Source organism: Gardnerella rara, from assembly GCF_055452355.1.
Window position 1 is genome coordinate 1 of record NZ_JBVBJP010000006.1, and the last position, 89,037, is coordinate 89,037.

The window sequence follows — 89,037 nt, forward strand, 5'->3', positions numbered from 1 at the left end:
CCCGTGTTTGTTTACGTTTTGGCCGATTTTGGGAACAAAAGCAAGAACACTTGCCCGTGTTTGTTTATTTTTCCCCGCGTTTGTTCCCATTTTTGGTGTTTTGGGAAACAAAAGCAGGCGCGACGACCTGCCTTTTTGCTTAGCGCGTAGTGTGCTCGTATAAAAGCAGTATGAATTATGCCAAAAGCTGGTTATGTGTTGGTGCGTATTAACTTTTGTTAGGGAAAGGTCGCAAGCAACCGCACATTTTGCAACAAAACACTTTAATAACAAAACAAAATCACATATAATAATTACAACAGCGCCCGTTATGTTACAAAATATAACATTGTGCGAGTGTTGAATAAGAAAATATATAATAGATAACTAAGCGTCTAAAGCGTGTGATTAATAAGATACAAAATAAGATACAAACAAGAAAACGTAAAAACAAGAAAACGTAATAAATACAAAGAAGACAAAGAAGACAAAGAAGACAAAGAGTAAAAGAGACGATGGAGTCAAAGATGTCTCAACAAAATACCAAAGCGAATGCGCTAGCCTCACAACAAAATGCCGCGCGCGCAATTTGCAAACATGCATTAGACGTTACCAATAATACTTTTGAAGGGGTGGTTTTGTGGTAGAGCCTAAAAAGATTGATGGGTTGCACAATATTCCAACTACGGCTGGATTTGCAGGCCCAGGCGGTGGCTTTGAAGGCGGAGCAGCTGCAGGATTCGAGATTGACGATGCTTCGAAGCACAAGAAGGCAGATGAGCGAGAAGTCGAAAAAAGCCTAGAAGATACAGATGCTTTTGACGCAATAGACGTTAAGGCGATTCGCGCTAGAAACAAAGCTGGCGGTGCAAACGAGACGGTTATGAGCAAGATTACAAGCACGGGTGTTGGGGATTCGTCGCTTAGTAGCCTTGTGGCTCAAGCGGAAGGAGAAGCTGCGGCAGATGTGCGCGATTCGTTGTACGCAACGCAGCAAATGCCTGCGGTTTTAGGCGATATTGATTCGCAAGAGCCGCCGCGCCCAGTGCAAGCTCCGATTCGCGATTTTGGCGGAGAGTATCCGTATAGGTTGTACCGCCCAGGAACCTACGCGCGCGAGCATATTCGCATTACAGCAACAAAGCTTTCCGACGGTCGCGACTTTTTCTACATAGACGACAATCCAGAATATGTTAGCGGCCACAAAACAAGGGAGCTGATTGACCCTAGAAAGTTGCCGTATCGCTTTACTTCGCGTGTTGATGAAAATGGAAATGAGGTTCCTAGCGAGGCGCCGCAAATGCGACAAGATCCGCTTACTGGGGACTGGATTCCAATGTCTAGGTTGTGGGCAAAGCGACCAGCTACTATTCTTAGTGCGGATTCAAATAATCATGGTTCTGCGGCGGATTCTGCGGCGGATTCTACTAAATCAAGAATCGACCCATTTGCTGGCAGAAAGCCACAGTGCGAGTACCAAAATGGCGAAATTCCAGACGAAGATTACGACGTTGTTGTTTTTGAAAATCGCTACCCAGCTATGGCAAAGGTTGCGGGTGTTCCAAACACAACAACATACGTTGATGGAAATCCGCTGTGGAAGCAGGCTCCTGCGGCTGGACGATGCGAAGTGATTTGCTTTAGCTCCAACGAAGACATGCTGCCAGCTAATCTTTCCGTTTTGCGTATGCGCACAATTGTTGAAGCTTGGGCGTTTAGAACCGCAGAAATTAGCCAAATCGAAGGAATTGAGCAGATTTATCCGTTTGAAAATCACGGAAGCCAGATTGGCGTGACTTTGCATCATCCTCATGGTCAGATTTATGCGTATCCATTTATTGCCCCTAGGTTGGAGCAGGAGTTGCGCCACACGGAGGCTTATTTTGAGCGCACGGGTAGCAATCTTCTTAAGGATTTAATGAATTCAGAGATTGAGGCTAAAAAGCGCGTGATTATGCATAATCACAGTTGGGTTGCGTATGTTCCAGCTGCCGCGCGTTGGCCGCTAGAGGTGCATGTTGCTCCTGTTCGAGACGTTCTTACTTTGGATCAGCTTGACGATCAAGAGCGTTGGGATTTGGCGCAAATCTACATAACTCTTCTTAGGCGTGCTAATAAGTTCTTTGGATTATCGCCTTTGAACGCGGGAGAATCTGCATCTGCAGGTAATTCGTTAGCTTTCGATTCTTCTTCTAGCGAATTCGTTGATTTGCCTTACGTTGCAGCATGGCATCAAGCTCCTGTACACGATTCTCGTCGTTCGCATTATCGCCTTAATTTGCAATTCTTCTCGTTTATGCGAGATGCCAATAAAATCAAGTATTTGGCTGGGTCGGAAGCGGGAATGGCGTCTTGGATTTCCGATACCACTCCAGAGCTGATTGCAAAGCGATTCCAAGAATTAGGAGATGTTGATCTTGATTAGTCAGTTTTGATTAGTCAGCATTGATTAGTCAGTTTTGATTAGTTTTAATCAGTCTAATTTTTGCGCGTTTTACTCAAAAAGTGAGATGATTAAGTTATGTTGCTGCATCTTTATTTAGTTCGTCATGGCCAAACCATGTTTAATTGTTACAATCGCTTGCAAGGCTGGAGCAATTCTCCATTAACTCCAAAAGGGCTTAAAGACGCCGATTTAGCGGCTCAAAAGCTTAAGAGCGTTGTTTTTGCTGCCGCATATTGCTCCGATACAACTCGCGCGCAAATCACAGCTGAGCGCATTTTAATCGAAAACGAAAAGCACACTCATGCACGCCCACAGCTTGTAAGCGATATGCATTTTCGCGAGCAATGCTACGGCTATTTTGAAGGTCAAGATATGAATATGGCTTGGTGGGCTGCAGGTGCGCCTCACGGAGCAAAAACATATAACGAAATCGTTGAAAAGTTTGGGCTGGCTGCAACTAGAGACATGCTTAAAGAGGCCGACCCATTCCACGATGCGGAGTCAGATATTGAATATTGGAAGCGCGTTGAAGGTGGTTTTAATATAATCGCCAGCAACCCAGCGCTAAAAGACGGAGACAACGTTTTGCAAATCTCCCACGGAAACACGCTTTTAAGTCTTATGCATCGTTTTGCGCCTGTTGGTTACGATTTAAGCGAACGCCCGCAAAATGGAAGTGTAACTCGCCTTGATTTCAACACGGCAGTTCCAATCGATCAGGCTATAACAATTAAGGGATACAACGAGTAAATACAATAAGTTTGCTAAAAAATTGTTCGTTAAATTTTTAAAAAGAGTCTTGACTCTTCGTTAATCTTTTAAATACATTGCGTGGGTAGTCGTGTGCAAAACAGCAGGAAAGAGGTTACGATGAGCGTTGGAGACATTGCTGCTCTAATTGCGGCTATTTCGTTTGCGGTGCTTTCGGGATTTATGATTTATCCGCTTATTAGGCTGGGTAAAATGTTTAATCAGATTGCTCAAACCGTTAAGGAATCGGGCGAACACGCTTTGCCTGCTATCGACGAATCTGTTACTACAGTAAAGCAAGTGAACAAAACCTTAGAAGACGTTAATGCCGTTACGGGAGCCGCTCGCACTACTGCTACAAATGTTGGCGCTCTTACGGATTTGTATGGTGCTTTTCTTGGAAAGCCAGTTGTTAAAATTGCCTCTGCTTGCTACGCGCTTAAAGATACTTTTAACGCATTCTTTAACAAAGCTACTGTTCCAACGGATGCTGCAGAATCTTCTGCTAGGCACGCGGCAAATTCTGGCGAGTCATTTATGCCTAAGGGGGAGTGATGTTTAAGCGTTTATTTTGGATTTGCATCGGTTTTGTAATGGGAGTTATGTCTGTTACAAAGGCTCGCGCGTACGTTAAGGAAAAGTTCCCACAAAGCGCTAGGAATTTCTTCTTCGATAAAGACCCAAAGAATCTTACTTTAAGCACGATTTTGTCTTTGTACAATGATTTTAATTCCAGCAGAAAAGCCCACGAGTCGCAGCTTAACTCTAAGTATGCCGACAAGTACGCCGATAAACGTGACGATTCGTTTACAAATAAGTCTTATACTAAGTAGTCTTATACTAAGTCTGATAAATAAAAAAGGAGTTCGTACCCATGCGCACAGCAGAAATTGCAAAGCGTTATCTTGATTATTTTGCCAAGAATGGCCATATGGTCGTGCCTTCGGCATCGCTGATTTCTCCAAATCCAACGACGCTTTTTACGATTGCAGGCATGGTTCCATTCATACCTTATCTTTTGGGAGAGCAAACACCTCCTTCGCGCAGAATGACGTCTAACCAAAAATGCGTGCGTACGCTCGATATTGACGAAGTTGGCAAAACCACTCGTCACGGCACCTTCTTCCAAATGGTTGGAAACTTTAGCTTTGGTGACTATTTTAAAGAAGAAGCAATCCACTATGCTTGGGAGCTTTTAACAACTCCTCAAGATAAGGGCGGCTATGGTTTTGACCCAGAAAAGCTTTGGGTTACTACTTTTACAGACGACGACGAAGCTCGCGCAATCTGGAAGAATGAGGGCTTTGACCCAGAGCACATGCAAGTTTTTGGCATGGAAGATAACTTCTGGACTACTGGTGGCCCTGGCCCTGGCGGCCCATGCTCCGAGATTTACGTTGATCGCGGCCCAGAATATGGAAAGGATGGCGGTCCTGCTGCCGACGAATCTCGCTTTATTGAGATTTGGGATTTGGTTTTTGAGAACTTCCAGGTAGACAACGTAAAGTCTAAGACCGATTTGCATATTGTTGGTGAGCTTGATCAAAAGAACATCGATACGGGTGCCGGTTTGGAGCGTTTGGCTTACCTTATGCAGGGCAAGGAAAACATTTACGAAACCGACGAAGTTTACCCAGTTATTGAAGCTGCAGAAAAGCTTAGTGGCGTAAAGTACGGAAGCAATGCCGATGCGGATGTTCGTTTCCGTGTTGTGGCAGATCACGTGCGTTCCGCTTTGATGATTATGAGCGATGGCGTGCGTCCAAGCAATGTTGGCCGTGGATACGTTCTTCGCCGTCTTCTTCGCCGAACTGTTCGCGCAATGCGTATGCTTGGTGTGCAAGATCCAGTTTTGCCAACCTTGTTCCCAGTTTCTAAGGGCGCTATGGAGCCAAGCTACCCAGAGCTTAACAACACTTTCCACGAGGTTAGCGAAGCTGCATACGGTGAGGAAGATGCCTTCCGCCGCACTCTAGAAAAGGGTACGACTATTCTTGATTTGGCTGTGGAAAAAGCTAAGAAAGAACACAAGGACGAACCTATGGTTGGCGGTGCAGACGCCTTTACTTTGCACGATACTTACGGCTTCCCAATTGAGTTGACTCTGGAGATGGCTGCTGAGCAGGGTGTTAAGGTTGACGAGGCTAAGTTCCGCGAGCTTATGAGCGAACAGAAGGGCCGCGCTCGTGCGGATGCTTTGAAGAAGCGCCACAATGTAGACGTTAGCGTTTACGACGATATTAAGAAGGAGCTAGAAAAGCCAATCGACTTCCTCGGTTACACAGACTTTTCCAGCCGTTCCAACGTTTTGGCAATTGTTGAAGCAGGCAAGGGCTCTGTTAAAAGCGTTAGCGCTCCTGCAAACGTGGAGGTTATTCTTGATCGCACGCCATTCTATGCTGAGCGCGGCGGCCAGATTGCCGATCAGGGCGAGATTATTTCCGACGATGGCGCAATTTTGGAAGTCGACGACGTGCAGCGTCCAATCAAGGATTTGATTGTTCACAGCTGCCGACTTACCGAAGGTACGCTTAGCGTTGGTGCTCCTGTAAACACCAATATTGACCAGGTGCGCCGTGCTGCTTTGGCTCGAAGCCACACTGCAACTCACACTCTTCACAAGGCTTTGCGAGAGGAGCTTGGCCCACAGGCAACTCAGCGCGGTTCTGTAGTAGATCCAGATCGCTTGCGTTTTGACTTCCAGTGGCCAAAGGCTGTTGATAAAGATGCATTGTTGCGCGTAGAGGCTCGCGTAAACGAGCGCATTCGCGAAGACTTGCAAGTTGTTCCAAAGGAGATGCCAATCGACGACGCTTTCAAGCTTGGAGCAATGCACTTGTTCGGCGAAAAGTATGGCGATATTGTGCGCGTTGTAGAGATTGGCGACGGCTGGAGCCGTGAGCTTTGCGGCGGTACTCATGCTAAGAGCACGGGCAAGATTGGTATGGTTACAATCCTTTCTGAGTCTTCTATTGGCTCTGGCGTACGCCGTATCGACGCGCTTTGCGGCGAAGAAGCGTACGAATATGGCGCTCGCGAGCACGCATTGGTTGCGCAACTTTCGGACATGGTCAACGCTCGTCCAGACGAGTTGGCTGAGCGCTTAGAGTCTTTGCTTAACAAGATGAAGGATTCCGACCGCAAGCTTGCTTCTGTTTATGAATCACAGCTTAACGAGGCTGTTCCAGAATTGGTTGAAGCGGCTAAGCAAAGCGGCACCAAGGTTAAGCTTGCTGTAAAGAATGTTGGAAACTTCGGTTCCTTCGACGCTTTGCGCAAGACGGTTCTTGACGTTCGTTCTCGCTTGGGCGAAGATTCGCCAGTAATCGTTGCACTGTGCGGCGTAAATGAGAGCGATAAGCCAATGGTTGCTGTGGCCACAAACGAGGCTGCTCGCTCGGCTGGTGCTAAGGCTGGCGATCTTGTGCGTACTGCTTCCAAGGTGCTTGGCGGCGGCGGTGGCGGCAAGCCAGACTTTGCTCAGGGCGGCGGCGCAGATGCTTCTAAGATTGACGAAGCGCTTGAGGCTGTTAAGAGCGAAGTGGCTAAGCTCGACTAGTGCGTAGCTACACGCTTAAAACAAAACGATATAATCTTTACCAAGAGCAGCATAAAATTCATGGTGTGGTTAGGTATTGATTTAGGAGATGCCAGGGTTGGGCTTTCTAAGTCCGACCCTGAGCTGACTTTTGCTCACCCAATTGGCAATATTCAGGCTTATGGTGACTCGTTTAACGCTATTGAAGATGTTCTTAACATTATTGAAGACAATAACGTGAGCCGAGTTGTAATTGGTTTGCCTTTGCAATTAGACGGATCCGAGGGCAAGTCTGCCAAAAAAGCGCGCAGATGGGGTGCTAATTTAGCCAAACGCATTAAATCGCTTTTTGATTATGGCGATTGGTCGCTTGATTTTATTCCAGAAGTCGTTTTTAAAGACGAGCGGCTAACAACAGTTACTGCTCATAAACAACTGTTAGATGCTGATTTTTCCACTAAAAAACATCGTCCAATGGTTGATCAGCAGTCGGCAGTGTTGATTTTGCAATCTGCGATTGACGATTACAAAAATGCTTGTAAAAATATAAAAGGCGACTCGCAAGGCGATTTGCAAAGCGACACGCAAAGTAATTTACAAAGTGACCCGCAAGGCGATTACAGCAGAAAGGAAGCGTTTAATGAGTGAGAATATAGACGATTTTTTCAATCAAAACGCTAAATGGAGCCACGATTCCTCCAATCCTCCTGTGCCGCCAAAATCCCGAAAAGCGATTAAAGCGCGTAAAAATCGCAAAAATAAAAGAAATCGCATAGTTGCATTCATTCTTGCACTAGTTTTTGCGCTGCTATTTGTTGTTGGGTATGGCTTATATCGCGTTGCGGTTTATGTAAGAAATAATAGTCAGTCGGCAATTATGGAAGACTGGCCAGGGCCTGGAAGTGGGTTCGTTGAATTTACGATTGAGCCAGGCCAGGGATCTGTAGAAGTGGGAAACAATCTTGTTAAAGCGCAGGTTGTAAAGTCGCAATCCACATTTTCCAACATTGTCGCCGCAAACAACAAGATTTTGTATCCAGGAATTTACGCGCTTAAAAAACACATGAATTCCATGGACGCAGTGGACATTCTTTCCGACCAAAGCAAGGCGGGCGGATTCTTAGACGTTAAGGCAGGCGAGCGCGCAACAGACGTTATTCGCAAAGCTGCGCAAATCTCTGGAATCGATATTGCTCAATTTAACGCGATTCAAAGCGCAGACGGAATGGGGATTTTGCCTCCAGAAGCGGGCGGAAGCTTTGAAGGATGGTTAGAGCCTGGAGTTTACAACGTAAAAGCCATGAAGTCTGCTAGTAAAATACTTGAAAAAATGGTAGATAAGCGCGTTAAAAAGCTTGATTCTCTAGGTGTTCCTAAAGGCGATTTGCGTCAAAAGATTCTTAAAATTGCATCCATTGCAGAAGCGGAAGTCAATAATCGCGAATACTACGGCAAAGTTTCGCGCGTAATCTTAAATCGTTTAGCTAAAAACATGCCTTTGGGAATGGATACCACGGTTGCGTACGGCATTGGGATTAAGGCGATTAATCTTACGCAATCGCAGCTAGACGATGCAAGCAATCCGTACAACACTAGGATTCACAAGGGGCTGCCGCCTACTCCTATAAGTATTCCTGGAGATAACGCGATTTTGGCGGCTCTTAATCCAGCAAATGGTCCATGGATTTATTTTGTTACCACCAACTTAAAGACGGGCGAAACTAAGTTTGCGGATAACTACGACGATTTCTTAAAGATTCGCGACGAGTATAAGCGCTCCAACGAAAACGCTAACTAGCGCTCCGACCTACCTGAGTGCTTAGACCGCGCGAACGATATTTCCTTACTTGTTGTTGCGCGAGGTTTGAGTATTTCTCTCCTCGCAGGCGCGACGACCTGCCTTCGAGCTTAGAGCGTAGCGCGAAAAGGCAATTCGGAGCGCTGAGCCGCTCAAACGTAAAGTCCAGTGGACTTTACGTGCGGCGAAGACGTGAGCGCGCTGTAACGCGCGAGCGGTTTTCCTAGCTTGGTGTGTAGGAGGGCTGGCTAATTCTTGTCTCACAACGCTCCGCCTATTACGCGTTGTCTAGAGTTGCGGTTGTTCCGATTTGGCTTTGATTTTGTTTTTGGTTTAAGTTTGTTTGTAGGCGTGTGTCATTGGGTTGTTTGGTATCGGCTGCCGCTCTTATAATGTTCGACCAAGAATCACCCAGCCCTCTTGCGTGCTTGAACAATTACGTATCGCTAATCACCGAGATTCTCGATTTTTCTTCTTCATTCGATGAATCACCATCAAAGAGCTGCGAATCGACTTGCATGAGCGCTTAAAGCGTGGCGCGCGAATGCACTTCGATTCGCTGAGCTTGCTCAAAGTTGAAAGCACAGTGTGCTTTCAACGCAAGCGAAGACGTGAGCGCGCTGTAACGCGCGAGCGATACATCTCATTCAGGGCGAAAAATCTCGAATCTCTACCTTGCTTAACGCTATAAAATCGCAGCAAAAGTTCAAAGCATAACAGCTATGAACGCAGATGCAGCTAAGACGGGTACGAACGGGATTTTATTTTGCACATTTTTAGACTTAACGCGGAAAAATCGCAAGCAGACTTTAGGGCAGATTTTCCACACTAAAATCCAAATTAATCCAAATATGCTAACTAATGCAAACCAGTAGATTATGCAATCAAATCCAAATAATGCCAAAGCCTGAGCAATCATAGATGCGCACGTAACGTCTCCAAATCCAAGTGCTCCGCGCGCGCAAAATTTTTGCACCAAAACGTAGAATGCAAAAACTGCTACTGCGCAAAGCCAGCCGCGCAAAAGAAAATTAATATTATGCAAAGTAATTAGCGAAAAAATAAGGTTCGCCGCAGATTGCGCAAAAGCGGCTAGTACAACCCAAAGTCTAGGCACAACGCGGCTGATTAAATCCGTTGCACACACTGCAATCGTGCATACAAGCGTTGGTGTTGCAAACAAACAAGTAATAATAAACTGGCTCATTTGATTATGCTAAATGCGCGAAAGCTGTGCGCGCAATAAATTTCACTCAATGTGGTTAAAGGCTTTTGCAGTTGGTTTGGGATTATGGGCAATACTTAGTGGTTAGTAGAATAAAGAATTTAGAATCGAGTATTGATTTAAAATAAAGTAAAGTATTGAGTGCAGGACGTATATCAATAAATATAACGTACAAATATAACGCACAACGCGATTGGAGAAGGCATGCTTAGATGGCAGACGGCAGGGGAGTCGCACGGAGAAGCGCTGGTGGCAATGATTGAAGGCGTGCCTGCGGGTATAAAGATTACTAGTGCAGATATTGTTTCTGCTCTTGCACGCAGGCGACTTGGCTACGGTCGCGGAGCGCGAATGAAGTTTGAGCAAGACAAGGTGCGTTTGCTAACGGGCGTTCGCCACGGGGTTACTCTTGGATCTCCAATTGCAATCGAAATCGCAAATAGCGAGTGGCCAAAGTGGGTGGAAGTGATGAGCGCAGACCCACTAGACCACGATTTGCCAAAAGAAGGCCGCAATGCGCCGCTTTCTAGGCCGCGCCCTGGGCACGCGGATTTAACGGGCATGCGTAAGTATGGTTTTAGCGACGCGCGCGAGGTTTTGGAGCGTTCGAGTGCTAGGGAAACGGCTTCTCGCGTGGCGTTGGGCGCTGTGGCGGCCGCGTTTTTGCAGCAGGCATTGGGTGTGCGCACAGTTGCGCACGTTATAGGAATAGGCGGCGAATATGCCAATAAAAGTTTAGCCCTGCCAACACCAGATGATGTTGAGGCGTTGGACGCTTCGCCTGTTCGCACTCTAGATAAAGATGCCGAAGCGCGAATGATGGCTAGAATCGATGAAGCAAAGGCTAATGCAGATACGCTTGGCGGTGTTGTAGAGGTTTTGGCATACGGCATGCCTGCTGGAGTTGGCACATACGTAGAGTCGGATCGCAGATTGGACGCAGCTTTGGCGGCGGCTCTTATGGGCATTCAGGCCATTAAAGGCGTGGAAATTGGAGACGGTTTCGAAGAGGCAAATCGCCCTGGGTCGGCTGCTCACGATGAAATGGTAACGGGGGAGAATGGAAAAATCACCCGTCTTAGCAATCGTGCTGGCGGAATTGAAGGCGGAATGTCAAATGGGGAGACAATTCGCGTGCGCGCTGCAATGAAGCCAATTCCGTCCATTCCGCGCGCATTGCAAACGGTAGATGTGCTTACTGGCCAGCCAGCGCAGGCGATTAATCAGCGCTCCGATTTTACGGCCGTTCCAGCCGCTTCCGTAGTTGCAGAGGCAATGGTTCGCTTGACGCTTGCAAAGTATGCGTTAGAAAAGTTTGGCGGAGATTCGCTAGAAGAAACCGCTAGGAATGCTAAGAATTACGTTCAATCTTGGAAAGAGCATATGAGATGAGCGAAGAAGATTCCTTGCTTGATTCACTGCTGGATTCCTTAAAAAGCGTATCGCGTGATGCTTCGCCTAGCGCCTCGCATAACGTATCGCACGGCGCCTTGCAAGCTCAAATCCCATTAGCCGTTATAATCGGCATGCCTGCAGCTGGAAAAACGCGTGTTGGCAAAGAATTAGCGCATATTTTAAACGCTCCATTTATAGACACGGACGAATTAATTGAGCAAGAAATCAATATGCCGATTAGCCAATATTTTAAGGATTTTGGCGAGGAGGCTTTTAGAGATATTGAAGCTCAAATTGTTAGGGATGCTATTTTTTCAAATTCTAATCAATTCGCCCCAATAATCGCCCTCGGCGGTGGCGCCCCAATGCGCCCGCAAACGCAAGAAGTCTTAAAAAAATATACAAAACTCGGCGGCCGTGTTGTTTACTTGCAAGTGGATCCAAACGATGCAATTGAGCGCGCAAGCTGGAATTCAAATCGCCCTATGCTAAGCGGCAAAGACGGCGCAAAACAATGGCTGGATTTGTTCGTTAAAAGAGACCCAGTGTTTTGCAAAGTGGCGAATTTGCACGCTCGCGTTTACGGATTAACGCCAAAACCTGCCGCAAGAAAGCTGAAAGATATGATTATGCAACGAATTGTGCATGTAAGTGGCAAAGATGTTGAAGACTACGATGTTCATATTGGCGCTGGCGCTATGAGCCTTTTGCCACAAATGCTTGGAAAAGAGCCTGTTCGCGTGGCTTTGATTCACACTCAGCCGGTGCAAAGGCATAGCGATAAAGCAAGAACCATTTTGCGCGCGGCTGGCTATAATGTTTTTGACATTCTTATTCCAGACGCCGAGGCTGGCAAAACCGTTAAGGTTGCGGATTTTGTTTGGTCGCGCCTTGCAAACGCAGGGTTTACGCGTTCAGACGCGATTGTTGGCTTGGGCGGGGGAGCAGCCACAGATTTAGCTGGATTTGTTGCCTCTACTTGGATGCGCGGAATTCGCTACGTAAATTGCCCAACTTCGCTTCTTGCTATGGTAGACGCTTCTACTGGCGGAAAAACTGGCGTAAATACTGCGGCTGGCAAGAATCTGGTTGGTAGTTTTTACACTCCTGCTGGTGTTTTGGCCGATACTTGCGCGTTTTCTACATTGCCTAACAGTATTTTTGTTGAAGGCTTGGGAGAGGTTGTAAAATCTGGGTTTATTGGCGATTCTAGCATTTTACAAATTCTGGAAAATCCACAAAATGCTAGCAAGTTGCGCGCGATTGATGGCCCTTCTATTTTAAGCGATTCGGATTTAAACAATTTGGTTTGCGATTTAATAGAAAAAAGCGTGCGTGTTAAGGCATACCACGTTTCTAACGACTTAAAAGAGCAAGGTTTGCGCGAGTTTTTAAATTACGGGCACACTCTTGGGCATGCGATTGAGCAAATCGAGCATTTTTCTTGGCGTCACGGAAATGCGGTTGCTGTTGGAATGGTTTTTGCAGCGCATCTTGCGCAAATATTGGGGTATCTTAATATTCAAGATGTTGAGTATCACAAAGATTTGCTTTCTTCGCTTGGTCTTCCAACGCTTTGGAATGGTGGCGGCAGCAATGACGATGCTTTTGCTAAGGTTCTTGACTTAATGCATAAAGATAAAAAAGCCAGAGGTAACACCTTGCGATTTGTTGTTTTAGACGGGATTGGAAACCCGATTCACTTGGATAATCCGCCGCTGGAGGCGATTCGCGAAGCGTTTAATAAGATTCGAGGTTAGAAAATGGTAGATGTAGCAAATCAAGAAAATGTGATAAATATGCGCAAGGTTTTGGTAGTAAATGGCCCAAATTTAGGGCGATTAGGCGTTCGCCAGCCAGACGTTTATGGCAGTCAGGATTTTGAAACTCTGTGCGCGCTTTGCAAAAAGTGGGCGCAAGAGCTTAACTTGCAAGTAGAAGTGCGCCAGAGTGACGATGAAGCGCAAATGGTTCATTGGATGCACGAAGCTGCCGATACGCATACTCCTGTTGTTATGAATCCTGCTGCTTTTACGCACTACAGCTATGCGCTAGCGGATGCGGCTCACATGGTGTTGGACGCTGGAGTGCCGCTAATGGAGGTGCATATTTCTAATCCTTCTGCGCGTGATTCTTTCCGCAAAATAAGCGTGATTAGCCCTGTTGCAACTGGTACGATTACTGGCATGGGTCTATATGGCTACAAGCTTGCGATTGAGGCTGTTGCACACTTAATATAACTTTTTGATTTGCTTTTAATACAACACTCGAGTCGAGGCTAAAAGATACTATGGAGTTCCATGGTTAGAAGAAAACATGGTAACTCTCAGGAGCATATTACAAAGCATATTTTTGTTACTGGTGGCGTTGTTTCGTCCCTCGGAAAAGGTCTTACTGCATCGTCTTTAGGCAGGCTTTTGCGCAGCCGCGGTCTTCACGTTTTGCAACAAAAACTTGATCCTTACATCAATGTTGACCCAGGTACAATGAACCCATTCCAACATGGTGAGGTTTACGTTACAGAAGATGGCGCAGAAACAGATCTTGACATTGGTCACTACGAGCGATTCCTCGATGTTTTTCTTAGCCAAAAAGCTAATGTTACAACTGGCCAGATTTATCAATCCGTGCTTAGAAAAGAGCGCGCTGGCGAGTATTTGGGTCAGTGCGTGCAGGTTATTCCACACATTACTGGCGAAATTAAATCGCGTATGCGTGCGCAGGCTAGCGACGATGTAGACGTAATCATTACGGAAATCGGCGGTACTGTTGGAGACATTGAATCTCAGCCATTTTTGGAGGCAGCTCGCGAGGTTCGTCGCGATTTAGGCCCAGAAAACTGCATGTTTGTACACGTTTCGCTTGTTCCATACATTGCAGCCGCTCACGAGTTGAAGACTAAGCCAACTCAGCATTCCGTGATGATGCTTAGGTCTCTTGGCATTTCTCCAGACGCTCTTGTTTTGCGTTCGGATCGTCCTCTTAATCAGGGCATTAAAGACAAGATTTCGCTTATGTGCGATGTTGATGCCGAAGGTGTTGTAAATTGCGTGGATGCTCCAAGCATTTACGATGTTCCAAAGATTTTGTTTAACGAGGGCTTGGATGCGTACGTTGTGCGTGAGCTTGAGCTTCCATTCCACGATGTTGATTGGAACGAGTGGGAAGATTTGCTTGAGCGCGTACATCATCCAAAGCATGAGCTAAACATTGCAATTGTTGGCAAGTATATTGATTTGCCAGATGCATATCTTTCCGTTACGGAGGCCATTAAGGCTGGCGGTTTTGCAAACTGGGCTAAGGTAAACGTGCGTTGGGTTGCTGCCGATAAGTGCGAAACTCAAGAAGGTGCTGCTGCAGCTCTGGACCAAATGGACGGCATGGTTATTCCAGGCGGATTTGGTATTCGCGGCATTGAAGGCAAGATTGGCGCGCTCCGTTACGCTCGCGAGCATGGCCTGCCAACTCTTGGTCTTTGCCTTGGATTGCAATCTGTGGTTATTGAGTACGCTCGTCACGTGCTTGGACTTGAAGATGCTAATTCCACAGAGTTCGAAAAGGATTGTGGAGATCCAGTAATCGCAACTATGGAAGAGCAGAAAGATATTGTGGCTGGTAAGGGAGATATGGGTCACACAATGCGACTCGGCTCTTACCCTGCAACGCTTGAAGAAGGCTCTATCGTTGCTGAGCTTTACGGCTCTACGCATGTTACTGAGCGTCATCGTCACCGTTACGAAGTGAACGTGGCTTATAAGGATCGCTTGCGCGAAGCCGGTTTGCGTATTAGTGGCCAAAGCCCAGATGGTAATTTGACTGAGTTTGTGGAGCTTCCTAAGAGTGTTCATCCATTCTATGTGGCAACTCAGGCTCATCCAGAGTTTAAGTCTCGCCCAACTAAGCCTCATCCTTTGTTTGCTGGATTAGTGGCGGCTGCTCTTGATCATCAGGCAAATAACGCCAAGTGATTTAATCTGCTAGCAATTTGACTTAATTTATTAAGTGGTGTAAAATCGTGATTTTGGGTGCGATTTTACACCACTTTTTATTTGATTAATATTTGAATATCTTGATGCATATCTTGCAGTGTTTAACATATTCGTTACATATTCAGCATGCAAATTTACATTTTTGTAATATAACTACAGATGTAAAAGACTTGGTAAAATATCATATAAAATACGATTTAATCCAATAATTTTCTATAATAATAGTTATTTTTATGATTTATAGGCAAAATAACAGTAAATTTTACATTTAGACTTTAAGCTTGCGTTGTTTAATAAAATCCGTATGATTGAATTTTAATCAACGAAGAGGCCTCCTTATTGGCTTTGCAAAGAATCCATCTGGCAATAAATACTAGGTGGATTTTATTTATTAAGCCTGTAAGCCTGTAGCCTGTAAAGCCTGCAAAGCTTGTAATGAGACTTTTTCGTGATAATTAATTGAATCCTGCCATACCCAACGTTAGGAGAAAACATATGAAGAATAAGGCATTACTTTTTGCCGCAGCTGCGTGCTCGGTTGCTATGCTGCTCGGTGGATGCGGTTCTTCTGCCTCGAAGACCGCTCAAACAAATGGTGGTAAGGTTATTATTACCGTAAACGACTCCGAGCCTCAGAACGAGCTTGTTCCAGGAAACATTAACGAAAATGCTGGCGCTCGTCCTGCTGTATTGGTCAACTCCACGTTGGTCACTTTTGATGAAAAGGGCAACACGGTAAACGAGGATGCCGAGAGCGTAACTCCAAACGCGGATGCAACTCAGTACACTGTTAAGCTTAAAAAAGACAAGAAGTTTAGCGATGGCACCCCAATCACCGCAGAAAGCTTCACCAAGGCTTGGAGCTTTGTAGCAAACGCTAAGAATGCTCAGAAGTGCGCTTCCTTCTTCCAAACCATTAAGGGTTACGAAGACTTGCAGAAGAAGGACACTAAGGGCGACGAGCAGCTTTCTGGTTTAAAGGTTGTAGATAAGTACACCTTTACCGTTGATTTGAACCAGCCAGATTCCGTGTTTGCTATTAAGGTTGGTTACCTTGCATTCGCTCCACTTCCAGAATCCTTCTACAAGAATCCAAAGGCTTATGGCGAAAAGCCTGTTTCTTCTGGCCCATACCTGTTTAAGTCTTGGGATCACAACAAGCAGATTGAAGTTGTAAAGAACCCAGATTATGATGGCCCACGTAAGGCTCAGAATGATGGCGTTACCTTTAAGATTTACACCGATGGCACCGCTGCTTACCGCGATGTTCAGTCTGGCAATCTTGATATGACCGATAACATTCCAGATACCGAAACTAAGACCTTCCAAAAGGATAAGACTGTTACTGCTTACAACCGTCCAGGTTCCGTAATCCAGCAGTTCGGTATTCCTGCAAAATTGCCACACTTCGATGTAACCACCGAAGAAGGACGCTTGCGTCGTCAGGCTGTTTCTATGGCAATCGACCGCGAAACCATCATCAAGAAGGTTCTTAACAGCACGGCATCTCCTGCAAACGAGTTCACTTCTCCTTTGACTCCAGGCTACAAGGCAGATCTTAAGGGTCACGAACACCTTAAGTTTAATGCCGCAAAGGCTAAGGAGCTTTGGGCAAAGGCAGATAAGATCTCTAAGTATGATGGTCCTCTTACCTTTACTTACAACGCTGATGGCAACGCTAAGTCTGTGTTTGACGCAGTTGTGAATTCGTTGAAGAACAATCTTGGCATCAATGCTGAAACCACTCCAGTTCCAACATTCCAAGAGTTCCGTAACGCATGCTCCAACCGTCAGATTAAGGGTGCATGGCGTGCAGGCTGGATGCCAGATTACCCAAGCCCAGAAAACTACTTGACTCAGGAATTTGCTTCCGTTGCTGCAGATGGAAATGGCTCCAACGAAGCTGATTACAAGAATCCTAAGTTTGATGATTTGCTTAAGAAGGCTTCTTCTTCTCAGCCAGCTGAGGCAACTAAGCTTTATCAGCAGGCTAACGAGATTCTTCTTGAGGATCTTCCATACATCCCGCTGTTCTACTCGAACGCTAAGGCTGTTATGGTTCCAAGCTTGAAGGGCTTTGTAATGGATTGGCAGAACATGCCACTTTACTACAAGCTTCACAAGTAAAGATCTAAGATTAAGTAGCTATAGTAAAAAATAAATCATAATTGAATAGCATGTAAAAACGTGCTGCTGCCTTCGAATGGCGAATAAAATTACAAAATTCTATCCGCTGTTCGAGGCAGCACTTTGTGTTTTTACTTAGGTTGGATAAATAGTATGCAATCGCACAAAAGTTGGGTATGTGCTTTGCGAATTTTTAAGTAAGTATATAAGGAGAAACCAATGGGTAAATATGTTCTGCGCCGTGTTCTGCAGATGATTCCTGTGGTTCTCGGCACAACATTGTTGGTGTACGCTTTGGTGTTTGCTTTGCCTGGAGACCCAGTTAAAGCAATGTTTGGTGATAAACCAATTAATCATGCGGTAGAAGCACAGATTCGTGCCGAGTATAACTTGGATAAGCCATTTATTATTCAGTATTTGTTGTTCTTAAAGAATGCGCTTACTCTTGATTTTGGTCATACTTTTGCTGGCCAGCCTGTTATTGACGAGATTGGCCGCGCATTTCCAGTAACCATTAAGCTTGCGTTGATGGCGTTTGCCTTTGAAGCTTTGTTCGGCGTGGCTTTTGGCATAATCTCTGGCTTAAAGAAAGGAAAGTGGTACGACAGTGTAATTCTTGTTGTATCGCTTCTTCTTATTTCTGTGCCAACATTTGTTACTGGCTTTATTGGCCAATACGTGTTTGGTGTTAAGTGGCAAATCATGCCTGTTACTGCAAGCAATGACCCAGGGTTCTACGATCTTCTTCTTCCTGCAATAGTTCTTGGGTCTGTTTCAATGGCCTATATTATTCGACTTACAAGGTCGGAAATCTCTTCGAATATTGCACTTGATTATGTTCGTACGGCTCGAGCAAAGGGCTTAAAAGAAGGCTCCGTTATTGTTCGACACATTTTGCGAAATTCACTTATTCCTGTTGTTACCTTCTTGGGTCAGGATTTGGGCGCGCTTATGGGCGGCGCTATGATTTCGGAAACAATCTTTAACATTCATGGCGTTGGCTTCCTTACCTATCAGGGAATTTTAAAGGGAGAAGGAAACCTTGTTGTTTCTATAGTTACGCTTCTTATGTTGATATTTGTAGTCAGCAATCTTCTTGTTGACATGTTGTACGCGGCTCTAGATCCGCGCATTCGCTACGCGTAAGGAGAGCAGACATTATGGAAGATAATTTGATGGAAAATAATTTGACTACAAATAACGCAAATTACAATACTCTGCCAGGCCAGGAACGATACGTTGCACCTCTTGACGATACACCTCTTCAAGAAGTTGATTCCGTAGACGAGTCCGCTCCAGCTACAAGCATGTGGGCAGACGCTTGGCGATCTTTGCGCAGAAACCCACTGTTTATTGTTTCTGCAGTTTTGATTATTGCAATTATTTTCGTTGCGCTTTTCCCAGGCGTGCTTACAAAGCACAATCCTAATTATTGTGTTTTGGAGAACTCTCTTGAGCCAGCTTCTGCAGCGCATCCATTTGGATTCGACATGCAGGGCTGCGATATTTACGCTCGAGTTGTATACGGAACCCGCACATCTCTAAGCGTTGGCTTGCTTGCAACCGCCTTAGTGGTGTTAGTTGGATCGCTAATTGGCGCTTTAGCTGGATTCTTTGGTGGATGGGTTGATGCTGTTCTTAGCCGAATCACCGATATCTTCTTAGCTTTGCCAATGCTTTTGGGTGCAATCGTAGTTTTGCAGATGTTCCGTACATCTAAGTCGATTTGGAAAATCGTGTTTGTTATGGTTCTTTTTGGATGGGTAGGCGTTGCTCGAATCGCAAGAAGTGCCGTAATGGAATCCAAGAATCTGGAATTTAACACGGCATCCACGGCCTTAGGCTCTACGCCAATGCGAAATCTGTTCCGCCATATTATTCCAAACTCGTTAGCTCCAATCATTGTTGTAGGCACAACTTCTCTCGGTTCTTACATTGTTTTGGAAGCAACACTTAGCTTCTTGGGTATTGGTTTGCCAACTACAACCGTTAGCTGGGGTGTAGATATTTCTACTGCTAGAAATGTTCTTACTACAAATCCAGAAGTCTTGTTCTATCCGTCTATTGCGCTCGCTATTACTGTTCTCGCCTTTATTATGATGGGCGACGCTGTAAAAGATGCGTTGGATCCAAAGAGCCGCAAGGCGTAAGTTAGCGTGGAGGAATAGTGATTATGAACACAGCAACACGTAAAAATGTAGATACCTTTGCAATGCAGCGCGAGCAGGGTCCTTTGCTGGAAGTCAAAAATCTTCAGGTTGACTTTACAACGGATTCTAAAAAAGCTGTACATGCTGTTAGAGATGCTAGCTTTAACGTTTACCCAGGTCAGTGGGTTGCAATCGTGGGCGAATCTGGTTCTGGAAAGTCCACTTCGGCAATGGCGGTTTTGGGTTTGCTTCCAGGAACAGGCCACGTTACGGGCGGTTCTATTAAGCTAAAAGGCCAAGAAATAAGCAATCTAAAGCCAAAAGAGTTTGCAGCTTTGCGTGGAAGCGCAATGGGATTGGTTCCGCAAGACCCTATGAGCAACTTGAACCCTGTGTGGAGAATTGGCACGCAGGTTAAAGAGGCTTTGAAGGCAAATGGAGTTGATGTTGATCACGAGAAGCGTTCCGCTTTGGCAGAAGCTTTGGCTGGAGACGCTGTAGAAGTAAAAAGCAATGATGACGAAACATTCCTTGGTTCTAAGGAATTGGGTGCATTGTTGGAAGAAGCAAAGCAGGCTTTGGCACAGGTTGGTCTTAGTGAGCAAACAAATGCCGAAAAGTTTAATGAAGCCATGGAATACTACAAAAAAGAGTGGGTTCCAGGCTCCGAAACTCGTTGGCGCGTTGCAGACGATTTAATCAAGTACGGTGTGAACGACGACAAAGCTTGGGAAATCGCCAAGAAGTATGTTGTTGGTGCAAGCGTTGAAGACCGTATTGCTGGCTTGCTAGATGAAGCTGGTTTACCAGATGCTGCAACTCGCGCACGCCAGTTCCCACATGAGTTTTCTGGAGGCATGCGCCAGCGCGCGTTAATCGCCATTGGTTTGGCTTGCCGACCAGATTTGCTGATTGCAGATGAGCCAACTTCCGCACTCGACGTTACTGTGCAAAAGCGTATTCTCGACCATTTGCATACGCTTACCGATTCTCTTGGAACTTCCGTTCTGTTTATTACTCACGATTTAGGTTTGGCTGCGGCTCGCGCACAGCACGTTGTTGTTATGTATAAGGGTCGTGTTGTTGAATCTGGTCCATCTTTGGACGTTTTGCAGCACCCGCAGCATCCTTATACTAAGCGATTAGTTGCAGCGGCTCCAAGCCTGGCTTCTCAGCGAATCATCTCCGTTAAGGAGCATGGCGGTAACGCGGATAATTTGCTTGAGCATCACGTAGTGGGTGAGCAAACTCTGGAAAAGAGCGAGCATATTATTACGGTAGATCACTTAACTCGCGAGTTTAAGCTTCCGCGTAAGAAGGAGCTGTTTAAGGCTGTTGATGATGTTTCGTTCTCTATTAAGCGCGGAACAACGTTGGCAATCGTGGGTGAATCTGGTTCTGGTAAGTCTACTGTTGCAAACATGGTTTTAAGGTTGCTTAAGCCTACAAGCGGAACTGTTACCTACGAAGGCAAGAATATTGCCGACTTAAAGGGCGCGGATTTGCTTGACTTCCGCCGCCATGTGCAGCCAGTGTTCCAAAATCCTTACGGTTCGCTAGACCCAATGTATTCGATTTATCGTTCGATTGAAGAGCCTTTGCGTATTCATAAGATTGGAAGTAAAAAGAGCCGTCAGAACCGCGTGCGCGAGCTTTTGGACATGGTTCGCATGCCTGCTTCTGTTATGACTCGATTCCCGAACGAGCTTTCTGGTGGCCAGCGTCAGCGCATTGCGATTGCGCGTGCAATGGCATTGGATCCAGATGTAATCGTTTGCGATGAAGCGGTTTCTGCGCTAGACGTGCTTGTTCAAGATCAGGTTTTGCATTTGCTTAACGATTTGCAAGCGGAGCGCGGATTAAGCTACTTGTTCATCACTCACGATTTGGCTGTGGTTCGTCAGATTGCAGACGAGGTTGTTGTTATGCAACACGGAAAGCTTGTTGAGCACGCTACAACCGACGAAGTGTTTGATCATCCGCAAAAGGAGTACACTCGAGATCTTCTCGATGCAATTCCTGGTGGAAATCTGGAACTTGGATTGGACTAGTGCAAGATTTGTATTAGTGCAATAAAGGTGCAATAAAGATGCAATAGATAAAGGTGCAGGAGATAAACTTCTGCACCTTTGTTTTATAGGTACTTGCGAAACTTTAGAATCTTCGCGTGTTTATATTTGCGTGTTTATATTATTAAATCATGGCTGATTTTTCTCATATTCTTGCAACGCGTCCAGATTTTGACGAGTCGGATCGCGAATGGCTTCATCATCTTGTAGCAGACTGGCAGGTTATAGCAGATTTAAGTTTTGCAGACTTGCTCTTGGTTATTCAAAATGGCAATGGCGATTACGTTGTAGCAGAACAATGCCGTCCATCTACAGCAATAACGCTTAGAACCGAAGATTTACTCGGCGTAAAGCTAGATGAATCAATGCACAAAGAGCTAGAAGCGGCAATGAGCAAAGAAACAAGCTTCCACTCTTCTGTTTTAAGAACTGTTGGTAGAGCTACTGTTTGCAACGTTTATGCTCCTGTTCGTCACAATGGCAAAACGCTTGGCTTGGTTCTTAGGGAAACAAATCTTGCAACAAGAGAATCAAACGGTAGGTACGAGACGGAAAGCATTAATGCTGGCAAAACTTTGTTCGACATGATTGCGCGCGAGCAGTTTCCGTACCACGATTCAATGCTAAATCAGCGCCACAATGCTCGAGTTGCCGATGGTTTTATTGTATTAGAAGAAAGCGGTGTTGTGCGTTACGCTTCTCCAAACGCAATCAGCTGCTTCCGCAGACTTGGTGGACTAGACACTATGCAAGGCGAGTTTTTGTGCGAATTTGGAGCGCGGCTTCTTCGCACAAACGATGTTGTTCCCGAGAGCTTGCCTTTGGTTTTAAGCGGTAAAGCAGACGTTGATTGCGAGCTAGAAGTAAACAATTCTGTTGTGTCTATGCGCTCGCTGCCGTTATATGGGCCAAACGATCGAACTGGTGCGGTTGTTCTTTGCCGAGATGTTACAGAGGTTCTTAGAAGGGAAAAAGAGCTTCAAACTAAGAACGCTACTATTTCCGAGATTCATCATCGCGTTAAGAATAATCTTCAAGCTGTTTCCGCATTGCTTCGTTTGCAAGCTAGAAAAACTAAGTCTCAAGAGGTTCGTAAAGAGCTAGAAGAGGCTCAGCGGCGCGTTCAGACTATTGCTCTTGTTCACGAAGGCTTAAGTCAAACAGCGGACGAGGTTGTTGACTTTGATAAAGTGATTTCTAGTTTACTTAAAATGTCTATTGAGCTTGCTTCGCAGAATCAAAATATTACAGTTGATTTTTGTGGTAAATTTGGCAAACTTGCGGCTCAAGATGCCACGCCTCTTTCACTTGTTTTAACCGAGCTTGTTACTAATGCGGTGGAGCATGGTTTTGAAGGCATGAGTGAGGGTCATATTAAGATTTCCGTTGGCCGCGGTGGAGACAATCTTAGTATTGTTGTAGAAGATAATGGTGGCGGAATCGAAAGCGAATCCTTGCATGGAATGGCAAAATCTTCTGGCTCTGGATTAGGCACTCAGCTAATCAATACCTTTGTTACTAACGACTTTGGAGGCACTGTTAAGTGGGAATCGCGCAGAGAGGGTGGAACTCGCGTTCTGCTAGATATTAAGCTGCGCGTGCCTGGAGTAGAGTAGTCTATCTACTTAAAATTCGGCGTTTTGATTTCTGCGCGCTCGCATTGCTCTACGCTTTAGCGAGCGCCTTTCGTCTTCACTAAGGCCGCCCCAAACGCCGTAATCTTGGCTTGTTTCTAGAGCGCATCTTAAGCAATTGTCTGCAACGTTACAAGTTCGGCACACCGCTTTGGCTTCTTCAACTTGCTGACTGGATGCACTGTTGTTTCCCACTGGGAAAAATAGCTCAGGATCCTTATCTCGGCAAGCTGCTTTGGAACGCCAGTCGAATGCGCTACTCATAAGTAAATAACCTCTTTTTTAAACGCGTTTACACTTACTAATCAAAGTTGTTAGATTTTACATAAAAACTATCCGCACTCAAGGAAAGCATGAATATAACTTTTTTTCAAGACTTTTACAAAAATTTTTTAATCTTTTTGAGTGATTTAAATCATATTTTTATGTAAAACTCAAGATTTGCAGCAAATTAGCGCTTCCAGGAATAATCATTATGCATCTTCCTGGAGTTTGATAATCTTCTACGCTTAGTGTTTTTAACAAGTCGGCAGGTATTCCAAGCATAGAGTCCGTTGCACAATCGCCTGTTGGAAAGATTATTCTTACTGGCGCCTGCTCTGGTATACGTATGTGTCTTGCGTTTTGGGCGCAAAATACAACTGTTGTTTTAGAATCTTTTAACTTGCATTGTAATTCTTGCGACTTTTCATCGCTTCTAAAAGGTTCTAAAAGCAAGTCGGCATCGTCGTTAATATAAAGGTTCTTTGAATCTTGATTTTGTAGTTTAATCGCATTTTTAATTACATTTATAAGATTAGTTTTGCCGCGTTTGCTTGCGCCAATAATCGCTATGTTTCCAAGATTTGTTGGCAAAATTGCTTCGCTTAGGTTAATCCCGTCGTCTTTTAAGCCTATTAGAAGTCCAGATTCTCTATTTTCTGTATTTTTGCAGTATCTATTAAGCGTTGAATTATTTAAGTATCTTGGAAGGGGAGCGCTAAACAATTGTTTAGGTGCTTTATAGCAATAGAATTTTCCAGCTAGCTTTATTGCCTCAATCAGTGAATTTTTATTTTGACTTTGCGAGCATTGTAACGCCACTATTCCGTCTCCCGTATTGCAGTATGCAGCTCCAGGATTATTTGGGTTTATACTTGCGGCGGCTTGTGAGCCGAGTAGTTCGTGTGATTGCATGGCATCTCTAACTCTTAAGCAAATGTTTATAGACATATTTGCTTTCATATCTGTGTTTACTTGCCCCATTGGGTTTTGTGTACACGCTATAAGATGCATTCCTAAAGACCTTCCAACCGAAGCTATGCGTATTAGTCGATTTATGTAGTCGGGGAGCTGATTTTTAAGAGCGTGGAATTCGTCTATAACAATTACCATTGCAGGCTCGCTTGGATTTACTTGACTAATATCGTGGCAGCCTTGATTTGCCACCAATCTTTCTCGCCTGTCTAATTCCATCTCTAATCCGCGCAATGCTCTTGCTGCGTGTTTAAGATTTAAGTCGCCAACGTTTCCAACGCTGTGTGGCAAAGTGGAAAGAGAATCGAATGTTGCTCCGCCTTTAAAATCCATAAACACAAATTGCAGTAACTTTGGTGAGTATTTAAAGGCTAGCGCCAAGCACCATGATGTTAGTAAAACAGATTTTCCAGCACCAGTTGTTCCAGCTACAAGAGCATGAGGGCCATTTTTAACAAGATCTATGCAAAAGTATCCGTTGCTGCTTATTCCGATTGGAGCTACTAGGTTTTTATATGATTTAAAAGGGTTTTTAGAAGACACTAGCCAAGCGTATACAACGTTTTTCCAAGGAGGAACATGATTATGCATGCTCTTAGAATTGCTTGCAGAATAAATTTGATTTGCATTGTTAATTAGCATTGCTTCTAGGTTGATTGGAACAAGAGTTCCTGGAATGCCTTGAATATGAGAAGCAACTGTTGTTTTGCCAAGTTGAATACTTTGATTCTTTTTATTTTTTGCGCAATTTTTGTTGTTTTTGTTTGAGTTATATTGAACAATCTGCGGTATTAAGCATGCAATATACATCATTATGCTAGGAACAACCATTGCAAGCATCATCCAGCTTTTTTGCAAAAATGCCATTATAGCAAGTGCAATATTGGCCAAAATAGGAACGACGTTTGCTGTTATTTGCATCCAAAACATTGGTTTTGAATTTAGGTTTTTAGCATTGTTTTCATTATTTTCGTATTCCATAACGCAATAGTGCATGGCCATTACAAAATACGCAAGAAAAATTTAGCAATGTGGTTAAAGGCTAAATTGGCTTGGCTTGATTGGCTAAATCGACCGAAGGGGCTTGATTGGCTAAATCTAGTCTACTGTTCTGCTAGCGTTCCAACGCTCCCAGGCGCATGCGTTCCAGCAGATAATTGATTGAATAAGTCAATGTTTTTAGCATCGTCTAGCAAAACCGATGAGCCAACTGAATACACCCAATAATCTGGGTTTGTCCAATAAACAGTGCCCGTTACTCCGTCTTTTCCTGTTGCTTCTTTAAAAGCAAGACCCATGTTTAATAGTGTTCCAGGATTTGAGTTTTCGTCTAATATTGTAGAATCGAGTGAGGCTTTTGCAAAACCTTTTACGGTTGAAAAGTTTGTAAGAGTGCTACTTGATAAAGCTTTTTTCATTATTGCGCTAATTACCATTCGCTGTCTTGCTGCTCTTCCAAAGTCGGATTGCGGATCTGCATATCTCATTCTAGAAAATGCCAATGCAACATTTCCGTCTACGCTGTGGCATCCTGCAGTCCAATTAAGTCCGCTGTAAGCGTCGCTAACTGTGCGATCGTAGCATAAATCTATTGTTCCCAGTGAGTTTACAACGTCTCTAAGCCCTGCAAATTTTATTTCTGCAACGTGGTCTATTTTGTGACCCGTAATCTTTTCAACGGTTTTTGTTAGCGTTCTATTTCCAAGATCTTGCGCAACCGTGTTAATCTTCATTTGCTGGCCGTTTATAGAAACAAGCGAGTCTCTTGGAATGGATATTAGGGAACTATGCCCATTTACTGGCTTTGTTAAAACAAGAATCGTGTCTGTTCTAAAGCCAGTTATTTCTTTTGCTTCTTCGCCTTCTCGCTGATCCGATCCTAAAATTAGCCAAGTTGTTTCTTGAGTATCTGGAGTGTCTGTTAGCCAATTGCTGCGCTTAATCTGAGAATCTACCCAGTTCCAAGATAAAACGCCTATTGCGCCTGCAAGAATAAGAATTATTACTAAAGTTAGAGATAAATACTTTAATACGCGATGCTTTTTTCTAAAAGTAACCGCTCCAACAGCTGGATTATTTGCGATTGGTTTAACTTCATTTTGATTAGCGCTTTGGCTACTTCTTCGAGGCCTTGGCTCAAAAGATGGAGCGAGTTGAACTCTTTGATTATTGCTAGCTTTGTTTTCTTCGATTTTTGGCGCGCTATTTGCTTCGTTTTCTAGCTCACTGTTTTTGTGCGCTTTTCTAGGCGGAAAGCTTGGTAGGGAATTGGAATTTGCACTTTTATTGCGCTTGTTAGACGGAGCAAAGCTAGGTGGAATATTTTGATTTCCCAAAGCGTCTTCTGGACGTTGCTGGCTCATTTATCCTCCCTAAGCCACGCGTTTGCAATCTTGCTAGCGTCTGTTTGTATGCATTAGTTATTGCTAAAACTATCAATGGCATTATAAAGCAACGTGGTTATAAACGTTGTAACAACGTTGCTTTTGCCAAGTGTATTATTTTCCTTTTGGAACTGCGCATATTGTATTGTTTAGATACTTATCTGCAATTCCCATGTAGTGACCAGTTTCTGGGTTTCTTATTGTTCCGTCTTCTGGGTTAACAATTCCGCCGCTATTCGGGTCAATAAGCCTGCCCAAGCTATCTTTTGCTAATCCAGTTTTTGCGTCTACGCGACCAATTTTAACTGCGTTTGGATCTGCAGAGGAATTAGAGGAGTTAAGACTATTTTCGCCAGATTCTGTAGAATCTTCAGAGTCGGCAGAGTCCGCGCTAGACGAATCGGAGTTTTCTTTAGAATCGCTCTTTTTGCCATTCTTTGCGTTCTTTTTTGAAGACTTTTTACCTTTATTTGGTTTTTCGCCTAGATTTTTAGTTAATGGCTTATCTTCTTGCATTAAATCCCAAACATCTTGAGCGCTATCGTCTAAAATAACACGATTTGCATCGTAAGGATCGGTTGTAACCGGTATTGTTTGAGCGTAAATGTGCGAAGGCTTTAGATTATGAAGACTTGCAGCCAAAGCAACTAATGTTGTAGGGTTTGCAAGACCTTGACTCATATTAAGCGATTTTAGAGCTGACTTTGCAAGCTGATACAGCTGAGCTGACTGCGTTAGTAAGTTCTTAGATAGCGCTTGATGAATAAGCTGCTTAAGAAGATACTGCTGGCGAGTTGTTCGCATAATATCGCTTCCGTCGCTTGCGCTATCGTGCCTCATTCTTGCGTATTGCGTTGCTTGAACACCGTCTAGGTGCTGAAGTCCGCGCTTTAGATTAACGCCAGTGTAGTAATCCCTAGTGTTAACAGGAATACACAGGGTTACTCCGCCAATCGCGTTAATCATGTCGCTTAAGCCACTAAAATCTGCAACAATAAAATCAGTTATGTTTAATCCAGTAATCTCGTTTACTGTTGCAAGCGTGCAAGATGCTGCGCTAGCTAAATCTCCGCCTTTAGCATAGCCAAGAGCAAAAATCGAGTTAAACATAACTTTACGTCTAGCAGGAATTCTGCCATTAGAAGTATCGCATGCTGCAGCCTTAACCATTGAATCTCTAGGAATTGAAACAATATTTATATAAGACCTATCTGCGCTGATTTGAACAACCATTGCAGTATCTGACTGATGGTTTTCGTCTTCGCCGCCACCTTGGAAAGATCGGTTTTTACCTTCTCGAGTATCTTGGCCAAGAACAAGAATGTTAATGGTTTTGCCAGCATTAGGGTCTATTGTTTTAGCTTGTTTGCTATCTTTTGCAATAGTGGTTATAACGCGTGAGCTGATTGTTGAAGAAAAATCAAGCCATATGGCTGCGATTATTGTAGTTAAAAAGACTAGAACGGCAACAATTGCCATGCAAATGATTTTACGAGAGGTATTTAGCATCTGACTATTGAGAGTATGGTGCGGTGCGGAAGAGTCCCAATAGTTAGTTTGGTACCGACGGTCTTGATTATACCGAGAGGCTGCCATGCTTCCTTCTTTCGTAAATACACATATAAACCACCATTATAATGCATTCTATTGAGATTTTTAAACATGCATAATACACACCCCTTGCGTAAACTATTGTGTATGGATTCAATAACCGCTGAAACTAGCACCTTTGAAAACGATGCTTTACAAGTCTTCTCTACTTTAAGTAGAACACAGCCTCGTGAGGTTGATTATTCTATTGCTTCAATAATGAGCGTTGAGCAAGATACGCGGTTTTATGAAGAAACTTTGCATGCGGTTATAAATCAAAGTGTGCTTCCTGGAACTATTGTTATAGCTGATTGCGCTAGTCGCGTTAAAAAAGAGTTAGTAAAGACTTTTAGCGTTCAAATCGAACCAACTCAATTAACTGGATTAATTTCTAATGCAGATTTTTCCAACGCAAATCAAACTTTTAGTAATGCGTATGGCAATGCGTACAGTGGCAATAACGCTGAATCCTATAAAGAATATAAACAAATAAAAGTTGTTATTCTTCCTATTAAGTCTGCAAAATCATTTGGAGACGCTGTAGAAAAGTCTTTAAAAAAATTGCTACCGTTGCAGGGTGTTAAGTCGTTGTGGCTTTTACATGATGATTCAAAACCTGCCAACAGCAAATGTCTTGAAGCTCTAAGGGAGACTTGGCGAAACACTCCAACAGCTTGTGTTCTTGGAGCAAAGCAGGTTGATTGGCAAGGCAAGATTCTTCATAACGTTGGCATGTATGCATGGAAGCATAAAGTGCATTCGCTTAGCGTAGAAGGTGAGCCAGATCAGGAGCAGTACGATTTTAGGGGAGACGTTTATTCTGTTTCTCTTGCAGGTGCTTTAGTTTCGCTTAGCACTTGGCAAACAATGCGTGGAACACAGCCTTGGCTTACCACTTTTGAAGAATCTAACGATTTTTGTAGGCGAGTTATTTTAAGCGGTGGGCGAGTTGTTGTTGTTCCAAAAGCCATAATCGCGCATAGAAGAGCGCGTTTTGATGGGCTTCGCACTAGGAGTGGCGAAGAGCGTGATGCCGAAAAAACTACAGTTTGCTACGGTCTTGCTTATTCGATTATGGCAAAGCAAAGATACCTGTATACAGATGTTAGCGTTATTATGTGGCCGCTTATCTGGCTTTTAAGTGTTCCAATGTCTTTAATTCGCGCGCTTCAGTCTTTGTTTGCTAAGCAGCCGTATGTTGCGTTTATGCGTCTTATGCTTCCTTGGATTGCGTTAACTCAGCTGCCTCGCGCTATTTTTGCAAGAAGACGAGTGTCTAGAGTTTCAAAAGTTTCGTTAAAACGACTCACTTCTCTTATAGCAAGTCGCAGCCAGATTACGCGTTGGAAAGACAAGACTGTTGCTTTTAAAACTCAAAAAAAGGGTGTTATTTTAAGTCCGCTTGCAAGAAAGCACTTGCATAGAAGAGTTTTGCTTAGATGGAGTGCTGCGATTTGCGCTTCGCTACTTGTTTTTGTAACCGTCATGCTTCTTTACGGAGCGCCGATTAATAAGATTCTTTCTGGGTCTTCGCTTTATTCAAGTCAGCTTCTTTCTACTGGCGCCGATTTTCCAAGTCTTTTTAAATCTGCGATTGGAGCATATATTCCAGACGATGGTTTTGCGTCTGCACTCCCACCGTCTCCGCTTCTTATGATTTGGATGCTAGCTTCCATTGTGTTTGGTGGAAATACTGTAGCCGCAATAAACGCCATATTCTTCCTTGCAGCTCCAGCCATGCTGTTGAGTTTTTGGGCGCTTGCAGGCGTGTTTACTAGATCAGACATTGTGCGAGTATGCTCAGGCCTTTGCTGGACAATGATTGCAATGGCATTTGGCGTTTTTGCTAGAGGCGATCTGCCAATGATTTTAACAATGGTATTTTTGCCAGCCGCGTTTGCCTTTGCTTTCCATGCCGTGGGAATGTATGTTACAGAAGATCCTGTTGTTCCAGTTGCATCAGTTCAAAGTGCGGCTTGCGCATCTTTGTGCTTTATGGTTCCGCTTGCTGCAAGTCCTCAGCTTTTGCTGCCAATGTTTGTTATTTTTGTTGCAGCAATTATTATGGTGCGTTCGCATCGCTTTATGCTTGCGCTAATGCCTATTCCATCTATTTTGGTTCTTTTACCAACATTGGGTAGCGTTGTGCGCTATTTTGAAGCTGGAATGTGGCGCCAAATTTTTGCCAGCATGGCTTTGCCTTCTCAAAAAATAAATGGCGCTCCTAGAGTTAGTAGCTATATAGACGTTTTGCTTAGAGCATTTAACATTGATTTGAATCATTTTTCTTCGGGGTCAATGTTTATTTTGCAACTTCGCGGAATAATCATGATTGTGTTCGCAGCCTTAGCTGTATTAATGGCTTTGTGTGCTCTTGCTCTTCCGTTTGCTTTAAGAGCTTCAAGAATGATGTGGGTTGTAATTGTTAGCGGAATGGCGCTTTCTTTGGCTGCTTGCCGTGTTGTTATTGCTTCGGATTTTGACGGTCCTATTGCTGCAAGCGTTCTTCCAGGCGTATGCTTGAGCGCGCTTGGCGTTCTTACTTGCATGTGCATGGTGGCAGGAAAAGCCGTTCGTAGGTTTGAGCCTTTAAGAAGGTCTAATTCCATTAATCAAGATAATAATCCAGACGATTACACTACGCGTGCTTCTAAGCGTGCGGCTATGAGGCGTTCTGCTAAGATAATGATGAAAAAGCTCATTCATCTTGCAAGAGGAATTTTAGCTTTTGGCATTTTTGCTGTTGCTGCTTTGCTTGGATTATTTGCAATTATTAGCGGGCCAGTAACCTCTGTTTACGCAAGCGATAATGGCCTGCCAATGGTTGTTTCGGATTACTTAAATAAAAACGAAGCTAATCGAGTTCTTGCCATTAAGGCTGTAAATAGTCGCGAACTTAATGTCTCGATTATGCGTACGTCTCGCGGTGATTTGGTTGATTTATCTCCATCTTTGCAAGTTAGAGATGTTTTATACGGGTATTCTCCTAGTACAAATACGCTTTATTATGCAGCTTCTAAGCTTCTTTCTCATGCAAGCGATGAGTCGATTGAAACCTTAAAGCAGCTTGGTATTGGTGGAATTTACATTGTTAATGATTCTAAAGCTAAAGATAATTTAGCCGCTACCAATTCAATGATTTACACAGAAGGCTCTGCAAATAAAGATGCAACCGAAAAGCTGATTGCCAATGTTAACGCTTCTGCAGGCACACAACTCGTTGTTTCATCTAATCATGGAACCTACTGTAGATTCGATTCTCTACCAGATTCATCTGCTTCTAAAACGTCGATTTATAGCCATTCGCGCCCACTTTCTTGGAGGCTGCCGTGGATTGTTATTTTTGTATTAGTGCTGCTATTGTATTGCCTTGTTGCTTTGCCTCGTTTTAACAGCAATAACGTAATAGAACGTGGATGATTAGGATTAGTAGGATTAGTAGTTAGAAGCTATGATTGATTAGACGGATAAATGGCAGGTAGATTAATGAAGTCAAATACGAATTCTAAAAATAGTCATCGTCATGCACAAGATGCTGCGTCAATTAGCGCTTCTGTTCGTTTTAGAAGATTCAAACTGTGGTCTTTATCTATTTTGAGTGCGGCAATACTTGTTTCTTGTGCAATTGTTGCCTCTTTCGTATGCCCGCTAAAGCAGCTAACAGATGACCCTATTTCTCCTGTTGGAAGCGTAGAAAAGCGCGTTAGCTCTACAAACTTGCAAACAGTTTGCCCTAGCAGAATAGCTTTACCAGATTCAGCAAATTATGGAGATAGCGAGTTTCAAGAATCCGAAGGTGATTTAAAGTCAATAGCCAGATATGCGTCTTTTGGTAGCGTTTATAAGTCCACTTTTAACGGCGTAAAATATGCTGGAGATTCTAAAGATTTAGTCAACAAATCTTTTAATAATCCTTCTACTTATGATTCTAGCGAAAATAGCGATGGGGCTTATTTCGCGCAAAGCGATGTAGACAAAGATGCTAAAGTTTTGGAAAGTAGTCTTTTAAACGCGCAGTCTGGCACTGGTTCCGCAGCTTCAGCTGCTTCTTGGGCCACTAGCGGAGATTTAAAGGGCGTATCTGCCACTTCTTGTGTGTCTCCTTCAATGCGTCAAAGCTTTATTATTCCAAAAATATCCGAAGGAATCTCTGTAAGATTAAATTCTGTTAATCTTTCGTCTAAGCCTACGGTTGTAAGCGTTAAAGCATGGTCAACTAATAAGTCTGGCGCTGGGCTAAATCTTTCTACAGGAAGCACCTTTACTGTTCCAGCGCACAGCGACGCATATTTTAACATTTCCGCAGCTGCTGCAAAGTCCGATGGTCTTTACATTCAAGTTTTAAGCGAACAGGCTCCAGTTTCGTCGTTCGTTAAGTTTATTCGTTCATCTGGTCTTGTTTCTAAAGGCGTGGATATTATTTCGCCAGAAGAATCCGCATCTTTAGAGCCTGTTTTGCCAGGCATTAGTGAGGGCGATCAAGCCAAAGCTTATATTTGGTCTACTAAAAGCGGAAAAGCCAACTTGTATTGGCTAGATGAGTCTGGAAAAAAGAGCATTAAAGAAGTTGATTTTAATGCAAGACAGGTTCAGGTTGTTGATTTAGCAGAAGTTCCTAAGGGTGTTGGCGCCATTTTTGCGCAGAGCAACGTTCCTATTTTTGCTATGGCTTCGGTTGAAAGAAATGGTAAAGATGGCCAGAGTGATGTTGCTTTTGTTAATGCTGTTCACTCTATTACAAATAGTGCGCTTGTGTCTGCATTTTCTGCAGACGAAACATCGCTTTATATTGCAAATGGACTGGTTAGCAATGCCAATGTAACGCTTAATGCTTACGATTCTTCTGGCTTAAAAGTCGCTTCTAAGTCTATTAGTGTTAAGCCATATTCTGTTGCAACAGTTTTAGCAAAAGATGTTGATCCTAAAGCGGTTATGTTTACTATTAAATCTAAGTCTGGCGTTTCGTTTGCGTCTAGAGTTCAGTCAAAAGCAGTAAATGACGCTGGTTTTGCAGGAGTGGCGTGGATTTCTTCTAAATCGCTTGACCCTAACAGCATAAGCGTTAAAGTCCGCTCAAATCCTTCGATTGTAAAGTAGACTTAGGGCTTTTAGGCTGTTATTTATAATCCCCAATCTGGGTCGATTTCTTCTGGTCTTCTGCCATACAGTTCTGCTAAACGTTGAACTATTTCATCTCTAATCGCGTATTGAAGCTCGGCTCTGCTAGTAACGTGCGTGCATAGCGGAAGTCTGTATAAAACTATTCTTTTTGGCATTCCCTTAGAAGAAGGAAAAGCTTGAGACATTATTCTTTTGTTATTTTCCCAAAGCACTGGCTGGCTTGGAGGAACGTCTTCTACAGCAAATTGAACATCTTTTATAAGATTGGACCAAGCGCTATTAAGCCTTCTAATTTGACCCGCCACCATTGAGTCAAACATTCCACTAGCCGTCCTGTATCTAGGAAGGCGTGTGCCAAACATTGGCGCTCGCATGCCGCGTCCGTGGCGGTTTCTGTATCTTTTTTGTTCCCATATTAAGCACGTCATACACTTAACTTTATTTGTATGCTAGGGCATTTGTTTAATGCGCGTGCGCAAAACGGTGTAGTAAATATGTTAATAATATGGAATACTTGAATTGCATGGTTTGTACAGGAGGAAAGTGTTGGAGCCAAATATTCATGAGTACAATGAGCAGGGTCTTTGCGAGCGCCTTGCTTTGTGTTCGCTTATTGGTTTTGACTTAGACAACACTCTTGCATGTTCTAAAAAACCTATGACTAGCCCAATGTGCAAGGTTTTTGGAGATTTAATCAATAAAATTCCTGTTGCTTTAATTACGGGCGGAGACTTGCGATTAGTCAAAAGCCAAGTTTTAAGCGTTTTGCCTGCTGCTACGAATTTAGATAATTTTCACATTATGCCAACTAACGGAACAAGCTATTATCGCATTGTTGACGGCGAATTAAAATGCTTGTATTCGCATACTATTTCTAGCCAAGACGCAAATCGCATTATTCAGGTTATTAGCGATTGTGCTAAAAAAATGGGATTGCTAAAAAGCAATGGAGATAAAGATCTTTGGGGCAGTCAAATAGAAAATCGTGGTACTCAAATCACTTTTTCTGCACTAGGTCAGCTTGCGCCAATTGAGTGTAAAAAGAGTTGGGATCCTAGTGGCAAGCTAAAGGAAGAGTTGGCTGAACAGATTTCTAAAGATTTACCTGATTTTTCTGTGCGGGCTGGCGGCGAAACAAGCGTTGATGTTGTTTGCAAGGGCAATAATAAGGCCTATGCTCTTAAGTCTCTTTGCAAGATTTGCGGCATTTGCCTAGACTCGGTTGCTTTTGTTGGAGACCGCATGTACAAGGGCGGAAACGATTACCCAACTTCTTTAACAGGTGCGCTTGCAGTCTGCGTAAAAAATCCTAGTAATACCTTTGAATTGTGCTCTAGGCTGTTGGAAAGTCTTAAGTAAAGTCTTAAGTAAAAAGCCTTTAACCACATTGCTCTAATTTTATTGTCATTTATTTTTAGCATTGCTATTGTCTTTTTATGCTTTACAAAAATCTTAGTGCCAATAAGCAAAATCGGCTTATTTTCAACGTTTCTTGGCTAGACGTGTTTAAAACTATTCTTAATTTTGCTTTTCCAATTTGCTGCGCTGGCTGCTCAATGGCGGATTGCGTGTTGTGTAGCGAATGTAAAGCAAAGTTTAGCGAGTGGCATATGGATCCGTTTAGCGGAGTGTTTTGCAAAAATATTTATTCTTGCGCAACATACGGGTGGTCGGTAAGAAGATGCATTTTGCAATGGAAAGACCACGGAAATCAGCTTTTAGATAAGCCCTTTTCTAGCTTGCTTTTTCGCTTGATTATTAGTGTTATTGGAAGCTCTGGCAAAGTGGCCATTATTCCCGTTCCTTCGTCTTTTGTCTCCAAAAGAAGGCGTGGCAGAAGTCAAATGGATTCAATTGCTAAAAATGTTGTTAAAAGTCTTAAAGAGCATGGCATTGATGCCACTTTTGTTAAAGCAATTAAAATGACCAGCATAAAGGTTAAATCTGTTCAAGCAAGGGGGAGTAGAGCCAGATCTTTGCGCACATCTAAAGGCTTATCGGTAAATGTAAAGGGCATTAAAAGTGGATGCAAAGTGATTATTATAGATGACATTATTACTACGGGGTCTACGTTAAAAAATTGTGTTAAAGAGTTAAATAAAAGCGGCGTTGCTGTTTTTGCATGTTTTGCGCTGGCTGGAGTGTGGTCTAAAGAAAGCGTTTTATACTCTTAGATTTTTAACGTTTTGAGCCGCGTTTTACGCTAATCCGCTCTGCGATTACGTGCTATTTGCTGTATGTTAATGGCAATGTTATTTCAAAATTAACTCCGCGTTTATCGTCTACAACTCTAACGTTTCCGTGATGAAGCAGCGCGGCCCATCTTGCAATCGAAAGTCCTAACCCAGTTCCGCCAGATTCAGTGCCTATTCCTTGGCTGCCTTTAACAAATCTGCGGAAAATATCTGCACGATTTTCTTTAGGTATTTGTGTTCCAAAATTAATAACATTGCAAACTAAAATATTTTTTTCGTAATTTGACTTAGCGCTTATAAGAATCTTAGTGTTGTCTGCAGAATGTTTGATTGCATTAGATATTACATTTGTAAACAATTGAGAAAGACGATTTTTGTCTCCAACAAGCATAATGTTGTTTTCAATATTAAGACTTATGCTGTGATTGTGGCCTGCATCTGCGATTTTTACTGTTTCTACAATGTTGTTAATAAAGTCTTTAAAGTCAAAGCTGGTAATAACAAGGCTTTCTGCGCCTGCTTCTACTCTAGATAAGTCAAGAAGAAAAGTGATTAAATCCGCCAATTTATGCGTTTGGTTTACAATCGCTTCCATGTTGGATGGAGTTGGGTCCACAACGCCGTCTGCAAGGTTTTCCACCATTGCTTGCAAAGCGCTAACAGGCGTTCTAAGCTCGTGACTAACGTTTGCTATAAGATCTCGGCGCATGTTGTCTGCATGCTCAAGTTCTTCTGCCATTTCGTTAAAGGCAAGAGTGAGTTTTCCAACCTCGTCTTTTCTGTTTTCAATTTGAACACGTACGGAATAGTCGCCATCTGCCATTGCTTCGGCAGCATCACGCATTTGTCTAAGTGGCGAAGTTAATCCTCTAGAAAATGCGTATGTTATTCCCAATGCAACCGCAAGAGTTAGCGGCATTGCAATCCAACCGCTTAATCCAACTTTTAGTAAAAACCACGCCATAACAAACGCTATAGCGGTTGCAAAAACAATAATCGCAGATAATTCGCCTTTTAATGATGTAAAAAATCCAATGGCGCTTTTAGTGTGAAGTAGTGAATCGTGATTATTCTGTTTATTTTTACTATCTTTGCCAATCAAATTATTGCTCATAATCTATTGCTCATAATCTTCTTTAGGCGGTTCAAAAGCGTAACCCACTCCATGTATTGTGCGAATCCAAGAAGATCCAATCTTGCGCCTTAAAGATTTAACGTGAGAATCAACTGTTCTTGTTCCCGAAGCGTCTGGCCAATCCCAAACTTTTTCTAAAAGTGTCTCTCTTTTTAACACTTCGTGAGGGTGATTTGCAAAAGTTGTAAGTAAAGAAAATTCGGTAGGCGTAAAATGAATCGCCTTTTCGCCAATCGTAACAAGTCTTTGCTTTGGGTCAATAACAAGGTTTCCAAACTTAAACAAATTACTGTACTGTTCTCGTTTGGCTATTAAAGTTGCGCGTTCTACTCTGCGCAAAAGTGCAGCACATCTTGCAATAAGCTCTCTAGGGGAGAATGGCTTTGTAACGTAGTCGTCTGCTCCTGCGCTTAATCCAGCTAATTTATCTGCTTCTGCGTCTCTTGCTGTAAGCATAAGAACAGGAATAGGGCATTTAGATACTATTCTTCGAGTGGCTTCTATGCCATCCATAAGCGGCAGCATAATATCCATGATTATAAGGTCTGGTTTTAAGCTTAATGCTGCTTTAACGGCAGACACTCCGTCAGAAACAACTCTAGCTTTCCATCCTCTAGCAACAATGCGTTGTGCTATAGCGGTAGCTAAATCTGGCTCATCTTCTACAACAAGAATTGTTCGAGGAGCACTTGTTTCTGATGGAGTGTCCAACATTTTAACCTAGTTTAGATTTCTTTTAGCTTTAACTATTTAATTATTACCTTAATCTACTGGCTTAAGGAATACGGCTCCAAGTGCTGGAACAGTAATCCTTGCAGAATACGGCCTGGAATGATATTCTTCGGCGGCTGCAGTAAATGTGCCGTTGTGAATATCGGAGCCGCAATACTTAGCGTCGTCGGTAGTAAGAATCTCTTGCCACTTTCCGCCCTTAGGCAATGCCACCTGGTAGTCTTGCCAAGCTTGACCCGAGAAGTTAACAACAACAACGATTTCTTCGCCATTATCGCCAATTCTCATGTAGCTTAAGGTGTTGTGGTCGGAATCGTCGCTAGTAAGCCACTGGAATCCATCTGGCGTAAAGTCTTGGCTCCAGAATGCTCGAGAGCTCTTATACAAAGCGTTAAGATCTGCAACCAGCTTTTGTACACCTTGATGGAATGGCCATTGAAGCTCGTGCCAATTAAGTGAATTGTTGAAGTTCCATTCGCAAGACTGGCCGATTTCTCCGCCCATAAACAGAAGATTCTTTCCTGGGTGAGACCACTGATATGCCAAGAGTGCTCGAAGACCAGCAAATTGTTGCCACTCGTCTCCAGGCATCTTTCCAAGAAGAGAACCCTTGCCGTACACAACTTCGTCGTGGCTTAGAGGCAACACGTAATGCTCGGAATACGCGTAAACCATAGAGAATGTGATTTCGTTGTGATGCCAACGGCGATTAATTGGCTCTTCTTTAAGGTATTGCAACGTATCGTGCATCCAGCCCATGTTCCACTTTAAGCCAAAGCCCAAGCCGCCCATGTCTGTAGGAGCAGTAACGCCTTGGTATGCAGTGGACTCTTCTGCAATCATCATAATTCCAGGATTATTCTTGTATGCAGTAGCGTTTGCTTCCTTAATAAAGTCAATAGCCTCAAGGTTTTCACGCCCGCCATACATGTTTGGACGCCATTGACCAGCTTCACGGCTGTAATCCAAGTAGAGCATAGAAGAAACAGCATCTACTCGTAAAGCGTCAACGTGATATTCGCTAAGCCAGAAGCACGCGTTAGCAACCAAGAAGTTACGAACCTCGTGTCTGCCAAAGTTAAATATGTAGGTTCCCCAATCTGGGTGCTCACCGCGAAGTGGATCTGGATCTTCGTAAAGTGCAGTGCCGTCAAATCTACCCAAAGCAAAGTCATCCTTAGGGAAGTGTGCTGGAACCCAATCCATAATCACACCAATGCCAGCCTTGTGTAGCTTGTTTACCAAGTACTTAAAGTCATCTGGGCTTCCAAGCCTGGAATCAACAGCATAATAACCAGTAACCTGATATCCCCAAGATCCCGAGAATGGGTATTGAGTAAGAGGCATAAACTCAACGTGGGTAAAGCCTTCTTGCTGAACGTAATCAACAAGGTGGTCTGCAAGCTCGCGATAATTCTCGTAATCACGATTCCAGCTATTTGCCTGAACTTCGTAGATGCTAACAGGGCCATCATGTGCATTAGTCTTTGCGCGCTGCTCAAGCCATTCACTATCGTGCCACTTAAAGTCGGAGTCAACAACAACAGAGCCTGTGTTAGGTGGGACTTCGTGAGAGCGCTCCATTGGATCCGCCTTCATAATCCAGTTTCCAGCTTGAGTCATAATCTCAAACTTGTAAACCTCACCTGCGCCTACTCCTGGAATGAAAAGCTCCCAAATTCCGCTAGAGCCAAGGGATCGCATTGCGTGGCGGCGGCCATTCCAATAGTTAAAGTTGCCAACAACTCTTACAGCGCGAGCGTTTGGAGCCCACACGGTAAAGGATGTTCCAGTAACTTTTTTAACCATTTTGCCTGTTTCTGGGCTTACAAGACCCCAAGAATCAGTAATGCTTTTAATATGAGCGCCTAACGCTTCCCAAAGTCTTTCGTGTCTGCCTTCACCGAACAAATACATGTCCATGTCGCCAATTTGCGGCAGGTAACGATATGGGTCATCGTCTACAGACTCGGTGCCATCTACTTCTACGGTACGAATTCGGTAGCTAGGAACAGACCATTCCTTGCTTTTAGCGTGCTTAGTTGCAGGAATAGTGGCAACAAAAATGCCGTTGTATTCGTGTTGAGCTTCGTATTCGCCGCTCTTAGTGAGAATTGTTACCTTCTTGGCCATTGGTCGCAAAACGCGAACCGTGGCAGTACCAGCGCCTTTGCCAGTTCCGAGATGTCCACCAAGGACCTCGTGTGGATTGTAGTATTCTGCGTTGCTCACCGCAGCAAGCACGTCTTGACGAACGGCAACTGCGATTGCATCTTCATTGATGTTAGATACTGTACTCATGTTGTCTATCATACAACATTATTTGCGTATGTCTTGTGTGTTTTGAGCAAAGTTTTACTAATAAGTCAAAAAAATAATTTAATAGCGCTCAAGTCTTTGCCTTATGGGAAACTGAAATGAGTTTTTCTGTGCATACGGAGGGTTCTGTGGGTTATCAAGTCGGCGATATGGTCGTCTATCCTCGTCATGGTGCGGCTAGAGTCGAGGAAATTAGTGAACGTACTGTTAAAGGTGTTACTAGGCAGTATTTGCGCTTAGTTGTATTGTCTTCAGATGGTTTAGAGATTAACGTTCCAGTAGATAATGTTAAAAAGGTTGGCGTTCGAGACATTGTTGGCGCCAAAGAAGTTGCTAAAGTTTTTGAGATTCTACGCACTCCAATCATCGAAAAAGAGATGAATTGGTCTAGAAGATACAAGCTTAATGTAGAAAAAATTGCCACGGGCGATGTTAATAAGATTGCAGAAGTTGTTCGCGATTTGTCGCAGCGAGATGTTGACGAACATGGGCTTTCTGCTGGAGAAAAGCGTATGCTTGCTCGCGCTCGCAGCATTCTTATATCGGAAATCGCATTATCGGAAAAGATTGACGAGACTCAAGCAGAACGTTTGCTTAATGTGAATCTTGGATATGCTAATCCTTTGCCTGGAGACGAGGAACACCATACTCATGCTCCAGAAGAAGCTGCTGCAGACACTCTTAGATTGCTTGCGGAAAAGTCTAAAAAAGCTAAAAAGAAGTAAGTCTATTTTTATTAGCTTAAATTTTATTAGCTTAAATTTGCCATATAGGAGCGCATTGTGTGCAAACCGCCGAAAGTAATTTCGATTGTAGGGCCAACAGCATCTGGCAAAACTAGTCTTGGAATTGCAATTGCAAAGAAATTTGCTGAACGTGGTGTAAAAGCGGAAATTATTAACGCAGATGCATATCAAATGTACCGTTATATGGATATTGGTACAGCAAAAGCAACTGAAGAAGAGCAGAGTGCGGTTAAGCATCATTTGCTAGATATTATTGATCCAGAAGATTCTATGAGCGTTGCAAAGTTTCAAACGCTTGCGCGCCAATGCATACGCGATTTGCAAGAAAAAGGTATTCGCCCGATTCTTGTTGGAGGATCTGGTTTATATGCTCGCGCTGCCGTAGACGATATAACTTTTCCTGGCACAAATCCTGATGTTCGCAAAGCTTTGGAAGAGCGCGAAAAATCGCAAGGAGCAATGGCGCTTTTTGAAGAATTACAAAGGCTAGATCCAGTGGCTGCTAAAAATATGGATCCAAGAAATTCGCGCCGAACAATTCGCGCGCTAGAAGTTATTGAGCTAACAGGTAAGCCGTATTCTGCAACTTTGCCAAAATACAAGTATTTGATTGATTGTGTGCAAATCGGTTTGGACTTAAACAGAGAAGATTTGGATGCACGAGTGGAGCTTCGTACAAAAATGATGCGCGAGCAGGGTTTTGTAGACGAAGTTAAGGCGATTCGCTCAAAGCTAGGCGTTACTGCTAGCAGGGCTTTGGGATATCCACAAATAATGGACTATTTAGATGGCTTATGCAGCGAAGATGATGCTTTTGCTGATATTGCTCAGAAAACTAAACGTCTTGCTAGAAAACAAATGGGTTGGTTTGGAAGAGATTCGCGTATTCATTGGGTTAATGCTTTGCAGCCAGATGTGGTTGATGCCTCAATGAAGATAATTAATGCTGCTGATAATGGCGATTTTAAAGATGATTTGATTGCCGAATCAACTTCTCATCATCTTGGTGAATTACAATGTATAGCAAAATAGGAGATTTTTGTGCATAATCATTTAGAAAATTCGAGCGCTAATGCTGCATCTGTTAAAGACGCAATTAGTGCGAGCCACGCGCATCAGCATAAGCTTTCTCTAACATTAACGCTAACGTCAATTGTGTTTTTGGCAGAAGTAATCGGCTCTGTTTTAACCAATTCAATCTCTTTGCTAATTGATGCAGGACATATGCTAACAGATATTTCCGTTTTAGCTGCGTCTACGGTTACTGCGATTTTAATGCGCAAGAAGCCTAATTCAAAGCGAACTTGGGGCTGGGCAAGGCTAGAGGTAATTACGGCTGCGGCTGGTGCTCTTGTGCTTCTTTTTGTAGGTGTTTATGCGATTGTGGAATCTGGAATGCGTCTTTTTGGCGCAAGTCATAATGAGATTCACAGTGTAAATCAGCTGCTTTTCTTTGGTATTCTAGGTCTTCTTGCAAATATTGCTTCGCTTATAATTTTGGTTTCTCAATCTAAAGACAATATGAATATGCGAGCAGCGTTCTTGGAAGTTATGAACGATGCTTTAGGTTCTGTAGCGGTAGTTATTTCTGCAGTTGTTATGATAGCTACCAATTGGAGTGGTTTTGACGCTGTGGCTGGCGGAATTATAGCGATTTTGATGATTCCGCGTGCATTGCACTTGCTTAAAAATGCTGTAAAAGTTTTGCTTGAGCAAACTCCAGAAGGCTTGGATATAGAAAAAGTTCGAGAACATCTTGAGCACGTTCCGCATGTTCTTGCTGTTCACGATTTGCACGCAAGCACGGTTTCTACAGGAATGCCTATTTTTATGGCCCATGTTGTTGTTGAGCGCGATTTGACGATGGATCAGTGTGCAGATATTTTGAGCCAGCTTCAGGATTGTTTGCGCGAGCATTTTCCAGTTTCTGTTTCGCACACAACATTCCAGTTGGAGCCAGAAGGATACACTACTCAAAGTTCGTCGGAGCATCACGAGTAGTTTTGTATTGCAACGCTTGTATTGCAACGCTTACGCGTGTTGTAAATATATGTAAAGTAGAGTGATATTATGCCGTTAAAAGAACTAATGGATAATCCGCATTCCGATCGCGTTAAGCGAATTTGTGCAATAAGTCGCGCAAAATCGCGAGAGGATGGGCGCTTTTTAGTCGAAGGTCCGCAAAGCGTTAGGGAAGCCGTAAAGTACGCGTGTAAGTCGATTTTAGATATTTATGTTTTGCAAGATGCTGTTAATGGCGGCAGTGATGGCGTTAGTAATGGCGTTAGCAATAATGGTTCTCTAGAGACAATCAGCAAAATCGTTGACGAATCCTTAAAAAATAATTGCTATGTGCATCCTGCAACTGCAGAAGTTATGCATAAAATCAGCACGGATTGCCAGGGGATTGTTGCGCTTTGTGATTCTAAGGTTTTAGACAAAGAATTTAAAGAAGAATTTAGTAAGATTGGTAAATCTGGCAAAGACATACTGATTGCAGCATGCTGGCAGGTAAGAGACCCGGGCAACGCTGGCGCGATTATTCGCGTTGCAGACGTGGCGGGTTGCAATGCTGTTGTTTTTGTTGACGATTGCGTAAGTCGTTTTAACTCAAAGCTTGTTCGCTCTACTGCAGGATCATTATTCCACTTGCCAGTAGTAAAAATGAGTGAAAATGAGTGGTTTGATTGGGCAAAAACCGCAAGTATAAATGTGATTGCTGCAGATATTTACGGCACGGAAAATAAAAAACCAAAGTCGTTTGCGCGTGTTTTAGATTCGTTTAATAATGCTTCTAATGTCGCTTCTAATGTCGCTTCTAATGTCGCAATATTATTTGGAAATGAAGCCAGAGGATTGCCGCAAGAAGTATTAAATAAAGTAGACGAAATATCGGTAATACCAATCTACGGAAAAGCGGAATCAATGAACTTAGCAACCAGCGCAGCAGTAATGCTAATGGGCTTGGCTATGTCTAGTCATGAGCGAAAAATGGGGATTTGAGACGTTTTTGAATGCTCTACAAAAGTACGCATACACGGATAGGAAGGGTGCTGTGGCAAAGAGTCAGCCGTTCGATGCAAAGGCAATTACAAAGGTAGTAAAAGAGGGCATTGCTTGTGTTCAAGCCGCTAAAACAATGGAAGATTTAAAAGCGGCAAAAACTAAGTATGCTGGCGCCCAGTCTGCAATGACGCTTGCTAGCAAAGCTATTGGAAGTCTTCCAGTAGAAGAAAAGAAAGAAGCTGGCAAAGTGATGTCTGCTTTGCGTGCTGATTTTGGTAGAGAGTTTGCGGCTGCGCAAGAGCGTATTAAAGCTGTTGAAGAAGCAAATATGCTTCAAAAAGAAACAGTTGATATGACTTTGCCAATAAATCGTAAGCCGCTTGGCGCTCGCCATCCGATTGCGCGTATTATCGAAGACTTTGAGGACTTTTTTGTGTCTATGGGTTGGCAGATTTCTGCAGGTCCAGAAGTGGAAACAGAGTGGTTTGACTTTGATGCATTGAACTTTGGCCCAGATCATCCTGCTCGCCAAATGCAAGACACTTTCTACGTGCAAGGAAATCAGGCGAAGGATGCTGCAGGATTTGTGGGATCCAACATGGTTTTGCGCACGCAGACTTCTTCCGATCAGGTTCGCGCGTTAATTGAGCGAGGCGTTCCTCTGTATATTGCATCCCCAGGCCGCGTGTTCCGCACGGATGAGCTTGATGCCACGCATACGCCAGTCTTCCATCAGTGCGAAGCTCTGGCAGTAGATAAGCACTTGAGCATGGCAGATTTAAAGGGTGTGCTTGATCGTCTTGCTGTTGCAATGTTTGGTCCAGATGCAAAAAGCCGTTTGCGCCCAAGCTACTTCCCGTTTACGGAGCCTAGTGCGGAGTTGGATCTTTGGTTCCCAGATAAAAAGGGTGGCCCAGGTTGGATTGAATGGGGCGGTTGCGGAATGGTTAACCCGAACGTTCTTAAGTCTGCAGGCTTAGATCCAGATGTTTATACGGGATTTGCTTTCGGTGTTGGTTTGGAGCGCACTTTGTTGCTTCGTCACGATATTAACGATATGCACGATTTGGTTGAAGGCGATAAGCGCTTCGCAGAACAGTTTGTGATGGGAGAGTAACTCATGCCAATGGTAGATATTGACTGGCTTAAAGATCATGTTGAAGTGCCAGAAGACTTGACTTATACTCAGCTTGCTAAAGATTTAGTACGCGTTGGCTTGGAAGAAGAAGAGATTCATGATTCTCAAGTTACAGGTCCTATTGTTGTAGGTTACGTTGTTGATGCTACTCCAGAGCCACAAAAAAATGGCAAGGTTATTAACTGGTGCCATGTTGACGTTGGAGATAAATATAACGAGGTAGACGAAAATGGCAATAAGGTTCCTCGTGGAATTATTTGTGGCGCTCCAAATATGGCTGCTGGAGAAAAGGTTGTTGTAACTCTTCCTGGAGCTGTTTTGCCTGGCGATTTTAAGATTGAGCCTCGCAAAACGTACGGCCACATTTCTAACGGAATGTGCGCTTCCGAGCGCGAGCTTGGGTTGGGAGATAGTCACGATGGCATTATTTTGCTACGCGAATATGGATTCTCTAAAGCAGAATATGAGGCATTAAAGCCTGGAGATGACGCAATGTCGCTTCTTCACTTAAACAAGCCTTTGCTAGAGATTAACATCACTCCTGATCGCGGTTACGCGTTCTCGTACAGGGGTGTTGCGCGCGAATATCACCATTCAACTGGTGCTGCATACACGGATCCTGTAGTGGAACTTAACAATAAGGTCAGCCAGGTTTCTGTTGAAAACGCGTCTACAGATATTGAAGTTAGTATTGAAGATACAAACCCTATTCATGGTGTTGTTGGCTGCGATCGATACTACGCGCGTGTAGTGCGCAACTTTAATCCACAATCCGCAAGCCCTAATTGGATGCGTAGGCGTTTGACTCGCGCTGGAATGCGTGGAATATCTCTTGCAGTAGACGTTACAAATTATGTAATGCTCGACTTAGGTCAGCCTCTTCACGCTTATGATTTAGACAAGATTGAAGGTCCTATTGTTGTTCGCCGCGCTAAAGCTGGAGAGCATTTAACAACTTTAGATGGCAAAGATAGAGAGCTTAACGTTGAAGACTTGCTTATTTGCGATTCTCCAAAGGGAAATCACGGTTCTCGAGTTCTTGGCCTTGCTGGTGTAATGGGCGGAATGTATGGAGAAGTAACTAGCGAAACAAAGAATATTCTTGTTGAGGCAGCGCACTTTGATCCCGTTTCTATTGCGCGTACAGCTCGTAGGCACAAGCTTCCAACAGAGGCTTCTCGTAGGTTTGAGCGCGGAGTAGATACTCAGCTTCAGCCTGCAGCTGCGCAAATGGCTGTTGCAATGCTTAGCGAGTTTGGTTCTGGAGAGCCTTCTAATACGCCTACAGACGTAAATAATACGGTTGATAGAAACGTTATTGTGTTTAAGGCTAGCGAAGTAGAACGTGTTTCTGGTTTAAGCATTGATTTGAACCGCATTAGCGATATTCTTACGGATATTGGTTGCTCTGTTGCTGGCGGCGGAAATGGTTCTTTCTCTGTTTTGCCTCCAACTTGGCGCCCAGACTTGAATGATCCATGTGATTTGGTTGAAGAAATTGCGCGCTTGGTTGGCTACGATGAGATTCCTGTTAAGGTTCCAGCTGTTCCTGTTACTGGCAAAACTGGTTTAACGCAGGAGCAAGCAACTCGTAGAGCTATTGCTTACGAGCTTGCAGAAATGGGCTTGGTTGAATCTTTGAGCTACCCGTTTGTTGGTGAGGAAGATTTTAAAGCTTTCCGCCAGGACGTTGATTCGATTTCTAAAGTCAGTGTAAAAATCGCAAATCCTTTGGCTGGCGATCGCCCTTGGCTTCGCAGGAATGTTCTTACCACTTTGGCTGGAACGGTTCGCAGAAATATTCGCCGCGGCTTGAGCAATGTTTCGCTTTATGAGCTTGGCCACGTGTATTTTGCAGATCCTAATGCTCCTGCAATTCCTGCTTTGCCTGGTTCGGTTCGCCCTACGGATGCTCAGCTTGCAGCTTTGGATGCGGGTTTGCCTAAGCAGCCTTTGCATGTTGCGGCGCTTTTTACTGGTAAAGCAGAAGAAACTGGCTGGCTTGGTACGCATCGAGACGTTGATTACAGCGATGCTCTAGAAGCTGTTCAGCGTTTAGGAAAGCGCATTGGCGTTGATTTTAAGATTCGTCAGCTTAGTGCAAACAATGCTCCAGCATCTTGGCATCCAGGACGTACTGCCAAAGTGTTTGTTGCTGTTGATGGCGGCGACGATGTGGAAATTGGCATTGTTGGCGAGCTTCACCCTAGCGTTAATGAGAACTTGGATTTGCCAAAGCATTCTGCAGCATTCGAGCTTGATTTGAGTGCATTGTTTGACGCAATGCAAGTTAAGCCTGTTCAAGCAAAGCCTGTTTCTACATTCCCTCCAGTTAAGCAGGACTTTGCGTTTGTTGCTCCTTCTTCTTTGACTGCTGGCGATTTAGAGAAAGCTATTGTTAAGGCTTCTGGCGATTTGCTTGAGTCGATTGAACTGTTTGATGTTTATGAAGGCGAGCAGCTTTCAGATGGTTTGCGCTCTCTTGCTTATTCTGTAACGTTTAGAGCTGCAGACCGTACGCTTTCTGGAGAAGAAATGGAAGCTGTTCGAGAAGCAATTACAAAAGCTGCTAAAGATTTGCATGCAACTTTGCGCGTGTAAAATCGTGAATTAGCTTTTAATTAATGCGACTGAATAACTATTCTTTAGTTGTTTGGCCGCATTTTTTATTGTGATTTTACTGTGATTTTATTGTGATTTTACTGTGATTTTTATTCAGTATATTCGTTATATCCAATATGCAAATATTAATAAAGATCAATAAATATTAGTAAATATTGGTCAATCTTGGTAAATATACGGAAAGTTATGCATATATACATGTATATTAGATTGGAATAGTTTTTTTAGAAAGGTTTGTCAGCTATGGTTCATGCAAAGAAGAATTTTGGGAATTTTGATGATAATGACTCTGCTGGCAAACAGCGTCCTGCAACTAAGGCTGCGCGATTAAACGCGATTGAGCAGGCGCTTTTAAGCGAGGTTATTACTTCTCAATCACAGCTTGCTTCTGTTTTGGCTCGTAATGGTTTTGATGTTACTCAAGCAACTCTAAGTCGCGATTTAGACGAGATAAATGCTGTTAAAATTCGTCTTACAGATGGCAGAATTGCGTACGTCTTGGGAGATGGCACTGGCAACCGTCACGCAATGGACACAGTTAGGATTGATCAGCAAGTTGCAAGAACTCTTTCTGGTCTTATTACAGAAGTTGGATTTGCTAATAATATTGTTGTGATTCACACTCCTTCGGGCGCTGCTCAATATGTTGCGAGTGTTATTGATAGGCAGCCATTAAAGGGAATTTTAGGTTCGGTTGCTGGCGATGATACCGTGCTTATGGTTTGTGTTTCTAACGAAGAAGCGGAAAATCGTGCAAATTGGATGCTTTCTGTTGCTTCTAGGTAGTGGAAAATCTGCAGCAAAATGGTGTGCAAAGCTTAAAATATCTGCAATTTAATATCTGCCATTTTGTAATACGCATATTCGATTAGGGTGAATTTTATGATTACGATTACAACTTCAAACTTAAACGGGATTCGCGCCGCCGAACGCAAGGGAATGCTTGATTGGGTGCAAAATCACACGCCAGATGTGTGGTGTATGCAAGAGGTTCGTGCTCCGCAAGATGCGATTGATCCGATTATGAGTAAAATTGAGGATTTATATGCATCTAAAAGTGGCGAATCGCAGCAGAATAATGGGCCATTTTGCGTTACAAACCAAATTTGCAAGGTTAAAGGTCGTGCTGGAGTGGCGCTTGTAACGTCTTTGCCAGTTATAAATCAGCGTTATGGTTTGCCTGGTTTAACCGAAGACGTGGATTCTGGGCGCTGGGTAGAAACCGATGTTCATACGCCTTTGGGGTATGATATTACGGTTGCGTGCGTGTATGTTCACGCTGGAAATGTTGACGATCCGCAGAAAATGCATCAAAAATTCCGCTTTCTAGATACTATGCTTACGCGATTGGGCGAGCTTAGAGATATTGCTGCAAGTGGCGGAAATCAGGCGATTTTGTGTGGCGATTTTAATATTGCGCACACGCCTCTTGACATTAAAAATGCTAAGGCGAATGAAAAAAGTGCTGGATTTTTGCCAGAAGAGCGCGCGTATATAGATCGCTGGATTAACGAATACGAGTTTGTAGACGTTATGCGAATGCTTGCTGGCAATATTCAAGGGCCATACACGTGGTGGAGTCAGCGCGGCAAGGCTTTTGATAACAATGTTGGATGGCGTTTAGACTACCAATTTGCAACTCCAGAGCTTGCAGAAACTGCTTGCGGATTTGTGATTGACCGCGCGCCAAGCTACGATTCGCGTTGGTCTGATCACGCTGCGCTAAGCATAAGATACAATGTGTGATTTTGCTTTGCTTGTGGTAGTCTGGTGAAGTTGAGTAAAAGTGGCGTTGGCCATTAGAAAAGAGGAATCATGGGATGGTTTAAGTCAAAGCGCAAGTCTAAAGATGCAGATAAAAATGCTGAAAATCTTGCGGATTTGCAATCCCAAAATTCAGCCTTAAACGAGCTTGTTGAAGGTGGATATAACGCAGATACTTATTTAGGCCGAGGAAACCTTAGAGGCCCGTGGGATATTGCAGACGAAAAAGTTCCTGATTTAAGTGCGTATATTGATTTTGGTGCTATTCGCATTCCGTACTTGCAGGGAATGGAGCTGCGTGTAAAAAAGCAGCGTGAATCTGGGCAAGTTCTTGGCGTAACTGTTACGTATAAGTCTTCTAGCGTTGAAGTTGAGGCGTTTGCAGCTCCTAAAACAGAAGGAATCTGGAGCGAAGTTCGCGCGGATTTGCTTAAGGGAAATTCTAATGCCAGGGAAGTGAATGGCGTTTTTGGCAAAGAGCTTATACTGCCAGTTAAAGTTGAAGATAAAACTGTGGATACGCGAATTGTTGGAGTAGACGGTACGCGTTGGATGCTTCGCGGAGTATTTTCTGGTGTAGCTGCTGCAGATTCTGCTGGAAACGCTGCTGCTGGAAACGCTTCTGCAGATGCAAAAAAGGCTAGCGGTGAAACCGTTTTGCTTAACAAGTGGTTTAGCGACATTGTTGTAGATCGCGGGGACGAACCATTAGCTCCTAGAGATATGATTCCAATGCATGACGTTTCGGTTCCTAGAGATTCTGGCGATGGCAATGGCGATGGCGATGGCAATTCTGGCGAAATTCCAGGCCGTCCAAAGGGTCCGCTTGGTGCCGATCAGCAGGTGGAAGTAAAGACTACACTAACTCGCGGCCCAATGTTCTCCGAAGTTCGTTAGTAAAATCAAATAGCAAAAGTCGTTAGCAAAAGTCATATAGTAAAGTTCGACGGTAAAGTCAGGCAGCAAAGGATATTGTCTTGGAAAAAAATGTGCGCGGCAAAAAACGCTCGGGATTAGCTTCTTTGGCTTCAATTGGATCCGAAGAAAAAGCGTTTTCCGTGATTGACTCCCTTGGCGGAGTTCGAGGAGTAATCGAATCCATGCTGCCAGGCTTGCTGTTTGTTATTTGCTTTGTTGTAACACGAAATGTGCAAACAACGGTTATTGCGTCGGCTGTTCTTGCAGTTTTGCAAGTTGTAGTGCGCCTTATTCAGCGCCAGTCAATTATGGGAGCAATTAGTGGGCTTGTTTCCGTTGGAATCTGCCTTATTTGGGTGTGGACGAGTCATCAAGCGCGCGACTACTATATGATGGGCTTTATTACAAACGCTGTGTATGGTGCGCTTCTTGCGATTTCGCTGATTGCTCGCGTGCCAGCGCTTGGGCTTGTGATTGAGTCGATTCGCAAAATGCCTACGGAAAATTTTGGCGCGTGGCTTCACGAATGGCTTGATTACAGGCCACTTAAGCGTGCATACATGTATGTTACTGGATTGTGGATTGGCGTTTTTGCGCTGAGACTGGTTTTGCAAGTGCCATTATATTTGACGAATCACGTTGTGTGGCTTGGCACTGTTCGATTGCTTATGGGATTGCCGTTTTGGGCGCTGGCAATTTGGGTTTCTTACTTGATTATTGCAACGCCGTTTATGCGTCTTCATCATAAAAATCGAGAAGTAGAGCAGAGTGAAGTAAATTCTAGCGAAGTAAAATCGGCTTAACAAAAAATCATCTTAACAAAGCGTAAAACTAAGGGGTAATCTATGCAAGTGACGATGCGAATCGAGCGATATGCGGATCAAGGCAGATGCGTAGGTCATCTCGAAGGACGCGTTGTGTTCGTGCGATTTGCCCTCCCTGGTGAGCTGGTTGTTGTGCGTATGGATGAGCCGATGCGTGCAAAAGCGCACTTTTTTACTGGCGAAGTTGTAGAAGTTTTGGAGCCTAGTGCGGATCGTGTGGAGCCTCGCTGGAAGCTCGCGGGTCCGCTGTCTCAGGGCGGCGGAGTTGGAGGAGCGGATTTAATTCACGTTTCTTTGCCTGGTCAGATTCGTTGGAAGGCTTCCGTGATTGCCAATCAATTCCAACGTTTAGCGCACATGGATATTGCGGAAAGCGATGTTAGTGTTGAGCGCATTCCAGGGGACGAGGAGCTTAACGGATTTAATTGGCGTACGCGCATGGAGTTGGTTGCGGATGATGAAGGGCGATTGTCTATGCGTAAGCGCGAGTCGCATGATCGCATTGCGATTGATACTATGCCGCTTGCGTCGCGCGCGGTTTTGGCTGTTGCGGATTCTTTGGACTTGTGGAATCGTTCTTTCTCGCCAAATGCGCAAATTCGTCTTGCTGTTCCAGAGCCTCGAGTTGATGGTTTAGATTTTAATGATAAGTCTGCGCTTCTTAGTGCAATTGGCGAAAATTATGCGCTTATAGTAAATGATGAGTTGGTTGCAGGATCGGCTTTATTGCGCGAGCGCGTGCGCGTTGCGGCTGCTGGCGATTCATCGCGTATGCGTACTTTTGACTACGATGTTGACGCGCGCGGTTTTTGGCAGATTCACCGCGCAGCTCCAGAGCATTTGGTGAACTACGTTTTGGGATTAGTTCGTTCTGCGCTTGATGGGCGTAGCAAGAATACGGTTTTGTGGGATTTGTATTCTGGGTCAGGTTTGTTTACGATTCCGCTTGCGACTTTGGCTAATGTTGGCGGGGATTCTAATGGTGCTGCAGATTCAATTGGTTCTGCAGAACCAGCTCGAGTGCTTAGCATTGAGGGTGCGCCGATTGCTGTAAAGAATGCAAGGCGAAACATTGGGCGCGCAGGTCTTAGCAGGGATGTTGTTGAAGCTCTTGAAGGCGATGTTGCGCAAACGCTTGAATCGCAGGTGTTTAAGGCGAGTAAGTCATCTAAGATTGTGCGCCGATTTGCGCATCCAGATGTTGTTGTGTTAGATCCTCCGCGCGCTGGTGCTAAAGCTCAAGTTTGTAAGCAGATTGCGAAGTCTGGAGCAAGAAGCGTTGTGTATGTTGCTTGCGATCCTACTAGTCTTGCTCGCGATGTTGGCACGTTTAGGGAGCTTGGTTACAGCGTTCAGTCTTTGCGCGCGTTCGATATATATCCCAACACTCATCACGTCGAGAGTGTCGTATTGATGTCAAAGGCTTAATAGGTGGGTGCAAATTTGCCCTTGTGTAGCAGGGGTTAGCGAGGGCTATCGTTAAAAGGTTTAATGCGAAGCGGCTTTAAGCTGGGTTCTCGCGGTTTTTGAGCGTGATTTTGCTGTATGAGGGAACATGTCGACGCTTTAGGGTCGAGTGCACAGGATGTTAACGTTAAAAAGTGCACCCACTTTGCACCCAGCTGGTGAAGTGGGGAATGTCAATCAACGTTGAAGCTCTAACCCTGCTATCGCGCGATTAGCAAAGCTAATCGATGCGAAGCAGAGGTAGGTCTCATGTCAAGAATCTCCAAGAGAAGCGACCGAATAGGAAGCTTCGATTGGAAAGATTCGACGGCGGAGGCTCTAGTATTGATGACAAGAATAAATTAGAGTTTGTGGAGGACTGGATTGAATATAAAAGTAAAAGAAATTGAGAATAAACTAGAAAAGGAATCTGTATCGAGAGAAGTATTGTATGATCTTCAAGAATGGTTTGGAATGCCAGAAAGTACAGAAGAATATATTCAAGATTCACAGGAAAAGCCTTTTCTTGCTTGTTATATTAATGATAAACTTGTTGGGTTTATTGTGTTAAACGCAACCAGCAAGGATTGTGCAGAGATTTTTGTGATGGGTATAAAAAAGAAATTCCATAGAATGGGAGTTGGCTCGGTACTTAACAAAGCATACGAAGCTATGGCAAGGAAGATGGGTTACACATACTCACAGGTAAAAACTGTTCAGATGGGACACTACAAAGAATATGATATTACAAATCATTTTTATATCGCGATGGGATATAAAGAATTGGAATGTTTTCCAACTTTATGGGATGAGTGGAATCCGTGTCAAATATATATTAAATATCTAGGAGTGTGAGAACTCTAAGTTTATTTGCTTGAAACCTTTTAACGATAGGCAGAGATAATTGTTAAAAGGTTCATGGATATGTTTCTGCATACGAACATGTCGATAAGACATACCTAGTGTTTACTCGTTTAATCTTGTAATTACAGTATTTCTATTAAGCTTAACTTTGCCTTTTCTCTTTATATATTCTTCAATATCAAACACATTCTTCTTGTCATAATCTTCTAAGAGCGCAGTTTTTCTGTATGAGGTAAGATATCGACGCTCTAGGGTCGAGTGCACAGGATGTTAACGTTAAAAAGTGCACCCACTTTGCACCCACCCTGTGAAGTGGAAAAATATAGCTCAAAAGGTAAAATGAAACCTGATTATTAGTATGTGCACGAGGAGGTGCTTAAGGAATGGATAATAAGAAGTTTATCGCAGAGACGAAAGATGTTCGTTTAACGGTGAAACGTGCTGATACCTTTGGTGTGAGCTTTGTTAACTGTGAACAAGATATATTGAGGGTTGAGGAAGCGCAAAATGTTATAAGGCTTATTCAAACTAAAAAAGTCTCAGCTTCGAATTGGGTGAGGTGGCTTACTCAGGGTATGCCTGAAATTGTTGTGAGTTTGCCACATGATGTGGAAGTTTGTGAGGTTGAATCTGATTCTAATCAAGTGCTCATCACGGATATTGAGATTGGTAAGCTTTATGTAGAAGTGAACAATGGCAAGGTAGAAGTTGTTAATTTGAAGGCGGATGATGTCTTTCTTAAATGTTATAATGGGTTGGTTTCAGCAACAAACGTAGAAGTAACTCATGTTTGTACGCTTGATACGTTAAATGGCATGAGTATTTTAGAAGGAACAATCACCAAGGATGCAAGCCTTGAAGTAGATTGTGAGAATGGTGTCACCGAGGTTTCAGATAAGAAGAAGGTAAATTGTAAAAACGATGGATTTGCGCATTACATGGTGCACTGTCTTAATGGGAAAGCTATTGCGAAGTAGCAGACATATAGATCAAAAAAGAAGCAATAAAACTTGATATAAGTTGGAATTAGAGCGTATATAGACATACCGATAAAGGAGGAAGCCGTATATGCTCTATGTAAAATTTGATGATTTCGAAGATGTTAGCGTCATGGGAAATGAGAAAGATCATGGAATGTTTATTCCGATTAAGGATGGGAATGTGTATGCTGAGTGCGAACGGTGCGGTGTAGTTGAAAGGATCACCTCACCATGCGAATTCATTGCTAGCACATTTAGGTCAAGAGTGAACTTCAATGAAGGTTATGAACTTTGCGAGAAGTGCTTGCAAGAGGTTGAGTTTGTTACTGTCGCTTTGAGAACTGGAAAATTACCTAATCGAGAATTGAAATGACTGAAAAGCAAAGCAGTGATAACCGTAGTAATACATGAAAAACTAAACGTTAAAAGGTGCACACACTTTGCACCCGGGCGGTAAATGATAATTTAGGGAGGCGTTTTATGTCAGTAATTAAAATTGAAAACCTCACTTTCTCATATTATGGATATGTAAAACCCATATTTAAAAATGTATCGTTTTCCTTTGATACAAACTGGAAAACGGGATTGATAGGAAGAAATGGAATCGGTAAATCAACTCTATTTAAGTTACTTTTAAATCAAGAAACTTATCAAGGTAAAATAAGCAAGGATGTTGAATTTATTAAATTTCCACCAAATATAAGCGATACTTCAAAATTAGGAATTGAGTTATATAAAGAACTAATATCAGATGATGAAGAATGGAAGTTATTTAGAGAACTCAGTTTGCTAAATGTAGATGAGAACCTTGTTTACAGAGAGTTTGAAACGCTTTCTAAAGGGGAACAAACAAAAATCCTTTTAGCTATTTTGTTTACAAGAGAAGATGGCTTTTTACTTATTGATGAACCAACAAACCATTTAGATATGGACGGAAGAAAAATTGTAAGTGAATATCTGAAAAGTAAAAAAGGATTTTTGCTTATATCTCATGATAGAGATTTTTTAGATGGTTGTATCAATCATGTTATTTCTATTAACAGGAATTCTATTGATGTCCAATCGGGAAATTTTACATCATGGTATGAAAACAAAGTGATGAAAGACCAATTTGAAATTAGTCAAAATGAGAGATTAAGAAAAGATATTAAACGATTAAAAGAGTCTGCAAGACAAAGTCAAATTTGGTCTGATAAAATTGAAAATACTAAAAATGGTGTAAAAGTATCAGGTGTAAAACCAGACAAAGGACATATAGGTCATCAATCAGCCAAGATGATGAAAAAATCTAAGAATTTGGAGAATAGACAAAACAAGGCAATAGAAGAAAAACAGAGTTTACTAAAAGATATCGAAACAAAGGAAAGTCTATTATTGCATCCATTACATCATCATAAAAATCCTCTAATATCGGTTAGCAATTTATCATCATGCTATGGAGAGAGACAGATCCTAAATAATGTAAGTTTCGAGATAAAGCAAGGCGACATAGTGGCTATATATGGGGGTAATGGTAGCGGAAAATCAACCTTGATTAAAATTTTATTAGGTATAAATCACGAGTATACAGGTGAGATAAAATTAGCAGGTAATTTAAAAATCTCGTATATTCCTCAAGACACATCTAATTTAACAGGTAGCCTAAATGAATATATTCACAAGCAAGATGTTGATGAAACATTGTGTAAAACAATTCTAAGAAAATTAGATTTTTCAAGAGAATTATTTGAAATGGATATGAAGAATTATAGTGATGGACAAAAAAAGAAAGTTTTAATTGCTGTAAGTTTCTCAAAGCCAGCTCATATATTTGTTTGGGACGAACCACTGAATTATATAGATGTAATATCAAGAATACAGATTGAGGAAATTATAAAAGAAGCAAAGCCTACACTCATATTTGTGGAACACGATAAGCGATTTGTAGAAGATATCGCTAATAAAATAATACAATTTTAAGTAAAATCCAAATCCCAGTTTGTAGTGCCTTAGACTTTTATCATCATACGACATTCCCCTTGCCAGTTTCTCTCCTGCAATGAACGTTAAGGCTCTTTTATTGATGCATGGTTATCATAAGGGTAGTCTTGATACACGTGAGACTGTCGTATTGATGTCAAGTGTCGAGAGGAAATAGTCGCGAAAGTCCAGTAATACTGCGGTTTTCAGGCAATCGGGCAAATTCAGCATCAGGCAGGACGAACGCTTCTCGGTAACTTATCCAAGGGCAGATCAGGTCAAAAAGTGTGAGAGTTGAGTTGCCTTAATAGATGTCACTATGTTGAGTTGCCGAGTTAGATGTTGGGGTAGTTGTGGCTGTGAGATAGATATCTAATTCGGATAATAGTTTTCGGCAGGAAAGATCATGATGAAACTATAGTATATTCAAATAGGAAGGCCTATGCGATAAATTCAGATATTTTAGGAGAAAAGGAATATATGGATATTTGGGATACAATGTATGAAAAGGCGAAGCCACAATTTCATCCGGAGGAAGTTTCTCCATTCATTTACGCACATCATGTTGTATGTGCAATAGAAGCTGAAAACGGAGAAATTTTCACGGGTTTCTGCATTGAGAGCTGCAGTGGGGTTCTTAATTTGTGCGCAGAACGCGTGGCTGCTCTTAATATGTATGTGAATAGCAGACAGACGAAGGTGAAGCGCTTTATCGCATTCCGCGACAAGGCACCTTATGGCGCGGGAAGCGGTATGCCTTGTGGAGCGTGTAGAGAGTTCTTTTATCAATTGAATGAAGAAAATGAAAAAATGGAGATTATGGAGGACTTTGAACAGCGGAAGACTGTCACGTTGAAGGAGCTCATGCCAAATTGGTGGGGCAAAGATAGATATGCTGAAGCGAAAGCAAAATGACCCTCCCGCTTGTATAGATAGATCAAGTCTCCCACACTGTCATCACTGGTTTCAAGCCTTCGCCATGATTTTATGTATCGAGCAAGGAGAATGGCGAGAGTGAATACTGAGTGCCGTCTGTGTGTTGACATGACGGATGAGGAGATGCTCAGAAGCTGTGGGCTTATACTTGAGGATCCGGAAACGGGCAAAGAAGGTATCACACTTGCGGCAGTCTTGCTCTTTGGTACGGATAACCGTATCATGTCCGTGTTGCCTCAGCATAAGGCAGACGCTATTTTCAGAGTGTTCAATGTTGATCATTATGATGTTCTGCATATTTGGGGCGCTAACTTCTTGTATTCAAGGAGAAGTTAGAATAGATATATCTGGCTTGGCTATCGGTTTCCTATTTAGTCCCTATGAGCTTCCGATGATAGGAGTGACTGTGATATCGTTTATTGAATTGATAAATTATAAGATTAAGGCAGTGTAGACAAATTTGAATTTCTGGAGGAGAAAATGGTGGATGAATTAAGAAAAGAAATTGCAATTCAGCAGAAAAAAGGATTGCCATTTATCATGGCATCGGTGATTATATGGATTCTGATAGTACTTGTGTCAATTTTAGATATCAATATGGATATGAAAAATTTATTGGTATTTTGCTGTTCATGCCCATTATTACCGCTGGCTTGGCTCATTGGTAAACTTATAAAGGTGGATATCTTTTCAAAACAAAATCCACTTGGACAATTAGGCTTCATTTTCACCTTAAATCAAATGATTTATTTATTAATCGTTATGTGGGTGTTTAGTGCGGTTCCGGAAAAGATGATTATGGTATACGCTATGGTGTTTGGAGCACATTTATTTCCCTATTCATGGTTGTATCAATCAAAGGGATATACAGTTGCTGCAATTTCCATTCCGATGATTTCCTTGATTTTAGGATGTGCATTAAACGGCACAACGGTTGCTGTTGCGGCATGTGTTATTGAGATAGTATTTGCTTGTGTATTACATATGGAATTAAAGAAAATGGGAGATAACTACAACAAATCCCAGTTTGTAGAGCTTAGCAAGGATCAAGTTTCTATGAAATAGAAATCTAAATCTAAATACGTTATGTGTAAATAATTAAGGCGGTAGTAATACCGTCTTTTTTGATGTCTAAAAAGGTTTCAGAATTCAAGGCTAAAGTTTCAGAGTTCAAAGAAATAGCTTCATAGTTTAAGGGTAAGTTTTCGTTGTATACAACACGTGATGAAACTAGACCACTCAATTTCATGTGGGGATGTTATAAAATCCAGACTATTGAATTTTCTTTAGTCTATTCTTATGTTCAAAAATCAACCTATAGAATAGATGGAGTTATCGCCGGCATCATAGTACTTGACCGTGCTATAAAAAGCGGTAATACAAAGGCAATGCGAAGGTAACACGAACACGAAAAACATGTATGGCAGCTGAGGGATCTTATTCATATAAATTGTGTTGCAATATGCGATACAGTATTTTATGATGTGTGTATGGAGGTTGGTTTATATGGCAGTTACTAAGACAGCGAATGTGAATGTGAGAATACAAGAAAATATTAAGCAGCAGGCGGAGCAGATTTTGGAAACGATTGGAGTTCCTAGGGCTACGGCTATTGACATGTTTTATCGTCAAATCATTCTTAATAAGGGTATTCCGTTTTCGCTTACTATTCCAAAGTCGCTTCCAGCACAAGATGATATGGATGAGAAAACGTTTAACGCGTTGATGGCTAAAGGTTATGATCAGGCGGTTCGTGGTGATAGTTATCCGATAGATGATGTTTTTGAAGATCTTGAACGAGGTCTTTAATGGATGAGTATAAGATAAAAGTCACTCGTCAGGCGAAAGAGCATCTTGCACTTATTCGAGAATATATCGCCACGGAGTTACAAGCACCGATAGTGGCTAAAAGAATGCTCGAGCTGTTGAAGTCGGAAATGATGTCTTTGCAGACGATGCCTTATCGTGTGAAGTTAATTAGTGAGCAGCCGTGGTGTGAACTTGGTTTTAGAAGAATACGCGTAAAAAATTATTACGTTTATTTTTGTGTTGATGATAGTAGAAAAGAAGTTCAAATACTCGCGGTTATCTACGTGAGAAGAGACCAGACTAAACAACTGGAAGAATTGTAATGTAACGCGCTATCAAGCCAATCTTAAACTTTTTAACGATAGCTTTTCCTATCGTTAAAAAGTGCACCCAATATCCATAGTGTGCACTCAAAAAAGTGTAGCTATACTACCCGTTCTCTCAATCCACGTCGAGACTGTCGTATTGATGTCAAGGGCTGATTAGGTTGATTTATAAATGCGGCATGATACAATCGTATTAACAGAACCTCTCCACGCTTAATGTAGTTCTTCTACATGCGGACCACGGAGAGGGCTTTTTGTATGAAAGAGTATACGTATGACATTGAAGCCAGCTTTAACGTATGATCAACAAATTGCAAGACTTGTAAATGACCATCATTTAAAAATTTCTAACATTGAATTTGCAAAAGGAATTTTGACGAAAGTCAACTATTACAGACTTTCTGGTTATGGTGTAGGGTTGAAGAATGCTAATAACAAGGAGTATTATCAAGACACTGTTAGCATAGAACAGCTGTTTAATCTTTATTGCTTTGATAGTCAATTTAAAAATAATCTAATGCGAACTATAGAGCAAATTGAGATAGAACTTAGAACTCAGATTGCCTATTACTTATCTATCAAATACGGTCCTGAAGTATTGATGAGTGAGACTAATTTTGTTTGCAAGACAAATAAACAAGGACAATCTATTTACTCTATTCTTATAAAAAGCTTGAATAAAGAAATTGAACGACAAAAAAATAAACCTTTTGTTAAGCATCACATAGAAAAATATAATAGTCAATTTCCTATATGGGTTTCTGTGGAATTAATGTCTTTTGGGAGTTTATCTTCATTGTTTAGCATTTTAAAAACTGAAGATCAAAAAAATATATCTCGCTATTACAATACTGATCCTAAATATTTAAAAAACTGGATTTTATGTTTAGTAGAAGTAAGAAATATTTGTGCACACTATACCAGACTTTATAATATGCCTTTAAAAGAAAATCCGCGCCTTTATAAAGAGAATCTTCAATATAAAGGGAAACAAAATAAAATATTTCCTGTACTTTTAATTACTAAAAGAATGCTAAAAGCAAATGAACAGTGGTGTTCTCTTTTGAAAGACTTGAAAAATACGTTTGCTAAATATGAAAGTTCGTTTAGATTTGATTTTATGGGATTTCCTAAAAATTGGGAGGAAATCCTTTAAGTGCTGGTTTAAATTGCTATAGATTTAAATTTAGCGAAGAGTGTTATTGTGCTCTAGTTGCTTGTGTTTTTGGGGAACAAATCGGTGGAATAATCGTAAAAAAGTTCCTTACATTATTTGATTTCTCATGGTCAGGGCTTGTTGGTTATTCCAGAAACTAAGGTTCCTGAGTTTAAGAAGTTGCTTGTTGAATATTATGAGGGTGAAGATTTGCAGGTAATTGCTTCGTTTATGAGGGAATATTGTTGGAAGCATTAAATGTGCATGATTATGTTGGTTCTTCTGTTTCGTGAATCTTGCTGTTTATGAAAAGTATAGTTTGCTAGTAAATGAAGAAATTAGTGTCGATAGTCTAGACAAATTAATAAAAAAAATAGGATATTTATTAAGATTATTACAGTAATCAGAGCGAATAGGAGATCTTGTTTACTTAATAATCTGTTTTATAATCATTTGATACAAAGTGGTGTTAACGAAAAGGAGGCTAGTAGTGTTATGAGAAGTAAAACTATTTTTTGTAAAACCATTTTTCAAAGTTGTCTTGTTATGCTTCTGCTGCTAGGTTCTCTCTTTTCTCTTACGGGATGTGCTGACGATGATGAGAAGGCGGCGCTTGCGTCGTATCATTGGGAAACAGTAGCGGTGTCTCAAGAAGAGTTTCGTATACCAGAAAACTATATGAATAAGGATGAATTGTATCTCTTTGTGTCACGAGACATTCTTGATTCTCACTATGATTTGTCTAAAGTCACTCTTGGAGATAAGCCAATCAAATTAGTTGACTCAGCATAAGACAGACGCTATTTTCAGAGTGTTTAATGTTGATCGTTATGATGACAGGGATGTGGTGATCACAAACCTGATTGAAAGTTATGATCGTCTGATGGAATTTGGAAAGAAGCATCTGAATGATGTTTTTACATTGGATGGTGTCCAGCGGATAAGCGCAAGAGATAAAATCCTGCGTGAGATTATTTCCAACCTGCTCATGCATCGTGATTTTTCCAGTGGATATGTACCGAAGCTTGTCATTGAACGGGATAAGATTACAACAGAGAATGCGAACCTTGCGCATGGGCACGGAAACTTGAATCTGAACACATTCAAGCCATTCGCAAAGAATCCGCCGATAGCAAAAGTGTTCCGTGAGATTGGTCTTGCTGACGAGCTTGGAAGTGGTATGCGCAACAGCTATAAATACACGAAGATGTATTCTGGTGGAGAGCCTGTCTTTACAGAGGCAGATGTTTTTATGACAGTGATTCCTCTTTCTGAGGCTGCAACGGCTACAGTCGGGCCGACCGAAGAACTTGATCCAAGGGAACAAGATAGGGAACAAGATAGAGAGCAAGTTGCGATACAAGCTCTCCTTCAATTTTGTATCGTTCCTCGTAGTCGGAAAGAAATGCAAGAATTTATGGGTCTGACCGGTAGAAGAAACTTTTCTGAAAAATATATCAAGCCTTTGCTTAGTGCAGGAAAAATAGAAATGACGATACAAGATAAGCCAAACAGCAGGAACCAGAAATATAAAAAAGTAAACATTGAAGATTAAAAAGCGACCATTGGAGACAGAAACCATATATCGAATAGAGGAAAACGGACATTCAATGTATAGTTTTGGTTTCACGAATAGGTATGTCGAGACGATGGCATTTCGGACTTATTTCCTCAGAGCGAAGTCTTGAGGCAGTTGGTAAATCTGTGCGTTTGCATATTATTAGGCAGGAACATGGTCTTTGAACTGTTTTCGAGAACGTATGAGGGCAAAAATCGGTGTGTTTCCGGGCAAAAACACGCTTTGATAAATTCCCGCGAACGATCGCGAAAATCTGACATCAATCTGGAGCAATCGAGCCATACAAAATCAGTGGCGCTCCTTTACAAATCCTGCTGAATCGAAATAGCGTTTTGATGACACCTACTTGCGTGCAGTCTAGTTGCATATTGTAAGTAATACCCACTAATTTCGGAGTGGGGAAATCCTCCCCAAAAATGTTATACTTTTTGTAGTATAAGTAGGGTGAAAGAAAGTAAATATGAGGGAGGTGAAAAAATGAATAAGGCTAAGATGGTATTGCAGAATACAGGTATTAGAAAAGATAATCATCAGTTTGATGATATTGTTAAGATTGTCGAAAGTGCAAAGGATCGCGCTTATAGAAAAGTTAATGAAGAATTAATCTTGATGTATCAGGAAGTGGGAAGGTATATAAGCGAGAAAAGTAAAGAAGCAGCTTATGGGTCAAATTTTGTGGAAAATGTTGCTGATTTTTTCTCTGAAAATTATCCTGATTTAAAAGGATTTACTCGTAGAGGACTTTATAGAATGAAGCAATTCTATGAGATATATAAGGATGATGAAAAAGTGTCAACGTTGTTGACACAATTGAGCTGGTCTAATCATTTGAAAATAATATCTGGTTCTAAGAGTAAAGAAGAAAGAGAATTTTACATTAACTTAGCTATTAACGAGAATCTAACTCACCGAGAGTTGGTAAGGCAGATGGACAGTGGCTATTATGAGCGTTATATGCTTTCAAATAGTAATAATTTGCCTGCTATACAAAGGGTAAAACAAGAGACGCATAATTTGTTTATGGACAGTTATGTTTTAGAATTTATCGATGCTCCCGAGCTTGGGAATGAAAGAGAATTTCAGAAGTCAATTCTAGAGAATTTGAAGAACTTTATTTTAGAGATTGGGAAAGATTTTTCTTTTATAGGTAATGAGTATAGGGTACAGGTTGGCAATCATGATTACTATATAGATTTGTTATTCTATCATAGGGGATTATCCTGTTTAGTTGCATTTGAATTAAAAATTGGAGAGTTTAAACCGGAATATATCGGAAAAATGAACCTCTATTTAGAAGCACTGGATAGAGAAGTAAAGAAACAAACTGAAAATCCAAGCGTAGGAGTAATCCTTTGTGCTTCAAAAGATGATGAGGTAGTAGAATTTGCATTAAGTAGAAGTCTTTCGCCTACAATGGTATCTGAGTATACATTAAAACTGATAGATAAGAATTTGTTGCAACGAAAATTAAAGGAATATATAGATATTGCGGGAGAAACAAACGAATAAAATTTAATAATTATAATGCGTAAAAGGTGATTAGAGTAAAATCTAACCGCCTTTTTGTATTCTAAAACTGTTTGTTGTCTGCTAGTGGATTTGAAGCATTTAAGATTTGTTAATAAATGGCAAACCTTTTAACGATAGCTTGCTTCGATCGTTAAAAAGTGCACACACTTTGCACCCACCCTGTGAAGTGGTAAAATATAGCTCAAAAGGTAAAGTGAAACCTGATTATTAGTATGTGCACGAGGAGGTATTTAAGGAAATGGACAAGCTCGTTCGTTTTTGCCGTGAAGTAGCGACATTCGGCTTGACGGTTGCCTTAATCGCGATGCTGGTTGCCTTAATATGGGGTGGCACACTTGCTATTAGAATTGGTTTTACCTCTTTTGTTATTGGTGTCACAGTGATCTCGCTTAAGACTGTCCTTCGAAAGACTGATTGAATTTTGTTTGGTTCAAGTCAATAGTTGAATATCTCACGTTGGGTGACTATTACTGATCTCTGTCAGTAATAGTCACTTCTTTTTATGAATCTCTTAAAGTCAGGCTCAATGTCCGTCCTGTTTAGCCGGTGATTAGTTAGGGTAATCGTTAAAAGATTAGCAACTGTATCAATGAAAATGCACGGAAATTGCAGAACCAGGATGAGTATGAGAAAAAATATACGAGTCTAGTGAACAGGTTCAATACTGTAGAATCAAGGCTTAAGGGAGTAAAAGCTCGCATTGTTGAAAAGCAAATGAGGCATGATGGAGTTGAATATTTTATCGAGGACTTGAAAAAACAGGACTTGTTAACAGTGTTCGATGAAAACGTCTGTCTTAGCATGGTTGACCATCTAACTGTGCATCACGATGGAAAGGTTGATCTTACTTTCCTTGATGGGAGCAAAACGGAACTAAAGTGTTAAGCTTACAGGAAAAGTGTAAGGTAAAATAAAAGTATATCAGCAAGTCGCTGACGTGCTTTTTTGCTGTTAAAAGAGTTACGGGTTGAGTATCAATGGAGAGAAGAGGGTGCGTCTGTCTAAAAAATTTAACATTTTGAAAGGAGAAATAATGGAAACAATAGTATCCGCTTTATTAGTTTTTGTTTCTACATCCATTGACTACTTAGTTGTTTTGACTATTTTATTCGCTAGTCAAGGAAAGAAAGGTTTGAAATCAATTTATGTAGGGCAGTATTTAGGTACAGGACTGCTTGTACTGGCTAGTCTTATTGCCGCTTACTTTTTAAATTTTATTCCACAAGATTGGATTATCGGACTCCTTGGTCTAATTCCGCTAGGTCTTGGTATAAGAGCAATTTTTGTGGATGAAGATATTGATGAAGAAGATATCGAGGGGAAAATTACCGGAAATGGATCAAAAATCTTAGCATTTACAAGTTTAACAGTGGCAATGGGTGGAGATAATTTAGGAATTTATATCCCTTATTTTACAGGAAAGAGTTTGATTGAGATTGGTATAAGTTTAGTAATATTTGCCTTAGGGATTTTGATTCTATGCAAATTATCTCAAAATCTCGCCTCAATTTCTGCTATCGGAGAGACTGTGGAAAAGTACGAAAAAGTAATTGTACCTGTCGTGTTTATTGGACTAGGTCTCTATATATTGATTGAAAATGGAACTATTAATTATTTCATAGGTCAAGTCCTAAAAGTGGTGTAAATTCATTTCCTTCCCTTTATCTGCTATTTTTATGTTCAAACTCAAACGAGAAAAATAAGTGGTGCTTCCCACCGTCACGGCGCTTGATCGTACTATCTGATGCAGGAGGCTGATTAGGTGGGTGCGTTTTTGCCCTTGTGTAGCAGGGGTTTGCGAGGGCTATCGTTAAAAGGTTTAATGCGAAGCAGCTTTAAGCTGTGTTCTTGCGGTTTTTGAGCGCAGTTTGGCTATTTTGCTGGCGAGTGATTATTAATTTATTTGTTTATGTTTTGGGGAACAAATCGGTGTAAAAATCATAAAAAAGTTCCCTACATTATTTGATTATTGGGGAACAAAATGGTATTTTATTTAAGTAAATGTTCCCCAATTTATGTGAAAAAGGAGTGTGAAGATGGCTGCAAAATATGATGATGTGCAAGAATTGCTTAGAAAAAAGGCTGATATTAATGCTCGCTTGAGTTTGCTTGCGTATGATGGTACTCCTGAAATCAAAAATCGTGGAGATGGTAAATATTTATACACCAGAAAGCGTGTTTCGGGAAAGTTGACGTCTACGTATGTTGGTGTGTATTCGGACGATTTGTATAATCTTCTTCTTCGCAATGCAAGTGAATCTAGGCAATTGCGTAAGGAACTTCGCGCTGTAGTAAGGCAGCTCGCGAATGCCGGATATTCTAATAGTGAGTTATCTGCTGATTTGGTGAACAATATTGCTTTTGCAAGGGCTAACTTAAAGGCGAATATTTACGATCAGGCGGTTTTGGAAGGTGTTGCTACTACTTTTCCTCAAACTGAAGAGATTATAGATAATGGGAAAGTGTTTGGTGTTTCTGCGAGTGATGTTCAAAAAATCTTGAATTTGAAGCATGCTTGGGAGTTCATTTTAGACGAGGATGTTGTATTAAGCAGGTCTGATTATTACATGCTCAGTCATATAGCGAAGCTTGTTAATGAGGGCTTTTTCTTAGACGGCGGTCGTATAAGGGGTGTTCCTGTTGCGATTGGTGGATCTACTTATATTCCGCCTATTCCTAATGAAATAGATGTTAAAGAAAAAATAAGGAATATTGTTGAAAGTGAGGAAGATAGTGAGAATGTTGAAGGTAAAGTTGGAAGGAAAGAGCCTATTGATATTGCGATTGAATTATGCGTTTATTGTATGAAGTCGCAGATATTTTTAGATGGGAATAAGAGGGCTTCTGTGATTTTTGCGAATCATTATTTGATTTCTCATGGTATGGGCTTGTTGGTTATTCCAGAAAATAGGGTTCCTGAGTTTAAGAAGTTGCTTTTTGAGTATTATGAGGGTGAAGATTTGCAGGTGATTGCTTCGTTTATGAGGGAATATTGTTGGAAGCATTAAACCGCGCGATTATGTTGGTTCTTCTGTTTCTTCGAATCTTGCTGTTTATGAAAAGTATAGTTTGCTAGTAGATGAAGAAATTAGTGTTGATAGTCTAGACAAATTAATAAAAAAAATAGGATATTTATTAAGATTATTACAGTAATCAGAGTGAATTGTAGATCTTGTTTACTTAATAGTCTGTTTTATGATTATTTGATACAGAGTCGTGTTAGCGAAAAGGAGGCTAGTAGTGTTATGAGAAGTAAAACTATTTTTTGTAAAACCATTTTTCAAAGTTGTCTTGTTATGCTTTTGCTGCTAGGCTCTCTCTTTTCTCTTGCTGGATGTTCCGACGATGATGAGAAGGCGGCGCTTGCGTCGTATCATTGGGAAACAGTAGCGGTGTCTCAAGAAGAGTTTCGTATACCAGAAAACTATATGAATAAGGATGAATTGTATCTCTTTGTGTCACGAGACATTCTTGATTCTCACTATGATTTGTCTAAAGTCACTCTTGGAGATAAGCCAATCAAATTAGTTGACTCATCGTTCAATTTACCTGGTCCAGGACTTAAAGCTTTATTTTTAGTTGGAAAATTTGATTTAAAAGACAAGCCAAGCTCTGATGTTCTTAAAGTATCAGGACTTAATAAAACAGGTAATGTTGCTATAGGTTATAAGAAGAAATAGTAATATTTTTCACTCAAGAATCAAGCTATTAAGCCAATCTCAAACTTTTTAACGATAGCTTTTTCTATCGTTAAAAGATGCACCCACTATCCCATAGTGTGCACTCAAAAAAGTGTAGCTATACTACCCGTTCTCTCAATCCATACAGAATCAGTGGCGCTCCTTTGCAAATCGCACTTAAATAATATATCGTTTTGATGACACCTGCTTGCGTACAGTATAGGTCCTGAATTTAAAAAGTTGCTTGTTGAATATTATGAGGGTGAAGATTTGCAGGTGATTGCTTCGTTTATGATGGATATTGTTGGAAGCATTAAACGAGCACTGATTGGCTATTTTGTTTGCTGCGTGCATTTTCTGCATAAGAAGATAAGTTAACCAATTTGAGCGTAATTTTAAAGTTGAACTTGAAATTTACGCCCATTATTAGAACACTGCGGCTTCAATCTCAAAGGTGAATTTTTAATTTGTTTCGTTTATAATAGAAACAACTATAAAAAACAATAAATTTATCGACTATAATCGAAATTGTAAGCAAAGCTGTAATTGAAAGGTGTGAGGATATGTCATATATATTACGTAAAAAATATCTTAATAAAATCAAACCTTTTATTAACAAGCCTATTGTGAAGGTGATTACAGGTATGAGACGAGTGGGAAAGTCCACTTTGTTAAAAATGATTCAATCTGAATTACTTACGGACGTTCCTCAAAGTCGTATTATTTATATCAATTTAGAATCAGCTCAATACTTATCTGTGAAAAATGATTTTGATCTGCAGAAATTAATTACAGAACGTAGTCAACAAATAGAAGGTAAAATATATTTTTTCTTTGATGAAATTCAATTAGTTTCTCACTGGGAACGTGTTATAAATGCGCTTAGAGTTGATTATGATTGCGATATTTATTTGACTGGTTCTAACTCAAAATTATTGTCCGGAGAGCTTGCCACCTTGCTTGCAGGGCGTTACGTAAGTTTTGAGGTGCTTCCTTTTACTTTTAGCGAATTCGTGAATTTGTATCAAAGTTTGAATTTAAGCATACAGGAATTATTTCAGCTATATATCAAAATTGGTGGTATGCCTCCTCTTCATTATTTTAATGGGGAAGAGGAGCCGAGTTTTAGATATTTAAACGACATTTATAATACCGTTGTTGTTAAGGATATACTTGAATACAATTCGATCCGAGATGTTGACGTATTTAATCGCATTTTACTTTTTTGTTTAGATAATATTGGACAAAGTTTTTCAGCTAACAGTTTACGAAAATATTTTGTTAGCGAAAATCGTAAAGTTTCAGTCGATACCATTTTGAATTACTTGAATTTTTGCCAAGCGGCGTATCTTCTAAAAAAAGTTCCACGCTATGACAGTGTTGGGAAAAAGTTACTGACGGTTGAGGAAAAATATTATGTAACAGATCATGGTTTTAGGCAAGCAGTAGGTTTCTCAAATGTTGTATCAATTGAACGTATTCTAGAAAATATTGTCTATATTGAGCTTTTGTCTCGTGGTTTTCAGGTTCAAGTTGGTCGTATTAATAATCAAGAAATCGATTTCATTGCTACTAGACAAGGTGAAACTGAGTATTATCAAGTCTCTTATTTGATGGCTAGCGAAGAGACTCGTAGCCGGGAATTTGGTGTTTATCGATTGGTTAAGGATAATTATCCTAAATATGTTTTGTCGATGGATACAATGAATTTTTCGCAAGAAGGGATTATACACAAATATTTACCAGATTTTCTACTGGAAGAGAATGCGTAATCTGCTTGATTTTGCTCTTATGTAGATTATGTTTCGCGATGGCTATTATTAAAAGGTTTAATTTGAAAGTGTAAGCGTGATATTTCATTGTTTTCCGATGATTGGCGAACTTTCATTCCGACGATTGGCGAAATTCTGTTCCGATGTTTGGCGTCATCAGTGAAGATGATTGGAAAGCGCGGTGCAAAAATGAAAGAAAACGAATTGGCGGTCGGTTGCGCTCATTTGTCGGCAGAAATTGCGCTTTCAACGGCAATTGCCAACCGCACTTGCTACTACGCAACTGCTGTTTTAGCTATAATTTCACCATGATCATGATGAATTCTAGTTTGAAATGGAGATGTTTTTATGATTTTAGCAGATAAAATATTGGAACTGCGTAAACAAAACGGTTGGTCGCAGGAAGAATTGGCGGACAAATTGGGCGTCAGTCGCCAAGCTGTTTCCAAATGGGAAGGCGCACAAAGTATCCCAGATATGGAACGGATAATTGCATTGAGCCGTTTGTTTGGTGTTAGTACAGATCTTCTAGTAAAAGATGAAATTGATGTTATGGGGAAGAACGTCAACGCAGATGAAAATGCCTGCCAGGAAGAAGCCGGCGTTCGCATTCGGGTAATTGAGCTGGAAGAAGCCTCCGCTTATATTGCTCACAGAATATCATTTGCCGCCTATGTTGCTCTAGGCGTTCTTCTTTGTGTTCTGGCGGCAATCCCGTTGGTTGGCAGTGATCTTTTGCTTTCTCACACAGTAAATGCGCAAGTCGGTAAAACTATGGGCTTAGCATTCAGTGTTGCGATTATTACCGTTGCTGTAGCTATTTTTATTATTCAGAGTTTCCATGGAAAGCGTTATCAATATTTGGAAAAAGAGGACTTTGAAACAGCTTACGGCGTTGACAGTGTGCTCAAAGAACGCTTGGAACGTTTCATGCCGTCGTATGTGCTGCGGACGGTCAGCGGTGTTGTTTTATGTATGGTTGCCTTTATTTTTCTTATAATTTCGGATATAGCACCGGAATTTTATCAACTTTCATCCGGCTTTTTTGTAGTTATCGCTATTGCCCTGGTGGCAGCAGCTGTTTATTTATTCGTACAGGCGAATATCGTCCGCTCGTCCTATTACCGTTTGCTGCAACCGAAGAAAAAAACTGTCTATCCTGCAAAGACTAGGTTATTCCTCCAAGCTTACTGGCTTATAGTTGTCTGCATTTATTTAGCCTACAGTTTCATCACGTCCGATTGGGGAAAAAGTTGGATTGTTTGGCCGTTGGCCGCATTGACTTACGGAGTAATAGAAGTAGTGCTCAAAGCGTGGATGCTCGGAAAGAAATAAGTGACTTTCAGCGTCGATTTTGTGGCGAATAACAGGTGTTATCCAGACGAAATATGGTATGCTTGCGCTTATATTACCCCCCCCCAGGAGTGAAAGTATGATTAAAAATGTCGCACATATAGGCTTTACCGTCGGGGTGTGGACATTTTTTAGACAGCCCACCCAACCTCCTTCTGTTCTCGATAAGACTTATTCCTCCAAGTTATCAAGTTGCTTATTTGCTGGCTGGTGAAGAGACTTGCAGCAGGGAATTTGGTGTTTATCGATTGGTTAAGGATAATTATCCTAAATATGTTTTATCGATGGATACAATGAATTTTTCGCAAGAAGGGATTATACACAAATATTTACCAGATTTTCTAAAGGAGTAAACTATGGAACATAATTGCGGATTTATTAACGATAAAAAAGCATTTAGATATAGAGCAGCAGCCATCATAGTCGAAGAAGGTTGTGTGCTATTTGCAAGAAATGATGAGGACGACTATTACTACTCAGTTGGCGGAGCGGTTCGCATGGGCGAGACATCAGAAGAAGCCGTTAAGAGAGAAGTATTTGAAGAGACAGGTCTTAATTATGAAGTAGATCACCTTGCCGTCATACACGAGAACTTATTCATCGGCAGCTCTGGCTTAAAAGGAGTAGACTTCCATGAGCTGACGTTCTACTACATGATGAAGCCCATGGGCAAAAGAGGTTTTACGAGCCATAGTACTACAGAGTCAGGTGCTAAAGAGACAATGCATTGGTTACCTATAGATGAGCTTGATAAGTTCAAGGCTTACCCAACATTTATGAAAGAATATCTTAAATCGGAGCATAGTGGAATAGAGCATATAATTTCAGATGAAAGATATTAATGAATCCCGCTATTATGGCAAGAGATCGTTGCATGGAAAATTTGATTTAAAAGACAAGTCAAGCTCTAATGTTCTTAAAGTACCAGGTATTGATAAAGCAGGTAATGTTGCTGTAGGTTATAAGAAGAAATAGTAATATTTTGCACTCAAAATCAAGCTATTAAGCTAAATGGTATACCTTTTGCGATATTTTTCTATCGTTAAAATGTGCACCCACTTTGCACCCAGCTAGAAGTTAGGAAATAGGAGTTTAGAAACTTTCCTGTACCGTATGAGGGAGAAAAGAAGATTGATGAAAAAACACAACTCATCGACCAATCAGAAAAATATTTGAAGTACAAGAAAACCTACAAAGCCCATACCAAACTAAAGAACAGTAAACAGGAAGATTTTTACAACGAACATACAGCAGAAATCATTTTATTTGAAAGTGCTAAGAAATATCTCAAAGAACATTTAGGAGAAAGTAAGACCTTAGCCATCAGTAAATGGGAAACGGTAATTTTTGCTCCAATACTTGGAATTATAGCTGGAACTTTAGGTCTCTATTCAAGTATTTATTTAGGTCTATCTTCCGGAGGAATGATAACTGTATTTTCTGCAATTGTTTATATAGTTTGCATAATTATTTATCACGCAAAAAACATGATAATAAAATTTATACAAGCAAAAAGAGATGTTACTCAAATGGCATAATTGTAAAAAGTTACTTTATAACATTCTCCTATATCGTGGGGCTTAAATCTAAGCCCCACTTTTTATATTCAAAACTATTTTTTTCAAATAAATAAAAGTCAAAGACTTTACATATTTAACGCTTATTCTTAGCTAAAATACCTGTTTTTAATATCATTTGTAAGCATACACTGAACAGAAAAATACAAAACAATATATTGCATATAAAAGGTGAAATACTGCGCGCAATTATTGCGCCTAAGTTTACAGTAAATGTCGCAAAAATACCGATAATAATTCCTTCAGTAAAATGAGTATAATGGTAACGAGCATTAGCAATACTACCACTTATAACTGTAGGAAGCGTGACAAGCAAAGCAGTTCCTCTTGCCATAAGGTCTCCCATGCCGAGCAAAAGTTGCACGCATGGCACTATAATTCCTCCGCCACCAACGCCTAAAATACCTGAAAAAATACCAGAAACAACGCCTATAAATATAAGACATATAGCTTTTAAAAAACTAACATTAAAATCTACATTTCTTAACGGAATCCAAACTTGACTAGAACATATAACTAGTAATACAAAAAGTGTAAAACACCAAGGAAATATTTTTTTAGGCAAAATATGTGAAAAATATACCCCAATTTGTGATCCGAAAACTGAACCTATTATTAGAAAAAATGCTGATAAAAATGACACTTTGCCGTTTAAACCGTAAACAATGCTTCCACAAAGCGACGTTATAATTATGGCAACAAGAGAAGTAGCAGTAGCATGACGCTGATCAAATTTCATAAAAACAGTTAATGCAGGAACTATCACCATTCCTCCACCTACACCGAACAATCCTGATAAGAAACCTGCTAATAGTCCAATGAAAACGATTAAAACAATATTATGGAAATTATATTTGGTTTTAAAAATATTTCTCAACATATATCTTTTCTTCACAAAATACCTCCTCGTACTTTATTCACTACTTTTACTATGTTATATGAAAAATAGAATATTTCTATACTAGTTCAATTGTAATTTATGTATTTATTTATCTAATTAACGTAAAATATTCTTTGTTAATAAACACAGCAATTCGATGGGTTCATATATGGTAAAAAAATTGCATCAACTATACTAATACTTTGTCTTAGGGGGGGGGCTCTCTAGGCTATTTTTATGCTCAAGAATCAAGCTATCAAGCCAATCTTAAACCTTTTTGCGATATTTCCTATCGTTAAAAAGTGCACCCAATATACATAGTGTGCACTCAAAAAAGTGTAGCTATACTAGGAGTTCTCTCAATCTCACGTCGAGAGTGTTGTTTTGATGTCAAGAATTAAGAACTAAACAATAGATAAAAGGCTTGAGGAATGGGTTTCGATGATTGCTATGGTTTATACAGATAATCGGAATCCATTTTTTAAACCGCTTGACAACATTTCTTATCAAGGTTGTCTAAGTTTTCATAGTAAGAAGGAGCTAATAGTATTTTGATGCTGTGAACTCCTTCTTATTTTGAATTGCTCTACAGCGGAGTATTAAAATCAGCAACTAAGCTTAAAAGAGCAAATAAAGCAAATAATAATGATAATGCAATTATGAGTAGCGTGAAAATAATTTTCATAACAACTAATCTGTAAACTATTTTTATTTCGGTAATTGTATCAAATTTTGCGTTTTATATAGTAGATAATCAGAAATGGTATAACGAATGCTATAACAACGTAAGACATGAATATAAAGAAGAATTCTCGCGCAGAAGCATCTGATAAAATCAAAACGGCTGGTGGCAAAAGTATTGCAAAAATAATAGATGGTAGGAACAAAGATTTAGATATTTTTAATGTCGTCTTGTTAATAAAAATATGTAGTGGATATAGATATAGTCCAAGGTCTAAACCTAACCAGATAAAAAACGCTCTATCGTCTATGCACTCAAACGGATGGCCGCTAGGAGATAGGCTGTCGTTTTTAGGTATGCTATCGGCAATCAGTGATAAGACAACTGGAATAATGATAATACAAGCAATATAAGTGTAAAAATATACTATTTGTTTTTTTTTGTCATTTTTGTTATTTTTGTCATGGGAAACGATTCCTTTGCAAAGTTTAATCACTATTCAATTATAACTTTCCGTAGTTGGTTTAGGTATTTTTTGTGGGATGGGAATTAGGTGTATTGGTAAACCTGAAGGAGTGTGAAAATGGCTGCAAAATATTTAGTGTGTGCAGCAATTCTTTTGTTGCGTGTATTTTCATGTTTTATGCTGAGCGCTACTTAATGCATAATTCGTATAATAATGTGATAAAAACACTAAAATACGTATAATTATGTGATTAAATACACCAAAACATATATAATAATGTGATACACGATAAAAGATAACGCAAAATATAACAAAATAATCGCAGAATTGTTGCAATACAACAACGTAGCAATGCAATACGCTTAGAAACAGCAACGCGCTAATACGACTGCAATATTTAATAGCGTAACGTCAAGTGAAAGGTGAGTAATCATGAAAAGGCTGATTATGAGCAAACTTTTAGCATGGAAGAGCTCGCCGTATCGTAAACCGTTGATATTAAAAGGTGTGCGTCAAGTTGGTAAAACTTGGATACTAAAAGAATTTGGTAAGCTCTACTACAAAAATATTGCTTATTTTAACTTCGACGAAAACAAAGAATATAAGCAATTCTTTGAAACCACTAAAAATGTGGAACGAATTTTACAAAACCTAATGCTTGCAAGTGGCCAAAAAATTGAACCAGAAAACACGCTTATTATATTTGACGAGGTTCAGGACTGCCCAGAAGTAATAAACTCGATGAAATATTTTTGTGAAAACGCTCCGCAGTATCATGTTGCTTGTGCTGGATCATTGCTTGGAATAACGCTTGCCAAACCATCTTCATTCCCAGTTGGAAAAGTTAATTTTATGCAAATAAACCCAATGAATTTCACAGAGTTTTTACTTGCTAATGGAGATGAAAATCTAGCGAAGTTTATTGAACAAATTGATAAAATAGAGCCGATTCCAGACGCATTTTTTAATCCGCTATACGAGAAATTAAAAATGTATTATGTTACAGGTGGTATGCCTGAGTCAGTTTTAATGTGGGCTAAAGCACGAGATGTAAACGCAATGCAAGATACATTGTTTGAGATTATAACAGCTTATGAACGAGATTTTGCAAAGCATCCTAATGTTAGTGAATTTCCAAAAATATCAATGATTTGGAATTCTATTCCATCTCAACTTGCGCGCGAAAACAAAAAATTCTTGTATAAAGTTGTTAAAAATGGTGCGCGAGCAAGAGAGTATGAAGACGCTTTGCAATGGCTTGTGTCGGCACAATTGGTGTATAAAATTTATAGAAATACTGCGCCGAATTTACCTATTGCTGCTTATGATGATGTATCTGCTTTTAAGATTTATTTAGCAGATGTTGGTTTGTTAAGGCGATTAGCACAACTTGCTCCTACTGCATTTGCGGAAGGCAATAGGCTGTTTACTGAGTTTAAGGGTGCTTTAACAGAAAATTATGTTTTGCAGGCGTTACTTACTCAATTTGAAGTTATGCCTAGATACTGGTCTCAAACGAATCCGCCGTATGAAGTGGATTTTCTTATTCAACGAGAAAATGATATTTTCCCTGTTGAGGTTAAATCTGAAGCAAATATTAATAGTAGAAGTTTGAAAAAGTTTAAAGAACTATTCCATAATCAAACGAAATTACGTATACGATTCTCGCTGAATAATCTAAAACTAGACGATGATATGTTGAATATTCCGTTATTTATGGCTGATTACACGGATAAGCTTATAGAACTTGCGCTGAAAGAAAACAATTGAGAAAGAAAGATAATTTAAAAGGGAACGATTAGAAGATATAGAAGTAGATTATCGGATGATTTTTAGCTATAGTTATTTTGTAGGTTACATATCTGCATTCTTCGTCCATAATTTACATCCCGTCAGTTTTATTAGACTCAAAGATGATTTGTACTACGAGACGAATGAATATTGGGCAGATGATAGTGAATAACAGAGTGAAGATTGAACATGATAATCGCAGCTGCAATTAGGTAAAGATTAAGTTGTAGAGGAGGCATAAATGAAGCATATCAAGCATTATACGTTTTTGACTATTGTAGTTTGCATTATGTCACTTATTTCAGGTTGTACGAATAAGAATAGTTTTAGTGATAATAATAGAGAGCAAAAAACAGAAAATCAAAAGTCTGCAAGGAATGAAAGGCACTCAGAAAATAATGAAGATGTTGACTGGAAAGAGGTAAGTAAAAGTGGTGTTGATGAAACTTTGCTTATAAAAAACATAGATAAAAAGGTTCTCACGTATGTGGCTAAACAATTACAAAATCTATGCGATGAGATTGGTGAAAAGGGGCGCAAAGATAAATTCTATTGGCTGACAGGACAATGGTATAACGATGTAATGTATTCTAAACAATATATTAGTGTCATATTATTAGGTAAAAAAGCAATGAAACCATTGTTCCTAATAATATATAAAAGCAAACAGGCTGGAATGTATGAATGGGTTTGCAGTAAAGCTTTAGATGAAATATCTGGTTTTGATTTCTCGGGATTAAACAATGGCGTAGGCTGGAGCAATTCTAAAGAATTTTTAAAGGCATTTACCGATAAAATTATTGAACAAAAAAATTAGCAACTTTCTGTTTCTAATTGTCTTGGATGTTTACGTTCCTACAATATTCCCAATATTAACTTCCATTCTGCAATGAGCATTAAGGCTATTTTGCTGTCGAGTGGTTGTGTGCTCTAGTTGCTTATGTTTTGGGGAACAAATCGGTGGAATAATCGTAAAAAAGTTCCTTACATTATTTGATTTCTCATGGTATGGGCTTGTTGGTTATTCCGGAAAATAGGGTTACTGAGTTTAAGAAGTTGCTTGTTGAATATTATGAGGGTGAAGATTTGCAGGTGATTGCTTCGTTTATGAGGGAATATTGTTGGAGGCATTAAACCGCGTGATTATGTTGGTTCTTCTGTTTCGTGAATCTTGCTGTTTATGAAAAGTATAGTTTGCTAGTAAATGAAGAAATTAGTGTTGATAGTCTAGACAAATTAATAAAAAAAATAGGATATTTATTAAGATTATTACAGTAATCAGAGCGAATAGGAGATCTTGTTTACTTAATAATCTGTTTTATAATCATTTGATACAAAGTGGTGTTAACGAAAAGGAGGCTAGTAGTGTTATGAGAAGTAAAACTATTTTTGGTAAAAACATTTTTCAAAGTTGTCTTGTTATGCTTTTGCTGCTAGGATCACTCTTCTCTCTTGCTGGATGTGCCGACGATGATGAGAAGGCAGAGTTTGCGTCGTATCATTGGGAAACAGTAGAGGTATCTCAGAAAGAATATCGCCTACCAGACGATTACATGAATAAAGGTGAACTGTATCTCTTTGCGTCACGAGACATTCTTGATTCTCACTATGATTTGTCTAAAGTCACTCTTGGAGATAAGCCCATCAAACTAGTTGACTCACAGTTTAATTTGCCTAGTTCAGGGTATAAAGCTCTATTTTTAGTGGGAAAATTTGATTTAAAAGACAAGCCAAGCTCTAATGTTCTTAAAGTACCAGGGATTAATAAAACAGGTAATGTTGCTATAGGTTATAAGAAGAAATAGTAATATTTTGCACTCAAAATCAAGCTATTAAGCTAAATGGTATACCTTTTGCGATATTTTTCTATCGTTAAAAGGTGCACACACTATCCATAGTGTGCACTCAAAAAGTGTAAATATACTACCAGTACTTTTCTATCCCAAATCGCGCATTAATTGTTTGGGTCGTTAACAATGTTTTCTATATTTCTGCCTGAGTAGAATATGCGAATAACTGTTACAGTCATTTGGTTTTCGTCTACTTTGTAGAAAACAGTGTAGTTGTCGACTGGAACTCTGCGTATTCCCACAGAATGCCAGGGTCCCCACTCTACAAGCGGATATCGCATAGGCATAGTGTTAAGAGAACGTATAGCATGCTTAATGCGGTTGACTTGTTTTTCCGCCGTTTTTGGAACTTGTAAATTAAAGCGAATGTATTCGTATAGCCCAGTGAGATCAAGGAACGCTTGCGGAGAATAAATGACGCTATAGGTTGTGCTCATACGCCGTATTCCTTAGCAAAGAATTGGTCTACTTCATCTGCACTATATTGTTTGCCAGATTTTAGAGAGTCTAAGCCTTTTTGTAATTCTGCATCCAGTTCGGCTCTTGTTAAGCTACCTAAAGCAGTAGGCGTATTAACTGGCAAGCGGAGTTCAAATGGCATACCTTTTTGTAAAACGATTTGGCTGTAAAGCATTTGGATTGCTGAAGATGGTGTTATTCCAAGCTGGTTCAATATGCTTTCAGCGTTTTCTTTAAGATTTGTATCGATTCTTGCATATACAGCGTTCGTGTTTGTCATTGTGTTCGCGTCCTTTCTGGCCTTATTTTACAAAATAGTTGCAAGCATATGCAAGCAAATGAAAGCAAAAGTTTAACTACTATTCAGATCATAGCTTTCCGTTGTTGTATCTTCGTATTCAAAATCAAGCTATTAAGCCAATCTTAAACCTTTTGCGATATCTCGCTTCTAACGTTAAAAGGTGCACTCATTTATTTGATTTATTATGCTGTTACAGTTGGTAACTATAGTGTTTCATCTTGTTTCTTTTTCCGTTGCAAATTATTTGTTAGTTTGTAATTAGGCGGTATATAAATCAAATGTTTCAATACTAATTTGGTTTCCGTCAAGTAATTTCATGATGTGTAATAAGTGATTTGAAGGGAGTTGTGTTATGAGTAGTGTTATACCTTTGGGAGAAAAAATTAGAAAGGCTCGTCTGGAAGCTGGGTTGACGCAGGAGGAGCTTTCGGAATTATTGATGGTATCTCGTGCTGCTGTAGCAAAATGGGAAACAAATCGGGGTTTGCCGGATATCGAGAATCTGAAATTTATTGCATCTGCTCTAAGCGTGAGTGTTGATTATCTTTTGGATGAGAACAATAGCGTTGATTTTTCTATTACTAAGAAGCCTATTAATCTCAATAAATATGGTTTCGACGGTAGGTTGAGCAGTTTTAAGAAGTCGAAAATTAAAGAGCAGATTGTATTAGATGAATATCCTGACTCAAAAATCAATATGCTAACTGTTGTTAAGACTTATAACAGTTCATCTGAGAAAATGGTGGATAATTTTGTTGGATGGTTTTCTACTCTCCTTGGAGGATTGCCATTGTTTGGCATACATGATTTCAGTAAGGCTGTTGCCACTCTTTGGGCTGATCAGTATTATTTGGTGGATAAAAAAGATAAGCAGTATTTCGTGCTTATAACTGATGAGTATATTATTAGCAGAATTATGGGAGTGGCGTTTAATAGTAAAAAGTTCCGTATTGGAGATAAGGAATTTATGAAAGTTGGTAAGCTTCGTAATAAGTAGTAAATGGGTGGGTGGGTCTGGCTTTAATATTTTTTCTCATAATATTTGTTGATAAAAAACATGATTAATGGAGAAAAGGCGACTGAAATAGCTAAAAGAGCAGCTGGTAAATATGCTTTTGTTATAAATGCAATTATGGCAATTATTCCCATTAGGTGCATCAGTATGAATGCCATTGTTGCATTTACTTTATCTTTGATTTTCTCGTTTCTTTCATCGTTCACATTTATTTTGTAGTTGTGGTCTTTTTCGATCATCTTATAGTGCATGATTTTTACGTGTGAAAGTGAGATAATCGCAACAAAAACAACCGACAATGCAATTTCTGCGGATTCGTTCAGTTTAAGAGCCAGTGCAAGAATCAATCCGCAAATACCTATTACATAACCTATGTACCAAAAATTCTGGGTTTTTTTGTTTTTCATTTTTTATCTTCCTCGTAGATAAATATTTCTTCGATTGTTAAATTAAAGTACTTAGCAATTTTGTATGCCAATATGATTGACGGGTTGTATCTTCCATTTTCCAGAGAACCGACTGTTTGTCTTGATACTTCGAGTGCATCAGCAAGTTCTTCTTGGGTTATGCCTTTTTCTTTTCTAATTTGTTCAAGTCTATTTTTCACATTACATTCTCCTTTCTAATGGAAAGTTAGCTTTACATATAGGATAATCTTTTCGAGAGTAAATGTCAAGGTAGCTTTCCGTTGGATTTAATATCGATAATATTGTTTGTAAAGTTTCATAGTATTTAAGAGAGTAGGAAACTAGAAGTATAATTTTCTTTCAGATACTATTTCAGATAGTATTGTTCTTATGAGTAACAGTAGTGAGCTTTCTGTAAGTAACAGTGAAAATGAATTAGTAGATTTTACTGAAAAACTTCTTGTTGATGTTAAAGATTTTACTAATAACAACAATAAAGTATTAAGTGTTCCCGTATCTGAATTATTGAATTTCGGATCTGGTTTATCGTCATTAATTCCTGCATGTAATACAGTTACTCAAACAATAACCATTCCTACGGATGATTTTTATAAGATTGCTAATAAAGCTGCAGGTGATACTCTAAAATACGCAAAAAATGGGAATCTATGGGGATCTTTAAGAAAAGCTGATGGTGGCTCTAGAATGATGCAGATTTCAAAGATGGAGTCTTTGCAAGGTTCTATGAAAACAGTATCTGCGTTTAATCCTGCTCTTTTAATGATGGCTGTGGCTATTTATTCTATTGAAAAAGATATGAAAAAGATTAAAGAGACGCAGGAAAAGATACTTACCTTTATGGAAGTTGAGAATGAGTCACAGATTGAGGCAGATGTTGAGTCATTGATGGGGATTGCTTCTACTTATAAGTGCAGTTGGGATAATGAAATTTCTGTTACGAATAATCATAAGCTTGTTATCGATATTAAGAATCGTGCTAGAAAGAACATTATTGCTTATCAGAAAAAGATTACTGATATTCTTCTGTTAAAGAAGTTTATTGTGTATAAAAGTAACGTAAATTCGACGTTGTCTGATTTAGGGAAAAAGTTTAAGTATTACAGATTGTCGTTGTATATTTTCTCTCTATCATCTTTGATGGAAATAATGTTAAGTGGTAATTTTTCGGAAGAGTACATTAGTAATGCAGAAAATGAGATAAAGAAATTGTCTGATGACTACTGTGAGAAATTTGAAAAAAGCTCTTTATATTTAGAAAAACTTGGTAATTCGGAAGTGGAAGTCAACGTTGTGAAAGCTATGGGTACTGCTGGTACTGCTGTTGGTAAGCTAATTGGTGGTATTCCTTTAGTTAAAGATGGTTCTGTTGATGAGTTTTTACAAGATAAAGGAAATGGATTACATGAAAATGCTAATGCAATGGTAGCAAAAGCAGTGAAGGAGTTTTCTGTTTTGCGTGATCCGGAAACAAAAGTGTTTGTGGAAAAAATGGAGAATATAACTCAAATTTACAATCGTACTTCGCAAATATGTGTTGATAAAGAAAAAATATATTTGTTGTAAGTTATATATTGTTTCGTGTTGTGAGAAAACGTTGTGTTGATGAGAGTAGAAAAGAAGCCCAAATACTCGCGGTTATTTACGTGAGAAGAGAACAGACTAAGCGACTGGAATAATTAGAACAATTGTAAATCGTAAGCGCAATATAGGAAACAGAATGTAGGAACAGAAAAATGTCAGATTCAGCGATGAAAGAGAAGGAAAAGCAGGAACATACTCCAAGAGAGGAGAAAAATCCACTATATTGTGAATCACATGAGCAAATATGTGAGAACCTTAACAGTGCAAATAAGGAATTGCCCAAGTATAAGGTTTTACAGCCGAGTGCGGAAATCTTTTCCATCTTAATGATTATTGGAACTGTTTTTATGGCGTCCAATAAGCTACAGCTTTTTGGATGGATCACTTATTGTTTTGCAATTCTGCTTCTTGTTGTAGCGTCTCTTATTTGGGTTATTTGTGTTATTTGGCAGCGCAATCTACACAGTCGTTTTCGTAGTGCAAATGTAGATTGTAACAAATCTTTTCTTAGCTATGGCAAGCAACGGTGGAAGGGTAGAATCTCGCTGATTCTTTGTTGCTTTTTTGTGTTAAGTGGTATTCTAACTGCATTCTTTGAAATAACTGCAGTACGTCTTCCAAATCAGTGGCTTTTACAGACTTGGGCGTATGTTATATGCGCGGCAATGCCAGTTGTTTGGATGATTACGATTGCTCTTGTATGTGTCTTCTATAATCTCTATCTTATTTCGCGTATACGGAAAATAGGTATAAGAATTGTACTTCGTTATCTATCTGTTCTACTTTGCGTATTGATTATCTTAGGTCTTGGATTTTTTGACGTTTTGTTTATTGTTGGCAGATATTCTGTGAAACAAAATGATAATGGTACATACACAGAGCACGTGGATGATATGTATGCTCCTTTTGAGTATTATCTTTATAAGTCTGAAGGCCCATTTTTCCTTGAGTATCTTCGACCAATGAAAGATTCAAGTGATACTGATCCAAAAATAAGTGAATCTGAGTGGTATAGCAGAATAGATCGCAATAACAGGAAAGATACAAGATTAAAAGATACAAGATTAAAGGTTGAAGAGCCAGAGAAAAATTCCGATTTGCATGATGCCGCTGAGCGTGATTTAGAATCAAAGAAGGAAAGAAATGCAGCGCTTAAGATATTTGATAAGTATTTTGCGGCGAAAGGATTTACGTTCAAGGAGAGTTATACCGCCAAGGGAGATATGTATTTTGTTCTGAGTGAAAGCCGTTCGGACATTACTTATCTGCAGTATAACAGGGACTCTCAGGATGGAAAATGTGGTCTTTATATTCTGTTTAAGGCTTCAAAATCTTCAGATGGAAGCTGGTCGCCGAGTGATGCTCATATGCAGAACACCTATACTTATGAATATAGCACTGGAGTAATTGCAAAGAGCAGTAGGGCATATTGGTAGTAGGGTTGATTGGTAGTAGGGCAGAGTGGTTGGATGCCAAAATCGAAGAGTATCTGAAGATTGCCAGATAGTGATTGCCAGATAGTAGAATCCATAGTTGTGTGCTCTAGTTGCTTGTGTTGATATGTACCCAGAAAACTGGACACATGTTTTGACACGGGGTTAACAAATGGCTGCCATCCTGTACCTTACGGGATGCATCCATTTTGTTTTCTTCTGGATCCTGCAATTGTTTTAGTAATCTATATATTCACTTTCCAATTTGAATTTAAAACTATATCGCAAAAATGCCCTCCTTACTGGTCTTGTTCAGTAAAGAGGGTGCATATCAATTTAGACAAGGGTGTGTGTTTGTTTTACTGATTGCTTATCTTATTAAACAAAGCATGCAAACAAACAGTGTTGTGTTAGACGGGTTTTTAGGTTCACGTCTGCATTTGTTATTTCGTTGCATTGTTATTTAATATACCTTGTTATTTCATTTCTTTTTTGCCAAATTGTGTTATTGCAATCAAGAATACAAACACAGATATTGCAATTGCACATGGCAAAAATGGTATAAGATTAAATCCGTTTCCTAATCCTGTTGATGTAACTGCATGTAGAGAGTGGGAAACCATATATCCGCTGTAACAATAAGGATAAACTACCCAAAGTGGAGTATTTGCTATTAATACGCCAGGAATTACAAGAAGTATATTTAATCCAACGGATAACATTGACTTTTCAAAAAGCACAGTAATCGCCCACATGACTATTACGCTTGGAATCATAGTCAAAAACAGATCTAAACACCATTTTAGTAGATACATAATTGGGAGCGTTTCTGTAACTCCTGTGCTACTGGTTGTAAACAATCCTGCTATAACGAATACAGCAAAAAATACGACCATTTCCATAAGCAAATAAAATAGCAGTACGCAAAATTTTGCAGCAGAAATCGCGTATCTGCTAACAGGCAGTGCCAGCATTTTTAGTATTCCGTTATTGCTTGTTTCTCGTCCTGCAATCATCACGCAAACAACAATCATACTAAGCGGAAGCAGATAATATGAGTAGACTAATGCGCTTTGAATAAACATAGCAGCCCATGCGTGTGTATATTCTGGAGTGAAGTAGCTATGAAGGCTTGCTACACCAGATCCAACCACAAGTAATGGCGCAATAAAAATCAAAGGAATAATTTTACTACGCTTTACTTTCTTAAATTCGATTCTAAGAAGTTCAAAAAATCTCATTTTCATAATCTCCTTATTCATAGTTATATAGTGCAAGTTTTTACTTATAGTGTGTGTTTTTATTCATAGTGCAGGTTCTTAGCCGCCCACAATCCAGAACATAAAAACAGAAGTGTTTCAACTATGGATACGATTACGACCGTAGTATTAGGTTGCGCGCTCATGGCAACTGCTGGTTTTAGCATAACTATAAAAGGTGATGCCATAAAAAGCACAATGTCTGAAGAAGCCAATGCCATGCCGCTTAAAAATCCTGCTACACCAATTCCAAGCGTTACCCACATGTTTTCAAATCGTGATGATACAAAAATCATAAAGGACAATACAGGCATTGACGTAATAAATGAATATGCAGCAAAAGATATAAGAGTATTTACATTAAACGTACCTTGTGGCAAATCTGTTACACCGATTTTTGCAAGTGCTAAATTTTGTATGCAAATAGCGATTAGTAATAGAACAGTCAGCAGTATAAATTTGCATAGGTACATAGCAGGAACACTCATAGGCAGCATATGCATCTTTTTTACTGCATTTCCCTTAAATTCCATGTTGTAGATAATGCATGCTGCGACTATTATGCCGAACATGTTTAACACCATAATCATGCCGTAAAGCTGTGTAAGAAGAATATCCATAGGAGCTAAAGGCAGGTTTAATAATGTATTTTTTCGTACAATAAAATTCACAAAAGCGTACGCTGCTCCCATAACGCCAATAGCAATCATAAGAGCTATAAAGCCAGTTCTCTTGCATTTTTTTAGTTCGATTACAAGCGTTTTCATAGTCTTGCACTCTGCTTCCTGATCTTATTGTCTTCATCAATCATTGATAGGAACATATCTTCCAAATTGTCGGAAGCAAAACCAGATTGTAATGCATGCTGTCGTAGTTCATCTAAACTACCTTCAAATAACAAGTGTCCGTGATTAAGTATTCCAATATCATCTGCAATAAGCTCAATTTCGGATAGCATATGAGAAGAAATAAGAATCGTGCAATCGTAAAGATCTGGCAGCGACTTAATCAGATTGCGGATTTCGTGTATGCCAGATGGATCGAGTCCATTTGTTGGCTCATCTAAAATCAAAATAGGTGGTCTACCAAGCAATGCTCCAGCAAGACCAAGCCTTTGCTTCATGCCAAGCGAATATTTTTTTGCAAGACGGTCTGCAAACTCAGAAAGACCCACTAATTCTAATGCATCATCAACTGCACTCTTAGGTAGTTCTAAAATGCGACGTATAATGTCAAGATTTTCTCTACCTGTTAGATTTGCATAGAAAGATGGTGATTCAATAAATGAGCCTATTTCTTTCAAAATAGGTATGCGATCGGCAGGAAACTGCTTTCCGTCGATTGTAAATACACCTTTTGTTGGAGCCGTAAGCCCTAGGAGCATTTTCATTGTTGTAGATTTTCCAGCTCCATTTGGCCCAAGAAAGCCGTAAATGCTACCTTTGCGAATATGAAGTGAAACATCATTAACAGCAATAAATGATTTGTATTTTTTTGTTAAATGTTCTGTTGTAACAATATTGTTCATGGCAATATCTCCTTTCAGGATTTATGATATTGCGTCAACCTTTCTACAACATTCTCTTCACCTTACATCTACCTTACATTTTTATGCGAGGTCAAAAAATGAATATTCACATGGCATAATATATGTTAGGGGGTTCTCCATGAATCGGAATGATTATTTATTGAACAAGCATCTGCTACTTGTTGATGATGAGCAGGAACTTCTAGATATGGTTGTATCCATATTAAACGAATATGGTTTTTATAATATAACGACTGCAAAAAGTATAAAAGATGCAGTAGAGGCAACACAAAAATTACGTCCAGAATTAGCAATCCTTGATGTTATGCTCCCCGACGGTAATGGGTTTGAGTTAATGAAGCAGATAAAACAATATAGTGATTGTCCTATCTTATTCCTTACTGCTTGCGGTGAAGATGAAGATAAGTTTAAGGGATTTGACTTAGGAGCAGACGATTATATTGTAAAGCCGTTTCTTCCAAAAGAGCTAACGTTTCGCATTATGGCAATTTTAAGACGAAGCTACAAGAGCGAAAATCCCATTGTTAAACTGAAAAATAGTCAGATTGATTTTTCTTCTGCCCAAGTAATAAAAAATAACGAACATATTCCACTCACAGCCAAAGAATATGATTTACTTTCTGCACTTTATAGAAATGCTGGATGCATTGTAACAATTGACGCGTTATGTGAAGCTGCATGGGGAGCTAATCCTTTTGGATATGAAAATTCTTTAATGGCACATATACGTCGTATCAGAGAAAAAATAGAACTCAATCCATCGCAGCCTGTTTCTTTAATAACAGTTAAAGGCTTAGGATATAAGCTGATTGTGGAGTAAAGCAGAATGAAAAGCATACCAAAACTAATACAACGCTTTATAAGTATTTTTCTACTAAGCTCTGTGCTTATAGTATTAATGAATATTATTGCGTTTATTGTACTTATAGGAAATTACGCTCCCGATAAAGAGATATCTCCTTATAGCATAGCAAAAGAGACGGGAGAAGCATTACAATTATCCGCAAGTGGGGATTATGCATTATCCAAAAATATGTCTTCCAAATTGACAAATTCTGGCGCATGGGCAATTCTGATTGATAATAATACGTTGAAAGTCGTGTGGAAAACAGAAAATGTTCCTGCGAGTATTCCAAACGACTATACTTTGTCTGATATAGCTAATTTGAGCGTTGGTTACATTGATGGTTATCCAACTTACACTGGCAAAAATAAGGATGGAGTTGTAGTAGTTGGATTTCCGCACAACAGCTTTTGGAAACATACGCGACCAAGTTGGAACTACAGTTTAATCTCAAATTTTCCGCAGATTGTTTTAAGCGTATTATTTATCAACATTTTGCTGATCCTTGGAATTTATTTAATAGCTAATATAAAACTACTAAAATCAATTAATCCGATTACAAAAGGGATACGACGTTTATCTAGTGGAGAAAGCGTGCATATTCCAGAAACAGGAGCGCTTTCAGAAATTTCATCTAACATAAATTCTGCTTCCGATATTTTGCAAATACAAAAAGAACAATTGAGAAAAAGGGAGACTGCAAGAGCAAATTGGATAGCTGGGGTTTCGCATGATATTCGTACGCCGTTATCTATGGTGATGGGATATGCGGGACAGTTAGAAAATTCTCTACATATTTCGCAGGAAGATCGTAAAAAAGCGACGATGATTATTAAACAAAGTGCAAGAATGAAGAATTTGATTAATGACCTTAATCTGGCTTCAAAACTTGAATACAATATGCAACCAATTATGAAAAAAGAAGAAAATGTTGTTGCTGTTGTTAGGCAAGTTGTTGTGGATTTTATGAATATGGGTATGCAAGATGAGTTTTCGATTAAATGGGAAACGGACGCAGAATTGACTGTTTGCAATATTAATGTAGACAAAGATTTATTAAAACGAGCAATATCTAATCTTATTCAGAACAGCATATCTCATAATGAAAATGGGTGTACGATTTATGTATCCGTTGCTGCAAATAATAATAATTGTATTATTTGTGTTGAAGATAACGGTATAGGTGTTTCAGATGAAAAAATCGAAAAGCTTAATCATGCACCGCACTATATGATTTGCGATAAAAGTACTGCAGAGCAACGGCATGGTTTGGGTTTGCTGATTGTTCAGCAGATTATTGGCGCTCATAATGGAACAGTTGATATAAGTAGGAGCAAACACAGTGGGCTTAAGGTATCTTTAATGATACCGCTTAATTGAATATGGGCAGTAGATGGATGACATCTTTCCACTTAATTGTGGAGACTATAGTATTGATGTCAAAGGCTTAATAGGTGGGTGCAATTTTGCCTTTGTGCAGCAAGGCTTAGTGAGGGCTATTATTAAAGGTTTAGCGTGCGGTGGCTTTAGTCTGGCTTTGCGTGGTTTTTGAAAGCAGTTTGTCTGTTTGAGGGAAGATATCAACGCTCTAAGGTCGAGCGCACAGGATGCTAACGTTAAAAGGTGCACACACTTTGCACCCACCCTGCACCCAGCTGTTTATGTGGGGAAGTGTGGTTTAAGAACAATTTTTATATTGCAGTTCTGTCAAAAATTGTTTTTTTATTGATTTTATTATCGCTTATTTGAATATATTCAAATATGGTTCTTCTTAAATAAGATATGTTTTGAATCACAATACAAAAGTTTGTATGTGTAAGTGAGCAGGGATATAGAAAAAGGAGCTGGGTTTGTGGCTCAGCTCCTTTTTCTAATTATTTTCAATTATTGGTTCACTTTTGTTTAATTTTGTAGGTGAACTTTTTACTCGCGATTCTTCTTGCGAGAGAAGAATGCTGCTGCAGCTCCCAGTACAGCAATCATTGCGCTGATCAATCCTACTCGTTCCACTTCAGCACCAGTCTTTACTAATTGGGACGAATGCTTTGCAGGAGCCTCGTTGCCGGACTTAGTAGATTCGTTGGTGCTATCTTGAGCGCCGGAATCTGTAGAGCTGCTGCTGCCAGTAGTAGATCCGCTAGCTGAACCGCCATTGTTAGACGTGGAGTTGCCCGAATCAGAACCAGAACCTGTTCCAGAGCCTGTTCCAGAACCAGAATTTCCGTCGTTGTTTCCGGCGTTGCCAGTGGCGTTGTCGCTCTCGGTACCGTTCTTAGAGTCTTTAGCGGTTACATCACTACCGTCTTTGATTTTGTTTGCTGGAATAGTGACTTTACCGTTAGTTTTATCAACGTTTACGCCTTCTGGAATGTTTTCACCAGTCCAGTTTCCATCATTGCCTTTCTTGACAGTGATGGTCTTCGTGGTGTCTTCACCTTCTGGCGTATAAGTGATTTCCAGAGTATCAGTACCGTCTGCTGGAGTGATCGTGGCTGAGCCTTGACCGTCTCCGTCTACTGGAGTGTTGACGGTTGGAGCATCTGGCTTCTTTGTTTCAGGAGCGGTTGATGGGTTGGTTCCTGTTTTACCAGTTTTTTCGTTGCTCTCGGTACCGTTCTTAGAGTCTTTAGCGGTTACATCACTACCGTCTTTGATTTTGTTTGCTGGAATAGTGACTTTACCGTTAGTTTTATCAACGTTTA

The 89,037-nt window shown here is 40.6% G+C and carries 81 protein-coding genes and 2 pseudogenes; 65 read left to right on the plus strand and 18 right to left on the minus strand.

All coding sequences use genetic code 11. The features are described 5' to 3' along the window. Window positions 1–1,024: 1,024 nt before the first annotated feature. The 7 genes and pseudogenes from galT (at window position 1,025) to mltG (ending at window position 8,511) form a co-directional block, all read left to right on the plus strand. Window positions 1,025–2,404, plus strand: coding sequence for a galactose-1-phosphate uridylyltransferase (galT, locus tag ACZ0NX_RS05780; protein ID WP_464406141.1), 1,380 nt, complete (start codon window positions 1,025–1,027; stop codon window positions 2,402–2,404). Between the two features lie 96 nt (window positions 2,405–2,500). Beyond that, window positions 2,501–3,175 (plus strand): histidine phosphatase family protein, encoded by a 675-nt coding sequence (locus ACZ0NX_RS05785; protein ID WP_464406074.1) that lies wholly within the window; start codon window positions 2,501–2,503, stop codon window positions 3,173–3,175. Between the two features lie 120 nt (window positions 3,176–3,295). After that, window positions 3,296–3,730 carry a DUF948 domain-containing protein gene (locus ACZ0NX_RS05790; protein WP_060787145.1) on the plus strand — a complete coding sequence of 145 codons (435 nt, stop codon included), beginning with the start codon at window positions 3,296–3,298 and terminating at the stop codon, window positions 3,728–3,730. After that, window positions 3,730–4,008 (plus strand): hypothetical protein, encoded by a 279-nt coding sequence (locus ACZ0NX_RS05795; RefSeq protein ID WP_060787144.1) that lies wholly within the window; start codon window positions 3,730–3,732, stop codon window positions 4,006–4,008. The genes ACZ0NX_RS05790 and ACZ0NX_RS05795 overlap by 1 nt, the downstream gene beginning before the upstream one ends. A gap of 41 nt (window positions 4,009–4,049) precedes the next feature. Beyond that, window positions 4,050–6,734, plus strand: a complete 2,685-nt coding sequence (gene alaS / locus ACZ0NX_RS05800; protein ID WP_464406077.1) for an alanine--tRNA ligase — start codon at window positions 4,050–4,052, stop codon at window positions 6,732–6,734. A gap of 60 nt (window positions 6,735–6,794) precedes the next feature. Then, window positions 6,795–7,259, plus strand: a pseudogene (gene ruvX, locus ACZ0NX_RS05805) (Holliday junction resolvase RuvX); the annotation flags it as partial. A gap of 94 nt (window positions 7,260–7,353) precedes the next feature. Next, window positions 7,354–8,511 carry an endolytic transglycosylase MltG gene (gene mltG, locus ACZ0NX_RS05810; RefSeq protein WP_464406079.1) on the plus strand — a complete coding sequence of 386 codons (1,158 nt, stop codon included), beginning with the start codon at window positions 7,354–7,356 and terminating at the stop codon, window positions 8,509–8,511. A gap of 706 nt (window positions 8,512–9,217) precedes the next feature. Here mltG and ACZ0NX_RS05815 read toward each other — a convergent pair. After that, window positions 9,218–9,718 carry an A24 family peptidase gene (locus tag ACZ0NX_RS05815; RefSeq protein ID WP_464406081.1) on the minus strand — a complete coding sequence of 167 codons (501 nt, stop codon included), beginning with the start codon at window positions 9,716–9,718 and terminating at the stop codon, window positions 9,218–9,220. A 222-nt stretch (window positions 9,719–9,940) separates the two neighbouring features. Between ACZ0NX_RS05815 and aroC the strand changes: the two genes are divergently transcribed. The 9 genes from aroC to ACZ0NX_RS05860 all read left to right on the plus strand — a co-directional run bounded on the left by aroC (window position 9,941) and on the right by ACZ0NX_RS05860 (window position 23,082). Next, window positions 9,941–11,128: a chorismate synthase gene (gene aroC, locus ACZ0NX_RS05820; RefSeq protein WP_464406083.1), complete on the plus strand. Its 1,188-nt coding sequence runs from the start codon at window positions 9,941–9,943 to the stop codon at window positions 11,126–11,128. Beyond that, window positions 11,125–12,891, plus strand: a complete 1,767-nt coding sequence (locus tag ACZ0NX_RS05825; protein ID WP_464406084.1) for a bifunctional shikimate kinase/3-dehydroquinate synthase — start codon at window positions 11,125–11,127, stop codon at window positions 12,889–12,891. Before aroC ends, ACZ0NX_RS05825 begins: the two co-directional genes overlap by 4 nt. A 39-nt stretch (window positions 12,892–12,930) precedes the next feature. Further along, the gene (gene aroQ / locus ACZ0NX_RS05830; protein ID WP_415689290.1) at window positions 12,931–13,371 is read left to right on the plus strand and encodes a type II 3-dehydroquinate dehydratase; all 441 of its coding nucleotides are present in this window, start codon (window positions 12,931–12,933) and stop codon (window positions 13,369–13,371) included. Window positions 13,372–13,431: 60 nt separating this feature from the next. Continuing rightward, window positions 13,432–15,099: a CTP synthase gene (locus ACZ0NX_RS05835; protein ID WP_415689214.1), complete on the plus strand. Its 1,668-nt coding sequence runs from the start codon at window positions 13,432–13,434 to the stop codon at window positions 15,097–15,099. A 516-nt stretch (window positions 15,100–15,615) separates the two neighbouring features. Further along, window positions 15,616–17,247 (plus strand): peptide ABC transporter substrate-binding protein, encoded by a 1,632-nt coding sequence (locus tag ACZ0NX_RS05840; protein ID WP_464406086.1) that lies wholly within the window; start codon window positions 15,616–15,618, stop codon window positions 17,245–17,247. A 219-nt stretch (window positions 17,248–17,466) separates the two neighbouring features. Continuing rightward, window positions 17,467–18,393, plus strand: a complete 927-nt coding sequence (locus ACZ0NX_RS05845) for an ABC transporter permease (RefSeq protein ID WP_060786464.1) — start codon at window positions 17,467–17,469, stop codon at window positions 18,391–18,393. Between the two features lie 14 nt (window positions 18,394–18,407). Beyond that, on the plus strand, window positions 18,408–19,397 hold the full coding sequence (locus tag ACZ0NX_RS05850) for an ABC transporter permease (RefSeq protein WP_060786465.1): 990 nt from the start codon (window positions 18,408–18,410) through the stop codon (window positions 19,395–19,397). Window positions 19,398–19,420: 23 nt separating this feature from the next. Continuing rightward, window positions 19,421–21,448 carry a dipeptide ABC transporter ATP-binding protein gene (locus tag ACZ0NX_RS05855; protein WP_464406088.1) on the plus strand — a complete coding sequence of 676 codons (2,028 nt, stop codon included), beginning with the start codon at window positions 19,421–19,423 and terminating at the stop codon, window positions 21,446–21,448. 149 nt (window positions 21,449–21,597) lie between these two features. Next, the gene (locus ACZ0NX_RS05860; RefSeq protein WP_060786467.1) at window positions 21,598–23,082 is read left to right on the plus strand and encodes a sensor histidine kinase; all 1,485 of its coding nucleotides are present in this window, start codon (window positions 21,598–21,600) and stop codon (window positions 23,080–23,082) included. A 9-nt stretch (window positions 23,083–23,091) separates the two neighbouring features. Here the strand turns inward: ACZ0NX_RS05860 and ACZ0NX_RS05865 are convergent, their stop codons facing one another. The 4 genes from ACZ0NX_RS05865 to ACZ0NX_RS05880 all read right to left on the minus strand — a co-directional run bounded on the left by ACZ0NX_RS05865 (window position 23,092) and on the right by ACZ0NX_RS05880 (window position 28,316). Beyond that, window positions 23,092–23,364, minus strand: a complete 273-nt coding sequence (locus tag ACZ0NX_RS05865) for a WhiB family transcriptional regulator (RefSeq protein ID WP_060786468.1) — start codon at window positions 23,362–23,364, stop codon at window positions 23,092–23,094. A gap of 159 nt (window positions 23,365–23,523) precedes the next feature. Then, on the minus strand, window positions 23,524–25,317 hold the full coding sequence (locus tag ACZ0NX_RS05870) for an FtsK/SpoIIIE domain-containing protein (RefSeq protein ID WP_464406143.1): 1,794 nt from the start codon (window positions 25,315–25,317) through the stop codon (window positions 23,524–23,526). Between the two features lie 122 nt (window positions 25,318–25,439). After that, a complete protein-coding gene (locus tag ACZ0NX_RS05875) occupies window positions 25,440–26,699 on the minus strand; it encodes an LCP family protein (RefSeq protein WP_464406090.1) in 1,260 nt (419 codons plus the stop codon). Between the two features lie 135 nt (window positions 26,700–26,834). Next, on the minus strand, window positions 26,835–28,316 hold the full coding sequence (locus tag ACZ0NX_RS05880; protein ID WP_464406092.1) for an LCP family protein: 1,482 nt from the start codon (window positions 28,314–28,316) through the stop codon (window positions 26,835–26,837). 102 nt (window positions 28,317–28,418) lie between these two features. On the opposite strand from ACZ0NX_RS05880, the gene ACZ0NX_RS05885 reads away from it, so the two are divergent. Further along, window positions 28,419–31,730, plus strand: a complete 3,312-nt coding sequence (locus ACZ0NX_RS05885) for a glycosyltransferase family 2 protein (protein ID WP_464406093.1) — start codon at window positions 28,419–28,421, stop codon at window positions 31,728–31,730. Between the two features lie 66 nt (window positions 31,731–31,796). Continuing rightward, complete coding sequence (locus tag ACZ0NX_RS05890; RefSeq protein WP_464406145.1) at window positions 31,797–33,407, plus strand: DUF5719 family protein; 1,611 nt, start codon at window positions 31,797–31,799, stop codon at window positions 33,405–33,407. A gap of 23 nt (window positions 33,408–33,430) precedes the next feature. Here the strand turns inward: ACZ0NX_RS05890 and ACZ0NX_RS05895 are convergent, their stop codons facing one another. After that, a complete protein-coding gene (locus ACZ0NX_RS05895; protein WP_060786473.1) occupies window positions 33,431–33,859 on the minus strand; it encodes a metallopeptidase family protein in 429 nt (142 codons plus the stop codon). A 115-nt stretch (window positions 33,860–33,974) separates the two neighbouring features. Here ACZ0NX_RS05895 and ACZ0NX_RS05900 point away from each other — a divergent pair, with 115 nt between their 5' ends. Together ACZ0NX_RS05900 and ACZ0NX_RS05905 are read left to right on the plus strand one after the other, a co-directional pair. Further along, window positions 33,975–34,790: an HAD-IIB family hydrolase gene (locus tag ACZ0NX_RS05900; RefSeq protein ID WP_060786474.1), complete on the plus strand. Its 816-nt coding sequence runs from the start codon at window positions 33,975–33,977 to the stop codon at window positions 34,788–34,790. Window positions 34,791–34,867: 77 nt separating this feature from the next. Beyond that, complete coding sequence (locus tag ACZ0NX_RS05905) at window positions 34,868–35,605, plus strand: ComF family protein (protein WP_464406096.1); 738 nt, start codon at window positions 34,868–34,870, stop codon at window positions 35,603–35,605. 52 nt (window positions 35,606–35,657) lie between these two features. Here the strand turns inward: ACZ0NX_RS05905 and ACZ0NX_RS05910 are convergent, their stop codons facing one another. The 3 genes from ACZ0NX_RS05910 to glgB are packed head-to-tail and all read right to left on the minus strand — an operon-like array spanning window position 35,658 to window position 39,794. After that, complete coding sequence (locus ACZ0NX_RS05910; RefSeq protein ID WP_415689231.1) at window positions 35,658–36,740, minus strand: sensor histidine kinase; 1,083 nt, start codon at window positions 36,738–36,740, stop codon at window positions 35,658–35,660. Window positions 36,741–36,743: 3 nt separating this feature from the next. Further along, on the minus strand, window positions 36,744–37,475 hold the full coding sequence (locus ACZ0NX_RS05915) for a response regulator transcription factor (RefSeq protein ID WP_060786477.1): 732 nt from the start codon (window positions 37,473–37,475) through the stop codon (window positions 36,744–36,746). A gap of 48 nt (window positions 37,476–37,523) precedes the next feature. Beyond that, window positions 37,524–39,794, minus strand: coding sequence for a 1,4-alpha-glucan branching protein GlgB (glgB, locus tag ACZ0NX_RS05920; protein ID WP_415689233.1), 2,271 nt, complete (start codon window positions 39,792–39,794; stop codon window positions 37,524–37,526). Between the two features lie 146 nt (window positions 39,795–39,940). Here glgB and ACZ0NX_RS05925 point away from each other — a divergent pair, with 146 nt between their 5' ends. From ACZ0NX_RS05925 to ACZ0NX_RS06095, 35 genes and pseudogenes are all read left to right on the plus strand, one after another. Then, complete coding sequence (locus ACZ0NX_RS05925; RefSeq protein WP_128813736.1) at window positions 39,941–40,537, plus strand: CarD family transcriptional regulator; 597 nt, start codon at window positions 39,941–39,943, stop codon at window positions 40,535–40,537. A 57-nt stretch (window positions 40,538–40,594) separates the two neighbouring features. Then, on the plus strand, window positions 40,595–41,590 hold the full coding sequence (gene miaA, locus ACZ0NX_RS05930) for a tRNA (adenosine(37)-N6)-dimethylallyltransferase MiaA (protein WP_464406098.1): 996 nt from the start codon (window positions 40,595–40,597) through the stop codon (window positions 41,588–41,590). A 9-nt stretch (window positions 41,591–41,599) separates the two neighbouring features. Then, a complete protein-coding gene (locus tag ACZ0NX_RS05935; RefSeq protein WP_464406100.1) occupies window positions 41,600–42,559 on the plus strand; it encodes a cation diffusion facilitator family transporter in 960 nt (319 codons plus the stop codon). A gap of 69 nt (window positions 42,560–42,628) precedes the next feature. After that, entirely contained in the window at window positions 42,629–43,561 is a 933-nt protein-coding gene (locus ACZ0NX_RS05940) for a TrmH family RNA methyltransferase (RefSeq protein ID WP_464406102.1), read from the plus strand. Window positions 43,562–43,613: 52 nt separating this feature from the next. Further along, complete coding sequence (gene pheS, locus ACZ0NX_RS05945) at window positions 43,614–44,681, plus strand: phenylalanine--tRNA ligase subunit alpha (protein ID WP_081090881.1); 1,068 nt, start codon at window positions 43,614–43,616, stop codon at window positions 44,679–44,681. Window positions 44,682–44,684: 3 nt separating this feature from the next. Continuing rightward, window positions 44,685–47,303 carry a phenylalanine--tRNA ligase subunit beta gene (pheT, locus tag ACZ0NX_RS05950; protein WP_464406104.1) on the plus strand — a complete coding sequence of 873 codons (2,619 nt, stop codon included), beginning with the start codon at window positions 44,685–44,687 and terminating at the stop codon, window positions 47,301–47,303. Window positions 47,304–47,567: 264 nt separating this feature from the next. Next, a complete protein-coding gene (locus ACZ0NX_RS05955; RefSeq protein ID WP_016636269.1) occupies window positions 47,568–48,110 on the plus strand; it encodes an arginine repressor in 543 nt (180 codons plus the stop codon). Between the two features lie 96 nt (window positions 48,111–48,206). Then, window positions 48,207–49,070, plus strand: coding sequence for an exodeoxyribonuclease III (locus tag ACZ0NX_RS05960; protein ID WP_415695751.1), 864 nt, complete (start codon window positions 48,207–48,209; stop codon window positions 49,068–49,070). 69 nt (window positions 49,071–49,139) lie between these two features. Next, a complete protein-coding gene (locus ACZ0NX_RS05965; RefSeq protein ID WP_464406106.1) occupies window positions 49,140–49,985 on the plus strand; it encodes a DUF3710 domain-containing protein in 846 nt (281 codons plus the stop codon). A gap of 80 nt (window positions 49,986–50,065) precedes the next feature. Beyond that, on the plus strand, window positions 50,066–50,809 hold the full coding sequence (locus ACZ0NX_RS05970) for a DUF3159 domain-containing protein (protein WP_464406108.1): 744 nt from the start codon (window positions 50,066–50,068) through the stop codon (window positions 50,807–50,809). Between the two features lie 42 nt (window positions 50,810–50,851). Then, window positions 50,852–52,258: a class I SAM-dependent RNA methyltransferase gene (locus ACZ0NX_RS05975; RefSeq protein ID WP_464406110.1), complete on the plus strand. Its 1,407-nt coding sequence runs from the start codon at window positions 50,852–50,854 to the stop codon at window positions 52,256–52,258. 402 nt (window positions 52,259–52,660) lie between these two features. Further along, the gene (locus ACZ0NX_RS05980) at window positions 52,661–53,131 is read left to right on the plus strand and encodes a GNAT family N-acetyltransferase (RefSeq protein ID WP_004111719.1); all 471 of its coding nucleotides are present in this window, start codon (window positions 52,661–52,663) and stop codon (window positions 53,129–53,131) included. Window positions 53,132–53,523: 392 nt separating this feature from the next. Further along, window positions 53,524–54,117: a DUF4097 family beta strand repeat-containing protein gene (locus tag ACZ0NX_RS05985; RefSeq protein WP_464406112.1), complete on the plus strand. Its 594-nt coding sequence runs from the start codon at window positions 53,524–53,526 to the stop codon at window positions 54,115–54,117. 91 nt (window positions 54,118–54,208) lie between these two features. Next, a complete protein-coding gene (locus ACZ0NX_RS05990) occupies window positions 54,209–54,493 on the plus strand; it encodes a hypothetical protein (RefSeq protein WP_004114737.1) in 285 nt (94 codons plus the stop codon). A 107-nt stretch (window positions 54,494–54,600) separates the two neighbouring features. Then, the gene (locus ACZ0NX_RS05995; protein WP_004113321.1) at window positions 54,601–56,079 is read left to right on the plus strand and encodes an Lsa family ABC-F type ribosomal protection protein; all 1,479 of its coding nucleotides are present in this window, start codon (window positions 54,601–54,603) and stop codon (window positions 56,077–56,079) included. A 480-nt stretch (window positions 56,080–56,559) separates the two neighbouring features. Continuing rightward, window positions 56,560–56,994: a cytidine deaminase family protein gene (locus ACZ0NX_RS06000; protein WP_464406114.1), complete on the plus strand. Its 435-nt coding sequence runs from the start codon at window positions 56,560–56,562 to the stop codon at window positions 56,992–56,994. 307 nt (window positions 56,995–57,301) lie between these two features. Continuing rightward, entirely contained in the window at window positions 57,302–57,469 is a 168-nt protein-coding gene (locus ACZ0NX_RS06005) for a CD1845 family protein (RefSeq protein ID WP_415688509.1), read from the plus strand. A gap of 26 nt (window positions 57,470–57,495) precedes the next feature. Next, window positions 57,496–58,080, plus strand: coding sequence for a DUF7010 family protein (locus ACZ0NX_RS06010; RefSeq protein WP_415688505.1), 585 nt, complete (start codon window positions 57,496–57,498; stop codon window positions 58,078–58,080). Window positions 58,081–58,521: 441 nt separating this feature from the next. After that, window positions 58,522–58,824, plus strand: a complete 303-nt coding sequence (locus ACZ0NX_RS06015; protein ID WP_004133089.1) for a type II toxin-antitoxin system RelB/DinJ family antitoxin — start codon at window positions 58,522–58,524, stop codon at window positions 58,822–58,824. Beyond that, complete coding sequence (locus tag ACZ0NX_RS06020; protein ID WP_004133090.1) at window positions 58,824–59,147, plus strand: type II toxin-antitoxin system RelE/ParE family toxin; 324 nt, start codon at window positions 58,824–58,826, stop codon at window positions 59,145–59,147. The genes ACZ0NX_RS06015 and ACZ0NX_RS06020 overlap by 1 nt, the downstream gene beginning before the upstream one ends. A 277-nt stretch (window positions 59,148–59,424) precedes the next feature. Further along, window positions 59,425–60,306: an Abi family protein gene (locus tag ACZ0NX_RS06025; RefSeq protein ID WP_464406116.1), complete on the plus strand. Its 882-nt coding sequence runs from the start codon at window positions 59,425–59,427 to the stop codon at window positions 60,304–60,306. Window positions 60,307–60,423: 117 nt separating this feature from the next. Then, a complete protein-coding gene (locus tag ACZ0NX_RS06030; RefSeq protein WP_415689804.1) occupies window positions 60,424–60,564 on the plus strand; it encodes a hypothetical protein in 141 nt (46 codons plus the stop codon). A 237-nt stretch (window positions 60,565–60,801) separates the two neighbouring features. After that, window positions 60,802–61,092, plus strand: a pseudogene (locus tag ACZ0NX_RS06035) (hypothetical protein); the annotation flags it as partial. Between the two features lie 466 nt (window positions 61,093–61,558). Next, window positions 61,559–61,861, plus strand: coding sequence for a Fic family protein (locus tag ACZ0NX_RS06040; protein WP_464406147.1), 303 nt, complete (start codon window positions 61,559–61,561; stop codon window positions 61,859–61,861). Window positions 61,862–62,362: 501 nt separating this feature from the next. Then, entirely contained in the window at window positions 62,363–63,394 is a 1,032-nt protein-coding gene (locus ACZ0NX_RS06045) for a PDDEXK nuclease domain-containing protein (RefSeq protein ID WP_464406118.1), read from the plus strand. 259 nt (window positions 63,395–63,653) lie between these two features. Further along, window positions 63,654–63,833, plus strand: a complete 180-nt coding sequence (locus ACZ0NX_RS06050; protein ID WP_004114740.1) for a hypothetical protein — start codon at window positions 63,654–63,656, stop codon at window positions 63,831–63,833. A gap of 188 nt (window positions 63,834–64,021) precedes the next feature. After that, window positions 64,022–64,300, plus strand: coding sequence for a hypothetical protein (locus tag ACZ0NX_RS06055; RefSeq protein ID WP_415689813.1), 279 nt, complete (start codon window positions 64,022–64,024; stop codon window positions 64,298–64,300). A gap of 148 nt (window positions 64,301–64,448) precedes the next feature. Further along, complete coding sequence (locus tag ACZ0NX_RS06060; protein ID WP_004573936.1) at window positions 64,449–65,060, plus strand: CadD family cadmium resistance transporter; 612 nt, start codon at window positions 64,449–64,451, stop codon at window positions 65,058–65,060. Window positions 65,061–65,451: 391 nt separating this feature from the next. Next, on the plus strand, window positions 65,452–66,423 hold the full coding sequence (locus ACZ0NX_RS06065; protein ID WP_464406121.1) for a DUF6788 family protein: 972 nt from the start codon (window positions 65,452–65,454) through the stop codon (window positions 66,421–66,423). 237 nt (window positions 66,424–66,660) lie between these two features. Further along, the gene (locus ACZ0NX_RS06070) at window positions 66,661–67,095 is read left to right on the plus strand and encodes a hypothetical protein (RefSeq protein ID WP_464406122.1); all 435 of its coding nucleotides are present in this window, start codon (window positions 66,661–66,663) and stop codon (window positions 67,093–67,095) included. 563 nt (window positions 67,096–67,658) lie between these two features. Beyond that, a complete protein-coding gene (locus tag ACZ0NX_RS06075; protein WP_415689819.1) occupies window positions 67,659–68,867 on the plus strand; it encodes an ATP-binding protein in 1,209 nt (402 codons plus the stop codon). 348 nt (window positions 68,868–69,215) lie between these two features. Further along, on the plus strand, window positions 69,216–70,202 hold the full coding sequence (locus ACZ0NX_RS06080) for a helix-turn-helix domain-containing protein (protein ID WP_464406125.1): 987 nt from the start codon (window positions 69,216–69,218) through the stop codon (window positions 70,200–70,202). Window positions 70,203–70,576: 374 nt separating this feature from the next. After that, window positions 70,577–71,062 (plus strand): NUDIX hydrolase, encoded by a 486-nt coding sequence (locus ACZ0NX_RS06085; RefSeq protein ID WP_415689821.1) that lies wholly within the window; start codon window positions 70,577–70,579, stop codon window positions 71,060–71,062. After that, window positions 71,049–71,195, plus strand: coding sequence for a hypothetical protein (locus tag ACZ0NX_RS06090; RefSeq protein ID WP_415689825.1), 147 nt, complete (start codon window positions 71,049–71,051; stop codon window positions 71,193–71,195). Before ACZ0NX_RS06085 ends, ACZ0NX_RS06090 begins: the two co-directional genes overlap by 14 nt. A 197-nt stretch (window positions 71,196–71,392) precedes the next feature. Beyond that, window positions 71,393–71,758, plus strand: a complete 366-nt coding sequence (locus ACZ0NX_RS06095; RefSeq protein WP_060786520.1) for a metal ABC transporter permease — start codon at window positions 71,393–71,395, stop codon at window positions 71,756–71,758. Window positions 71,759–71,873: 115 nt separating this feature from the next. Here ACZ0NX_RS06095 and ACZ0NX_RS06100 read toward each other — a convergent pair whose 3' ends face one another. After that, window positions 71,874–72,677, minus strand: coding sequence for a sulfite exporter TauE/SafE family protein (locus ACZ0NX_RS06100; RefSeq protein WP_102704478.1), 804 nt, complete (start codon window positions 72,675–72,677; stop codon window positions 71,874–71,876). A 792-nt stretch (window positions 72,678–73,469) separates the two neighbouring features. Here ACZ0NX_RS06100 and ACZ0NX_RS06105 point away from each other — a divergent pair. The 5 genes from ACZ0NX_RS06105 to ACZ0NX_RS06125 all read left to right on the plus strand — a co-directional run bounded on the left by ACZ0NX_RS06105 (window position 73,470) and on the right by ACZ0NX_RS06125 (window position 77,421). After that, window positions 73,470–73,772: a hypothetical protein gene (locus ACZ0NX_RS06105; RefSeq protein ID WP_415688693.1), complete on the plus strand. Its 303-nt coding sequence runs from the start codon at window positions 73,470–73,472 to the stop codon at window positions 73,770–73,772. Between the two features lie 485 nt (window positions 73,773–74,257). After that, entirely contained in the window at window positions 74,258–75,595 is a 1,338-nt protein-coding gene (locus tag ACZ0NX_RS06110) for an ATP-binding protein (protein ID WP_060786517.1), read from the plus strand. Between the two features lie 262 nt (window positions 75,596–75,857). Beyond that, window positions 75,858–76,433, plus strand: a complete 576-nt coding sequence (locus ACZ0NX_RS06115; RefSeq protein WP_060786516.1) for a hypothetical protein — start codon at window positions 75,858–75,860, stop codon at window positions 76,431–76,433. Window positions 76,434–76,609: 176 nt separating this feature from the next. Next, window positions 76,610–76,750 (plus strand): hypothetical protein, encoded by a 141-nt coding sequence (locus ACZ0NX_RS06120; RefSeq protein WP_464406128.1) that lies wholly within the window; start codon window positions 76,610–76,612, stop codon window positions 76,748–76,750. A 236-nt stretch (window positions 76,751–76,986) separates the two neighbouring features. Next, window positions 76,987–77,421 carry a hypothetical protein gene (locus tag ACZ0NX_RS06125; protein ID WP_464406130.1) on the plus strand — a complete coding sequence of 145 codons (435 nt, stop codon included), beginning with the start codon at window positions 76,987–76,989 and terminating at the stop codon, window positions 77,419–77,421. A gap of 149 nt (window positions 77,422–77,570) precedes the next feature. Here the strand turns inward: ACZ0NX_RS06125 and ACZ0NX_RS06130 are convergent, their stop codons facing one another. Beyond that, entirely contained in the window at window positions 77,571–77,903 is a 333-nt protein-coding gene (locus tag ACZ0NX_RS06130) for a type II toxin-antitoxin system RelE/ParE family toxin (RefSeq protein ID WP_060786515.1), read from the minus strand. Beyond that, window positions 77,900–78,205 carry a type II toxin-antitoxin system RelB/DinJ family antitoxin gene (locus ACZ0NX_RS06135; protein ID WP_060786514.1) on the minus strand — a complete coding sequence of 102 codons (306 nt, stop codon included), beginning with the start codon at window positions 78,203–78,205 and terminating at the stop codon, window positions 77,900–77,902. Before ACZ0NX_RS06135 ends, ACZ0NX_RS06130 begins: the two co-directional genes overlap by 4 nt. Before the next feature lie 373 nt (window positions 78,206–78,578). Between ACZ0NX_RS06135 and ACZ0NX_RS06140 the strand changes: the two genes are divergently transcribed. Continuing rightward, entirely contained in the window at window positions 78,579–79,223 is a 645-nt protein-coding gene (locus tag ACZ0NX_RS06140; protein ID WP_415695417.1) for a helix-turn-helix domain-containing protein, read from the plus strand. A 23-nt stretch (window positions 79,224–79,246) separates the two neighbouring features. Here ACZ0NX_RS06140 and ACZ0NX_RS06145 read toward each other — a convergent pair whose 3' ends face one another. Both ACZ0NX_RS06145 and ACZ0NX_RS06150 read right to left on the minus strand, forming a co-directional pair. Continuing rightward, window positions 79,247–79,648, minus strand: coding sequence for a DUF2178 domain-containing protein (locus ACZ0NX_RS06145; RefSeq protein WP_060786513.1), 402 nt, complete (start codon window positions 79,646–79,648; stop codon window positions 79,247–79,249). Beyond that, window positions 79,645–79,848, minus strand: a complete 204-nt coding sequence (locus tag ACZ0NX_RS06150; protein ID WP_004113289.1) for a helix-turn-helix transcriptional regulator — start codon at window positions 79,846–79,848, stop codon at window positions 79,645–79,647. The genes ACZ0NX_RS06145 and ACZ0NX_RS06150 overlap by 4 nt, the downstream gene beginning before the upstream one ends. 190 nt (window positions 79,849–80,038) lie before the next feature. Between ACZ0NX_RS06150 and ACZ0NX_RS06155 the strand changes: the two genes are divergently transcribed. Beyond that, window positions 80,039–81,232: a hypothetical protein gene (locus ACZ0NX_RS06155; RefSeq protein WP_060786512.1), complete on the plus strand. Its 1,194-nt coding sequence runs from the start codon at window positions 80,039–80,041 to the stop codon at window positions 81,230–81,232. A gap of 170 nt (window positions 81,233–81,402) precedes the next feature. Continuing rightward, window positions 81,403–82,686 carry an MATE family efflux transporter gene (locus ACZ0NX_RS06160; RefSeq protein WP_464406133.1) on the plus strand — a complete coding sequence of 428 codons (1,284 nt, stop codon included), beginning with the start codon at window positions 81,403–81,405 and terminating at the stop codon, window positions 82,684–82,686. A 473-nt stretch (window positions 82,687–83,159) separates the two neighbouring features. Here ACZ0NX_RS06160 and ACZ0NX_RS06165 read toward each other — a convergent pair whose 3' ends face one another. The 3 genes from ACZ0NX_RS06165 to ACZ0NX_RS06175 are packed head-to-tail and all read right to left on the minus strand — an operon-like array spanning window position 83,160 to window position 85,470. Then, window positions 83,160–83,924 (minus strand): ABC transporter permease, encoded by a 765-nt coding sequence (locus tag ACZ0NX_RS06165; protein WP_464406135.1) that lies wholly within the window; start codon window positions 83,922–83,924, stop codon window positions 83,160–83,162. Window positions 83,925–83,983: 59 nt separating this feature from the next. Continuing rightward, the gene (locus ACZ0NX_RS06170; protein WP_016784736.1) at window positions 83,984–84,709 is read right to left on the minus strand and encodes an ABC transporter permease; all 726 of its coding nucleotides are present in this window, start codon (window positions 84,707–84,709) and stop codon (window positions 83,984–83,986) included. Then, complete coding sequence (locus tag ACZ0NX_RS06175; RefSeq protein ID WP_004129738.1) at window positions 84,706–85,470, minus strand: ABC transporter ATP-binding protein; 765 nt, start codon at window positions 85,468–85,470, stop codon at window positions 84,706–84,708. The genes ACZ0NX_RS06170 and ACZ0NX_RS06175 overlap by 4 nt, the downstream gene beginning before the upstream one ends. 139 nt (window positions 85,471–85,609) lie before the next feature. On the opposite strand from ACZ0NX_RS06175, the gene ACZ0NX_RS06180 reads away from it, so the two are divergent. Both ACZ0NX_RS06180 and ACZ0NX_RS06185 read left to right on the plus strand, forming a co-directional pair. Next, complete coding sequence (locus ACZ0NX_RS06180) at window positions 85,610–86,311, plus strand: response regulator transcription factor (RefSeq protein WP_020973693.1); 702 nt, start codon at window positions 85,610–85,612, stop codon at window positions 86,309–86,311. A gap of 6 nt (window positions 86,312–86,317) precedes the next feature. Continuing rightward, window positions 86,318–87,715, plus strand: a complete 1,398-nt coding sequence (locus ACZ0NX_RS06185) for a sensor histidine kinase (protein WP_464406137.1) — start codon at window positions 86,318–86,320, stop codon at window positions 87,713–87,715. A gap of 543 nt (window positions 87,716–88,258) precedes the next feature. Here ACZ0NX_RS06185 and ACZ0NX_RS06190 read toward each other — a convergent pair. Next, window positions 88,259–89,037: hypothetical protein (locus ACZ0NX_RS06190; RefSeq protein ID WP_464406139.1), on the minus strand; the 779-nt coding region annotated here is incomplete at its 5' end.

Coding starts and splice junctions, on each gene's coding strand:
- ACZ0NX_RS05910 (WP_415689231.1), bottom strand. CDS start 36,740: ATGAGCAATAATTTGATTGGCAAAGATAGTAAAAATAAACAGAATAAT.
- ACZ0NX_RS06090 (WP_415689825.1), top strand. CDS start 71,049: ATGAAAGATATTAATGAATCCCGCTATTATGGCAAGAGATCGTTGCAT.
- ACZ0NX_RS05995 (WP_004113321.1), top strand. CDS start 54,601: ATGTCAGTAATTAAAATTGAAAACCTCACTTTCTCATATTATGGATAT.
- ACZ0NX_RS06050 (WP_004114740.1), top strand. CDS start 63,654: ATGGACAAGCTCGTTCGTTTTTGCCGTGAAGTAGCGACATTCGGCTTG.
- ACZ0NX_RS06170 (WP_016784736.1), bottom strand. CDS start 84,709: ATGAAAACGCTTGTAATCGAACTAAAAAAATGCAAGAGAACTGGCTTT.
- ACZ0NX_RS05855 (WP_464406088.1), top strand. CDS start 19,421: ATGAACACAGCAACACGTAAAAATGTAGATACCTTTGCAATGCAGCGC.
- ACZ0NX_RS05885 (WP_464406093.1), top strand. CDS start 28,419: ATGGATTCAATAACCGCTGAAACTAGCACCTTTGAAAACGATGCTTTA.
- ACZ0NX_RS05960 (WP_415695751.1), top strand. CDS start 48,207: ATGATTACGATTACAACTTCAAACTTAAACGGGATTCGCGCCGCCGAA.
- ACZ0NX_RS06010 (WP_415688505.1), top strand. CDS start 57,496: ATGGTGGATGAATTAAGAAAAGAAATTGCAATTCAGCAGAAAAAAGGA.
- ACZ0NX_RS06115 (WP_060786516.1), top strand. CDS start 75,858: ATGAAGCATATCAAGCATTATACGTTTTTGACTATTGTAGTTTGCATT.
- alaS (WP_464406077.1), top strand. CDS start 4,050: ATGCGCACAGCAGAAATTGCAAAGCGTTATCTTGATTATTTTGCCAAG.
- aroQ (WP_415689290.1), top strand. CDS start 12,931: ATGCGCAAGGTTTTGGTAGTAAATGGCCCAAATTTAGGGCGATTAGGC.
- ACZ0NX_RS05940 (WP_464406102.1), top strand. CDS start 42,629: ATGCCGTTAAAAGAACTAATGGATAATCCGCATTCCGATCGCGTTAAG.
- ACZ0NX_RS06075 (WP_415689819.1), top strand. CDS start 67,659: ATGTCATATATATTACGTAAAAAATATCTTAATAAAATCAAACCTTTT.
- ACZ0NX_RS06060 (WP_004573936.1), top strand. CDS start 64,449: ATGGAAACAATAGTATCCGCTTTATTAGTTTTTGTTTCTACATCCATT.
- ACZ0NX_RS05795 (WP_060787144.1), top strand. CDS start 3,730: ATGTTTAAGCGTTTATTTTGGATTTGCATCGGTTTTGTAATGGGAGTT.
- ACZ0NX_RS06005 (WP_415688509.1), top strand. CDS start 57,302: ATGTTCTGCATATTTGGGGCGCTAACTTCTTGTATTCAAGGAGAAGTT.
- ACZ0NX_RS06185 (WP_464406137.1), top strand. CDS start 86,318: ATGAAAAGCATACCAAAACTAATACAACGCTTTATAAGTATTTTTCTA.
- ACZ0NX_RS06020 (WP_004133090.1), top strand. CDS start 58,824: ATGGATGAGTATAAGATAAAAGTCACTCGTCAGGCGAAAGAGCATCTT.
- ACZ0NX_RS06145 (WP_060786513.1), bottom strand. CDS start 79,648: ATGAAAAACAAAAAAACCCAGAATTTTTGGTACATAGGTTATGTAATA.
- ACZ0NX_RS06160 (WP_464406133.1), top strand. CDS start 81,403: ATGTCAGATTCAGCGATGAAAGAGAAGGAAAAGCAGGAACATACTCCA.
- ACZ0NX_RS06100 (WP_102704478.1), bottom strand. CDS start 72,677: ATGTTGAGAAATATTTTTAAAACCAAATATAATTTCCATAATATTGTT.
- ACZ0NX_RS05955 (WP_016636269.1), top strand. CDS start 47,568: ATGGTTCATGCAAAGAAGAATTTTGGGAATTTTGATGATAATGACTCT.
- glgB (WP_415689233.1), bottom strand. CDS start 39,794: ATGAGTACAGTATCTAACATCAATGAAGATGCAATCGCAGTTGCCGTT.
- ACZ0NX_RS05825 (WP_464406084.1), top strand. CDS start 11,125: ATGAGCGAAGAAGATTCCTTGCTTGATTCACTGCTGGATTCCTTAAAA.
- ACZ0NX_RS05965 (WP_464406106.1), top strand. CDS start 49,140: ATGGGATGGTTTAAGTCAAAGCGCAAGTCTAAAGATGCAGATAAAAAT.
- ACZ0NX_RS05840 (WP_464406086.1), top strand. CDS start 15,616: ATGAAGAATAAGGCATTACTTTTTGCCGCAGCTGCGTGCTCGGTTGCT.
- ACZ0NX_RS06165 (WP_464406135.1), bottom strand. CDS start 83,924: ATGAGATTTTTTGAACTTCTTAGAATCGAATTTAAGAAAGTAAAGCGT.
- ACZ0NX_RS05815 (WP_464406081.1), bottom strand. CDS start 9,718: ATGAGCCAGTTTATTATTACTTGTTTGTTTGCAACACCAACGCTTGTA.
- ACZ0NX_RS05835 (WP_415689214.1), top strand. CDS start 13,432: ATGGTTAGAAGAAAACATGGTAACTCTCAGGAGCATATTACAAAGCAT.
- ACZ0NX_RS05860 (WP_060786467.1), top strand. CDS start 21,598: ATGGCTGATTTTTCTCATATTCTTGCAACGCGTCCAGATTTTGACGAG.
- pheT (WP_464406104.1), top strand. CDS start 44,685: ATGCCAATGGTAGATATTGACTGGCTTAAAGATCATGTTGAAGTGCCA.
- ACZ0NX_RS06065 (WP_464406121.1), top strand. CDS start 65,452: ATGGCTGCAAAATATGATGATGTGCAAGAATTGCTTAGAAAAAAGGCT.
- ACZ0NX_RS06000 (WP_464406114.1), top strand. CDS start 56,560: ATGGATATTTGGGATACAATGTATGAAAAGGCGAAGCCACAATTTCAT.
- mltG (WP_464406079.1), top strand. CDS start 7,354: ATGAGTGAGAATATAGACGATTTTTTCAATCAAAACGCTAAATGGAGC.
- ACZ0NX_RS06105 (WP_415688693.1), top strand. CDS start 73,470: ATGAATATAAAGAAGAATTCTCGCGCAGAAGCATCTGATAAAATCAAA.
- ACZ0NX_RS06135 (WP_060786514.1), bottom strand. CDS start 78,205: ATGACAAACACGAACGCTGTATATGCAAGAATCGATACAAATCTTAAA.
- aroC (WP_464406083.1), top strand. CDS start 9,941: ATGCTTAGATGGCAGACGGCAGGGGAGTCGCACGGAGAAGCGCTGGTG.
- ACZ0NX_RS06130 (WP_060786515.1), bottom strand. CDS start 77,903: ATGAGCACAACCTATAGCGTCATTTATTCTCCGCAAGCGTTCCTTGAT.
- ACZ0NX_RS05850 (WP_060786465.1), top strand. CDS start 18,408: ATGGAAGATAATTTGATGGAAAATAATTTGACTACAAATAACGCAAAT.
- ACZ0NX_RS05785 (WP_464406074.1), top strand. CDS start 2,501: ATGTTGCTGCATCTTTATTTAGTTCGTCATGGCCAAACCATGTTTAAT.
- ACZ0NX_RS06155 (WP_060786512.1), top strand. CDS start 80,039: ATGAGTAACAGTAGTGAGCTTTCTGTAAGTAACAGTGAAAATGAATTA.
- ACZ0NX_RS06175 (WP_004129738.1), bottom strand. CDS start 85,470: ATGAACAATATTGTTACAACAGAACATTTAACAAAAAAATACAAATCA.
- ACZ0NX_RS05845 (WP_060786464.1), top strand. CDS start 17,467: ATGGGTAAATATGTTCTGCGCCGTGTTCTGCAGATGATTCCTGTGGTT.
- ACZ0NX_RS05790 (WP_060787145.1), top strand. CDS start 3,296: ATGAGCGTTGGAGACATTGCTGCTCTAATTGCGGCTATTTCGTTTGCG.
- ACZ0NX_RS05870 (WP_464406143.1), bottom strand. CDS start 25,317: ATGGAATACGAAAATAATGAAAACAATGCTAAAAACCTAAATTCAAAA.
- ACZ0NX_RS06070 (WP_464406122.1), top strand. CDS start 66,661: ATGAGAAGTAAAACTATTTTTTGTAAAACCATTTTTCAAAGTTGTCTT.
- ACZ0NX_RS05875 (WP_464406090.1), bottom strand. CDS start 26,699: ATGAGCCAGCAACGTCCAGAAGACGCTTTGGGAAATCAAAATATTCCA.
- ACZ0NX_RS06140 (WP_415695417.1), top strand. CDS start 78,579: ATGAGTAGTGTTATACCTTTGGGAGAAAAAATTAGAAAGGCTCGTCTG.
- ACZ0NX_RS06015 (WP_004133089.1), top strand. CDS start 58,522: ATGGCAGTTACTAAGACAGCGAATGTGAATGTGAGAATACAAGAAAAT.
- ACZ0NX_RS05975 (WP_464406110.1), top strand. CDS start 50,852: ATGCAAGTGACGATGCGAATCGAGCGATATGCGGATCAAGGCAGATGC.
- ACZ0NX_RS06085 (WP_415689821.1), top strand. CDS start 70,577: ATGGAACATAATTGCGGATTTATTAACGATAAAAAAGCATTTAGATAT.
- ACZ0NX_RS05890 (WP_464406145.1), top strand. CDS start 31,797: ATGAAGTCAAATACGAATTCTAAAAATAGTCATCGTCATGCACAAGAT.
- ACZ0NX_RS06110 (WP_060786517.1), top strand. CDS start 74,258: ATGAAAAGGCTGATTATGAGCAAACTTTTAGCATGGAAGAGCTCGCCG.
- ACZ0NX_RS05915 (WP_060786477.1), bottom strand. CDS start 37,475: ATGTTGGACACTCCATCAGAAACAAGTGCTCCTCGAACAATTCTTGTT.
- ACZ0NX_RS06080 (WP_464406125.1), top strand. CDS start 69,216: ATGATTTTAGCAGATAAAATATTGGAACTGCGTAAACAAAACGGTTGG.
- ACZ0NX_RS05985 (WP_464406112.1), top strand. CDS start 53,524: ATGGATAATAAGAAGTTTATCGCAGAGACGAAAGATGTTCGTTTAACG.
- ACZ0NX_RS06040 (WP_464406147.1), top strand. CDS start 61,559: ATGACAGTGATTCCTCTTTCTGAGGCTGCAACGGCTACAGTCGGGCCG.
- ACZ0NX_RS05905 (WP_464406096.1), top strand. CDS start 34,868: ATGCTTTACAAAAATCTTAGTGCCAATAAGCAAAATCGGCTTATTTTC.
- ACZ0NX_RS05990 (WP_004114737.1), top strand. CDS start 54,209: ATGCTCTATGTAAAATTTGATGATTTCGAAGATGTTAGCGTCATGGGA.
- ACZ0NX_RS05895 (WP_060786473.1), bottom strand. CDS start 33,859: ATGACGTGCTTAATATGGGAACAAAAAAGATACAGAAACCGCCACGGA.
- ACZ0NX_RS06125 (WP_464406130.1), top strand. CDS start 76,987: ATGAGAAGTAAAACTATTTTTGGTAAAAACATTTTTCAAAGTTGTCTT.
- ACZ0NX_RS06180 (WP_020973693.1), top strand. CDS start 85,610: ATGAATCGGAATGATTATTTATTGAACAAGCATCTGCTACTTGTTGAT.
- ACZ0NX_RS05865 (WP_060786468.1), bottom strand. CDS start 23,364: ATGAGTAGCGCATTCGACTGGCGTTCCAAAGCAGCTTGCCGAGATAAG.
- ACZ0NX_RS06045 (WP_464406118.1), top strand. CDS start 62,363: ATGAATAAGGCTAAGATGGTATTGCAGAATACAGGTATTAGAAAAGAT.
- ACZ0NX_RS06025 (WP_464406116.1), top strand. CDS start 59,425: ATGACATTGAAGCCAGCTTTAACGTATGATCAACAAATTGCAAGACTT.
- ACZ0NX_RS05880 (WP_464406092.1), bottom strand. CDS start 28,316: ATGGCAGCCTCTCGGTATAATCAAGACCGTCGGTACCAAACTAACTAT.